Raw genomic sequence first — 115,343 nt, forward strand, 5'->3', positions numbered from 1 at the left:
GCTGCGCGCCGACCGCACCGAGGCCGTGGTCGTCCCGGACCCCGGGGCCCGGTACGAGCCCTTTCCGCTGACCGACGTCCAGCAGGCGTACCTGCTCGGCCGCAGCGAGGTGTTCGACCACGGCGGCGTCGCCTGCCACGTCTACCTGGAGGTCACCTACCCCGACCTCGACCCGGCCCGCGCCGAGGCCGCCTGGAACCGGCTGGTCGAGCGGCACGACATGCTGCGGGCCGTCGTCGAGGCCGACGGCTACCAGCGGGTGCTGCCGGACGTCCCGCATCTGCCGGTGCCCGCCGCCGACCTGCGCGGCGCGGGGGAGGAGGCGGTCCAGGAGGAACTGGCGGCCGTGCGAGAGGAGTTCGGCCACCGGGTGTACCCGACCGACCAGTGGCCGCTGTTCGACCTGCGGGTGACGCGCACCGACGAGCGGGCCGTGCTGCACCTGTCGATGGACTTCCTGATCGCCGACTGGGCGAGCATCTGGCTGCTGCTGGCCGAGTTCGAGGCGCTGCACGCCGACCCGGACCGCGAACTGCGGGAGCTGGAACTGACGTTCCGCGACTACCTGCTCGCCGAGCGTCGGCTGCGCGAGACCGGTCGGCACCGGCAGGACCGGGACTACTGGTGGGAGCGGCTCGACGAGCTCCCCGCCGGCCCCGACCTGCCGCTCGCCGACTTGCCGCTCGCCGAGCGGGAGGACGTCCCGGCACGCTTCCGGCGGCGCTACCTCAAGCTGGACACCCCGGTCTGGGAGGGACTCAAGCACCGCGCCCAGCAGCGCGGCCTCACCCCCTCCTCGGCCGTCCTCGCCGCCTACGCCGCCACCCTGGAGCGCTGGAGCCGCAGCCCCCGGTTCAGTCTCAATCTGACGGTGCTCAACCGGCTGCCGCTGCACCCCGAAGTCGGCCGGGTGGTCGGCGACTTCACCTCCGTCAACCTGCTCGCCGTCGACTGGGGCACCGGCAGCTCGTTCACCGACCGCGCGGCCGCGCTCACCGCCCGCCTCTTCGACGACCTCGACCACCGGCTCTGCTCGGGCGTCGAGGTGATGCGCGAACTCGCCCGCCGGCGCGGCCGCGAGGCGGCGCTCATGCCGATCGTCTTCACCAGCGCCATCGGCCTCGGCGAGGGCGACGACGGCAACCGGGCGGCCGGTCGGCTCGACGGCCTCGGCATCACCCAGACCCCGCAGGTCTTCATCGACTGCCAGGCCATGGACGACGCCGACGGCCTCCAGGTCAACTGGGACATCCGTGACGGAGTGTTCCCCGACGGACTCGCCGACGACATGTTCGACGCCTTCGAGGCACTCCTGCGCGGCCTCGCCGCCGACGAGGCCCGCTGGGACGCGGACGACACCGTGCCGCTGCCCGCCCGGCAGGCCGAGGAGAGGCGACAGGCCAACGACACCGCCGCACCCCTGCCCGACACCCTGCTGCACGAAGGCTTCTTCGCCCAGGCGGCCGAGACCCCTGACCGCCCCGCCGTGATCGGCGCCCAGACGACTTCCTACCGCGACCTCGCCGACCGGGCCGCCGCCGTCGCCGAGGCGCTGCGCGCCCGCGGCTGTACGGCGGGCGAGCGCGTGGCGATCGTCATGGACAAGGGCGTCGACCAGATCAGCGCCGTCCTCGGCACCCTGCTGGCCGGCGCCGTCTACCTGCCGGTGGACACCGTCCAGCCGCCGCTGCGCCGGGCGACCATCCTGCAGGACGCCGGGGTCCGGCACCTGCTCACCCAGTCCTGGCTGACGGACGGCCTGCCCGCCGACGCGATCGCGGTCGACGAACTCCGGCCCGTGCCGGCGCCCGCCCACCTCACGCCCGCCGACCCGGACACCCCGGCGTACGTCATCTACACCTCGGGCTCCACCGGCCGGCCCAAGGGCGTCGTGGTCAGCCACCGCGCCGCCCAGAACACCGTCGTCGACATCAACCGCCGCTTCGCCGTCACCGCCGAGGACCGCGTCCTGGGCCTCGCCAACCTGGGCTTCGACCTGTCGGTGTACGACATCTTCGGCCCGCTCGCGGTCGGCGGCACGCTCGTCCTGCCGGACCCGGCGCGCCGCACCGACCCCTCGCACTGGGCCGAGCTGATCGCCGAACACGGCGTCACCCTGTGGAACTCCGTCCCCGCGCTGATGCAGATGCTCGCCACCTACCTGGCGACCGAGCCCGCTCTCGACCTGCCCACGCTGCGCACCGCCCTGCTCTCCGGCGACTGGATCCCGCTCACCCTCCCCGACGAGATCTCCGGCCGCCTTCCCGGCCTCCAGGTGGTCTCCCTCGGCGGCGCGACCGAGGCCGCGATCTGGTCGATCCACCACGTGTACCGGGGTCTTGAGCCCGGCTGGCGGAGCATCCCGTACGGGCGCCCGCTCGCCAACCAGGCCTTCCGGGTGCTGGATGCGCGCGGCCGCGACTGCCCGGTGTGGGTGCCCGGCGAGCTGTACATCGCCGGAGACGGCCTCGCCCAGGGGTACCTCGGCGACGCCGGGACGACCGCGCACCGCTTCGTCACCCACGGCGGCGTCCGGCTCTACCGGACCGGTGACTTCGGCCGCTACCTGCCCGGCGGGGAGATCGAGTTCCTGGGCCGCGAGGACACCCAGGTCAAGGTGCGCGGCCACCGGATCGAGCTGGGCGAGATCGAGGCGGCGCTGCTGGAGCACCCGGCCGTCGCCGCCGCCGGGGCGGTCCTGGACGGCTCCGCGGCGGACCGCGGGCTGCTCGCGGTCGTCGAACCGGCCCGGGTGCCCGCCGACCGGCCCGGCGACGGGCTCGCGGAAGACGTCCGCACGGCGGCCGACGGCGCGGTCGAAGGGCTCGACCGCGCTCTGATGGAGACGTACGGGCAGCATCTCGACGCGGCCGTACTCGCCTCGATGGCGCACGCCCTCCGCACGGTCGACGCGGCGGACATCGCGCCAGAGCACCGCTGGCTGGTGCGCCGCTGGCAGGCCGTGCTGGCCGAGGCCGGGCCGGTCGACCCGGACAGCGCCGGGCAGCACTGGGCCGGGCTGGAGGGAGTCTGGACGGACGCGCTCGGGTCGGCCGAGTTCGTCGCGTACCTGCGGCGCAACGCCGAGCTGCTGCCCGAGCTGCTGACCGGCCGCCAGGACCCGGTCGCCCTGCTCTTCCCGGACGGCCGCTTCGACACCGCGCACTCGCTGTACCGCGAGCACGTGATGGCCCGCTACCTGAACCGGGCCGTGGGCCGGGTCTTCCGCCGCATCCTCGACCTGCACCCCGGCGACCGGCCGCTGCGGGTGCTGGAGGCCGGTGCGGGCACCGGCGGTACCACCGAGGGCGTCCTGGAGGTGCTGGCCGGCACCGGCGCCGAGTACCTGTTCACCGACGTGGCGCCGTTCTTCCTGCCCGAGGCGAGGCGCCGCTTCGGCGGCCACGACGGAACCGGCATCGGCTTCGGCGTGTTCGACGTGGACCGCGACCACCGCGCCCAGGGCCTGGCGCCCAACTCCTTCGACGTCGTGCTCGCCGCCGGGGTGCTGGAGAACGCCCGCGACATCGAGGTGTCCCTCGCCCGGCTCGCCGAGCTGGTCGCGCCCGGCGGCTGGCTGGTGCTGACCGAGCCGACCCGCGAACACCCGTGGATCCTCGCCTCGCAGGCGTTCATGATGACCGAACCGGAGGACGAGCGCCGGGCGGGCGGCCCCTCGTACCACGACCGGGACGCCTGGCTGGAGCTGCTGGCCGCCGCCGGTGCCGAGGACGTGCTCTGCCTGCCCGAGGCCGGGCACCCGCTGGAACCGCAGGGCATCCACCTGTTCGCCGCCCGGCTCAAGACCGACCGTGCGCCGGTGACCGAGAACGAGCTGGTGAGCCACCTGGCCGCCCGGCTGCCCGCGCACATGCTGCCCTCGCACGTCCAGATCGCCGACGCGCTGCCGCTCACCGGCAACGGCAAGGTCGACCGCCGCACCCTCGCGACCTGGCGGCCCGCGCAGGCCGCCGCCCGCCAGGCGGACGGGGGCGACCGGCCCGCCGACGCCCTGGAGTCCGCGCTCGCCGAGCTGTGGGCGGCCGCACTCGCCTGCGGCCCGATCGGACGCACCGACAACTTCTACGACCTCGGCGCCGACTCCCTGATCATGGCCCGGATGGCCGGACGCCTGCGCGAAGAGGTGCCCGAGGCGGCCGACGTCGCGTTCGACGCCCTGCTGCGGCACCTGCTCAACGAGCCGAACACCGCGGCCCTCGCCCGCTTCCTGCGCGGCCGCAGCACCCCGGAACCCGTGCCCGGGCGCGGCACGTCCGGCAACGCCCTGCTCGTGCCGTTCAGTACAGGCGGCGACGGGCCGCTGCGGGTGATGTTCCACGCCGGCCTCGGCACCATGGACTGCTACCGCCCGCTCGCCAAGGAGTTGGTGGCGCAGCGGCTCGGACCGGTGCTCGGCGTCGTCATCGACGACACCGAGGTCTACTGCGCCCTCGACCCGGCCTCCGTGATCGAGAAGGCCGCCGACGACTACGCCGAGCGGCTGCTCGCCGAGGGCCACACCCGCTTCCAGCTGATCGGCTACTGCCTGGGCGGCCTGTACGCGACCGAGGTGGCCCGGCGGCTCGCCGAGCGCGGGGCGGAGGTGGCGGACCTGGTCCTCGCCAGCAGCCACCCGGTGGTCGTCGACGTCGAGGACGACCTGATGATCGAGACACTGTTCGTCCCCAATCTGCACCTGTCGTTGGACCGCATCGGCTACGGCCCGGTCCAGGCCCACTCCGCGGTCCGCGCCTTCATGCAGGTGATCGAGCGCAACGGCGGCAGGGTGCCGGCCGGATCGCTGGTCGAGGTCGGGGGAGACGCCGAGCTCGACGGGATCGCGGACTTCTTCCGCCGCCTGAGCGCCGACACCCGTGAGGAGCGGTTCGCCCGGTACGCGCGGGCCGCGAGCGAGGCCACCGGGCAGGAGACGCTGCCCGAGATGGTCGGCGCGATGTTCCGGGTGTTCCGCCAGAGCTTCCTGTCCGCCCGCTTCACACCGGAGCCGTACGCCGGGGACATCCGCTTCCTGCGGCCGCGCGGCGCCTCCGGCTTCGCGCCGGGCATGGACGAGACCACACTCGCCTTCTGGCGCGAGGTGTGCGTCGGCGAGTTCGCCGTCACCGACATCGAGGGCAACCACTTCAGCTGCATCGAGGAGCCCAACGCCCGCCGGGTCGCCGACCTCGTCGCCGAGCCGCTGCGCCGGAACCGGGAGAACATCCGATGACGACCTATCAGGAAATCCTGGTCGACGGCCCGTTCGACCCGGTGCTGACGGTGGCCCACCTTGCCTCCTCCGGCCTGCTCGGCGAGCACGTCGTCTACGAGCGCGAGCGCTGCTGGCATGTGGCGGCCCGTCCCCTCGGCGAGATCCGGGTGGACGCACGGCAGGTGCACAGCGGCTTCGACGGCAGCTCGCGGCCGTGGTCGGGCACGCCCTGGAAGCAGGTGGCACTGGCCCTCGCCGAGGTGCCGGTGCCGGGCTGGAACGCCTACGGCTGGGCCGGGTTCGAGCTGGCCTCGGGCACGGGTGCGGAAGGGGAGACCCTGGCGCACCTGATCGTCCCCCGGCTGGAGCTGCGGGTACGCGAGGAGAGGATCCTGGTGCGCGCCCTGGACCGGGACGTACTCGATTCGGTCCGCACGCTGCTCGGCGAAGCGGCCACCGAGCCGTCCGGGGTGCCCGCCCCGGTCGCCACCCGGGCCGAGGACTCCGGCTACCGGGCCGCCGTCGCGCACACCGTGGCGGAGATCGGCCGCGGGCGGCTGGAGAAGGCGATCCTCTCCCGGGCCGTGACCGTGCCGTACACCGTCGACCTGCCCGCCACCTACGTGCGCGGGAGGCGGGGCAACACTCCCGCCCGGTCCTTCCTGCTCGACCTCGGCGGCTGGCAGGCGGCCGGATTCAGCCCGGAGACGGTGATCGAGGTCGACCCGACCGGCACCGCGTCCACCCAGCCGCTCGCCGGAACCCGCGCCCGCACCGGTGACCCGGGGACGGACGCGGTGCTGCGCGAGCAACTGCTCGCCGACCCGAAGGAGGTGTTCGAGCACGCGCTCTCGGTCCGCCTCGCGGTCGAGGAGCTGAGCGGGGTGGGGCGCGAAGGTTCCACCAGAGTCGAGGAGTTCATGGCGGTGAAGGAACGCGGCAGCGTCCAGCACCTCGGCTCCCGGGTCACCACGCAGCTGTCCCGCGGCCGCACCGCCTGGGACGCCCTGGGGGCGGTCTTCCCGCCGGTCACCGCGTCCGGAATCCCCAAAGCCGCCGCGTACCGGCTGATCGCCGAGCTGGAGGGCGAGCCGCGCGGCCTGTACTCCGGCACCGTGCTGATGGCCTCGCACGACGGTTCGCTGGACGCCGCCCTGGTGCTGCGGGCCGTCTACCGCCGCGACGGGCGGTGCTGGCTGCGCGCGGGCGCCGGCGTGGTCGGGGCGTCCCGGCCGGCCCGCGAGTACGAGGAGACCTGCGAGAAGCTCGCCGCGGTCGCGCCCTACACCGTCCCCACGACCTGAGAAAGGCCCACGCCCATGCTGGACGGATTCACCCCGTGGCCCGAGGAGTTCGCCGCCCGCTACCGCGGACGCGGCCACTGGCAAGGTCGCACCTTGGGCTCGCTGCTGCGCGACCGGGCCGCCGATTCACCCGACCTGCTCGCGGTGGTCGATGCGCACCGCCGCTGGACATACCGCGAACTCGACCGGAGGGCCGACCGGTTGGCCGCCGGACTGGACGGCCTCGGCATCCGCGCGGGCGACCGGGTGCTGGTCCAGCTGCCGAACGTGGCCGAGTTCCTGGCGCTCGCCTTCGCCTGCTTCCGGCTCGGCGCCATCCCCGTCCTCGCGCTGCCGGCGCACCGGGAGGCCGAGATCACCCACCTGGCCCGGCTCGCCGAGGCGGTCGCCTACGTCATCCCCGACACCCATCTCGGGTACGACCACCGCGAGTTGGCGCGCACCCTGCTCGACCGGGCACCGAGCGTGCGGCACGTGCTGGTCGTCGGCGAGCCGCAGGAGTTCACCGCCCTCGCCGACCTGGCCGGAGCCGAGCCGCGCGCGCTGCCCGAGCCCGATCCGTCCGAGGTCGCGCTGCTGCTGCTCTCCGGCGGAACCACCGGGCTGCCCAAACTGATCCCCCGCACTCACGCCGACTACGTCTACAACGCCACGGCCAGCGCCGAGGTGACCGGCATCGACACCGACAGCCGCTACCTGGTCGCCCTGCCGATCGCGCACAACTTCCCGCTGGCCTGCCCCGGCGCCCTCGGCACCCTGCACGCCGGCGGAACGGTGGTGATGGCTCCCACTCCGAGCCCCGACGACGCCTTCCCGCTGATCGAGCGGGAGCGGATCACCGTCACCGCGCTCGTCCCGCCGCTCGCCCTGCTCTGGCTGGAGGCCGCCGACTGGGGGATCGCCGACCTGAGCAGCCTGCGTCTGCTCCAGGTCGGCGGGGCCCGGCTCAAGCCCGCCACCGCCGCGCAGATCGAACCGGTACTCGGCTGTCGGCTCCAGCAGGTGTTCGGCATGGCGGAAGGGCTGCTCAACTTCACCCGCCCGGACGACCCGGACGACCTGGTCCTGGAGACCCAGGGCCGCCCGCTCTGCGCCGACGACGAGCTGCGCATCGTCGACGCCGACGACCGGCCGGTCGCCCCCGGCGACGTCGGCGAACTCCACGTGCGCGGCCCCTACACGCTGCGCGGCTACTACCGGGCCGACGAGCACAACCGCGCCGCCTTCACCCCCGACGGCTACTACCGCAGCGGCGACCTGGTACGCCAACTGCCCAGCGGCCACCTGGTGGTGGAGGGGCGGATCAAGGACGTCATCAACCGCGGCGGCGACAAGATCCCCGTTGAGGAGGTCGAGAACCATCTGCTGACCCACCCGGCCGTCCACGACATCGCCCTGGTGGGCATCCCCGACGACGCCCTCGGCGAACGAAGCTGCGCCTGCGTGATCGCCCACGGCACCCCGCCCACCCGCGCCGAACTCAACGCCCACCTCGTCGCGTCGGGCCTGGCCGCCTTCAAACTGCCGGACCGGGTCAGGGTGGTGGAGGACTTCCCGCGCACCGCACTCGGCAAGGTCAATCGGCGGGCCCTGGCCGCGCTGCTCGTCGAGCGGGCGTCCGTCTGAGCGCTCGGCCTCCGGTCGGGACTTGCTCCCCGGCCTTGCTTGATGCATATGATAACCACTACCGATAAGCCTGGTCGCCGAGCCGACCCCGGCGGCCTGGCGTGAGTCGGTGGTCACCGCTGGGCCCGGCGCCGACGCCCGCCGCGCAGCCGCGCGGTCACCGGCGCCGTCGTGTCCCGGCTGGCCGCTCCGACCGGTCTGCGGGGTCGGCCAGGCACGACGTAGCGCCCGCCGACGGGCGCGTACCAGTGCGACCTCATCTGTTCAGAGTCAACCGATCGAAGGAGACACCCATGGTCTCGCCGGAGACAGCAACCGCGCTCGACGCGCGGTTCGTCCAGGACGCGCACGCCGTCGCCGAGCAGCTTCGGCGCGAGGGGCCGGTGCGGCCCGTCATCCTGCCGACCGGTCTGCCGGCCTGGCTCGTCACCGGGTACGACGACGCTCGCGCACTGCTGACCGACAGCCGGCTGAGCAGCGCCGGCGTGTACGACCGCCTGGAGAAGCTGCGGGAGGCCGCCGACGGCAAGCCGAGTTCCTTCTCCAGCGACCTCGCGCGGCACCTGCTCAACACCGACCCGCCGGACCACACCCGGCTGCGCAAGCTGGTCAACAAGGCGTTCACACCCCGGACGATCGCCCGGCTGCGGCCGCGCATCGTGGAGATCGCCGACGAGCTGCTGGACACACTGCCGCTCGGCGAGCCCGTTGACCTGATCGCGGCGTACGCCTACCCGCTGCCGATGATCGTGATCTGCGAGCTGCTCGGGATACCCGCGACCGACCGGTCGAGGTTCGGCGAGTGGTCGAACGTCCTGGTGTCGTCGGCCCCCGCCGAGGAGATCGGCGCCGCGTCCGCCGCGATGGGCGGCTACCTGGCGGGACTGGTGGAGCAGAAGCGGGCCGAGCCCACCGAGGACCTGCTCTCCGCCCTGGTGCACGTGTCCGAGGACGGCGACCGGCTCTCGCTCCCCGAACTCATCGCCATGACGTTCATTCTGCTCATCGGTGGCTACGAGACCAGCGTCAACCTCATCGGCAGCGGTCTGTCCGCCGTCCTGCACCACCCGGACCAGCTGGCCGAACTGCGCGCGGAACCGGCACTGCTCCCGAGCGCCGTCGAGGAGTTCCTGCGCTTCGAGACCCCCAACAACACCGCCTCGCCCCGGTACACCACCGAGGAGGTCGAGGTCGGCGGCGTGCGGATCCCGGCCGGCGCGTTCGTGCTGATCTCGCTGCTGGGCGCCAACCGCGACGGGAAGCGCTTCGAGGACCCCGACCGCCTGGATGTGCGGCGACCCGCCACGGGCCACCTCGGTTTCGGGCACGGGATCCACTTCTGCGTCGGGGCGCCGCTCGGCCGGCTCGAAGGCGAGATCGGCATCGGACGCCTGCTGGAGCGCTTCGAGCACCTCGAACTCGCCGCCGAGCCGGGCACCCTGCGGTGGCGGGCGAGCACCGCCATCCACGGCCTGGAAACGCTCCCCGTGCGGCTGGGCTGACGTGCGACGAGACCGCCGCCGACCACCGGAGAGCGCGGGAGCCGCGCACCACGTACCGAAGGACAGCACATGTGCGGGATAACCGGATGGGTCGCCTACGACTTGGACCTGACCACCCGACGATCCGTGATCGAGGACATGACCTCGACCATGGCCGACCGCGGGCCCGATGCCGCCGGCACCTGGGTCGGCCGCCACGCGGCGCTCGGCCACCGCAGGCTCGCGGTGATCGACCCGGCCGGCGGCCGCCAGCCCATGGAGATCGGCACACCGCGCGGATCCGTCGTCCTGGTGTACAGCGGAGAGACGTACAACTTCACCGAGTTGCGCCGCGAACTTCAGGCCCGTGGCCACCGGTTCCGCACCGGCAGCGACACCGAGGTCGTCCTGGTCGGCTACCTGGAGTGGGGCGAGGCCCTCGCCGACCGGCTCAACGGGATGTACGCCTTCGCCATCTGGGACGAGCGGGACGAGAAGCTCGTCCTGATCCGTGACCGGATGGGCGTCAAACCGCTGTACTACCACCGCACCCCGGACGGTGTCCTGTTCGGCTCCGAACCGAAGGCGATCCTGGCCAACCCGGCCGCCAGCCGCGTGGTCGACACCGACTGCCTGCACGAACTGATCGGCTTCACCAAGGCACCCGGCTGGTCGCTGTGGAAGGACATGCACGAGGTGGAACCGGGCACCGTCACCACGGTGGACCGCACCGGCGTCCGCCACCGGTCCTACTGGCGGCTGCCCACCGCGGTGCACACCGACGACCGGGCGGCCACGGTCGGCCGGATCGGTGAGCTGCTGACCGACATCACCGACCGGCAACTGGTCGCGGACGTGCCGGTCTGCGTCCTGCTCTCCGGCGGTCTCGACTCCAGCTCCGTCACCGCGCTGGCGGCGGCGCGGGCCAAGGAGCAGGGCGGGGTGCTGCGCACCTTCTCGGTGGACTTCGCCGGACAGGAGGAGAACTTCACGCCCGACGAGCTGCGGGAGACACCCGACTCCCCGTTCATCCGCGAGGTCGCGGCCCACGTCGGCTCCGAGCACCACAACGTGGTGCTCGACTCCGCCGACCTGGTCGAGCCCGAGGTGCGCCGGGCGGTCGTCGCCGCCCGCGACATGCCCATCGGCCTCGGGGACATCGACTCCTCGATGTACCTGCTCTCCAAGGCGATCCGCCGGCGGTCGACCGTGGCCCTGTCGGGCGAGTTCGCCGACGAGTTGTTCGGCGGCTACATCTGGTTCCACCACCCGGCCGCCCGCGATGCTCCCACCTTCCCCTGGCTCGCCTTCCAGAACGCCCACACCACCGACCGAACCGCCCTGCTGCGCCCCGAGGTGCGCGAGAAGCTCAACATCCCCGGATACATCGCGGACCAGTACGCGACCGCGGTCGCCGCGGTCGAGCACAGCGGCGAGGAGAACGACTTCGAGCGGCGGATGCGGGTGATCTCCAACCTCCACCTGACCCGCCTGGTACGCGCGCTGCTCGACCGCAAGGACCGGATGTCGATGGCGGCCGGGCTGGAGGTCCGGGTGCCCTTCGCCGACCACCGGCTGGTGGAGTACGTCTACAACACACCGTGGGCCCTGAAGAACTACGACGGCCGGGAGAAGAGCCTCCTGCGGGGCGCGGTCCGGCACCTGCTGCCGCCGTCGGTGGTCGACCGGGTCAAGAGCCCGTACCCCTCGCCTCAGGACCCCCGGTACGCCGAGGCCCTCCAGGCACAGGCACGCGAGGTCCTGGCCGAGCGGACCAGTCCGGTGTTCGACCTGGTGGACCGGGCCTGGCTGCAGAACCTCTGCCGCCTGGACGCCGCCACGATGGCCGCAGACGCCCGGCTCGGTCTGGAGCGGGTCCTGGACCTCTACCACTGGTTCGACCTCTACCGGCCGCAGCTGCGGATCAGCTGACGCCCGACGCTCGGCCATCGACCCTTCCGTCCCGGTGCCCGGGCAGCCACATCCCCAGATCAGGAGCTCACGTGAAGCAGGAACACGCAACCGCAGCCGCCCCTCCCGCCGACGCCGTCGCGGCACTCGCGGAGCAGCTTCCCGGAGCCCGCCGATGACTCGCGAGCGGCCGCCGGGCGGCCTGCGGACCGTCCTCGACCTGGTCGCGCTCGCACCCGCCGTGCGCACCCGGCTGCGCCGTGCGGCCCTGCTCGGCGTGGTCGGCGGGGTGAGCGCGGTCGCCGGCTTCGTCAGCGCGGCGTTCGCCGTGGGCGAGCTGTTCGCCGACCACCCGTCGGGCGAGGCGGTCACCGCCTGGGCGTGCGGCGCGCTGGCCGGCCTGGTGACCGGATTCGCCTGCCGGCTGCTCGCCGAACACCTCGCCCACGAGGCGAGTTACCGCCTGGAGGTGGAGCTGCGGCGGGCACTGGCCGGTGTGCTCGCCCGGATGCCCCTCGGCGAGGTGCAGCGGCTGGGCTCGGGCCGGATCAAGAAGATCGTGCAGGACGACGTCAAATCGCTCCACAACGTCGTCGCGGACGCCCTGCCGTTCGTCGGCTCCGGGGTCGCCCAACCGCTGGCGGCGCTGCTGGCCCTCGGCGTGGTGCAGTGGCGGCTGCTGCTCGCCGTACTGCTGATCGTGCCGGTCGCGATGATCTGCCTCTCGCTGCTCTCCCGCGACTACACGGAGCAGCGCGAGCGGTACAACACGGCGAGCGAGAACGTCAACGCCGCCGTGGTCGAGTTCGTCCAGGGCATGCCGGTGGTGCGGACCTTCGACGACGGCCAAGCGTCTTTCGGCCGGTTCGCCGCCGCGGTGGGGGAGTTCACCGAGTCGGTGGCCGGCTGGCTGGCGACCTCCCGCGCCTCCGGGCTGCTGACCCGCCTGTTCATCGTGCCGCTGCCGACCCTGCTGGTCATCGCCGCCGGCGCCGTACCGATGCTCGAGATGGGCTGGATCCGGCCGAGGGACCTGCTGCTCGGCCTCCTGGTCGGCGCGATGCCCATCGAGGCGATCGCCCCGCTGATGCACCTGACCAACTACATCAACGACTCCAAGGCCGGGGCGATCCGGATCCGGGAACTGCTCGACCGGCCGCCGCTGCCCGAGCCCGAGCACCCGCGCGAGCCCGAAGGGTCGGCGGTCGCGCTGGAACAGGTGGTCTTCCGCTACGCGGCGGAGCGTGGCGAACCGGTGCTGGACGGCATCGATCTCGACATCCCGGCAGGCACGGTCTGCGCGCTGGTCGGTCCCTCCGGGGCCGGCAAGTCCACGGTGGCCAGGCTGATCCCGCGCTTCCACGACGTGGACTCGGGCGTGGTCCGGGTCGGCGGCGTCGACGTCCGAGACATCCGCAGCGAGGTCCTGCTGCGGCACGTCGCGCTGGTCTTCCAGGACCCGTTCCTGGTGGCCGGCACCGTCGCCGAGAACATTCGGCTGGCCCGGCCCGGCGCCACCGACGACGAGGTCCGCGCCGCGGCGCGGGCCGCCGCCGCGCACGACTTCATCGTCGACGAGCTGCCCGAGGGCTACGACAGTCAGGTCGGCGAGCGCGGCGGACTCCTCTCCGGCGGCCAGCGCCAGCGGATCACGATCGCCCGGGCGATCCTCTCCGAGGCGCCGATCGTCATCCTGGACGAGGCCACCGCCTTCGCCGACCCGGAGAACGAAGCCGCGATCCAGCAGGCCCTCGCCCGCCTCACCCGGGGCCGGACCGTGCTGATCATCGCCCACCGGCTGAACACCATCGTGGACGTCGACCAGATCGCGGTCCTCGACGGCGGCCGGATCGTCGAACGCGGGCGCCACGCGGACCTGGTGGCGGCGGGCGGGCGCTACGCGCGCCTGTGGGCGTGTCACACCGAGGCCGCCCGCTGGGGCCTCGCCGCCGCCCGTACCCCGAACCTGGAGGCAACCCGATGAGGCGGATCCTGCGCCTGATGCTCACCGCGGCCGGCCCCTACGCCGCGCAGTTCCGCACCACCCTGCGCGTCTCGCTCGCCGCGACCCTGGTGCAGGCCGCCGCCTACGCCTCGTTCGTTCCCCTGCTCGCCGAGCTGACCCGCGACCCGGTCCGTGCCGGGCGGGCCTGGCTCTGGGTCGGCGTGCTGGCGGTCCTGGTGGCCGTGGAAGCGGCGCTGCGGGTGCGCGAGATGGCCTTCACCTACGACTACTGGCACCTGGTCACGCACTCCACCCGGCTTCGGCTCGGCGCGAGCCTGCGGTCCATGCCGCAGCAGGAACTCGCCCGTCGCGCTGCGGGCGACCTGACCGCGGTGGTCGGCGCCAACGCCACCACCGCCTCTGGCGCGATCTCCTCGCTCTCCACCCTGTTCGTGCAACTGGTCACCGTGCCGGCGGTGCTCGGCGTCGTCGTCCTGGCGCTGGACTGGCGCCTGGGCCTGGTACTGGTCGCGGCCACCCTCGCGGCGCTGCCGCTGGTCCGGCAGGTGCAGCGGCGGTCCAACGCGGGCTTCCACCGGGTCGACGAGGCCGATGCCGCGCTGTCGGGGCGCATCGTGGAGTACGTCCAGGGCCTGCCCGTCCTCAAGGCCACCGGGCAGGCAGGTGCCGACTCGCCGCGCCTGGCCGCCGTGCTGACGGACCAGCAGCAGGCACAGGCCCGGTCCAACCGCTCGGCCTCGCTGCCCGTCGCCGGCGCCCAACTGCTCGTCCAGCTCGCTTTCGTGATCCTCGTCGCGGTGGGCGCCGCGCTGGTCCTCGACGCGCGCCTGTCGCTCGCCGTCCTGGTCGCCGTCGTGGTCACCGCCGCCCGGTTCGCCGAACCGCTCAGCATGGCCGCGACCATGACCAAGCTCTTCGAACAGTCCGAGGCGGCGCTCAGCCGGGTCGACGAGGTGCTGACCGTTGCGCCGTTGACCGTGACCGCCCCCGGAGCCGCCCCCACCACCTTCGACCTCGGCTTCGAGCAGGTCACCTTCGCCTACGACGGTCAGGACGAACCGACCCTGACCGAGCTGGACCTGACCATCCCCGAACGCAGCCTCACCGCGCTGGTCGGCCCCTCCGGCTCGGGCAAGACCACCATCACCAAGCTGATCAGCCGCTTCGCCGACCCGCAGCACGGCACCGTCCGGCTCGGCGGCACCGACCTGCGAACACTCCGACCGGACGAGGTGCTGCGCCACATCGCCGTCGTCTTCCAGGACGTCTACCTCTTCGACGACACCATCCGCGCCAACATCGCGCTCGCCCGCCCGGACGCCACCGACGACGAGATCGAGGCGGCGGCCCGCGCAGCCAACGCCCACGAGTTCGTCCGTCGCCTCCCCGACGGCTACCTGACCCGGGTCGGCGAGATCGGCTCCGCGCTGTCCGGCGGCGAACGCCAGCGCATCTCGATCGCCCGGGCGATCCTCAAGGACGCCCCCGTCGTCCTGCTCGACGAGCCGACCGCAGCCCTGGACACCGAGTCCGAGGTCGTGGTGCAGCAGGCCATCGACCGTCTGGTGGCCGGCAAGACCGTGGTCGTCATCGCCCACCGCCTGTCCACCGTGGTCGGCGCCGACCAGATCCTCGTCATCGACGGCGGCCGGGTCACCCAGCGCGGCACCCACCACGAACTGCTCGACGAGCCCGAGGGCAGGTATGCGCGGATGTGGGCGGCGCAGGTTGCGGCGCGGACGTCCACCGGTTGACCAGATCCTTCCGAAGTTCTCACCTGGTCAAGCCACTTGAGGGCTGGGAGGACGGCGCGGGAGTATCGTTGCGGGCGACAGTCGGAGGACATCGGGGGATGTCGGGCATGGTCGTGGATCCGCAGTCGAAGGAAAGCCTGTCGCCGCGCGGCCATCAGCGGACGGGGCCAGGGCGGGCCCTGATCGCCGCCGGGTGGACCCTGCGGGTGGCAGGGATCGTGGTGGGTCTGGGCGGGACCGGCTGGTTCCGGGCTGGGTTCAGGGACGGCCGCCTGCCGGCCGGTCTCCACCAACCGCTGTGGTGGCTCGGCGAGCTGGGAGCAGTCGTTGCGGCCGTCCTCGGCCTGCGGCTCCTCGGAGTCGGCCGGCGGCTCGTGGTGCGCGGCAAGCAGCACACCACGCCGACCATCGACTCCTTCGACCGGGTTCTCGGGACGCGTTACGTCCTCTACCTGCGCCCCTTCTACAACGATCCGATCCTGGCCGAGCAACCTCTCGACATCTCCGGGGGCTCGGGCACGAGCGACGCCATCTTCTTCATCTCCGGGCTGACCCACGAGGAGGCGCTGACCAGGCGGTTCCGGCGGTTCGGCCGGGTCGTCGCGGTCGGCCGGCCGAACGAGCGACTTCCGCTGCCCGGCGCGTCGCGCGGGTATCTGCCCGACGACGACCAGTGGAAGAAGGCCGTGAGTCGGCTGATCCGGCACGCGCACGTCGTCCTGCTGACGGCGGGCGACGGGCCCGGGACGGTGTGGGAGTTCACGGAGGCGCTGCGCATCCTGCCACCCGAGCGGCTGGTCCTGCTGGTCTACGGCACTCCGGACGACTACGACAGCTTTCGCCGGGCCCTCGGCGAGTACTACGCGTCGCGGTCGTCCGAGGAGCCGGGGGCACCGGACTCCGGTCGCTGGCCGGCTCTGCCGGCACTGCCGGACTTCCCGCCGCCCGCCCGGCCGCGGCGTCCGTGGTGGGAGGTGGTGGTGAACGGCGGCCGGTCACGGCTGCGCTGGGACTTCGTCCTCAAAGGGGTCGTGGTCTTCGACCCGGACTGGCGGGCGACCTTCGTCCGGTTCGATCCGACGGCGGTGCGCGTGCCGAGCGTCCTGACGTTGAACCGGCTGGTCAAGCGCAGACTCAGGCCCACGATCGAGCAGTTGGCCGCACTGCCGCCACGTGGCTGAGCCTGCGGGCCGCGGGCCGGGACGGTCACCGGTCGGGTGCCCGCTCCGCGCCCTCGGGCCACACGATCGCCACCGGCACCCCGGCCCTCCGGGCCGTCGCCACGGCGCTCGCCGTCCCGCCGCCCTTCGCCGACGGCAGCCCGTCCCAGACCGCCACCAACAGCTGGGCCACGGACACGAGTCGGGCGTTGGCCGCCTCGAAGGCCGCCGGTTCCGCCGTGTCGAACGGCAGCACCGTGATCTCGGTGGCTGCCGCCAGCAGGCGGTCGAAGCTCGATGCGTGCTCGGGCGGGACCGTACGGTCCCGGTAGTCGCGGGACGGCAGCACGGCGACGAGCTCGCCCCCGGCTCCCAGCACGGCCTCGGCGAAGATCGTGTCGGCACCCGGAGCGAGGCAGGAGACCCCGACCAGCCGGCGCCCGTCCCCGGTCAGTCCGGCGAGCAGGGTGCCCAGGGCATCCCGTACCAGGTCCTCGGTGGCCGGGGTCAGGCACATGTGCCCGGTCACGGCGATCGTCGACGTCGCGGGTCTGCTCACAGCGCGACGGCCAGGAAGCCCAGCACGTAGGCCGCGCCGAAGACGATGGGCACCCACTGCTCGACGTCGGTGAGCGGCACGTAGGCGCGCCAGTCCTTCCCTTCGCCGAGGCTGCCCCACTCCGCCCTGGAATAGGCGAACGCCGGGAGCCGCTCCTCCAGGGCGCCGATCACCTTGTACTTGGCCGCGTTGAGCTGGCGGTAGGAGCGCACCATGACGAACCAGGTGAGGCACTGGGTGAGCAGGATCAGCAGCCCCGCCGCGAGGACCCACACCGAGACCCGGGCCAGGGCATCCGCCGAAACCCCGGCGAACAGGGCGACCACCGCGCTGTTCAGGGAGAGGAAGAAGGTGTTGGTGAGATTGCGCCGCGAGCTGACCCGGTCCGCCATCTCGACACAGATCTTGTACTGGTTGAGTATCGCGTCCTGGTACTTCTCGGTGGCAGCCGAGTAGCTGTCGGGTCCTACCGCTTCGTTCCACAGGTCTTCGCGGATGTCGGTCATGCGATCATCATCGTCCATTTGTGTTGCGGTTGGCCTGACCTTGCGTCAACTGCGGCCCATTTGACCCGTGCTGGAGTCGGGCGGGAGGCCTGCGGCCGCGGCCAGGCCCGCCGCGAGGTTCTCCCGCGTCATGCGCCGGTCGAGGTACAGCAGCCCCACGGCCAGCGGCGTCAGCGGCGCACTGAGCGTCGTGGTCAGGACCACGGCGCCGCCCACCGCGACGATCAGCAGCGCGAGATCGGCCCCCGAGAGCGTCGACACGTCGAGCTGCTCGGTGGTCAGGGCGTCGGAGAGGACAAGTCGGAGCGCCACCGCCGCGACCACGGACGTGATCGTCTGGGAGACCGCGGAGCCGACCGCCCTGACGGCGTACGTGACACCCAGACTGCGCCACCAGGCGCCGTGGTTGAGCTGCCAGGCGCGGCGGATCGCGGCGGCCGGCCGCTGCCGTTCCATCACTGCGACCGGTACGGCGATGACGAGCCGGACGCCCACGTAGAGGGCGCCGACAAGGCCCGGGACGAGCAGGAACAGGCCGTAGAGCGCCGGGGCGGGGCTGTTCAGCGTGACTCCCAGCAGGATGCTCGGGAGCGCCGAGACGGCCAGGATCCCCAGTGCGGCCGCCGCGGTCAGGAGCTGGGTGCCGAGTACCCGCCCCAGCTGGGGCCGGGCCTGCGCCCACGCTTCACGGGCCGTCACCGACCGGCCCAGCACGGCATGACCGAGCACGGTGGTGCTGAGCGCCGCGGTGGCAGCGTAGGCGACGGTCGCACAGACCAGCACCAAGCCGAACACGATCCCCACCACCCATGCCGCCCGGGTGAACTCTCCGTCCGTCAGCTGCCCGCCTTCGGCTGGAAGCCGTCCGAGCTCCGAGAGCGCCGCCCAGGCGCAGCCGCCGACCAGCAGACTGCAGGCGAGAGCGAGGACGAGCAGCGGCAGATAGAGCGGCTTGCGGTAGCGCCCGGCCGTGGCGAAAACGCCGCTGATGATGTCACTGGGGTGGAGTGGGCGCAGGGGAACGGTACCGGGCTTGGGCGCCGGCGGCCCCGACGCCCAACCGGGCGGCGCCCAGGGGCCGACCGGTACTCCGTCGGGTCCGACCGGCCACTGTCCCCCGCTGGTGGTCATCTCGTCCAGGCCTTCCGACGTGTCCGATGTGCCGGCCCTTCGAGCTTAGGCGAGCCGTTCGCGGAACGGCAGGGGCGGGCGGCGTTCCGGTCGTGCGCCGACTGTCAACCGGAGAGCATGCCGGCGCGATGCGCAGCGCCCCGGCTGCGCCGTCCCCTGCCGCACTGCCGCGCGGTCGCACCATGGGGTACGTATCCCGTCCTGCGGTGTTGTTAGGGATACGTATTGCACCCGCCCTGATTGCTCCCCGAGGTCAAGGGCGGAATCCTCAGTACCGGCGCGAGCGGATCAAGGTCACGAGACCTACGTGGTGACGGCCGGCGGCGCCTGGACGCACCGTGCCGCTGGCCGGGCGGTTGCGCCGGCTCGCTTCGCTGCCGTTTCCGCGGAGGAATCACCGCGCCTCCGGATCCACCCGCCAGCCACTCCCCGGGACCTCGGAGCCCCGCTCCGGAGTCCGCTCCGCGTTCCCTCTTACCTGCTCCACCCGCTCCACTTCGCTTCCCCCACCCTGGAGTGAACCCATGCGATCCACCACGCCCAACCGCTTCCTCAGGGCAGCCGTCACCCGGGCCCTGCCCGCGACGCTGGTTGCGGGAGCCCTGCTGATCGGCGCCGTCCCCGGCCCGGTGGCCGTCGTCTCCCCGGCGGCCGCCGCCGGCAGCGCCCCGGTCGCGCTGACCGGCAAGCAACTGGCCGCGTCCTGGACCGGCCCGCTCTCCACCCAGGGCCGCTACGTCGTCGATGCCAAGGGCAACCGCTTCAAGCTCAAGGCCGGCAACTGGGACGGCGCGCAGAGCCACTACCTCGGCTCCGGCGACGAGAACGACCCGGCCAACAACCAGGCCGGCGAGGTCTCCCACAACATCCCGATGGGTCTGGACCGGGTGCCGATCGCCAAGATCCTGGCCGACTTCCACGCCCTGGGCCTGAACACCATCCGCCTGCCGTACGCCGACGCGATGATCGACGACACCGACACCGTGCCCGACTCGGCGGTGGCGGCCAACCCGCAGCTGCGGGACAAGACCCCGCTGGAGGTCTACGACGCGGTCGTCAAGGCGCTCACCGCCGACGGCTTCGCCGTGGTTCTCAACAACCACACCACCACCTACCACTGGTGCTGCGGCCTGGACGGCAACGAGCGCTGGAACAAGGGCCAGTCCGCCCAGAAGTGGGAGGACGACTGGCTGTTCATGGTGGAGCGCTACAAGGACAACAAGCGCGTGGTCGGCGCCGACCTGCGCAACGAGATCCGCCGCGACGGCACCGACGACCCCAACTGGGACTGGGGCGACGACCACGACGCGTACGCCGCGTACCAGGAGACCGGCAACCGGATCCTCGACAAGGATCCCGACATGCTGATCATCATGGAGGGCATCAACTGGGTCGGCATCCCGTCGGGCATCACCTCCCACTGGCGCCCGAATCTCGAGCCGGTGCGGAACATGTCCAACACCCTGATGTACTCCAACAAGCTGGTCTACTCCGTCCACTTCTACGGTTTCACCGGCCCCAACCACACCGGCGCCTCCGGCGGTTGGCAGAACGGCGAGACCAACGACCCCCGCTACCGCGACCTCAGCCCCGAGGACCTCGAGAAGGCCGTCAACGACGAGGCCCTGTTCGTCACCGAGTCCGGTCAGCACTTCACCGCGCCGGTGTGGGTCAGCGAGTTCGGCACCGGCGGACGCGGCCAGACCGACGCCAAGGAGAAGGACTGGTTCCGCCGGTTCACCGACATCCTGGTCAAGAACGACACCGACTTCGCGATCTGGCCGCTGGTCGGCTGGGCCAACAGCAGCGGCAAGCCCAACGACAACTGGGCCGCCCTGTCCTACGCCGCGAACGGCAAGCGCACCGGCCTGGAGGACGGCGGCGACTGGCGTGCCGCCGACTGGAACAAGCTCGTCACCGCGGGCGGCAAGACCGGCAAGGTCGCCAAGGCCGAGCGCTGGAACATGATCAACCTCGACCACGGCAACCAGAACGCCTCGTCCTATGTCCGTGCCAACTTCCCGATCAAGACCCCGGGCAACCTCCAGGGTTCCTGCCCGGACGGCGAGCGCCTGATCGGTCTCAGCCGCTACAAGCACCGCGGCCTGTGCACCAACGTCAACGAGCCCGCGATCACCAACGACGACTGGGAGGTCGTCACCGACGCCAAGTACATGACCGACGACTGGGCCCCGGGCTGGGAGAAGGCCCAGTGCCCGGAGGGCACCATGGTGGCCGGCTACAGCATGTGGGACACCGCGTTCACCAGCGTGATGTGCCAGCCCGTGGCCGCGAGCCTCGGAACCAGCAACCGCGTCGTCTGGTTCGACCGTGGTGACAACCCGGCCCCGACCGACAAGCAGGCCAGGAGCGACTGGGCGCCCTGGGACTCCAAGGGCCAGTGCCGCACCGACGAGTACCTCGCCGGCGTGGCCTTCAACTGGTCGTCGAGCCAGAAGTACCACGACACCCCCGACGCCCTGCTCTGCCGCCCCCTCGACTGACCCGACCCCATAACCCGAGTGTCCCGCCGCAGGGCGGCAGTCGGCGCCACGGGGACCGGGAGGTGCCGGCCGCGATCGTGATCGTGGCCACCTCCGGGTTCCCGTCGGCCCGGCTGCCGCCCTGTTCCGGTCCGTCCGGACCGCGAGACGGAGGAACCGGAGCGGGCCCGCTCGGCGTTGATGTGTACGCGGGCACTGCGTGGAGGGGCGCGGGGCAGCGGCGAAGGGGAGAGGCACGTGGGGGAAGCCGGCGAGCAGGCCGCGACACGGGGGTCCTTGTGGCGGGTCGGCGATGTGATCGACGGCCGGTACGAGGTGCTGAAGGTGCACCAGCAGGGCGGCATGGGGCTGGTCTACCGCGTACGGCATCGCGGCTGGGGCATCGATCTCGCGGTCAAGAGCCCGCGTCCGGAGCTGCTGCGCGACGAGCGGGCGCGTGAGCGGTTCGTGGCGGAGGCCGAGCACTGGGTGTCGCTGGGGCTTCATCCCCATGTCTGCGGCTGCCACTACGTCCGGACGGTGGACGGCTCGCCGCGGGTCTTCGCCGAGTACGTCACCGGCGGCAGCCTGGCCGACTGGATCCATGACGGGCGGCTGTACGCGGGAGGTGAACGGCGCTCCCTGGCCCGCATCCTGGACTTCTCCATCCAGGTGGCCTGGGGCCTGGAGCACGCCCACGCGCGGGGTCTGGTGCACCAGGACGTCAAGCCCGCCAACGTCCTGCTGGACCCCGCGGACGGCGGCTCGGGCGGTCTGGACGCGGTGGCGAAGGTCACCGACTTCGGCCTCGCGCGGGCCAAGCAGGCGCAGTCGTCGGCGCCGGGCCTTGTGACGGCCACCGGTCAGCTCTCCGTCCTGGTCACCGGCGGCGGCATGACCCCGGCCTACGCCTCGCCGGAGCAGGCGATGGGACAGCGGGTGGGCCGGCGCAGCGACGTCTTCAGCTTCGCGGTGTCGGTGCTGGAGATGTTCAACGGCGGTGTCACCTGGATGGCCGGGGTCGCCGCGGGCGCCGCGCTGCGCGCGTACCGGCCCGAGGAGCCGGGCCTGGACGGGCGTCCGCAGATCCCGCGGCAGGTCGCCGAACTGCTCGAACGCTGCCTGGACGACGACCCCGCCGCCCGGCCGGGTTCGATGGCCGAGATCGCCGACCGGCTCGTCGTCATCCACCGGGAGACCACGGGCCTGAGCTACCCGCGCCGCGCCCCCGTCATGGCGGATCTGCGGGCCGACGAGCTCAACAACCGCGCCCTGTCCCTGCTCGACCTGGGACGAAAGGAGGCGGCGGAGCAGGGCTTCGCCGAGGCGCTGAGCCTCGACGCCCGGCATCCGCAGGCCGTCTACAACGCCGGACTGCTGCGCTGGCGCGACGGTGCGCTGAGCGACGAGGGGCTGCTGGCCGAGATCGAGGCCGTGCGCCAGGACCTGCCCGACCCGCGGGAGGCCGATCGGCTGACCGCCCTGGTCCACCTGGAGCGCGGCGACCTCGCGGCCGCCGACACCATCCTGCGGGAGCACGCCACCGACGCCCGCGACGAGCCGGAGACACGGCAGGCGCTCACCGCGCTCACCTCCGGGCAGGCCGCCGACGCCCGCTGCGTGGGCCTGTGGCAGGTGCCATGGCGGGGCAGCTTCCCGTCCTGGATCACGCCGTCCTGCACGATCGACCTCACCGCGGACCTCCGGCTCGCCCTGACCTCCGCCAATGACCGCACCGCCCGGCTGTGGGACGTCCGCACGGGACGGCAGCTCATGGAGCTCACCGGTCACACCGACCGGGTCATGGGCTCGGCCCTCAGCGCGGACGGACGTCATGCCGTCACCGCCGCGGAGGACCGGACCGTGCGGCTGTGGGACGTTGCCGACGGCCGGATGGTCCGGAGCGTCGAGGTCACCCCGTGGGGCGAGGGCCGGGGCCCGGCGCAGCGGGAACGCCGGCGCCGGGAGGACGCGGCGAAGGAGGCGGCGGGTATCCCGACGCCGCGCGTCCGCCGGGCCCGCCTGGACAGTCCCGTGTACCAGACCGCGAGTTCTCCCGTGCGGGTGAACGCCGACGGCAGCGTGGCGATGTGGGCCGAGCCCGACGGCCGGATCCAGGTCTGGAACCTGCGCGCGGGGTGGCATCTGGCGACGCTCGACGCACCCGAGCACACTCGGGTGGTCGAGCTCAGCGGGGACGGGCGGCTGGTCCTGTCCGCCAACGGAGTCGAGGAGCGGTCGCTCGTCCAGCTGTGGCGGGCGGACACCGGAGAGTGCCTCTGGAGCGTCGACCACCCGGTCGCGATCTCCGAGATCTGGTTCGGCCCGGGCGCAGACGTGGCCGCGGTGCTCGGCGGCGGCATCCGGATCCTGGACCTGCGGGACGGCCGCTGCCTGCAGACCGTACGACTCGAGTCCGGTTTCCACGTCACCTGCACGGCGCTGAGCCAGGACAGGCGCTCGCTGCTGGTGGGCGGCTTCCACGGCCAGGTCCTCTACTGCGACCTGGTCTCCGGCCGCGTGCTGCGCACCTTCCGGGGGCACCGGGACCGGGTGCGCGGCGTGGGCTTCACGGCCGACGGGCACGGCTGGTCCGCCGGCTACGACGACGCGGTACGGCTGTGGCGGCTGCCCGGCGGCTTCCTCGCCCCCACCCAGCTGCGCCGCCCGCGACGCCACACCGAACTGCTGGGAGCCGAGGACCGGTTGAAGGCGCTGGTGGCGGAGGCCGGGCAGGCCGCGGCGAACGGCCGGGTACGCGAAGCCCTCGACCGGCTCGACCGGGCCCGAGCGCTGCCCGGGTCCCAGCGCGCGCCCGAGATCCTCGGGGCGTCGCGCTCGCTGGGCGACCGGACCGTACGCACCGGGGTGCGCGCAGCCTGGCCCGCCCGGTCGCTCCTGACGCACAACGACGAGTCCCGAAAGGCACCCGGTGTGCGCGGCGTGGGGCTGACCCCCGACGCACGCCTGGGCGCCTGCGCCGACTTCGACGGGCAGATCCAGCTCTGGAACCTCGGCACGGGCCGACGCGAACGGGTCATCGACACCGGGCACTGGTCGGTCAGCCTGGTCCGGTTCAGCCCGGACGGACACCGCCTCGTCTCACTCGGCCACGCCAGGGGCGGCACCCTCCAGACCTGGTCGGTCGACACCGGCGAATGCCTGGACACCCTCGACTTCCGAGGGCTCACCCGGGTCGCCCTCAGCCCGGACAGCAGGTACGCGTTCGTCGTGGAGGAGACGGCGATGACGATGTCCCTGTGGGACCTGGCCGAGCGCCGCGAGCTCCAGCGGCTCGCAGCACCCGAACGGAAGATCACCAGCGTCTCGCTCAGCGCGGACGGGCGGCGGGCCCTCACCTGCGGCGACGAGAAGGTGATCCGGCTGTGGGACCTGCCGTCGGGGCTGTGCGTCCAGGCCGTCCCGGCGCCGTCGCTGACCTCGAACACCGCGACGCTCAGCCCCGACGGGAGCTTCGTCCTGTCCGTGGAGACCTACCGCAACCCTGCCATGCCCGACGCCCACGGCCCCGAAAGCCTCCTGGGCCGGCTGCATGTGTGGGACGCCGCGACCGGCGACCGGCTGCGGACCTTCGACGCGTCCTCCAGCCGCTCCAGCCGCCTGGCCATCAGCGCCGACGGGCGGTTCGCGTTCGCCTCCGGCCCGGAGGGCGAGGTCCGGCTGTGGGAGCTCGCCACCGGGCAGTGCCTCCGGACGCTGAGCGGGCATGTGCGGACCGTGCCCGCCCTTGCCGCCACCCCCGACACGAACTTCGTCCTCACCGCCGACGACGACGCCGTCCTGCGGCTGTGGGAGCTCGACTGGGAGCTCCGGGCCCGGGAGGAGCAGTGACCGCCTTCGCCGACGGCGTGCGGCTCACCCTCGCGATGGCACGCCGGGAAGCCCGGGCGGGAGGCGCGCACGAGGTCGGGCCGGACCATCTGCTCCTGGGGCTGGCCGTGCTGTGCCGTTCCGACCTCGGTGCCGTACTGGACCGGCAGCAGCTGGATCCGCAGGGCCGACTCGGGCTCGCGGTCGAACTGGGACTGGCGCGGCTCGGCTTCACCTCGGCCAACGTCGACCCACGCCGCTTCCGCCGACGACTGCGTGCCCTGCTCGACCAGGGCGGGCCCGGCGATCCGCAGGCCGCGGTACCCCGGCGCAGCGCCGCGGCGCGCCAGGCCTTCACCCGGGCGGCAGAACTCGCGCACGGCGGCACCGCCACGGCTCAGGACCTGCTGCGGGCACTGGTCGAGCAGCCCTCCGCTCCGACCCGCGCACTCCTCGCCTCCTTCGGCGTCGCGGACCCGCTCGCCGCGTTCTTCCCCGAGCGCAGGCCCGGGCCGAAGACGGTGCCGGACCCGAAACCGAAGCCCGCGGCCGAGCCCGAGCCCGAGCCCGCGGCCGAGCTCAAGCGCGAGGACGGGCCCAAGCGCGCGGACGGGCCGAAGGCCGAGGTGCGGCAGGAGCCGACACCCGTCCTGGACCGGTACGGCCGTGACCTCACAGCACTCGCGCGAGCCGGGGAGCTGCCTGCGTCGATCGGCCGGGAACGCGAACTGCGGGCCCTGGCCCGGTCGCTGCTGCGCCGGTGGAAGTCCAACTGCGTGCTGGTGGGGGAGGCGGGCGTCGGGAAGACCAGCATCGTCGAGGAACTCGCCCGCCGACTCGTCTCCTCCGATCCGCCGTCCGGCCTGGCCGGTGCACGCGTCGTGGAGCTGTCGATGGCCGCGCTGGTGGCCGGGACGAAGTACCGCGGCGAGTTCGAGGAACGCCTCCAGGCCGTGCTGACCGAGGCACGACGACCCGGGCTGATGCTCTTCATCGACGAGGTCCACACGGTGCTCGGTGCGGGCGGGCGCGGGGCCTCCGACGCCGCCAACATTCTCAAGCCCGCCCTGGCCCGCGGCGAACTGCGGTGCATCGGCGCCACCACCCCCGCCGAGTACCGGAGCACCATCGAGCGCGACCCCGCCCTGCAACGGCGCTTCGAGGTGCTCTGGGTCGACGAGCCGACCCGGGCGGAGGCGCTGGTGATCGTCCGGGGCGTCGCCGACGACCTGACCGCCCACCACGGCGTCGCCATCGACCCGGAGGCCGTCACGGCCGCCGTGGACCTCACCGTCCGCCACCTGCCCGAGCAGCGGCTGCCGGACAAGGCCATCGACGTCCTGGACCAGGCGTGCGCCGCGGTTCGGATCCGCTCCGTCCCGCCGGAGGCGTCGGACTCCGCAACCACTCCCTCGGGCACGGGCGCGGTACGCGTCGGGCGGTCCGAGGTGGCCGCCGTGGTCGCCCGGCGGGCCCGGCTGCCGGTGGCCCGGGTGACGGTCGACGAGGCGCAGCGACTCCTCGGCATGGAGGAACACCTGCGTGCGAGGGTCATCGGCCAGGACGCGGCGGTCGAAGCCGTCGCCGCGGCCGTACGCACCGGGCGGAGCGGACTGGCGGACCCGCGCCGCCCGGTCGGCGCGTTCCTCTTCGCCGGCCCCACCGGCACCGGAAAGACCGAGCTGGCCAAGGCCCTGGCCGAGTTCCTGTTCGGCGACGAGCGGCGGCTGATCCGCATCGACATGTCCGAGTACCAGGAACGGCACGCGATCTCCCGTCTGCTCGGTGCGCCGCCCGGCTACGTCGGCCACGACCGCGAAGGTGCGCTCAGCGGGCCGCTGCGGGACCACCCGCACAGCGTGGTGCTGTTCGACGAGGTGGAGAAGGCCCACCCGGAGGTGCTGGACCTGTTCCTGCAGATCTTCGACGAGGGCACCCTGACCGACGCGCACGGGCGCCGCGTCCCGTTCAACGACGCGGTCGTCATCCTGACCTCCAACCTCGGCGCGACGTCCGGTCAGCCGCCCGGCCGTCCGCCGCTCGGCTTCTCGCCACCGCCACCCGCCGCCCACCGGGCCGCCGGCGCGTCCGCCGCAGCAGGCGTCCACGAGGCTCTGCGGGAGCGGCTGCGGCCCGAGTTGCTCGGCCGGATCCGGCAGGTCGTCGTGTTCGACGAGCTCGACCAGGCAGCGGTCGGGCGGATCCTCGACAAGATCATCGACCAGGTCCGGGCCAGACTCGCCGACCGGAGTCCCGCCGTGTCGCTGACCCTGTCCCAGGCCGCGCGCGAGCTGCTGCTCCGGCAGGGACGCGAGGCAGGGCGGGCGGGAGCGCGCGGCCTGGAACACGTCGTCGAGCACCTGCTCGTCCAACCGCTGGGCCGGCTGCTGCTCACCGACGAGAGGTTCGCCGTCGGCGCGTCGGTCGAAGTCCGGTGCGCCGACGGTGTGCTCAGCTTCGCCGTCGACCCCACGTCCTCGCTCCGGAGGAGCTGAGGCTGCCCGAGCCGGGCGCGAACCCTTTGCCGACCTGTGAGGAGACGATCCACCCATGCCCCGCCCAGCCGCCGTGACCCTGACCGTCGTCCAAGGGCAGCTCGAGCAGACCGAGTTCGCCTTCGAGGAGCGCACCACCTGCCTGATGGGCCGCGCCAACGACTGCCACCCCCGCCTGCCCGACGACGACTACCACCGGACCGTCTCGCGCCACCACTGCCTGCTCGACATCAACCCGCCCGACGCGTGCATCCGGGACTTCGGCAGTCGCAACGGCACCTACCTGAACGGTCACAAGATCGGGCAGCGGGACGAGGGCCAGACCCCGGAGCAGGGAGCCGCCACCGCCTTCCGCGAGCACCGGCTCAGCGACGGCGACGAACTCCGGATCGGCCGAACCGTCTTCCGCGTCACCATCCGCGGCGAGCAGTCCGGCCCGGCCGTCGTACGCTGCGTCAGCTGCGGCCGCGAGGAGAGCGCCGAGCCGGGCGCCCGCCCGGGTGACCACCTGTGCGCCGCCTGCCGGACCGAACCGCAGGCCGCGGCCGAACTCCTGCTCGACCTGGCCCGCACCGGCGACGGGGAACTGCAGGGCATCTCCGGGTACCGGCTGCTGCGCGAACTCGGCCGCGGCGGCATGGGCGCCGTCTACCTGGCCCGCCACCAGGCCACCGGGCGCGAGGTGGCGCTCAAGGTGATGCTGCCCAGGGTCGCCACGAACCAGGTGGCCCGCACCCGCTTCCTGCGCGAGGTACTCGTCACCCAGGATCTGCGGCACCCCAACATCGCGACCCTCCACGACGCCGGCTTCGCCAACGGGACCTTCTACCTCACCACCGAGTTCTGCACCGGGGGAAGCCTCGACCGCTTCCACGCGCGCCGCGGAGACCGGCTGCCGATCCCGGAGGCGGTCCGGCTCTACGCCCAGGCGCTGGAAGGTCTCGAACACGCCCACGCACGGTCGGTGATCCACCGGGACATCAGCCCCTCCAACATCCTGCTGCACCAGGAGGCCGGCGGCCCCCCGACCGCGAAGATCAGCGACTTCGGCATCGCCAAGGCCTTCGACCTGGCCGGTCTGAGCGGGCTCACCCGCACCGGTGCGACGGCCGGCAAACCCTCCTTCGTCCCGCGACAGCAGGTGGTCGACTTCCGCCGGGCGACCCCCGCCATGGATCTGTGGTCCCTCGCCGCCAGCCTGTACTGGACCCTGACCGGCGACGTGCCCCGCGACTTCACGAGCGATCAGGACCCGTGGCTGCTCGTCCTCAGGGCGCCGGCGGTGCCGATCCGCGAGCGGGCGCCCCACATTCCCCACGCCCTGGCCGAGGTGATCGACCACGCCCTCACCGAGGAACCCCGGATCGGCTTCGAAACGTGCGCCGACCTGCGCCAGGCACTCCTCGCCGCGCTCTGACCCTCGGGCCGGCCTTCGGGCGGGGCGCGGGAGGGTCGTGTCAGGTGCTGGATGGTGAGGCGGTCGGTGCGGAGGCGTTCCAGCTGGCGAGGAGATCGAGGGTTTCGGCGTCGCGGCTGCCGGGCGGGACGGCACAGAGGATGAGGTAGAGGCCGTCGTCGGCGGTGAGCCGGGTGGTCTCGTAGGCGAAGGTGAGGTCGCCGACGAGGGGGTGGTGGATGCGCTTCGCGCCGGAGCGGTGCCGGCGGACGTCGTGGCGGGCCCAGCGCAGGCGGAAGGCGTCGCCACCGCGGGTGGAGAGTTCGCCGACCAGGTCGGAGAGCGCCTTGTCGTACGGGTTGCGCCCGACTTCGGCACGCAGGGTGGCGACGTTCTGGTCGGCGACGGCGTCCCAGTCGGGGTAGAACGCGGCGGCGGCCGGGTCGAGAAAGGTGAAGCGGGCGGCGTTCGCCGGACGGGCGGGGCTGTCGAAGATCGGGGCGAACAGGGCACGGGCGAGGGCGTTGCCGGCGAGGAGGTCGAGGCGGGCGTTGCGGAGGTAGGCGGGGACGCCGCTGATCGTCTCGACGAGGTTTCGCAGGCCGGGACGGACGGGCTGCCGGGCGGGCCCGGCGGGCGGTGCGGTGGCTGGGGCGGCGGCGTTTGCGGCGCGGACCAGGTCGAAGAGGTGGGCGCGTTCGGCGTCGTCCAGTCGGAGCGCACGAGCGATGGCGTCGAGCACGGCGTCGGTGGCGCCGCGGGCGTCGCCGCGTTCGAGTCGGGTGTAGTACGGGACGCTGACGCCGGCGAGCTGGGCGACTTCCTCGCGGCGCAGGCCCGGGACGCGCCGGGTGCCGGAGAGCGGTGAGAGGGTGAGGCCGGCCTGCTCGGGGGTGACGCGGGCCCGGCGGGTGGTGAGGAAGTCGCGGATCTCGCTGCGTCGGTCCATGCCCCCGACACTACGACCGGCCGCGGCCCGGGGCGCGAGCGTGGGGGTCCTCGTCAGGGTCTGCTTCACGCCCCCGTCGGTGCCTGCGGCGCGGTTGTCTGGAGGGAAGGTTCGGTCCGTCCGCCCGAGGAGACGCCCCCATGCCCGCCACCGCCCCCGCACGCGACCAGGTCCATCGGCCCGGCACCGCCGTGGTGCCGGCGTCGGGTACGCGGTTCGCGCTCGGGGCGGCGCTGCCGGCGCCACCCACGACACGCTCCGACCTGCGGGACGGTGTCGATCGAGCCAAGGAGAGTGAATCCCATGCGAGCGGCGCCAGGGGCGCACCATCCATCGAGAGGAACACTGTGAAGCACATCAAGCTGCGGGACCTGGACGTCTCCCGGATCGGCCTGGGCGCGATGGGCATGTCCCACGGCTACACCGGCGCGGGCACCGACGACGCGGAATCGGTCCGCACCGTCCACCGCGCCCTGGAGCTGGGCGTCACCTTCATCGACACCGCTGAGGTCTACGGCCCCTACGTCAACGAGGAGTTGGTGGGCCGCGCGCTCAAGGGCCGCCGGGACGAGGTGGTGCTGGCCACCAAGTTCGGCCTGATCTCGCACACCGGCCGCGAGAGCGGCCCGGACAGCAGCCCGGCCGGCATCCGTACCGCGGTCGAGGGCTCCCTCAAGCGCCTGGGCACCGACCGGATCGACCTCTACTACCAGCACCGCGTCGACCCGGGCACCCCGATCGAGGAGACCGCCGGCGCGCTGGCCGAACTGGTCGCGGAAGGCAAGATCGGCCACATCGGTCTCTCCGAAGCCGGGCCCGACACCATTCGCCGGGCCCACGCCGTCCACCCGGTCACCGCGGTGCAGTCCGAGTACTCGCTGTTCACCCGCGACCCCGAGGCCCGGGTCCTGCCGGTGCTGCGCGAGCTGAACATCGGCTTCGTGCCCTTCTCCCCGCTCGGGCGCGGCTTCCTGACCGGGACGATCCGCTCCACCGGGCAGTTCGACCCCGGCGACTTCCGCGCGGACAACCCCCGGTTCACCGGCGAGAACTTCGAGCACAACCTGCGCCTGGCCGACCGGGTCGCCGCCATCGCGGCCGAGGTCGGGGCCACCTCGGCGCAGGTGGCGCTGGCCTGGCTGCTCGCCCAGGGCGACTCCATCGCTCCCATCCCCGGCACCCGCCGCGTGGCCAGGGTCGAGGAGAACGCCGGCGCCGACGCGGTCCGCCTCACCGACGACCAGCTCGCCCGGCTCACCAGCCTGCCCCCGGCCGCCGGCGACACCCACACCGAGGCCCAGATGCGAATGATGGAGCGCTGACGCTGAAGACCGGCACCGACCCACGCCTCGCACCGGACCGCGTCCACGGCCCGAAACGGGCCGACCTCACCGAGTGACCCACCAACCCCTCGACCACCAGCCCTTCCCAGGAGTATCCCCGTGCAGCACGTCACCTTGAACAACGGCGTCCGGATGCCCATCCTCGGCTTCGGCGTCTACCAGATCCCCGCCGACAGGACCGAGCAGGCCGTCTCCGACGCCCTGGCCGCCGGCTACCGGCTGCTGGACACCGCCGCCGCGTACGGCAACGAGGAGGCCGTCGGCCACGCCGTCAGGATGAGCGGCATCCCCCGCGACGAGCTGTTCGTCACCACCAAGCTCTGGGTCCAGGACGCGCCCGCCCAGGACAACACCCGCCGCGCCCTGGAGACCTCCCTGGCCAAGCTCGGCCTGGACCATGTCGACCTGTACCTGATGCACCAGCCCTTCGGCGACGTCTACGGCCAGTGGCGCGCCATGGAGGCCGCCAACCGCGAGGGCCTGGCCAGGGCGATCGGTGTCGCCAACTTCTACCCCGACCGCCTCCTGGACCTGGTCCTCAACAACGAGATCACCCCGCACGTCAACCAGATCGAGACTCACCCCTTCTTCCAGCGCACCGCCGACCACGCCCTGATGCGCGAGCACGGCGTCCAGCACCAGGCGTGGGGCGGCTTCGCCGAAGGCAGGAACGACCTGTTCATCCACCCCGTCCTCAGCGGGATCGGCGAGGCGCACGGCAAGTCGGTGGCCCAGGTCGTGCTTCGCTGGCTGGTCCAGCGCGACATCGTCACCATCCCCAAGTCGGTCAACCCCGACCGGATGGCCCAGAACATCGACGTCTTCGGCTTCCGGCTCACCGATGCCCAGATGGCCGCCGTCGCTGCCCTCGACACCGGTACGACCCTGTTCTTCGACCACCACGACCCGGAGATGGTCTCCTGGCTCAGCCGGCGCCGTCTGGAGGGTTGAACAGCGCCGATCGCCGATGGGGATCTCTACGAGCCGACGGTGGGGACCAGCATGCCGATCACCCGCTCGCGGCCGTGGGCGCGGCGTTGCCGAGCGGCAGCGAGACCACCCCGTGCGAGCGGCGCAGCCGGCTGCTCTCGGCGAGCGCGGCGACGTCCCGGTCAGGCGTGGGGGTCAGCGCACGGCGGAAGCGGCGAGTTCGGCGCCCGCTCGGCGGAGCCAGTGGGCGGCGTCCGAGCGGGCGGAGTGGGCCGAGCCGGCGAGTGCGGTGAGGGTGAGTGCCGCGGGGTCGGCGGACTCGCCCGCCACCACGCGGGAGGGGACGCCCGCGCGGGCGGCGCGGTCGAGGACCTCGCCGACGGCTTTGCCGAGACGGCTGGTGGCGTCGAACCGTCCTTCGCCGGTGATCACCAGGTCGGCGTCGGCGATGGCGGCGTCGAGGCCGAGCAGGTCGGCGACGGCGGCCGCACCGGGGGTGACAGTGGCGTCCCAGACGGCCGCGAGTCCGTACGCGGTGCCGCCGGCCGCTCCGGCGCCAGGCTGGTCGGGGTTGCCGCCGAGGAGTTCGCTCAGCCGGGTCAGGCCCGCTTCGAGCCGGTCGATCTCCTCCGGTCCCGCGCCCTTCTGCGGCCCGTACACGGCGGCGGCGCCGTCCGGTCCGAGCAGGGGGTTGGTGACGTCGGTGAGCAGCCGGACGCCGCCGGACGGGGCGGCGCGCAGGCGGGTGCGGTCGATCCGGTGGGCGAGGGTGAGAGTTCCGCCGCCGTCCGGCAGGGGAGTGCCGTCGGCGTCGAGCACGCGCAGGCCGAGGGCGGCGAGGAGTCCGGTGCCGCCGTCGGTGGAGGCGGAGCCGCCGAGTCCGATCAGCAGGCGGGTTGCGCCGTGGTCGAGGGCGGCGGCGATGAGTTCGCCGGTGCCGCGGGTGGTGGCGGTGAGCGGGGCCGGGTGTGCCATCAGCGGCAGGCCGCTGGTGGTGGCGAGTTCGACCACGGCGGTGCCGTCCGGCAGCAGGGCGTACTCCCCGTCGACGGGTCGGCCGTCCGGCCCGGTGCAGCCGCCCACCCGGGTCAGGGCGGTTCCGGGGTGGGCGGCCGCGACGGCGGCGAGGGTGCCCTCGCCGCCGTCGGCCATGGGGCGGAGCGTCAGCCGATCGTCCGGTCGGACGGAACGCCAGCCGTCGGCCAGGGCACGGGCGGCGTCCGTGGCGGTGACGGTCCCCTTGAAGGAGTCGGGGGCGATGACGACCTTCATGGGGCTTCCACGTGGGCGTGGTGGCGTTCGATCATGGTGCGGAGGGTATCGGCTCCGGGGGTGTTCCAGATCGTGTCGTTGAAGATCTCGACCTCGATCCACCCGGTGTAGCCGGCGGCGGTGACCTGCTCGGTCATGGTCCGGAAGTCGATGTGGCCGTCGCCGACGTGGCCGCGACCGAGCAGGGCGTCGGCGGGCAGCGGGAGCGTCCAGTCGCAGACCTGGTAGGAGGCGATCCGGGCGCCCGCCCGGGCGATCTGCGACGCCAACTCCGGGTCCCACCAGACGTGGTAGCTGTCCACCACGACGCCGACCTGCTCCACCGGGAAGCGCTCGGCGAGGTCGAGCGCCTGGCCGAGGGTGGAGACCACGGCGCGGTCGGCGCAGAACATCGGGTGCAGCGGCTCGATGGCCAGGCGTACGCCCAGATCGCCCGCGTGGGGGGCGAGTTCGGCGAGCAGCTCGGCCACCCGTTCGCGGGCTCCGACCAGGTCGCGGCTGCCGTCGGGCAGGCCGCCGACCACCAGGACGAGGGTGTCGGTGCCGAGTTCGGCGGCCTCATCGAGGGCGCGGAGGTTCTCGGCGAGGGCGGCGTGGCGGCCGTCCGGGTCGGGGGCGGTGAGGAAGCCGCCCCGGCACAGGGTGGAGACGGCGAGTCCCGCTTCGCGGACGAGCTTCGCGGCTTCGGCCACGCCGGTCTCGGCGACCTTGTCCCGCCACAGCCCGATCGCCGGGATGCCCGCGTCGAGGCAGCCCTGAACGGCTTCGGGCAGGCTCCAGTTCTTGGTGGTGATCTGGTTCAGCGAGAGCCGGCTCGGGCTCACGGGTTGCGCGCTCACGGTGCCGTCACCCCCGCCACGGCGAGGAACTGCCGCATCCGGTGCGCGGCGAGGTCGGGGTCGGGCAGGACGCCGGCCGCGTCGGCGAGGCGGAACAGCTCGACCAGGTGCGGCACCGAGCGTCCGGCCTGGGCGCCCGCGACCATGGTGAAGTGACGCTGGTGGCCGGACAGCCAGGCGAGGAAGACGATGCCGGTCTTGTAGTGGTAGGTCGGCGCCGCGAACAGGTGGCGGGCCAGGGGCAGGGTCGGTGCGAACAGGGCGTCGTAGCGGTCGAGGTCGCCCGCGTCGAGCGCGTGCAGGGCGGCGGCGGCCGTGCGCGCGATGGGGTCGAAGACGCCCAGCAGGGCGTGGCTGTGGCCGAGTTCGTCGCCGCGGATGAGCTGCGGGTAGTTGAAGTCGTCGCCGGTGTAGAGGCGGACGCCGTCCGGCAGTGCGCGGCGCAGGGCGATCTCGCGGTCGGCGTCGAGCAGCGAGACCTTGATGCCGTCGATCCGGTCGGCATGCTCCTTGATGAGCGCGAGGACCGTCCCGGTGGCCCGGTCGAGGTCGGCGGAGCCCCAGTAGCCCGCCAGCGCCGGGTCGAACATCTCGCCGAGCCAGTGCAGGATGACGGGCTGCCGCGCCTGGCCGATCAGCCGGCCGTAGAGGCGGAGGTAGTCGTCCGGGCCCTGCGCGGTGGCGGCCAGGGCCCGGCTGGCCATTAGGATCGGCTGGGCGCCGGCCGCTTCGACCACCTCCAGCTGCTGCTCGTAGGCGGCCAGGATGGCGTCCAATGAGGCTGCAGGGCTGATGAGTTGGTCGGTACCGACGCCGCAGGCGAGGCGGCCGCCGACCGCACGGGCCTCGGCGCCGGAGCGGGCGATCAGCTCCTGGGTGGCCGGCCAGTCCAGGCCCATGCCGCGTTGGGCGGTGTCCATCGCGTCGGCGACGCCCAGGCCGAGCGACCACAGGTGGTGCCGGAAGGCGAGGGTCGCCTCCCAGTCGACGGCGGCCGGGGCGCCGGGCGCGTTGTGGCCGAGCGGGTCGGCGACCACGTGGGCGGCGGCGAAGACCGTCCGGGAGGTCGGGGCGGTGGCGGGCAGGTCGAGCGCGACGGGCTCGCGCAGCCGGTACGTCCCGATGCCGGGGAGGTGCAGCTCGGGCATCAGATCTCCAGCGCGGGGACGTCGAGGCGGCGGCCCTCGCGGGCGGAGCGCAGGCCGAGTTCGGCCAGCTGGACGCCCTTGGCGCCCTGCAGCAGGTCCCAGTGGTACGGGGAGCCGGTGACCACGTGCTTGAGGAACAGCTCCCACTGGACCTTGAAGCCGTTGTCGAACTCGGCGTTGTCCGGCACCTGCTGCCACTGGGAGCGGAAGGACTCGGTCACCGGAAGGTCGGGGTTCCAGACCGGCTTGGGGGTTGCGGCGCGGTGCTGGAAGCGGCAGTTGCGCAGGCCGGCGACGGCGCTGCCCTCGGTGCCGTCGATCTGGAACTCGACCAGCTCGTCCCGGTCGACCCGCACCGCCCAGGAGGAGTTGATCTGCGCCGTGATGCCGCCGTCCAGTTCGAAGATGCCGTACGCGGCGTCGTCGGCGGTCGCCGGGTAGGTCCTGCCCCGCTCGTCGACGCGCTCGGGAATGTGGGTCGCGGTGTGCGCGTACACCGAGCGGACCGGCGCGACGACGTTGTCGAGCACGTACCGCCAGTGCGGGAACATGTCGAGGATCATGCCGCCGCCGTCCTCGGCCCGGTAGTTCCACGAGGGGCGCTGCGCCTGCTGCCAGTCGCCCTCGAACACCCAGTAGCCGAACTCGCCGCGGACGGAGAGGATCCGGCCGAAGAAGCCGCCGTCGACCAGGCGCTTGAGCTTGAGCAGGCCGGGCAGGAAGAGCTTGTCCTGGACGGCGCCGTTGCACACTCCGGCCTCCCTGGCCAGGCGGGCCAACTCCATGGCGGCGTCGAGGGATTCGGCGGTGGGCTTCTCGGTGTAGATGTGCTTGCCGGCCGCGATGGCGGTGCGGATGGCCGGCTCGCGGACCTGGGTGAGCTGGGCGTCGAAGTAGATCTCGGCGAGCGGGTGGGCGAGGGCCTCGTCCAGCGAGGTGGTCCAGTGCTCCAGGCCGTGGCGGTCGGCCAGCTCCTTCAGCTTGTGGGCGCTGCGGCCGACCAGGATCGGCTCGGGCCACAGCACCTCGCCGTCGCCGAGGGCGAGACCGCCCTGCTCGCGGATGGCCAGGATCGAGCGCACCAGGTGCTGGCGGTAGCCCATCCGGCCGGTGACACCGTTCATCACGATGCCGATCACTCTGCGGGACATGGGTGGGATCTCCTTCGGGGTGGAGCGGGGGCGGGGGTGCGGTGGCGGCGCCATGGTAAGCGCTTACCGCTGACAGCGGAAGAACCGGCGGCCCCATGCGGGCCGCCGGTGGGCCGTCAGGCGGTGCGGTGGATCTCCTGGGCCAGCACGGGGTGCGCGAACGGCTGTCCGGCGACGTAGCAGGCGAGTTCGTCGGCGGCCGCGGCCGCCATCCGGTGCAGTTCGGTGCCCATGGAGCCGGCGATGTGCGGGGTGAGCAGCACGTTGGGCAGGTCGTAGAGCGGCGAGTCCTCGGGCAGCACCTCGGGCGCGGTGACGTCGAGCACCGCGTTCAGACGGCCCGAAACCAGTTCGGCGACCAGCGCGTCCTGGTCGATCAGCGAGCCGCGCGAGGTGTTGACCACCGTGGCGCCGTCGGGCATCAGGGCGAGCCGGCGGCGGTCGATCATGTGCCGGGTGGCGGGCAGCTGGGGCGCGTGGATGCTCACCACGTCGCTGAGCGCGCACAGTTCGTCGAGCTCCACCGGGTGGGCGCCGAGTGCGGCGGCCTCGGCGGCGTCCACGTACGGGTCGTGCAGCAGCAGGTGCAGGTCGAACGGCCGGAGGAGTTCGAGCACCCGGCGGCCGATCTGGGACGCTCCGACGATGCCGACGGTGCGGCGGTAGTTGCCGATCCGCGGGTAGGCGGCCTGCCAGTCGTGGCGGGCGCGCAGCTCGCGGAAGTCGGCGGCCAGCCGCAGGACCTGCTTGTTGGCGAACAGGACGGCGGCGACGGTGTACTCGGCGACCGGCAGGGCGTTGGCCCAGGCGGCGGAGGTGACCTGGAGGCCGCGCTCCCAGCAGGCGTCGGTGATGTGGTGCTTGACCGAGCCCGCGGCGTGGATGACGGCGCGCAGCCGCGGCGCGGCTGCCAGCACCGTTTCGTCGATGGGCGGGCAGCCCCAGCTGGTGACGATGACCTCGGCGTCGGCCAGCGCGGCAGCGGCCTCGGGGGTGGTGAAGTCGTCGAGCACCACCGACGGGTCGAGGTCGGCGAGGCTGGTGAGCCGGGCCAGGGTACGGGCGTCGATCAACTGCGGAGCGAGCTGCGGATGCATCGCCAGCACCGCCCGCGGGCGGCGCCGGTCGGGGTCCGTCGGGTCGGTGGACCCGACGGCTGCGGTGGACCCGACGGCTGCGGTGGACTGCTGGGGCACTCGATTCTCCGATGGGTCTGCGAAGCCGGCGGCGGGGACGGTCACTTGACGCTGCCTGCGGTCAGTCCGGCCTTCCAGTGCCGCTGCAGGGCGACGAAGGCGACGACCAGCGGGAGCACGGCGAGCAGTGAGCCGGTGACCACCAGCGGATAGAAGTCCGGGAAGCTGTGGGTCTGCGCGTTCCACGAGTAGAGGCCCAGGCTGACCGGGAAGAGCTCGGTGTTGGACAGCATCACCAGCGGCAGGAAGAAGTTGTTCCAGATGGCGGTGAACTGGAACAGGAAGACGGTGACGAAGCCGGGCGTCACCATCCGCAGGCCGATCGACCAGAAGGTGCGCAGCTCCCCGGCGCCGTCCATCCGGGCCGCCTCCAGGACCTCGCCCGGCACGTAGCCGGCGACGAAGATCCGCGAGAGGTACACGCCGAACGGGAAGACCAGGCTGGGGATGAAGACGGCCCAGAAGGTGTTGACGATCCCCACCTTCGAGGCGAGCAGGTACATCGGCAGGGCCAGGGCGGTGGTGGGGACCAGGACGCCGACCAGCACCAGGCCGAACAGCTGCTCCTTGCCGCGGAACCGGTAGACCTCGAAGGCGTAGCCCGCGCAGACGCAGATGAACGCGCAGAGCAGGGCGCCGCCACCGGCGTACAGCAGGGAGTTGAGGTACCAGCGCCAGTAGATGCCGCCGTCCGCGGTGGCCAGGTCGTGCAGGTTCCGGCCGAGGTGGACGTTGCCCAGGGTGAGGGGGTTGCCGCCGACCAGGTCCGGGGTGTTCTTGGCGGAGGCGGTGAGCAGCCAGCCGAGCGGCAGCAGGGTGTAGACGGTGACCAGCACCAGCGCTCCGTTGACGGCGCCCTTGGAGAGCGACCAGGGGCGTTGCTGCTTGGTGTGCGTACTCATCGGGCGGCCTCCGTCCGGCGCTCGGAGCGGGCGCGGGTGGCCCGGGTGACGATGAAGGAGAGCAGCGCCGCGGCGAGGGCGAGCAGCACGGAGGCGGCTGCGGCCAGGCCGTAGTCGTTGCGCTCGAAGGCGGCGGTGTAGGCGTACATGTTCGGGGTCCAGGTGCTGGTGACGCCCGGGGAGGCGCCGCGCAGGATCATCGGCTCGGTGAACAGCTGGAGCGAGCCGATGACGGTGAACAGGCCGACCATCACGATCGAGGCCTTGATCAGGGGGATCTTGATGCTGAAGGCGGTGCGCAGGGCGCCGGCGCCGTCGACCACGGCGGCCTCCAGGACCTCGCGGGGGACGGCCTGCAACGCGGCGAAGAAGATGATCATGTTGTAGCCGGTCCACTCCCACACCGCCATGTTGACCACGGCGGGCAGCGGGTGGCCGAGCACGTCGAGCTGGGCGCCGGCACTGTTCAGCGCGTCCAGCACCGGGCTGATGCCGGGCGTGTACAGGTACGTCCACACCAGGGCCGCGATGATGCCGGGTACGGCGTGCGGCAGGAACAGCGCGAGCTGGAGAAAGCGCTTGGCGCGGGCGAGCACCGAGTCCAGCAGCAGGGCCACGGCCAGCGAGAGGCCGATCATCACCGGGATGTAGAGCAGGCAGTACTGGGCGATGGTCAGGTAGCCGTCCCGGTAGGCCGGGTCCGTCAGCGCCCGGCCGTAGTTGGCGAGTCCGGTCAAGACGGTCTCGGGTTCGCCGAAGCCGAGGCCCGAGCGGCGCTCGGTGAACAGGCTCAGGTAGACCGCGTAGCCGATCGGGACCAGCATCGTCGCGGTGAACAGGACGAAGAACGGGGCGATCAGGAGGGCGGGGGCCCCGTTCCTCCCGCGCCGCCTGACGTTGGCGGCGCGGGAGGTGGCGGCGGTGCGGGTGGCGGTGGTGCGGGTGGCGCTGTCGATCACTGGGCGACCTTGAGTCCGCGGTTCTTGAGTTCGGCGACGGTGCCCTGCTGGGCGGCGTCGACCGCGGACTGGATGGTGCCGCCCTGGCCGAGCTTGCCGAACGCGTCCTTCATGGCGTTGTTGGTGACGCCCATGGTCGGGCCCCAGGTCCAGCCCTGCCGGATCGACTTCGAGGAGTCGACGAAGACCGAGTAGATGTCCTGGCCGCCGTAGAAGTCGGTGTTGAAGGCGGCCTTGGCGGCCGGGATCAGCTCCGGGTCGGCCGGGAACAGCGAGGAGGTGCCGGAGGCGATGCGGGCCTGGATGCCCTCGGGCGTCGTGGTGGCCCAGGTGGCGAACTCGACGGCGGCCTTGGCCTTCTTGCTGTTCTTGGAGACGGCGAACACCGAACCGCCGAGCATGCCGCTGGCCGGCTTGCCGTCCCAGCTCGGGATCGGGGCGACGGCCCACTTGCCGGAGGCGTCCGGGGTCGAGGCCAGGGTGGACTTCAGCACGCCGCCGCCCCAGGCCGCACCCAGGTACCCGGCGGTCTCGCCCTTCTGCAGCGAGGCGGTCCACTGCTGGCTGAACGACGGCTGGACGCGGACCAGGTCGTCGGCGACCAGCTGCTGCCAGTAGTCGGTGACCCCCTTGGTCCGGGTGCCGGCGATGTCCACGCTCCAGGTGTCCTGCTGTCCGGTGAACCACTGCGCGCCGGCCTGCCAGGACAGCGCCTCGAAGGTGCTCGGGTCGTCCGGGAAGAAGGTGCCGATCCGGGTGTTGGGATTGGCGGCCTTGAGCTTCTGGGCGTCGGCGCGGTACTCGTCCCAGGTCTTCGGCGCTGCGGTGATGCCGGCCTTGTCGAACAGGTCCTTGCGGTAGAAGAGCGCCTGCGGGGCGGCGTCCAGCGGCAGCGCCCACTGGGACTTCGCCAGGGTGGTCAGCTCGACGGCCTGCGGCAGGTACTTCGCCTTGAGGTCGGCGGAGACCAGCTTGGTGATGTCCTGGACGGCGCCCTGGCTGACGAAGTCCGGCAGCGCCGCGTACTCGACGTTGAACACGTCGGGGGCGTTGCCGGCCTTGGAGGCGTCGGAGATCTTCGCGTAGCCGCCGGCCACGCCGGACGGGATCTGCTCGAAGGTGACCTGGACGTCCTTGTGCGAGGCGTTGAAAGCGTCGACGACCTCCTTGGTGCCCTTGGCCCAGCCCCAGAAGGTGATGGTGACCGGTCGGCCGTCGCTCGCCGGTGCGGCGTCCGAGCCGCCGTTGCTGCCGCAGGCCGCGAGCAGCGTGATCGAGAGCGCGGAGGCGGTGAGCGCGGCGGTCGGACGGAGGGCTCTGCGGCCGGAGGTGCGAGGAGTAGACATGGCACGGCTCCTGAGGAGGGGGTCGGTATGCCCGAGCGATGGGCCGGTCGCTGACGAGGGAGGGGGGATCAGCGCGGCGGTGTGGCCATCTTGCGACCGCATGGGATCGGAGTCAAGAGGCGAGGATCAAGTGATCTCAATCGATACGCCTTGGGTGGGCCACTTTCCGGTAACGATACTGGCGTAGGGGGTGATGGGGCGGATCGCGCCCACCATCATCAGATCATTCGCTCAAAAGATCTGAAGGGATTGATCCGATGACCCTGCGTTCGGCGCACTCGATCCCACTTCCGCCGGAGGACCGCACCCTCAGCCCCCGCACCGGCTGGACCCGGGCGCACTGGGAGTCCGCTGCCGACGCGCTCCTCGCCGCCGTACGGCCGTTCGCCGGGCCGGAGCACGCGCTCATCAACCTCCCGGGCCCCCGCCCCAGCATCTCCGGCACCCGCTCCGACGGACTGGAGGGCTACGCCAGGACCTTCCTGCTGGCCGCCTTCCGGATCGCCGGCGCCGGCGGCGACGACCCGCACGGGCTGCTCGACCGGTACGCCGGGGGACTCGAAGCGGGCACCCGCACCCCCACCACCGACCGCGAGCTGACCGACCGCGACCCGGTCTCCTGGCTCGCCGTCGGCGACCGCAACCAGCCCATGGTCGAAGCCGCCTCCATCGCCCTCGCGCTGCGCCTCACCCGGCCCTGGCTCTGGGACCGGCTCGACGCCGACGTGCGCGAGCGGGCCCGGGCCTGGCTGGCCGGCGCCCTCCACCACACGCCGGTCGACAACAACTGGTGGCTCTTCCCCTTCACCGTCGGCGGCTTCCTGGCCGAGGCCGGCCTCGACCAGGACGGCGCGGCCGGGGCAGCCGTGGAACGCGGACTCGCCAAGATCGAGCAGTGGTACCTCGGCGAGGGCTGGTACACCGACGGCCGCCCCCGCGCCTTCGACCACTACAACGGCTGGGCGTTCCACCTCTACCCCGTGCTGCACGCCCACCTCGTCGGCGACCACGCGCTGCTCGACACCTACGGCGGCCGCCTCGCCGCCCACCTGGAGGACTACGCCCGCACCTTCGGCGCCGACGGCGCCCCGATGCACCAGGGCCGCTCGCTCAGCTACCGCTTCGCCGCCGCGGCTCCGCTGTGGGCCGGAGCGCTGAGCGGCCGCAGCCCGCTCACCCCCGGCGCCACCCGCCGCCTGGCCTCCGGCACCCTGCGCCACTTCCTCGACCGGGGTGCGACCGAGCCGGACGGCCTGCTCTCGCTCGGCTGGTACGGCCCCCACCCGCCGCTGGTCCAGTCCTACTCCGGGCCGGCCTCGCCGTACTGGGCGAGCAAGGGGTTCGTCGGCCTGCTGCTGCCGCCGGACCACCCGGTGTGGACCGCGCCCGAGGAGGCGGCGCCGGCCGAGCGCGGCGACGCCGTCCACCCGCTGCCGCAGCCCGGCTGGCTGATCCAGTCCACCGCCGCCGACGGGCTGGTCCGCCTGCACAACCACGGCAGCGATGACCAGCCCGCCGACCAGGTGCTGCCCGACCAACCGCTCTACGCCCGGCTCGGCTACTCCACGGCGACCGGGCCGCTGCCCGACGGGCCACCGGACAACCACTTCGGCCTGGTCGTCGACGGGCAGGTCAGCGAGCGCGGCCGGATCCGCCCGCTCGGCGCCGGCCAGGGCTGGGCCGCCTCCACCCACCACCCACGCATCGGCGGCACCGAACTGCCCGGCGTGAGCGTCACCTCGCTGGTCCTCGCCCACGGAGCCGACGAGGTCCACGCCCACCTGGTCACCGGCGCCGCACCCGGCACCGAGGTCCGGCACAGCGGCTGGGCGGTGGCCGGCACCGCGGTGGAAGCCTGGACGGACGGCCCGCTCGCCGGGGCCGAGGCCGACTCCCACGGCGCGCGGCTCACCTCCGTCCTCCGACGGGTTCACGGCTACGCCGCCGCCGAGGCCGGCCCGGTCCCGGACGGGACGGCCTTCGGCCCCGCCGCCGCGCTGCCCGCACTGACCGGACGCACCGGCGAGGGGCCCGCGCTGTTCGTCTCCACCGCCCGGCTCTCCCGCTCGGCCCCGGTCCGCCCCACCGGCCCGGCCGTGCACGCCGACGGCACGCTGATCCGCGTGGTCTGGTCCGACGGCACCGCGGACGAGGCATCGCTCGACCCGGACGGCCCCACCGTCCGCCGGAAGGACTGACCCGCCGTGCGACGCGCGTTCTCCACCCTCGGACTGCCCGGCCGTCCGCTCGCCGAGGTGATCCGGCTCGCCACCGACCACGGCTGGGCCGGACTCGAACTGCGCTGCGCCCCCGGCGAACCGGTCCACCCCGGCCTGACCGCCGCCGCGCGCGACCGCGTCCGCCGCGCCCTCGACCGGGCGGGCCTGACCCCGCTCGCCGTGGCCGGCTACACCGGGGTCGCCGCCCCCGGCGAGGACGGCCCGGTGGCCGCCGCCCTGCTCGACCAGCTCCGGCTGGCCGCCGACCTCGGCGCCGCCCACGTCCGGGTGTTCCCGCAGGGCGGCGAGGGGTGGATCGCCGAGGCCGACCTGCGCGCCGCCCGGCGCCTCGCCGCAGTCGCCGACCGGGCGGCGGCGCTGGGCGTCCGCGTCCTGCTGGAGACCCACGACTCCCACCGTGGCGGGCGCGACGTCGCCCGGGTGCTCGACCTCGTCGCCCACCCGGCGATCGGCGCGCTGTGGGACCTGCTGCACACCCGGCTGGCCGGCGAGACCCCGTCCGCGACCTGGGGCGCGCTCCGGCCCCACCTCGGCTACGTCCAGGTCAAGGACGTCATCGGCCGCTCCGACCTCACCCCGGTGCCGCTCGGCGCGGGTAGTCTCCCCATCGGCGCGTGCGTACGGCTGCTGCCGGCCGACTGCTGGGTGTCCTGGGAGTACGAGGCGCCCTGGTACCCGGACGCCGCGCCGCTCGGCGACCTGCTCGGCCCCGGGGCGCGGTACCTCGACGCGCTGCGGTCCTGACCGCGGCGCCTCAGCGGGCGGCGTCGCTCCGGGCGGCGCCACCGCAGGAGGAGCGGACCTTCAGCTCCGGCAGCAGCGCCACGTGGTGGACCGGCAGCTCCGGGCCGCTGTCCAGCCGGTGCAGCAGCAGGTCCAGGGCCGCCGAGCCCACGCTCCGCTTCGGCGGCGCCACCGCCGTCAGGGGCGGAGCGGACAGCGCCGCGAACACGTCGTCGTAGGAGATCAGGGCCACGTCGTTCGGCACCCGCAGGCCGCGGCTGCGCAGCAGCGGCACCAGCTGGATGGCGTCCTGGTCGTTGTGGACCAGCACCGCCCGCGCGCCGTCGGCGACACCCTCGGCGATCCCGGCGGCGACCGCCTCCATGTCGCCGCCCGCCTGGTGGATGTCGACGACCGGGCGCGGATCGAGGCCCAGCAGCCGCACGGCCTCCTGGTAGCCGGCCCGGACGTGGTACGCCGTCCAGGTGTCGTCGCGCGCGGCCAACTGGACCGCCCGGTGACCGAGCGAGGCGAGGTGGCGCAGTGCCACCAGCACCCCGTGGTGGTGGTCGGAGCCGACCGAGTCCAGCTCGGCGAACGGGCTCTCCGGCGCGGCCCGGCGCTCGACCAGTACGGCGGGCACCCGCAGGTCGGCGAGCCAGGCACTGTTCTCCGGATGGGCCCCCGGCTTCCAGTTCGGGGTGAGGAGCAGGCCGTCGACGCCCGCGTCGAGCAGCTGCTCCGCTTGGGCGCGGTCGTCCGAGGACTCGTAGGCGGAGATGCCGAGCACCAGCCGCGCGCCCGCCGCCGCGGCGGCGGACCGGGCGCCGTCGATGATCTCGTCGAAGTACGAGCCGACCGTGGGCACCAGCATGCCCACCACCCGGCCCGGCCCGGTCGCCCGCCCGGCCGCGGACTCCGCGCGGGGGAGCGACACCGCACCGTGCGAGCGGCGCAGCAGCCCGGCGTCGGCGAGGGCCGCCACGTCCCGGCGGACGGTGACGGCCGCCAGGCCGATCCGCTCGGCCAGATCCACCACCCGGACCGTCCCGAGCTCGCGGACGACGTCCAGGATCTTGGCCCGGCGCTGCTCGGCCGTGATGGTCATGGCGGCACTCCCGTGGTGGATCTGCGGTCTCGGTCCGGATCAATTTGTATCATTCGATCCACGGGAAGCCCAGAGCTCCCTCCCGACGCAGCGCGACTCAGCCGGTCACCACCTCCAGTCTCGGCGGGTTGGTGGTGTTCAGGCGGGTGTTGAGGACTGCGGCGAGTCCCACCGCGCCGAGCGGTTCGAAGACCGCGAGGGAAGCCGTGCCGGTGCCGCCCGCGGAGGTCTGGGCGGCCGCGACCGCACCGGTGACGTCGAGGGCGATCCAGTCGGAGCCGGTCGAGCACTGCCCGGTGCCCTGCGCGGTGGCGAGGGCGGGAGCCGTGTTCCAGGTGACGCCGGTCTCGGTCCAGCTGTCGGAGGCGGTCGCGAACGCCTGGAGCGCGGACCGGGTGCCGCCCGAGTCCTGCACGTTGCCGTACACCCACAGCACCGCCCGGGAGACCCGGCCGCCGAGGGCGGAGACGTCGAACGTGAGCAGGGAGCGGCGGTTGTAGCCGTTGTTGGCGGCGTTGGTGTTCTTGACCACCATGGTGGTGGCGTTGCCGAAGTTGGTGTTGCCGTACGAGCCGTCCCGGACGTATGTGCTCGCAGAGGCGCTGAGCTGGGAGGCGGTCGCGGCGGCCGGCGCGGTCCCGGAGGAGGAGACGGTGGCGGTCCGGCTCGCGCCCTGGGTGCCGCCGGTCTCGGCGAGCAGGACGACCTGCCCGGTGGTGGTGAGCACGGTGATGCCGGACGCGGCGGTGACCGATCGGTACGTGGTGCGGGCGACGGTGACCTGGACGGTGGTGGCGGTCCGGGTCGGGTCGCAGATCGCGACGGTCATGCTGCCGCCCTGCTCCCGGACCAGAACCGAGCACGGCCCCGAGGCGGTGAGCGGACCGGCGCTGCCCGCGGCGAAGAAGTTGGCCATGGTCAGACCGAGCGACGGCACGCTGATCGCCTGCACGGTGGCGGTGTTGGCGAGGACGGTGACATCGGGGCTCGCGGCGCGGGCGGCCGCAGTGGCCGCCGTGGCGCCGGGCATCAGCTGGTAGCAGTAGCTCGCACCGGTCGGGTCGGTGCCGTGGTCGAACCACATCGAGAGGTAGTTGCGGGTGATCGGCGTCGTGGCGCCGCCGGTGTTGATGGCGGACCACGCGCCGGTCCGGGCCTCGCGCCTGGTGCTGACGTTCCCGCCGCCGGGGAAGACCCAGGCGCCCATGCCGTTGATCGCCATGTACGAGGCACCGGTGAAGGTCCTGCTCCAGCCGAGCGTGGTCGGCTGGACCGTGCCGTCGACAGTGAACACCTGGCTGTTGTTCGGGCCGAGGTTGCGGCTGTCGACCGTGGTGCGGACCGGGACCCCGTCGGTGCAGGTGATGCCGGCGCCCAGGCAGAAGACCGAGTCGTCCAGCAGGAACCAGGACTTCTTCCCGGTCAGCGTGGACTGCAGACCGCGAACGTCCTGGCCGACGGCCGCGTACGTGCCGTCGGTCGCGCCGCCCGCCCAGGTCGCGTTCGGGTGCGAGGCGCCCCACGCGCCGCCGGCCGCATCCGCCAGCGCGAGGGTGGAGACGGTGGTGCCGGGCAGCAGGTACGGGTCGACCGTGGGCCAGAAGGCGTCCGAGTACTGGCCGTTGCCGTAGGTGTCGCCGTACCAGTACAGCATGCCGCTGTTCTGGTGCCAGCCCTTGAGGTTCTCGCCGTTGCCGGTCTCGTAGAAGGTGGTGCGCGAGGAGCAGATGCTCAGCTGCGCCGCCCAGCCGGCGCGACGGTGGACCGCCCGGTCCATGCCGAACACGCGGCTGTCGACGGGCTCGGCGGTGGCGGTGACCGAGGAGTCGTTCAGCAGCGCCTGGGCGCGGGCGAGTTCGGGGATCTCCACGGCCGGGTTGCTCAGCAGCGGCTCGTAGTAGTCGCGTTGGAGCCAGCCCTTCACCGTCGACTTCCAGGCCGCGGACTGGGCCGGGGACGCGAGCCCCGAGGTGGCCAGGCGCAGGATGTCGGACACCACGCCGTGGCCGCGGGTGTGGTCGTCCTGCTGGAGCTGCAGGGGGTCGCTCTGCTGGATGCCGCGGCTGACCGCCCGGCCGCAGACGCCGTCCATGACGATGCTGTTGTGGACGAACGGCGCGAAGGCGGTGTTCACCGCCGTGTGGACGTTCTGCACATTGGGGTCGGTGACGGCCCAGGCGGTTCCGGCGAACAGGGTGAACAGCTTGCTCAGGCCGTTCAGCAGCACGTCGCCGTAGGTGCCGGCGTAGGGGATGTAGGTGTGCTGGACGAAGCTGCCGTCGGCGTAGAAGCCGTCACCGGACAGCACGTACGGGAAGACCGGCGAGAGCGCCTGCTGGGCGGTGGTGAGCGGGGACGAACTCTTGCCGAGCACTCCGCGCAGGGCGAGCGTCCGGCACAGGTCGACGCGGTTGGCACCCGTGCTGGTGCCGGTGTAGGTGGCGACGGCGGAGGAGGGGACGAAGTGGTCGACCGCGGCGCAGTAGTCGGTGATCTGTGCGGCGGTGAGCTGCGGGTACATCAGGAGGCAGGCGTCCAGCATCCGCTGCGGCGCGCCGATCTGCCAGTCCCACCAGTTGTTGTAGCTGGTCGTGGTGGGCGTGTACGCGCCTGCGTGCAGCCAGTCCAGGCCGGTGGAGATCGCGGCGGCGAGCGAGGCGTCGCCGGTCAGACCGGTGCCCGGCTGGACGTGGGCCAGCGCCATCGTGCGCAGCCGCGCGTAACAGCTCGTCACATTGGCCGAGACGGTGCCGATCGGGAGGTCCGGCCAGAGCGATCCGGTGGTGGGGGCCATCGTGCTCCGGAACGAACCCGCCTGCGAGCCGAGCGAGGACAGCGCGGCGGTGTACGGCGCGGCCGCCGGGTCGAAGCCGGTGCCGGTGAGCAGCTGTACCCAGGTGGCGCGCATCGCGTCGTAGGCGTCGGCCGCCCGGGCGATCGAGGGGCGGAGCAGTGGGGAGCCCGCAGAGAGGGCGGCGGCCGCGCCGCCGAGCCGGAGCAGGCGGCGCCTGCTCAGCGCGGTGGGGGTGCTCCCGAGGCCAGGCGTGGGGTGACCGGCGTGCATAGGGCGTCCTCCTTGACGAGCCCCCGAGCAGAGTAGGCAGGAGGGTAAGCGGTTTCCCGAATCGGCGTCAACGATTCCGGCAGCGGTGTCCTGAGCCGGACCGCCCCCCGACCCCGGGGCATCGGTGGTCGATCCCCACCCGTCCCGACCTGGTCGGTAAACGCTTGCTGTCGGGTACGGTACGCAGATGGCGAGCACTCCACGAGCGAGGAAGGCCCCGGACCGCTCCGGCCGGGCCGTGACGTTGCAGCGGGTCGCCGACCACGCGGGTGTCTCGATCGCCACCGCGTCCCGGGTGCTCCACGGGGGCGGCGGACGAGCGGTGGGGGAGGAGCTGCGCCGACGGGTGCTGGCCGCCGCCGCCGAGCTGAACTACATTCCCAACGCGCCGGCCCAGGCGCTGGCGCGGGCCCGGACCTCGGTGGTCGGCCTGATCGTGCACGACGTCGGCGACCCGTACTTCGCCGCGATCGCCACCGGGGTGATGAAGGCCGCCCGGGAGCACGACCTGATGGTGATGCTGGCCGCCACCTTCCGCGACCCGCAGCTGGAGCTGGAGTACCTGCGCCGACTGCGCAACCAGCGCGCCCGGGCGGTCCTGCTCGCCGGCAGCGGCTTCGCCGACCCGGCGTTCGTCGGGAGCCTCGCCGAGAGCCTCGGCCGGTTCGTCGCCGACGGCGGACAGGTCGCCTGCATCGGTGACCACGGCGTCGAGGCGGACACCGTCGCACCGGACAACCGGGGTGGCGCCGAGGCCGCGATCGGCCACCTGTGGGAACTCGGCCACCGCCGGATCGGCGTGGTGACGGGCCCGTCCGGCCTGACCACCGTCCGGCACCGGCTGGAGGGCGTGCGACGGGCGCTGGAGCGGCGGGGCCAGGTGCTGGGCGCCGACTGCACCGTCGAGGCCGACTTCACCCGGGAGGGCGGCCGGGCGGCCACGCTCGAACTGCTCGCCCGCCGTCCGGACCTGACCGCCGTCTTCGCGCTCAACGACGGCATGGCGGTGGGCGCACTGACCGCACTGCGGGACGACCTCGGCCGGTCCGTACCCGGCGAGGTGTCACTGGTCGGCTTCGACGACCTGCCCTGCACACTCGACGTCCGCCCGGCGCTCACCACGGTGCGGCTGCCGCTGGAGCGGACGGGCGTGCGCGCCATGGACCTGATCCTGGACGAGCGGGTCGACCGCGGCTCCCGACGCATCGTCGAGCTCGAGGTGGAGCTGGTCGTGCGGGACAGCACGGGCCCGGCGCGGGGCTGACACCCGGCCGTGGATGTCGCATCCGTTCAGTGCGACCACATGATGACCAAATGAGCCGGGGTCGGTGCGCGAGATGCACGGTTGATCGAATCTGGATCGAATGGTAGACATTGATCCGGTCTCCGTTCGTACCAGCAGGGGAGGACTCGATGGCCATACCGTCGTCGGAGCGGCGAACCCGGATCATCGAGGCCGTCCGCGACCTTGGGACGGTACGGGTCGTCGACCTCGCAGGCCGCCTCGGCATTCCCGCGGTGACGGTCCGCCGTGACGTCGCCGCGCTGGCGGCGGCCGGCCGGCTGCACCGCTCGCACGGCGCGGTCACCGCAGCCGCGACGCAGACGGAGAGCGCCCGCCTCCCGGTCCTGGGCATGCTCGTCCCCACCGTCGGCTCGTACTTCGACGAGGTCATCGCCGGCGCCAGGGCCGCCGCCCGCGGCGCCCGTCTCGTCCTCGGCATCGCCTCCTACGACGCCCGGGACGACCGCGCCCAGACCGACCACCTGCTCGCGTCACGGGTCGACGGGCTGCTGCTCAGCCCCAACTGGCGGCCGGGCGCGTGCGAGGGCTACGAGTGGCTCGACACGCTGCCGGTTCCCGCCGTCCTGATCGAGCGCCGGCCCACGCCCGGCGGGCCCGGCGCCGGCCTCGACGCGGTCGGCTCCGACCACCGCCACGGCGTGCTGCTCGCCCTGCGCCACCTTGCGTCGCTCGGCCACCGCTCGGTGCTGCTCGCCGCCCGCGACGACACCTGCACCGCACACCGGATCCGGGCCGGCTACCAGGACGCCGTCCGGCGCCTCGGCCTCGACCCGCGGCCGGTCGTCGACGTCCGGGATCCCGCCACCCCCGAGGCCGCTGCGGCCGGCATCGAGACGCTGGCCGACCGGATCGCCGAGGCGGTCGCCGGGGGCGTCACGGCCGCCCTCGTCCACAACGACCGCGAGGCCATCCAGCTGCCGATGCTGCTGCGGGCCCGCGGCCTGCGGGTGCCCGACGACCTCGCACTGATCTCGTACGACGACGTGTTCGCCGCGCTCGCCGCCCCGCCCCTGACGGCGGTGGCCCCGCCCCGCCACGCCGTCGGCACGACGGCGATGGACCTGCTGCTGCGCCGGGTCGGCGGCGAGGAGTCGCTGCCCGCCCACCGCATCGACCTCCTGCCGCGGTTGATGGTCCGCGGTTCGTGCGGGAAGCCCACCGGTCGCGTCGCTCCGACGCCGGTCCCGGAGAGCGCCTGAGGCCTGCACGCAGTGCCGTGCAGGCCTCGGGACCGGGTCGGGCCACTGGGGCTAGCCGATGGTCAGGCGCAGGTCGTCGCAGGTCGACGTGGCCGACGCGGACGGCAGGTAGCAGAAGACCGTGGCGGAGGTGTTGGTCGGACCGGTGGTGAAGGTGCCGGACTCCGGAGTCCAACCGCCGGCCGAGGTGTGGGCGGTGACCTGCGCGCCGCCGTAGTTCTTCACACCGAAGCTGGTGGAGTTGCCGGAGTCGGCGCGGACCCAGCCGGAGTAGGTGTAGGTGGTGTTGGGCGCCAGCCCGGTGACGGTGTACTCCATCGTCGCGTAGTCACCCGCGCCCGAGCGCAACTGCAGGTCGTGGGTGGGGCTGTGGGCCGTGGCGTCGGTGACGACGGTGGCGTTGTGGACGGTCCAGCCGGCCAGGGGGCCGGACTCGAAGGTGCCGGCCGGGAGCAGGTCGAGCGCCGGGAAGGTGAGCAGCTGGGCGTCGACCGCATGGGTGTCGCCGGACGGGCCGGGGTTGGTCCAGTCGCGCTGGGGAGCGGTGACGGCGCCGCCGGTCCCCGCGGTCAGGCTGAGCGCCTGGCCGCTGTAGCGGTTGACCAGGCGGTAGCTGCCGGCCGGGAGGACGGCGTCGCCGATGCTCTGCAGGAACCACTGCGCGCCGACCCCGGTGCCGGTGCCCAGGGTGAGCGGAGCGCCCCAGGCCCGCCCGGAGTTCGCGGTGTCGGTGACGCCGAGGTTCTGCCCGGAGACGGCGTTGGCGACGGTGAAGAAACCGTCGCCGGTCGGGGTGAACGTCCAACCCTGCGACGAGGAGGGGCCGCCGGCCGTCGTGGTCAGGCTGCTGCCGGACTGGGCCAGGTACTGGCCGTTGCCGGCGGCGATCCGGTACGCGGCGCCGGGGCTCACCGGCGGGGTGGGCAGATTGCCCGGTGCGGTGTCGACCGTGGTGCTGACCCACTCGGTGCCGCTGGTGGGGGTGCAGCTGTACATGCAGTAGTTGCGGAAGGTCTTGCCGACCAGGTAGTTGGCGGTCCTGCTGGTGCTGTCCAGCAGCGACCGGTACCAGGCGCCGCCGCTGGGGTTCGTCACCGTGCCGATGTCCTCCCACCGCTGGGTGGCGAGGTCGGAGGTGGCGTAGATGTGCAGCGGGGAGGAGGTGGTGGGGTTCTCCGGCCGGGCCATGCTGATGTACTTGCCGAGGTAGGCGTCGTAGGCGACGTCGAGCCAGGCCAGCGGCGGGGCGCTCGGCAACCGGCCGGCGGCGAGCTGCTGGGCGGTGGTCCCGGTGTTGAACGGGCTGTAGGCGTCGTCGAGGTATCCGGGGCCGGTCCCGTCGGAGGGGACCAGGTCGGCCTCCTTGCCGCCGGTGCCGGGCTCGGTCCAGGTGCCGCCGTACCACTTCTTCCACGAGGTCGGCGCCATCTTGCCGGAGATCGGAGCCCGCGCGACGTGGCCGAGGTCGACCCGGCCGCCGCCCGCCTGGTTCAGGATCTGGGTGTCGTAGTAGAGGTAGAAGTACCCGGAGGCGTAGTCGACGAACAGCTTCGGGTCGCCGTCGCCGTAGTAGTAGGTCTGGTTCGGGAACTGGTCGCGGCCGTCCTTGGACGGGTCGTTGCAGGCGGCCAGCTTGAGGGAGGTGACGCCCTCGACGCAGTCGGCGGGCGTCCCGGTCAGGCTGATCTGCCCCTTGGCCCCGGCGGCGGGCGTGCTGAACGTCTGCGTCGCCGAGCCGGAGCAGGTCTGGATCGTGAACGTGGCGCCCGCGGCGGTGCCGGAAGCGGTCAGGCAGAGGCCGGAGGCCGGGTTGACCAGAGTGCCGTCGGTGGCGGTCCACTTCTGGTTGGCGCCCCCGGTGCACCCGTACTTGCCGACCGCGGTGCCGGCGGTCGTGCCGCCGCCGGTGATGTCCACGCAAGTGCTGCTGCCGACCCGGATGCTGCCGTCGGCCGCCAGGGTCCACAGCTGGTCGTTGGCCCGCCAGGTGGTGAACGGCGAGGTGATGATGTGGTCCTTGATCGTCCAGGTGGCGCCGTGGTCGGTGGACTGCGCGTAGTCGATCGAGTCGTAGTGCAGGCCGTCGCCGAACGGCGACGGGGTGAACTCGTTGTGCACGGCCCCGTACCAGCTGCCGGTGTCCGGGTCGACCCACACGCCGATCAGGTCGCAGTAGTTCCGCTCGGCGTAGCCCGAGGTCTGGGAGGAGCGCGGGTCGTAGGTCGACATCAGGCCGGTCGGACTGTTGTTGCAGCGCGCCGTGGTGTCGGCGTTGTCCGGGGCCGAGGAGACCGCGGCCCTGGTCACGCCGGTGTCGATGTCCGTCCCGGTCCAGAACTGCCAGGCGCGGCTGTCCTTGCCCGCGTACAGCGAGTGCGAGGACTGGAAGAAGAACGAGCCGTCGCTGTCGATGAAGGGGTACGCCGGCGTGTCGTCGGCGTGGGCGTAGGTACCGGTCGCACCGGTCGTGATCGTGTACGTCGGCGTCGCCGCGAGAGCGGGCGACGCGGCCACGGGGCCGAGGGTGGCGACCGCGAGAGCCAGCGGCACCAGCGCCGCGAGCGCGGTCCGGGACCGCCGCATGGTTCGAGATGGCATGTACGTCCTCTTCGTGGGGGAGCGAGGGAGCCCGACCGGCCGATGCCATGACGTGCCGCTGCGCAGGGCGGCAGACGGGAGGTTCCGGCGGTGCGTCCCCTGACTGGCCGTCGGACCGACTCCCACCGGCCCGTTCGACGTGCAGAAACCTAGAATCGGCGGCACGCCCGGGCAACCGGCCGACAGCACATGAATTGCAGATGATTGATCAGGGGTGACGAGTCGACCATCCTGATCGTCCTGCACAATCCCTGGCAGGAGCGGTGGCCGCGGCCGGACAGGCTCCGTCCGTGAGGGACCAGGGAGTTCGCATGACCGGTTCGGCCCGCCCGTCCTCGGAGGGCACGTCCCCCGAGGTCCGAGGGCTGAAGTTCCGGATGCTCGCGGACCGCCTGCGCCGGGAGATCGCCGACGGCGTCTGGCCACCGGGCAGCCGGCTGCCGATCGAGCCGGAGCTCGCCCGCGCGCACGGAGCCTCGGTGAGCACGGTCCGCCGCGCCGTCGCCGAACTGGTCGCCGAGGAGCTGGTCGAACGCCGCCAGGGCTCGGGAACCTACGTCCTCGCTCCGAAGCCGGTCAGCGGCCGTTCCGCCCTGATCGGCGTCGTCGTGCCCAGCACCGCCTTCTACTACCCGCGTGTCCTCAAGGGCATCGAGGAGGAGCTCACGGCGGCGGGGGCGCGCGCCGTGCTCGCCTGCTCCGGCTACGACCAGGCCCGCGAGATCGGCGCCGTCGCCGACCTGCTCGACGCGGGCGCCGACGGCCTGCTGCTCGCGCCCACCCTGACCGGGCCGAAGACCCCCGAGGCGTATCTGGCCCGGCTCGCCGCCCTCCCGGTCCCGGCCGTCCTGGTCGAGCGCCGGGGGACGAGCCTCGGCGACACGGTCGAGAGCGTCTCCACGCACCATGAGGCGGGCGGCTATGACGCCGTCCGGCACCTGGTGCGGCTCGGCCACCGGATGATCGGCCTGGTGCTGCGGATCCCCAGCCCGACCGCGGAGCCGGTCGGCCGGGGCTTCCACCAGGCGGTCCGCGAACTCGGGCTGCCCAGCACCGAGTTCCAGGCCGCGCTGGAGGAGTGGAGCCCGGCCGCGGCCGACCGGTGCCTGGCCGGGCTGCGCAGTGCCGGTGCCACCGCCGCGGTCTGCTTCGGCGACCGGCAGGCGGCTCTCCTGACGGCCGCCGCCCGCCGGTCCGGGCTGCGCGTCCCGGACGACCTGGCGCTGGTCGCCTATGACGACGAGATCGCCGACATCGCCGAAGTCCCGCTGACCGCCGTGGCACCCCCCAAGCACCTCCTGGGCCGTACCGCGGCCGCACTCCTGCTGAACCGGCTGGAACACCCGGAGGACTCCCGTCGGACGGTGCTGCTGCGCCCCGCGATCACCGTCCGCGACTCGTGCGGAGCCGCCCGGCACCGGATCGCACCGGAGCCGGACCGAGTGCGCAGCGACCGCTCCTCACCTTCGGCCCTCGAAGGATGAGGAGCGGCCGCCGTCACCTGCGCCCGGTGAACCCGGGGGCCTCAGCCGGTCGATCGACCGGCGACGCCGACCGCCGCGCCTACGGCAGGTGCCAGAGCTGGTTGGCGGACGGGCCGGTGGAGCAGTCCCAGATGATCAGCTGGGTGCCGGCCGGGCCTGCGCCGGCGTCGTCGAGGCACCGTCCGGACCGGGGGTTCTTCAGGGTGCCGTTGGTCTGGGCCTGCCAGACCTGGTTGGCGGCGCCGGGCGTGCAGTCCCAGAGCTCGACCTCGGTGCCGTTCGCCGTGCTGCCACCGGTGATGTCCATGCACTTGCCCTGGACGCGCAGCGTGCCGTCGCCCCCGGCGGTCCACTGCTGGTTCACGGATCCGTTGGTGCTGCAGCCCCAGACGATGATCGGGTTGCCGTTGGCGGTACTGCTGCCCGAGTTGTCGACGCACAGGCCGTTGATGCCGGTGATGCGGCCCGTGCCGCCGCTCTTGTCCAGGCCGATCCGGACGTTGCCGAGGTGGCTTGCGGCGGTCGCCGGGACGCCGGTGACCTGGCTGAACGTCATACCGGACACGGGGGCCGAGACCTGCTGGACCAGGTAGGACCTGCCGGCGGTGGTGGGGATCGAGAACTGGCCGGCGGTGGTGGGGCTCACCACGACGGTTGCCTTGTCCGTCCCGTCGACGACCGAGACGCTCCGGCCGGGCCAGGGGTTGCGGATGGTGAGGGTGCCGGTGGAGCCGGCGCGGATGCCGACGGTACCGATGACCCCGCCGTGGACCTGGACCGAGACGGTGCTGCCGCCCTGGATGTACTGGGTGCCGTCGGCGTCCCAGCCCGGGGGCAGGGCGGGGGCGATCCGCAGCAGGCCGTCGTAGTCCTGGACCAGCGCCTCGTTGACGGCGAGCGCGACGTTGGCGGCCTGCTCGATGTACGGCTCGGTGCCGCCGGTCTGGCCCCACAGGTTGCCCAGGCCGGTGGGGTAGGTCTGGTACTTCTGGGTGAGCGCGGTCAGGTCGGCGGCGACCTGCGAGCCGAGGCCGAGGCGGGCGGCGTGGACGGCGTCGAAGCTCCAGTCGTTCTGGTGGACGTTGACCCGGCTGCTGTAGGTGCGCTGCGCCACGGAGAGCAGCGGCGAGTTGTCGCCGATCAGGCCGTACGGCCAGACTGCTTCGAGGTCGTCGTTCTCGCTGTTGTTCACGGCGGCGGTGGGCTGGGAGGACTGGCCGAGCACGTCGGTGCCGGAGGCGTCGGCGGCGGCGGTGAGGTTCTGCCGGTGGGTGGCGGCGTCGGTGCGCGGGTAGTCGGGGATCTGCGGGATCGCGGTCTGCAGCTGGGAGACCAGCGAGGCGTCGGTGTTCAGGGTCTGGGCGGCGGAAATGGTGGCGGGGAACAGCGCCTTCATCGCATCGATCAGGTTGACCGGGTCCTGGACGTTCCACTGGTTCTCGTGGACGTTGGCCACCGCGTGCCGCTTGCCGTCGGCGCCGACGGTCGTGTACGCGAGCAGGAACTGGCTCGCCTGTTGCATCAGCGGATAGTTGGTGGTCAGGAAGGCCCGGTCGCCGGTGGTGAGGTACTGCTGCCAGACCCAGAGGCCGATCTCGGCACCGCTGGAGACGGTCCGGCCGTTCCAGGTGCTCAGGGCCTGGTCGCAGGAGGCGTCACCGAACGGGTTGCCGTCGTTCTGGAAGCCGTTGCCGTTGAAGCGCATGGTCTCCGGGACGCAGATGCCCGGCAGGTTGTTCATGTATTTCTTGGTCCACGCCTGGATGTTGGCCAGGTTGGAGGTGTAGAGGTTGAACAGGCCGGCGTTGAGCGCGGCCGCGCCGGCGCCGATGTTCGCGGCGACCTGGCCGCGCAGGTTCCAGAACCAGTAGTCGGCCGGGTACCAGTTCTGGGTGTCCTGGGAGAAGTTGAACAGGTCGGCGACCCCGGCCTGGGAGCCGGGGAGCGAGCCGCGGGACTCCTCGGCGGTGGTGAAGTAGTACAGGGTCCGCAGCTTCTCCAGGTACTGGGCCGTGCCGTCGGCCGAGGAGAGCTTCACCAGGCCGAGGCGCGTCCAGTAGTCGTGCCACCAGGACAGGTGCGCCGCCTGCAGCGTGCTCGGGGTCGCCGAGGCGTCGGTGCCCAGCAGCGCCGCGGCGGTCGCGGCGGCGTTGCCGCCGGTCCACTGCGGGCTGCCGACCAGGACGCGGAAGCTGCCGTCGGCGTTGGGGGTGAAATCGACCTTCACCGTCTGCGAGTCGGCGACCGCGGCGGTGACGTTCCGTCCGCCGGCCGTGAGCGCGGCCAGCGAGCCGAAGGTCCGCCCCGAACCGGTGGTCGCGTTGGTGTCCGCCCAGGTCTCGGAGAGCGTCGCGACGCTGCCCGAGGCCGCGGCGGTGGGCGTGCGCCCGGACCACAGGTTCACGGTCGCCGTCTGGGTGGCGTTCGGGTCCGCGCCCGTGACGTCCACGACCAGCTCGTCCTTGTCGGCACGGACGTAGACCGTCGCGCTCATCCCGCCGCCGGACTCCCGCAGTACCCCGTCGTACGGGTCCACGGTGGCCGTGAAGTCGGCGGCCCCGGTGATCCGCGACAGACCGGGGATCTGCAGCTGGCCGGGGGACTTGCGGCCGGGGAGGGTGTCGGCGCGGTTGAGCTGGGCGGTCAGGCCGTTCGCGGCCCAGACCGCGGCGCCCAGGGTGCCGTTGCCCAGCGGCATCGACTGGGTCGCTGCGGTGTTCGGGCTGCCCAGGACGATGTCGGCCTCGCGGACCAGGTCGGGGGTGTCGACGACGAGCGCGCCGTTGGACCAGGCGGTCGTGGTGGTCACCGCCGTCGCGGCAGTCGGCGACCAGGCGATCGCCGAGGTGCCGAGTGCCAGGGCGACGACCGCCCTGGCTACGGGTGCACTGCGCATGCTGCGGCCCTTCTGTGGTGAGGGTGGGTCCCGTGAGGGGTGCTCAGGCCGACTGCCGAGGCCGCCTGGAGCGGCCGGTCGCCGGCCCGGTCGGTGGGTGGTGCCGGTCGGCCGGTCACGTGGTCCGCCCACGCGGAAGGCGTCATCCGGTGCCGGGGGCGGCTGCGGAGGCCAGCCAGTCCTCGACGGCGGCGACGTGCACCGTGGCGAGGCCGGCGGCCAGCCCTGCGTCCCGTCGGACGAGCGCCCGCCAGATGGCCTCGTGCTCGCGGTGGGCCTGTTCGCGGGCCGGCGCGTGATGGGCGCCGCGTACGATCCGCAGGCGCTGGGTGTGGGTGGAGAGGATGCCCAGCAGCGTCGAGAGGACGGGGTTTCCGACCGAGTCGGCAATGGTGCGGTGGAACTCGATGTCGAGCCGGATGAACTCCTCGATGTCGACGTCCTCGGCGGCACGGTCGAGGATGGTGCGGAGCTCGGCCAGGTGCCGCTCGGTCAGCAGGCCTGCTGCGAGGGCGGTGGCCTGCGGTTCGAGCAGCCGCCGGACCTCGAGGAGTTGGTGGGCGGTTCGGCCGTGCGACACGTCGGCGGCGAACGCCATCGTCTCGAGCAGCAGGTGCGGTTCGAGCCCGGAGACGTAGGTGCCGTCACCCTGCTTGGGGACGAGGATGCGCAGTGCCGTCAGGGCCCGTACGGCCTCGCGGAGGGAGTTGCGGGACAGGCCCAGCTGGTCGGCGAGGTCCGCCTCGTTGGGCAGCCGGGATCCGGGCTCGAGGAGTCCGGAGACGATCATGTCCTTGATCTTGTCGATGGCCTGGTCCGTCACCGCCATGATGTCGCCTCCTTCGCCGTGACGCGTTCAGTCAGGTCGGGTGGGCTCGGCAGGCTCGTCATTCCTGCTTCTCGCCGGAGGCGAAGCGGGAGATGATCAGGGCGACGATGATGATCGCGCCGTTGAGGAACTGGTTCCACAACGGCGGTACGCCGGCCAGGGTCATGACGTTGACCACGAGTTGGAGGGTCAGCACGCCGGTGAGGGCACCGAAGAGGGTGCCGCGGCCGCCGTTGAGGCTCACGCCGCCGATGACGGTGGCGGCGAAGACCTGGAAGATCCAGCCGTTGCCCTGGTCGGCGGAGATGGAGCCGTAGTGGCCGGTGTAGAGGATGCCGGCGAAGGCGGCGAGCAGGCTGCCGAGGATCAGGACGGTCCAGGTGATCCGGTCGACGCGGATGCCGGCGGCGCGGGCGGCCTCGGCGTTGCCGCCGATCGCGTACAGGGCGCGGCCGTGGCGCAGCCAGGCGAGGGCGCAGCCGCCGGCCGCGAACAGCAGCGCGCAGATCCAGATCGCGGCGGGGACGCCGAGCCAGCCGGTGCGGCCGAGGTAGGTGAAGGAGCCGGGCAGGTTGACGATCGACTGGCCCTGGGAGATGGCGACCTGGAGTCCGCGCAGCAGGGTGAGGGCGCCGAGGGTGACGATGAAGCCGTTGAGGCGCAGCTTGAGGATCAGGAAGCCGTTGATCGCGCCGATGAGGGCGCCGACCGTGAGGCACAGCGGGATGGCCGTCCAGGACGCGAGGAGCCCGAGGCCGTTGAAGCGGGCGCCGTGATCGGGCAGGACGAGCCAGACGGCGATGACCGGGGCGACGCCGATGGTGGACTCCAGGGAGAGGTCCATCCGGCCGGCGATCAGGATCAGTGCCTCGGCGAGGACGAGCAGGCTGAGTTCGGTGGCCTGCTGTCCGACGCCGAGGAGGTTGTCGGAGGTGAGGAAGGCGGGCGAGACGGCGAAGCCGATGACGCCGAGGACGAGCAGGACCGGGACGAGCGACAGGTCGCGGTAGCGGGCGAGGTCGAATCGGCGGCCGGGGGGTGTGGCGTTGGCGGGGGCCGAGTGCGGGCGGACCTCAGTGGTGGGAGTCATTGCGTTCCTTCGGGTCGGTCGGGCCGGCCATGCCCTCCATGGCTGCGACCAGCTGTTCGTCGCTCCAGCCGTCGGTGAATTCGGCGACCACACGGCCGTGGAACATGGCCACGACCCGGTCGCAGACCCGCAGGTCGTCGAGTTCGTCGGACACGATCAGTGCGGTCTTCCCGGCGTCGGCCACCTCGCGGACGGTACCGAGCAGGGACTCCTTGGACTTGATGTCGACGCCGTTGGTCGGCCGGATGGCGACCAGGACGTGCGGCTCGGTGGCGAGCGCCCGGGCGATGACGACCTTCTGCTGGTTGCCGCCGGACAGCGCCGAGACGGGGGTCGCGGGGCCGGGGGTCTTGATGTCCAGGTCGGTGATCATGCGCTGGGCGAAGACCCGGGTGCGCGAGGGCAGCACCGTGCCGTACGGGCCGAGCCGGCCGGTGACGGTGAGGGTGGCGTTCTCGGCGACGCTGCGCTGCGGGACGAGGCCCTGGATGTGCCGGTCCTCGGGGACGAAGCCGATGCCGGCGGCGAGGGCGGCGGGAACGCGTCCGGTGCGCACCGGACGCCCGGCCACGGTGATCGCGCCGGTCTGCGGGCGGTGCAGGCCGGCCAGGGTCTCGCCGAGCTGCACGTTGCCGCTGGCAGCGGCGCCGGCCAGGCCCACCACCTCGCCGGCCCGCGCGGAGAGAGTGACGTCCTGGTAGGCACCGGCCAGGCCGAGGCCGACGACGTCGAGCAGGGTGTCGCCGGTGGTCCGCGCCCGGCCGCGAACCGACCAGGACGGTTCGGTGCCGCCGGTGCTCTCCCCGGTCATCGCCTCCACCAGGGCGTGCTGCCCGAGGTCGGCGACCGGCGCGGTGACGATGTGCCGGGCGTCGCGGTAGACCGTGACGGTGGTGCAGAGCTCGTAGACCTCCTGCAGGTGGTGCGAGATGAACAGGAAGGCGACACCCTGCCGCTGGAGTTCCCGAAGCTTGTCGAAGAGCTTCTCGATGCCGCGGGCGTCGAGCTTGGCGGTGGGCTCGTCGAGGATGATGAAGCGGGCGCCGAAGGACAGCGCCCGGGCGATCTCGACGAACTGACGCTGTTCGACGGTCAGTTCCTCGGCGCGGGCGGTCGGGTCGACGTCCACACCGTACTCGGCGAGGAGTTCGGTGGCGCGGCGGCGCAGCTGCTTCCAGCTGATCGGGCGCAGGGCGCCGGCGCTCTGCCGGTCCAGGAAGAGGTTCTCCGCGACGGTCAGCGCAGGAATGATGGTGGAGCGCTGGTAGACGCAGGCGACCTTGGAACGCCATGCCTCGGTGTCGCCGGGGGCCGGTGCCGGCTCGCCGTTGAAGCGCAGGGTCCCGGTGTCGGGCTGCTGGAGGCCGGTGAGGATCGAGACGAGGGTGGACTTGCCCGCGCCGTTGCGGCCGACCAGGGCGTGCGACTCGCCGGGTGCGACCGAGATGCGGGCGTCGCTGAGGGCGACGGTGGCGCCGAAGCGCTTGCTGATCCCGTCGGCGTCGACGACGGGGCCCCGGACGGGGCTGGGGTCCGCCATGGCGGCGTGTCCTTTCCGCAGGGTTCCGTGAGCGGCGGCGTCGCGGTCTGCCGCCGCTCACGGCTGGTCGTGGGGACTACTTGCTGACGCTGTTGCCCCAGAGGGACTTGTCGTCGACGTTGTCCTTGGTGACCAGCGGCGCGGGGAGCTGGTCCTCCAGGCCGTTCGGCAGCTGGATGATGGTCGACTGGTGGTCCGTCGGACCGGCCTGGAAGGTCTTGCCCTCGGCCGCGGCCTGCGCGTAGAACAGGGCGTACTTGGCGTAGAGGTCGGCCGGCTGGGAGACGGTGGCGTCGATGTCGCCCTTGCGGATCGCGTCGAACTCCTGCGGGATGCCGTCGTTGGAGATGATGGCGATGTGGCCCGGGGTACCGGCGGGCTTGAGCAAGCCCTTCTGCTGGAGCAGGGCGAGGGTGGGCTGCAGGAAGACGCCGCCGGCCTGCATGTAGATGCCGTTCAGGTCCGGGTTGGCGGCCAGGGTGGACTGGAGCTTGGCGGAGGCGACGTCGCCCTTCCAGTCGGTGGCCAGCTCGATCACCTGGATGCCGGGGAACTTCTCCTTCATGCAGGCGGCGAACGCCTCGGAGCGGTCGCGGCCGTTGATGGAGCTGAGCGCTCCCTGGAACTCCGCGACCTTGCCCTTGCCGCCGAGCTGCCGGCCGAGGAACTCGCAGGCCTTGGTGCCGTACGCCTTGTTGTCGGCGCGCACCACCATGTAGACGTTGCCCTTGTCGGGGCGGGTGTCGACGCTGACCACCGGGATCTTCTTCGCGGACAGCTGGTCGAGGGTGGAGGCGACGGCGCCGGTGTCCTGCGGGGCCATGACGACGGCCTTGGCTCCGGTGTTCTGGAAGACCTGGACGTTGGCGACCAGCTTGGTGACGTCGTTCTGCGAGTTGCTCACCGGCAGGGTGTTGAGGCCCTGCGAGGAGACGTCCTGCTTGAGGTACTGCGCGTAGGAGTTCCAGAAGTCGGAGTCCGCGCGGGGCAGGTCGATGCCGAGGGCCGGCTTGCCGCCGGAGGCGGCGGAGTTCGCGTCGCTGCCGCGGTTGCAGGCCGTGGCGAACCCCGCCAGGACGACCATGGTGGCGGCCGCGGCCGCGATTCTGGAGGAGCGAGGCTTCATGGTGCTGATCTCCTTGGCTGGTGGGCCGCTGCCGGGGGCGGTGGGGGTGGCCCGGGGTGCCGCACGGACCGGCGCCGGGACGGCGGTGGCTGGTGCAGCCGACAGCCGCTGGGCGACACCGCAATCATCGGAGCGATTGCGGCAACGAGGACCTTACGAGCCTGAAACAGTGCTGACAAGAGGAGACGTCGGACGAATGTGAAGCCGCGGCGCACGGGCTTCAGCACCTGTGCCGCAGCCACTCCGATCTCCGTGGCAGACCTGCGCCTTTCAGGGGTCCGGCACGATCGGGCGCAGGAAACATCGGAGGAATCCTTGCGGTCGGCAGCGGTCGCTCGTATGGTCGTCCGCACCGAGGATTCATCCGATGTGTCGGCTGGCGAGGGCGTTGTCCCACAGCCCGACGGGAGGCCAGACATGAAGCTGATGCGGATCGGTGCGCCGGGAGCGGAGACTCCGGCAGTCCGCACCGACGACGGTGAGACCTACGCGCTCTCGGGCCTGACCCGGGACATCGACGGCGAGTTCTTCGCCACCGGCGGCACCGACCGGGCCCGGGCGGCGCTCGCCGAAGGCTCGCTGCCACGCATCGACGCGACCGGCCTGCGGATCGGTGCGCCCGTCGCCCGCCCGGGCAAGGTGGTGTGCGTCGGCCTCAACTACCGCGACCACGCCGAGGAGACGGGTGCCGCGATCCCGCCGCGTCCGGTGGTCTTCATGAAGGACGCCTCCACCGTGGTCGGCCCCTATGACCCGGTGCCGATTCCTCGCGGGTCCACCAAGACGGACTGGGAGGTCGAGCTCGCGGTGGTGATCGGAAGCGAGGCCCGCTACCTGGGCGATCCGTCCGAGGCGGCCGCCTGCATCGCCGGCTACGCGATCAGCAACGACGTCTCCGAGCGGGAGTTCCAGCTCGAGTACTCCGCCCAGTGGGACCTCGGGAAGTCCTGCGAGGGCTTCAATCCGCTGGGGCCCTGGCTGGTCACCCCCGACGAGGTCGGCGACCCCCAGTCGCTCGGTCTGCGCCTGGCGGTCAACGGCGACCCGCGCCAGAACGGCGACACCAAGAACATGATCTTCGACGTCGCGTACCTCGTGTGGTACCTGAGCCAGTACATGGTGCTGCGCCCCGGCGACGTCATCAACACCGGCACCCCCGCCGGCGTCGCACTGGGCCTGCCCGGCACCCCCTACCTGCGGGAGGGCGACGTCGTCGAGCTGTCCATCGACGGCCTCGGCACCCAGCGCCAGACTTTCGTGAACGCGTGAAAGGCACCGCCATGACCGCCACAACAGCGCGGATCACCGCCGTCGACACCTATGACGTCCGCTTCCCGACCTCGCGGGAGCTGGACGGGTCCGACGCGATGAACCCCGACCCCGACTACTCCGCCGCCTACCTGATCCTGCGCACCTCCGCAGGCGGCCACGAGGGCCACGGTTTCACCTTCACCATCGGGCGCGGCAACGACGTCCAGGTCGCCGCCATCGACGCGCTGCGCGACCACGTCGTCGGACGGCCGGTCGCCGAGCTGTGCGCCGACCCCGGCTCGCTCTACCGCGACCTGATCGGTGACAGCCAGCTGCGCTGGCTCGGACCGGAGAAGGGGGTGATGCACATGGCCATCGGCGCCGTGGTCAACGCGGTGTGGGACCTGGCGGCCAAGCGGGAGGGCAAGCCGCTGTGGCAGCTCCTCGCCGACGCCGACCCGGCCTGGCTGGTCTCCCAGGTCGACTTCCGCTACCTCAGTGACGCGCTCACGCCCGAGGAGGCGTTGGCGCTGCTGCGCCGCGGCCGCCCGGGCGCCGCCGAGCGCCGTGCCGAGCTGCTGCGCCGCGGGTACCCCGCCTACACCACCTCGCCCGGCTGGCTCGGCTACTCCGACGAGAAGCTGACCCGCCTCGCCAAGCAGGCGGTCGCCGACGGTTTCACCCAGATCAAGCTGAAGGTCGGCGCCGACCTGGCCGACGACATCCGCCGCTGCCGCACCGCCCGCGAGGCCGTCGGCCCGGACCTCCGCATCGCGATCGACGCCAACCAGCGCTGGGACGTCGCCGAAGCGATCGAGTGGACCAACGCGCTGGCGGAATTCGACCCGTACTGGATCGAGGAGCCCACCAGCCCCGACGACATCCTCGGCCACGCCGCCGTCCGCCGCGGCGTCCACCCGGTCAAGGTCGCCACCGGCGAGCACGTCCAGAACCGCATCGTCTTCAAGCAGCTCCTCCAGGCCGGCGCGATCGACGTCCTGCAGCTCGACTCCGCCAGGGTCGCCGGCGTCAACGAGAACCTCGCGATCCTGCTGCTCGCCGCCAAGTTCGGGGTGCCGGTCTGCCCGCACGCGGGCGGCGTGGGCCTGTGCGAGCTGGTCCAGCACCTGTCGATGTTCGACTACGTCGCCCTGTCCGGCACCACCGAGGACCGGGTGATCGAGTACGTCGACCACCTCCACCAGCACTTCCTCGACCCGGTGGTGATCGACAACGGCCACTACCGGGCACCCACCGCCCCCGGCTTCTCCGCCGCCATGCACCAGGCGAGCATCGACACCTACCGCTATCCCGACGGCGCATTCTGGGCCACCGACCGGGCGCGCACGGATGCGGGGGAGCGTTCATGACCAGCGACCTCGACGGGCTCACCGCCCTGGTCACCGGCGGCGCCTCCGGCATCGGCCTGGCCACCGCCCGACTGCTCGGCGAGCGCGGAGCGAGGGTCGCCGTCCTGGACCTCGATCCGAGCGCGCTCGGCGAACCGCTGCGCGGCTTCACCGCCGACGTCGCCGACGACCGCTCGGTGCGCTCGGCCGTCGAGAGGGCGGCCGAGGCGCTCGGCGGAGTCGACATCCTGGTCAACAACGCCGGCATCGGCGCCGCGGGGACCGTGGAGGACAACCCGGACGAGCAGTGGCACCGGGTCCTGGACGTCAACGTGCTCGGCATCGTCCGCACCACCCGCGCCGCCCTGCCGTACCTGCGCCGATCGGCCTGCGCCTCCGTGGTCAACACCTGCTCCATCGCCGCCACCGCCGGCCTGCCGCAGCGCGCGCTGTACTCGGCCAGCAAGGGCGCGGTCCTGTCGCTCACCCTGGCCATGTCCGCCGACCACGTCCGCGAAGGAATCCGCGTCAACTGCGTCAACCCCGGCACGGTGGACACTCCGTGGGTCTCCCGGCTGCTCGACTCCGCCGCCGACCCGCAGGCCGAACGCGCCGCCCTGAGCGCCCGGCAGCCCACCGGACGCCTGGTCACCGCCGAGGAGGTCGCCGCCGCCATCGCGTACCTCGCCTCCCCGGCGGCCGGGTCCGTCACCGGCACCGCGCTCGCCGTCGACGGCGGCATGGCCGGCCTGCGCCTGCGACCGGAGCCGAAGCAGTGAACCCGCGCCACCGCCCGCTCGGCCGCAGCGGCGTCCGGGTCGGCGAACTCGCCTTCGGCGCCGCCGGCATCGGCAACCTGTTCACCCAGGTCACCGACGCCCAGGCCGAACAGGCCGTCGCCGCCGCATGGGAGGCAGGCGTGCGGTACTTCGACACCGCCCCCCACTACGGCCTCGGCCTGTCCGAGCGCCGACTCGGCGAGGCGCTGCGCAGCATGCCCCGGGACGAGTACACCCTGTCCACGAAGGTCGGACGACTGCTGGAGCCGACCCCCGTCACCGGCGGCGACGACCTCGCCAACGGCTTCGCCGTGCCCGCCACCCACCGCCGCGTCTGGGACTTCAGTGCCCAGGGGGTACGCCGCTCGATCGAGGACAGCCTGGAACGGCTCGGCCTGGACCGGATCGACATCGCCTACCTCCACGACCCCGACGACCACGCCGACCAGGCCCTCACCGAGGCCTACCCGGAGCTCGAACGGCTGCGCGCCGAGGGGCTGGTCGGCGTAATCGGCGTCGGCATGAACCAGGCCGAACTGCTCACCCGGTTCGTCCGCGACACCGACATCGACGCCGTCCTGCTGGCCGGCCGCTACAGCCTCCTCGACCAGCGCGGCCTGACCGAACTCCTGCCGCTGGCCCAGCAGCGCGGCGTCGGCGTCGTCATCGGCGGAGTCTTCAACTCCGGACTGCTCGCCGACCCGCGCCCCGGCGCCACCTTCGACTACACCACCGCCCCCGACGACCTGCTCGCGCGCGCCCTCGACCTCAAAGCCGTCTGCGAGAAGCACGGCGTGCCCCTGCGCGCCGCGGCCCTGCGCTTTCCGTTCGGGCACCCGGCCGTGGCGAGCGTCCTGGTCGGCACCCGTAGCGCCCGCGAGGTCCGGGACGCCGCGGACATGCTCCACCACCCCATTCCGGCGGCGCTCTGGGCAGACCTCAAGGACCGCGGACTGCTGCCCCCGGACGTCCCGACGCCCGAGGAGGTGACCTGATGCGCATCGCCCTGTTCATCACCTGCTTCAACGACACCCTGTTTCCCGACACCGGCCGCGCGGTGGTGACCGTCCTCGAACGGCTCGGCCACCAGGTCGAGTTCCCCGAAGCGCAGACCTGCTGCGGCCAGATGCAGTTCAACACCGGCTACCGGCCGGACGCGGTGCCGCTGGTCAGCGGGTTCGCCCGGACCTTCGGCGGGTACGACGCCGTCGTCACCCCGTCCGCCTCCTGCGCGGGCATGGTGCGCGACAACCACCCGGTGCTGGCCGAGCAGTACGGTCGTCGGCAGTTGCAGCAAGACGTGGCCGAACTCGTCCCCAGGGTGTACGAGTTCACCGAGTTCCTGACCGAGGTGCTGAAGGTCGAGGAGGTCGGAGCAGCGTTCCCCCGCCGAGTCGCCTACCATCCGACCTGCCACTCGCTGCGCGGGCTCCGGCTCGGCGACCGGCCCGAGCGACTGCTGCGCGCGGTCCGCGGGCTGGAGCTGGTCGAACTCCCGCGGGCTGACTCCTGCTGCGGCTTCGGCGGCACCTTCGCACTGAAGAACGCCGACACCTCGGCGGCCATGCTGGCCGACAAGACGGCCGCGATCACGGCGGTAGGAGCCGAGGTGCTGTGTGCCGCGGACAACTCCTGCCTGATACACATCGGCGGCGGCCTCTCCCGGCAGGGCTCGCCGGTACGCACGATGCATCTGGCCGAGATCCTGGCCGCCACGGAAGGAGACCGGGGATGACCGGAGCCATGGGCGCGCGCGGCGTGGTGTTCCTCGGCAGCCCCGCCTTCCCCGACGCGGCCCGCACGGCCCTCGCCGACGACCGGCTGCGCGCGAACCTGCGGCGGGCGACGACCACCATCCGTGACAAGCGCCTCGCCGCGACCGGAGAACTGGACGACTGGGAGGAGCTGCGAGCCGCCGGTGAGGCGATCAAGCGGCACACTCTCCGGCATCTCCCTTACTATCTCGAGCGGTTGGAGGAGTCGGTCACGGCCGCCGGCGGCACCGTGCACTGGGCGGCGGACGCGGCCGAGGCCAACCGGATCGTGACCGAGTTGATCCGGGCCACCGGCGCGACCGAGATCCTCAAGATCAAGTCGATGGCCACCCAGGAGATCGGCCTCAACGAGGCCCTCGCCGACGCCGGGGTCACCGCCTGCGAGACCGACCTGGCGGAGCTGATCGTCCAGCTCGGGGAGGACCGGCCGTCGCACATCCTGGTCCCCGCCATCCACCGGAACCGCGGCGAGATCCGCGACCTGTTCGCCGCCGAGATGGGCCACTGGGGCCGCCCCGCTCCCGAGGGGCTCACCGACGAGCCGGCCGCCCTGGCCGAGGCAGCGCGACTGCACCTGCGGGAGAAGTTCCTGCGCGCCGAGGTCGCAGTCTCCGGCGCCAACTTCGCCTGCGCCGACACCGGCACCGTCGCCGTGGTGGAGTCCGAGGGCAACGGCCGGATGTGCCTCACCCTGCCCGAGACCCTGATCACCGTCATGGGCATCGAGAAGGTACTGCCCGCCTTCACCGACCTGGAGGTCTTCCTCCAACTCCTGCCCCGCTCCTCCACCGGCGAGCGGATGAACCCCTACACCTCGCTGTGGACCGGCACCACGCCCGGCGACGGACCGTCCGCGTTCCACCTGGTGCTGCTCGACAACGGCCGCACCGACACCCTCGCCGACGAGGTCGGCCGACAGGCACTCCACTGCATCCGCTGCTCCGCCTGCCTCAACGTCTGCCCGGTCTACGAGCGCACCGGCGGTCACGCCTACGGCTCGGTCTACCCGGGGCCGATCGGAGCCGTGCTCACCCCCCAACTCGTCGGCGTGGAGCACGCGTCGAGTCTGCCGTTCGCCTCCACCCTGTGCGGGGCCTGCTACGACGCCTGCCCCGTGAGGATCAACATTCCGGAGGTGCTCACCCACCTGCGGGCCAAGGCGGTCGAGGCCAAGGCCGGGCACCGCCGCCTGCCCACCCTGGAGGCACTCGCCATGAAGGGTGCGACCGCGGTCCTGGTGTCACCAGCCCGGCTGGGGCTCGCCCAGCGTGCCGCCTCCCTCGGTGGGCGCCTGCTCTCCCGCCGGGGACGGATCGGGCGGCTGCCGGGACCGTTCCGCGGCTGGTCCGACACCCGGGACACGCCGGCACCCCCGGCCGAGTCCTTCCGGGCCTGGTGGCGCGCCAACCGCGCAGGAGGACAGCGATGAGCACCCGCGACACCATCCTCGGACGGGCCCGCGCGGCGCTCGGCGACGTCCCACCGGCCGAGCGCCCCGAGGAGGCCCCGATCCCGCGCGGCTACCGGCGCAGCCACGCCGATGTCCCGCTGGTCGAGCTGTTCGCCGAACGCGTGGCCGACTACCGCGCCACCGTGACCGTGGCCCCCGAGCATCAGGCCGCCCGGACCGTCGGACGACTGCTCGCCGACCGTGGTCTGACGCGGGCGGTGGTGCCGGACGGCTTCCCCGACGCGTGGCTGCCCGGCGGCACCTTCACCCGGCTCGGCGACGCGCCGCCGCGCACGCCCGCCGAGCTCGACGGCATCGGGGCGGTGCTCAGCACGTGTGCCGTCGCCATCGCCGTCACCGGCACGATCGTGCTCGACGCCGGGCCCGGCCAGGGCCGGCGCGCCCTGACCCTGCTGCCGGACTACCACCTCTGCGTGGTCCGCGCCGAACAGATCGCTGGGGACGTCCCCGAGGCCATCGCCCTGCTCGATCCCACCCGCCCCCTGACCTTCGTCTCGGGCCCGTCCGCCACCAGCGACATCGAACTCGACCGGGTGGAGGGCGTCCACGGCCCGCGCACCCTGGACGTCATCATCCTCACCAGCACGGAGGAAGCGTGAGAGTCGCCCTGCACACCCGCGTCCGGCCCGACCGGATCGATGACTACGAGACCGCACACCGGGCCGTGCCCGAGGAGCTGACGGACGCCATCCGCGCCGCCGGCGTCCACGCCTGGACGATCTGGCGCAGCGGCTGCGAGCTGTTCCACCTGCTGGAGTGCGAGGACTACGCGCGGCTGCTGGCCGAGCTGGAGCACCTGCCGGTCAACATCGCCTGGCAGGCCCGGATGGCCGACCTGCTGGATGTCGTCCACGACTACTCGACGGACGGGGCCGCGGCCGGACTGCCGGTGGTGTGGCAGCTGTGAACGGCCTGCCGATCGTCGACGCGCACCACCACGTCTGGGACCTCGCCGTCCGCGACCAGCCCTGGATCACCGGCGCGGCGCTCACCCCGTTGCGGCGCTCGTTCACGCTGGACGACCTGCGCCCCGAGGCCCAGGCGGCCGGTGTGACGGCGACCGTGCTGGTGCAGACCATCACGGTCACCGAGGAGACCCCCGAGTTCCTCGCCCTGGCCGACCGCGACCCGCTGGTCGCCGGGGTCGTCGGCTGGACCGACCTCACCGCCCCCGACGTCGCCGACAACCTCGCCCGACTGCGTGAACTCCCCGGCGGGAAGCACCTGGTGGGCATCCGTCACCAGGTGCAGGAGGAGCCCGACCCCGACTGGCTGCTGCGCCCGGACGTCCGCCGGGGCCTGCTGGCCGTGGCCGGGGCCGGTCTGGTGTACGACCTGATCGTCCGGCCGCATCAGCTGCCGGCCGCGATCGGCGCGGCCGCCGGCCTCCCCGGAGTCACCTTCGTCCTCGACCACCTCGGAAAGCCGCCCGTCGCCGGCGGACAGCTCCACCCCTGGGCCGACCGGGTGCGGCGCCTCGCCGCCCTGCCCAACACCGTCGCCAAGCTGTCCGGGTTGCTCACCGAGGCCGCACCCGGGGCCGGTGTCCGCGAGCTGCGGCCGTACGTCGACGTGGCCCTCGAGGCCTTCGGGCCCGACCGGCTGATGTTCGGATCGGACTGGCCCGTGAGCACCCTGGCTGCCGACTACCGGCGGACGGTCGGCATCGCCGACGACCTGCTCGCCGGGCTCGGCGCCGGGGAGCGGAACGCCGTGTTCTCCCGGACGGCGATCCGGCGGTACGGGCTGGCCCGCTGATCGGCCGTGCTGTGATCGCCTGATCGCTACGGCTGATCAGCACGGCCGCCGGGGCCCGGTCAGGGGCGGATCGCGGTCGCTCCGGGGAGAGCCGGCGGCAGCACCGAGCCCGACCCCAGCATCCCGCGCAGCCAGTCCTCCACACCGGCGACATGCACCGTGGTCCAGGCATGCGCCAGATCGGGCCGGCGGGCGGCGATGGCGTCCACGATCGCCCGGTGCTGCTCCCGGGTGCGCTGCACGGCACCCTCCTCGGTGATACCGCGCCAGATCCTGGCCCTGGTGGTGGGGCCGGAGAGCCCCTCCACCAGCGAGCAGAGCACCGTGTTGCCCGAACCGGCAGCGATCAGCTGGTGGAACTCCAGATCGTTGGCGATCAGCTCCTCCAGCGTGGCGTCGTCGGCCAGCCGGTCGAGCACGGCGCCCAGTTCGGCGATCGCCTCGTCCGACATGACCCGTGCCGCCAGCGCCGCCGCGGCGGGTTCCAGAATGCGGCGAACCTCCAGGAACTCCAGCACGGTGTCGTCCTGGTGGAACTCGACGACGAAACCCAGGGCGTCCAGCAGCAGATTCGGCTCCAGGCTGGTCACGTAGGTGCCGTCGCCCTGCCGTACGTCGAGCACCCGGATCAGGGACAGCGCCTTGACCGCCTCCCGCAGGGAGTTGCGGGACAGACCCAACCGGGCCGCGAGATCGGCCTCCTTCGGCAGCTTGGACCCCGGGCGCAGCTCGCCGCTGACGATCATCTCTTTTATCTTGTCGATCGCCTCATCGGTGACTGGCACACGCCCTGCCTCTCGTGGCAGCCGGACATCGGATCTCTTCATGATAGTCCCGTCGAACGACGGCCCGGCCGGAGGACAAGGACCCGCCCGGCGCGGGGGGTGGCTTCAGTCGGTCCGCCCGACACCGCGATCGGGTGCGCTCATGTCGCCCGTCCCGGGGATGCCGTCGGCGAGCCCATAGCGCAGGTGGACGGTGCCCTTCGGACTGGCCGCCGGCGGTTCGAGAAGGGTGACGTTCGTGGGCACCGCGCCACCGTCGAACACCTTCTTCCCGACGCCGAGGACGATCGGGTGCACCCAGAGGTCGAGGCGGTCGAAGAGCTTCTCGCGCAGGAGGGTCTGGACCAGGTTCAGGCTCCCGACGACCTTCACGTGCTCGTGCCGATCGCGGATCCCGCGCACCGCCTCGGCCAGATCCGGGCCGAGCTGCACGGATCCGGCCCACGAGAGGTCCGGCCGGCCGCGGGAGGCCACGTACTTCGGGACGCTGTTGAAGAGCGTGGCGATCTCGTTGTCCTCGCCGCCCTCCTGGTGCGGCCAGTAGCCGGCGAACAGGCCGTACGTGCGCCGGCCGAGCAGAAGGGCGTCCGTGCCCTCGTACGCGGCACCGATCTGCGCCCCGGTGACCTCGTCCAGCAGGGGTGCCTGCCAGCCGCCGAACGGGAACCCCACCGGGTCCTCGTCGGGGCCGCCGGGCGCCTGCCCGACGAGGTCGAGGGTCGCGAACAGTTCGATGTGGATGAGGCCCATGCCTTGCTCCCGGTGATCGGTCGGCTCGGTCGGAGGGGGCTGGACAGGTAGGACCCGTCGAACTCACCGCTGCGACGCCACCCCGGCCTCGCCCGGTGCGACGGTCACCGTCCCTTCGACTCCCTGCAGTAGTGCTCGGCAGGTACGCCGCGCTCCTTGATCCGGACCCGCATGTCCGAGTCGTGCTGGGCGGGGCACGACGGCCGGCCGGGGCCGGTGGCGACTCAACCACGACGGGCGTCGCCGTTGCCGGGCCGGCGGGAGGTGCGTCCGGTCCAGACGGGTTCGAGTTCGGCCCAGTAGCGCTGCCAGGCGGCCTCGGCTCGGTGGTCCAGGACGGTGAGCCGGTGGCCGAGTCCGCAGGTGGTGAGGACGGCCAGGCCGCCGAAGACGAGCAGGCCGAAGCAGACGGCGTCGGAAACGAGGTCGGCGGTGCTGGGCGGAGCGTCGGCGCGCTGCCCGCTGTCGCGCACCGGGATGCCCGTGGTGGAGCCCGCCCGGGTCGGCCGGGAAAGCCCGGCCGTGCCGGTAGCGGGCTGCCCGGCGGGGGAGGTCCACGTCGCGCCGGCCCGGTCGCGACCGGCCGCCGCGGCGCCGGTGCCGGCCGCGTACCGGGTGGCCGTGAGCAGGACGGTATCGGCACGGTGCAGGTGGCGTGGTGCCTTGGCGGCGTGGCGTTCGGCCGAGCCGAGCGCGGCCCGGGCGGACCCGGCGCCGAGCAGCGCCGCCGGACCGACAGCGACCGCGGCGAGGACCAGCGCGCGGCTGCGCGTGCGGTCGACCGCACGCGCGGAAGCCGGGATCAGTCGTGCGGGACCACGACGGCCGGGGCGGCGGAGTGGTGGATCACGGCGTGGGTGACCGGACCGAGCCGTATCCCCAGCGGGTGGTGGAGCCGGTCACGCCGCCCGACGACGACGAGCTCGGCTCCGGCGGAGGCGGCCACCACGGCGTTGGCGGCCCCGCCGATCCGGGTCTCGGCGATCACCTCGACGTTCGGGTGGGCGGCCCGGGCGGCGGTGAGCGCCTTGGCGAGCGCGGCCTGCTCGCTGCCGTCCTGGACAGCGAGGTCCACCTGGGGCGGCACCCAGCCGGGGGCCGTCCACACCGGCACCAGGTCCCAGCCGTGGACCGCCCGCACCCGTGCCCCGCGCCGGGCCGCCTCGGTGAAGGCGAAGTCCAGGACGGCGTCGGCGGCGTGGTGGCCGTCGACGCCGACGACGATCTCGCGGCGGTCCGGTCCGTCGGCGCCCGGCCCGCCCGGTCCGGCCGTCCCGTCCGCCCGGACCAGGACCACGGGAACGGTGGCGCGGGCCGCCACCGCCAGACCGACCGAGCCGGCCAGCAGCCCGGAGAAACCGCCCAGCCCGCGCGAGCCGAGAACGATCAGTTCCTGGTCCTCGCCCGCAGCGGCCAATGCGTCGGCCGGGTCGTCGCCGACCACGGCGGTCTCCACCGACAGCCCGGGGTGAGCCCGGCGGATCTCCTCGGCGGCGTCGGCCAGCGCCCGGAGCGCGGCCGGCCGTAGGCCGCCGGCCGGCAGGCCCTCGACGTTTGCGGCGCTCAGCCAGGGCCAGGCGTGCAGGATCCGCAGAACGGCGCCGCGGCGGACCGCCTCCTCGGCGGCCCACCGGACCGCGGCCTCACTCTGCGGCGACCCGTCGATCCCGGTCAGGACAGCGCGTGTCATCGTCGTTCCCCTCATCTCGGTCGGATGGTGTGCGGCCAGGACGCCTTCCGCTCCCCGCCGGGAGAACTCTGTCGGGACCGGCCCCGGCCGGCCCAGGGACCGACCGGTCCGACCTGAGGGCCGGTGGTCCCTGACCGCCGTCGGCCCCGGGCGGCCGATGCCCCTGCCCGGGCCCGCGACGTTCCGTCAGCCGGGCCGTCCGGCCGGGACCTCCGGCGCGCGGGGACGGGACTGCCGGCGGGCGGGACAGGGCCGTCGGTCCCTGGGAGGGGACGCGGCCGTTCTCCGAGGATCTTCACCGTGAGCGACGGCCCGACCGGTGCCCGTCCGCCTCCCCGAGCACCTCGCAAAGGAGCGCCTGATGTCCGCACACGGTCGCGGAGAATCCCCGCAGAGAACGGCGGATGACCGTCCGTCCGAGAAGAGCGGCGGCTTCGGCCTGCCCGCTGCGACCGCGCTGGTGGTCGGCAGCATCATCGGTACCGGCGTCTTCGCGCTGCCCTCCGCACTCGCCCCGTACGGGCCGATCGCGCTGGTGGCGTTCGTCCTGGTGACGATCGGCGCACTGGCGCTGGCGGTGACCTTCGGACGGCTGTCGGAGCGGGCGCCGGGCAGCGGCGGACCGTACGTCTACGCCCGCGACGCGTTCGGCGAGTTCGCCGGCTTCCTGACCGCCTGGTCGTACTGGATCACCGCCTGGGCCGGGAACGCGGCCATCGCGGTGGCCTGGGTCGGCTACGTGGAGGTGTTCGTCAACAAGGGCCACCACACGGCGGGTTCGATCGCGATCGCGCTGGTGGGGCTGTGGCTGCCCGCGCTGGTCAACCTCACCGGCGTGCGCGCCATCGGGGCCTTCCAGATCGTCACCACGGTGCTGAAGTTCCTTCCGCTGGCGTTCATGGCCACGATCGGCCTGCTGTTCATGAAGTCCGGGAACTTCGGGGCCTTCAACGCCGGTGGGACCTCGCCGGTCGGGGCGATATCGGCGGCGGGAGCGATCGCGCTGTTCAGCTACATCGGCCTGGAGACCGCCTCGGTGGCCGCCGGACGGGTCCGCGACCCGAGGCGCAACGTGCCGCGGGCGACGATCTACGGCACGCTGGCCTGCGCCGCGATCTACCTGCTGGGCACCCTGGCCGTCCTCGGCACCGTCCCGCACAGTGAACTCGGCTCCTCCACCGCCCCGTTCACCGACGCCGTGAACAACATCGCGGGCGGCCACTGGGCCGGCAACCTGGTCGCCGCCGCCGCGATCGTCTCCGGCATCGGCGCGCTCAACGGCTGGACCCTGATCTGCGCGGAGATGCCGATGGCCGCCGCCCGCGACGGGCTCTTCCCGGACGTCTTCACCAAGGTCCGGGGCCGTGGCGGGGTCCCGGCCTTCGGCATCGTCTCGGCGACCGTCCTCGCCTCGGTCCTCACCGTGGTCAGCTACACCCGCTTCACCCGGGTGTTCACCGAGATCGTGCTGCTGAGCGTGCTCACCGCCGTCATCCCGTACCTGCTCGCGGCGGCCGCGCAGCTGTACCGGCTGGTGCAGCGGAGCAGCGAGGAGACCGACCGGCGTCGCCTGGCCCGGGACGTGGTCGTCACCGTCGTGGCCCTGGCGTTCTGCTACTGGTCGATCCAGGGCAGCGGCTACCAGACCGTCTACTACGGCCTGTTCACCATCCTGCTCGGCATCCCGGTCTACATCTGGCTGAAGCGCCCGCGCACCGGCGCCGCCACGGACGCCGCCACCCGCACCCCGGTCGTCGGGATCGGCCCGGCCCGGGACGACGACCCGCTGCCGAAGGCGGCCCGCACCGCGGACACCGTGGGCCTGCCGACCATCCTCCGCCGCGCGCTGACGCCGCGCCACCAGCACTGAGAACCAGGGAGCACACCGCGATGTCCACTCTGCGTGTCGACTCGGAAGCCGGCCGGCTGCGCCAGGTGATCCTGCACCGCCCGGGCCTGGAACTGGCCCGACTCACCCCCGACAACGTCGACGAGCTGCTCTTCGACGACATCCTGTGGGCCAAGCGGGCCCGCGAGGAGCACGACGCCTTCGCCCAGGTGCTGCGCGACCACGGCGTGCGCGTCCACCACTACGCCGACCTGCTCGGACAGACCCTCGACCTGGCACCGGCCCGCGCCTGGCTGCTGGGACAGGTCGTCACCCCGGCCACCGTGGGCCCGGCCCTGGTCGAGCCGGTACGGGAGCTGTGCGAGCAACTCGACGGCGTCACGCTCGCCGAGTACCTGATCGGCGGCGTCCTCAAGGACGACCTGCCGATCCGCAAGCCCCACAGCCTGCTCTGGAACACCCTGGGCGCACAGGACTTCGCCCTCCCGCCGCTGCCGAACCACCTCTTCCCGCGCGACAACTCCTGCTGGATCGGCGCCCGCTACAGCCTCAACCCGATGGCCAGGCCCGCCCGGCGACGGGAGACCCTGCACACCGCGGCGATCTACCGCTTCCACCCGCTGTTCTCCGAGACCGCCCCGCCGCTGCTCGACGGCACCGACCCGGCCGGGCTGAGCCTGGAGGGCGGGGACGTCCACGTGATCGCCCCGGGCGTGGTCATGGTCGGGATGGGCGAGCGCACCACGGCCCAGGCCGTCGAACAACTCGCCCAGCAGCTCTTCCTGTTCGGCGCAGCGCACCGGCTGATCGCGGTCCGCCTGCCGGAACGGCGGGCGTTCATGCACCTGGACACCGTCATGACGATGATCGACCGGGACGCCTTCGCCGTCTACCCGGGGCTGGCAGGCGGCCTGCGCTCCTGGACCCTCACCCCCGCGCCCGAGCGGCCGAGCGGATTCGACCTCACCCCGGACACCGACCTCGCAACCTCCCTCGCCGAGGCGATCGGCGTGGACAAGGTCCGCTTCCTCTCGGCCGACCAGGACACCCGGGCCGCCGAACGCGAACAGTGGGACGACGGAAGCAACTTCCTCGCCCTCGGGCCCGGCGTCGTCGTGGGCTACGAACGCAACACCACCACCAACACCCACCTGCGCAAGCAGGGCATCGAGATCGTCACCATCGCCGGCTCCGAACTCGGCCGCGGCCGCGGCGGCCCACGCTGCATGAGCTGCCCGATCCAGCGCGATCCCGTCGACTGACCACCCCGAGGAGACTCCGTCATGACCGTCACCCTGCACGGCCGCCACTACCTGAGCGAGTTCGACTTCACCGCCGCCGAGATCCACCACCTGCTCGACCTCGCCGCCGAGCTGAAGGCCGCCAAACGGGCCGGTACCGAGACCCCGCGGCTGACCGGCCGCCGGCTCGCCCTGATCTTCGAGAAGAACTCCACCCGCACCCGTTGCGCCTTCGAGGTCGCCGCCGCCGACCAGGGCGCCACCACCACCTACCTCGGCCCCGACAGCTCCCACCTCGGCCACAAGGAGTCCGTCGCCGACACCGCCCGCGTGCTCGGCCGGATGTACGACGGCATCGAATACCGCGGCTTCGCCCAGGACACCGCCACCGAACTCGCCGCCCACGCGGGCGTACCGGTCTACAACGGCCTCACCGACGAGTGCCACCCGACCCAGAGCCTGTGCGACGTCTTCACCATGCGCGAGCACAGCGGCAGGCCACTGGAGCAGATCTCCTTCTGCTACCTCGGCGACGCCCGCAACAACACCGCCAACTCGCTGCTGGCGATGGGCAGCCTGCTCGGCATGGACGTACGCGTGGCGGCGCCGCGCGAGCTGTGGCCGCACCCGGAGCTGGTACAGGAGTGCCTGCTGATCGGCCAGGACAGCGGCGCCCGCCTCACCCTCACCGACGACGTCGCCGAGGCCGTGCGCGGCGCGGACTACCTCTGCACCGACGTCTGGGTCTCGATGGGCGAGGACCACAGCCACTGGAAGGAGCGCATCGACCTCCTGCTGCCGTACCAGGTCAACGCCGGGACCATGGCCGCGACCGGCAACCCGGACACCGCCTTCCTGCACTGCCTGCCCGCCCTGCACGACCGGCGCACCGACCTCGGCGCCGAACTCGCCGACCAGTACGGCTCGGACGGGCCGGACGGCCTCGAAGTCACCGACGAGGTCTTCGAGTCGCCCGCCTCACTGGTCTTCGACCAGGCCGAGAACCGGATGCACACCATCAAGGCTGTCCTCGTCGCCACCCTCGGGAGTCACTGACCATGCGCATCCTCGCCGCCCTCGGCGGAAACGCCCTGCTCCAGCGCGGGGAACACCCCGACGCCGCCGTCCAGCAGCACCACGTGCACGACGCGGCCCGCTCGCTGGCCGAACTCGTCCTCGCCGGGCACGAGTTGGTGATCACCCACGGCAACGGGCCGCAGGTCGGCCTGCTCGCCGCCGAGAGCGAGGCCGACCCCGCCCTGACCGTGCCCTACCCGCTGGACGTCGTCGGAGCCGAGACCCAGGGCATGATCGGCACCCTGCTCGCCCGTGAACTGGCGACCCTGCTGCCCGGGCGGACCGTGACCGCGCTGATCACCCACACCGAGATCGACCCGCACGACCCGGCGTTCCGACAGCCGGGCAAGTTCATCGGCGGGCAGCTCACCGACCGTCAGGCCAGGCTGATGGAGATCGAACGCGGCTGGACCACCGCCCGCGACGGCGCCCGGCTGCGCCGCACGGTGCCCTCGCCCCGGCCCGTCGCGGTCACCGAACTGCCGGCGATCCAGGCCCTGGTGGCGACCGGAACCGTGGTCATCGCGGCCGGAGGCGGCGGTGTGCCCGTCGTCCGCGACCCGGACACCGGACGGATCCGCGGCGTCGAGGCCGTGGTCGACAAGGACCTCACCGCAGCCCTGCTCGCCGAACAGCTCGACGCGGACGCCCTGCTGATCCTCACCGATGTCACCCACGTGTTCAGCCGTTTCGGTGCCGCACACCCCGGCCCACTCACCACCGTCACACCCGGGCAGCTGCGCGAACTCGACCTGCCCGAGGGCTCGATGCGGCCCAAGGCCCGGGCCGCCGCCAACTTCGCGGATCGCACCGGCCGCGTTGCCGTCATCGGCCCCCTCGACGACGCCCTCGGCGCGCTCCTCGGCACCACCGGCACCACCGTCCGCGCGCTGCCGCCGGCCCGCGAAGCGGGACAGAGGTCACGGCCCGCGGGACCTTCGGCCCTCGGCCCGGTCGCACCCCGCACGGCAGTCTGAACCCACCAGGAAAGGAAGCGCGATGAACCGTCTGCACACCCGGCCCACCACCGACCTCACGGTGGTGACCCGCGGCGAGGTCAGCCTGGCCGCTCCCGACTACGCCCGGTCGAAGATGCTCGCCGTGCTGGACCGACTGGACGAACCGGTCCTCGCCGCCCGGGTGAAGCTCACCCAGGAGCCCAACCACGCGGTCGCCAGGCCTTCCGTCGCCCAGGCGCTCGTCGACCTCAACGGCAGGCCGGTACGGGCCCACGTCGCGGCCGCCACCATGCAGGAGGCGATCGACCTGCTTCAGGACCGGCTGAACGCCCGCATCGCCCGCGTCCGCGACCACCGCGACCACCGCGAGCCGCACCGCCACCGCGGGACGGCGCCGACCGCCTGGAGCGACCCCGGCCGGGACGGCCACCGCCCGCAGCGCCGCACCTCCGGTGGCGACGACCCGCGGATCGTCCGGCACAAGTCCTACAGCCTGGCGCGACAGACCGCCTGGGAGGCGGTGTTCGAACTGGAGGCGATGGACTACGACTTCCACCTGTTCACCGACGCGGTGAGCGGCCGCGACAGCGTGGTCCACCGGGACGCCGCCCACGGCGGCTACCGCCTGGCCACCGCCGACCCGCAGGCCGCGCCCGTGCCGGGGCTGCCGGCGAGCACGGCCGGAGCGCCGGAACTCGCCGTCGCCGACGCGGTCGATCTGCTGGACCTGAGCGGCGTGCCGTTCGTGTTCTTCACCGACGCCGCCTCCGGCCGCGGAAACGTGCTGTACCACCGCTACGACGGCCACTACGGCCTGATCACTCCCGCGCTGTAGCGGCGCGGGTCCGGCCCGGCGGCCGTGGGGGGCCGGCCGGGCGCGGTACGGAGAACCGGGGACGGCGTGGGGGCCGTCCCCGGTTCTCGCTGCTTCCCGCCCCGGTAGGACGCCGGACACCGGTCCCCGGAATGCACCACCCGTCGATGCGGCCCGCAGGGAAGCGGGACACGGGGTGCCTCCCGGGGAATCCGGGACTGGGGCCGCTGGTCCCGCCCGGGGGCCGGAATCGTGGCCCGGTCGGCCCTGTGTCCGTCCGACCGCGGAGGGTGACGATGGGTGCGTGCCCGTCGCGAAGCCGACCGGGCCGGCTCGACACCGAGGGGGGCCGTTGAGGAGACGATCACCATGGACCTGCCCGTCGCCGTCGGGATCGACGGCTCCGAAGCCAGCCTGGCGGCCGCCGACTGGGCCGCCCGCGAGGCGCTGCTGCGCGACCGACCGCTGCGCGTCCTGCACGCCCTGCCGCTGATGCCCCACCTGCTTCCCGCCCGGGCCGCGGCCGACCGGCCCGCCGGTGACCTCCTCCACGAGGTGGAGCACATCCTGGCGGTGCGCCATCCGGGCCTGCGGATGCGGACCGAGGAGGCCCACGACGCCGCCACCGCCGCGCTGCTCGCCGCGGGCGAGGACGCCGAGTTGATGGTGCTCGGAGCACGCGGGAGCGGCGGCTTCCCGGAGCTGCGCGTCGGCTCGACCACTCTGCAGCTCGCCGCGAGGACCGGATGCCCGATCGTGGTGCTCCCGGCGGAACCCCCCGGCCCGCACCTGCGTGAGCACGTGCTGGTGGGTGTGGACGCGCGCCGGCCCGCGGAGGCCGCCCTCCGGTTCGCCTTCGCGGCCGCCGACCGCTACGGACTGCCGCTGCGGGCCGTCCACGCCGCACCCGTCCCGCCGGGCGACCGCGGCGGCGAGGCCGCGCTGCTGGCCGCGGCCCTGGAACCCTGGAGGACGGCCCACCCCGAGGTCGAACTCCACGAGGACGTCGAGCACGCCGGGCCGGGCCGCGCCCTGGTGGAGGCTTCCGCCAAGGCCCGGTTGCTGGTGCTGGGACGCCGCCCCGTCGGCCCGGTGGTCCTGCTCGGCCCGGTCGCCCACGCGGTCCTGCACCACGCCGCCTGCCCGGTGGCCGTGGTACCCGGGACGTGAGCCAGGGCCGACCCCGGGACCTTCGGTACCGGGCCAGGGCTGCCCGGCCTCTGTGGCCGGCAGGTGCCGGTCCGCGAACCTGTTCGGCGGACACGAGGTTGCGCGCAACGGTGCCGCGCGACCACCGGACGAAGGAGGTCTGATCATGGTTCAGTCCGTGGTGGTGGGAGTCGACGGATCCGCGGCGAGCGAGGCCGCGGCCGGGTGGGCGGCCGAGCAGGCTCACCGCACCGGCCGGTCCCTGCGGATGATCCACGCCGGGGTGCCGGAGGCCAGGCCGGCGGAGCAGCCCGCAGAGCGGGCCGAGTCGCTGCCGGAGCCGCTCCGCGCGCTGCGCGACCGCCTCGCGGCGGCGCTGCCGGAGTCGGCCGTCTCCTGCGAGCAGGTGCCGGGCGACCCGGCCTACGCGCTGGTCGCCGCCGGAGAGCGGGCCGGACTGCTGGTGCTCGGCTCGCGCGGCCTCGGCGGCTTCGCGGGGCTGCTGGTCGGCTCGGTCGGGCTCCGGGCGGCGGCGCACGCCGCCTGCCCGGTGGTCCTGGTCAGGGCCGACGGCGAGGGCGGCGAGGACGGTGAGGTGGTCGTCGGGGTGGAGGGTGGCCGGCCCTGCGACGAGGCGCTCGCCTTCGCCTTCGAGCAGGCGGCCGGGCGCGGCGTCCGACTGCGGGCCCTGCAGAGCAGCCCCCCGCCCGCCGGGCCCTACGACACGGAGGCCCCACTGGACCAACGGGAGATCAGGGACTCCCTGGCGGCGAGCGAACTGGTCCGCCTTCAGGACGCGCTGGGACGCTGGCGCGACAAGTTCCCCGCGGTGCCGGTCGAGGCCGAGGTGACCGCCGCGCCCGCCGCCCGAGCACTGACCGAGGCGTCCCGCAGCGCCTCGCTGGTCGTGGTGGGACGTCGCCTCCGGCACACCCGGGTGGCCGCGCCCATGCTGGGCCCGGTGACGCACGCCGTGCTGCACCACGCGCACAGCCCGGTCGCGGTGGTGCCGCACGTCTGAGAGACCCGGAGCCCCCGACACCTGACGCCGCGCCGGACGGCCGTGGCACCGACCGTCACCGGTCCGTGCCACGGCCGTCCGGCGTTCCGCCGGGGGCGGAAGGACCCGCGGACCGGCTGCCGACGAGGGACCTTCGGCCGGCGGGCGTGCCCCGATTGGCCGCCGCTGCGGGCCGCGCCGCACCGGGAGGCTGTCGGTGAAAGGCCGAGCGGACACCCGCGGCGGCCGCCGATCCGGACGAGCCAACCGAAAGGTGGTCCAGCCATGACCCGCCGCCCGCACACCGAGCAGCCCCCCGCTCCGGACGATGCCCCGAGGGCCGTCGCCGCCCTCGTGGCGGATGCTCTGACCGCCCTTCAGGACTACGCAGACTTCACCCAGGACCAGGTCGACCACATCGTCAAGAAGGCGTCCCTGGCCGCCCTGGCCCGCCACACCGGCCTCGCGGCCCTGGCGATCGAGGAGACCGGACGCGGGCTGTTCGAGGACAAGGCGGTGAAGAACGTCTTCGCCTGCGAGAACGTCACCCATGCGATGGCGCGGACGAAGACGGTCGGGGTGGTGCGCCGGGACGAGATCGACGGGATCGTGGAGATCGCCGAACCGGTGGGTGTCGTCGCGGGCATCACCCCGGTCACCAACCCCACCTCGACCACGATCTTCAAGTGCCTGCTCGCGCTGAAGACCCGCAATCCGATCGTCTTCGCCTTCCACCCCGCGGCGCAGCGCTGCTCCGCCGAGGCGGCCCGGACCGTGCGGGACGCGGCGGTGGCGGCCGGGGCGCCGGAGCACTGCATCCAGTGGATCGAGGAGCCCTCGATGGCGGCCACCCACGCGCTGATGAACCATCCGGACGTGGCGACCGTCCTCGCCACCGGCGGCAATGCGATGGTCCGCGCCGCGTACAGCTGCGGCAAGCCGGCCCTCGGCGTGGGTGCGGGCAACGTCCCCGCGTACGTGGAGAAGAGTGCCGATCTGCGGCGTGCCGTGAACGACATCGTGCTGTCGAAGACCTTCGACAACGGCATGATCTGCGCCTCCGAGCAGGCCGTGATCCTGGATGCGGAGATCCGCGACGCCGCGCTCGCCGAGTTCCGGAAGTTGAAGGCGCACCTCGCGAGCGTCGAGGAGAAGCTGCTGCTGGAGCGCCACCTGTTCGGCGTCGGTGAGGGCCTCTCCTGCGCCGGGGACCGGCTGAACGCGGAGGTGGTCGGCCGGTCGGCGGCGCAGATCGCTGAGGCCGCCGGCTTCGAGGTGCCGGCCGACACCTCGGTCATCCTGGTGGAGGCCGAGTGGGTCGGACCGTCCGAGCCGCTGACCCGCGAGAAGCTCTGTCCGGTGCTGGCCGTGCTGACCGCCCCCTCGCGCCGCATCGGCGTCGAACTCGCGGCCGCGATGGTCGAGTTCAACGGCCTCGGGCACTCGGCGGCGGTCCACACCGAGGACGGGGCGTTCGTCGAGGAGTTCGGGCACGCGGTCAAGGCGTGCCGGATCATCTGGAACGCGCCGAGCTCGCAGGGCGGGATCGGCGACGTCTACAACGCCTTCCTGCCCTCGCTGACCCTCGGCTGCGGCAGCTACGGGCACAACTCGGTGTCCGGGAACGTCTCGGCGCTGAACCTCGTCACCATCAAACGGATCGGGCGGCGCAACACCAACATGCAGTGGTTCAAGGTCCCGCCGAAGATCTACTTCGAGCGCAACTCGGTCCGCTACCTCGCCGACATGCCGAACGCGCACCGGATCGTGATCGTCACGGACCGGACCATGGTCGAGGTCGGCCACCTGGAGCGGATCAGGTCCGTCCTGGACCGCCGTCAGGAGCCGGTCGAGGTGCGGGTGGTCGACTTCGTCGAGGCCAACCCCAGTATCGACACGGTCCGCAAGGGCGCCGAGCTGATGCGCGACTTCCGGCCCGACACCGTCATCGCGCTCGGCGGCGGCTCGCCGATGGACGCCGCCAAGGTGATGTGGCTGATGTACGAGCACCCGGAGGTCGACTTCGCCGACCTCAAGGAGAAGTTCTTCGACATCCGCAAGCGCGCCTTCACCTTTCCCGACCTGGGGGAGAAGGCGAAGCTGGTGTGCATCCCGACCACCGCCGGCACCGGATCCGAGGTCACCCCGTTCGCGGTGATCACCGACACCGCCACCGGCCAGAAGTACCCGCTGGCGGACTACGCGCTCACCCCGAGCGTGGCCGTCGTCGACCCGGCCCTGACCACGCGCCTGCCGAAGGAGGTCACCGCCGACTCCGGCTTCGACGCCCTGACCCACTGCATCGAGACCTATGTCTCCGTCTACGCCAACGACTTCACCGACGGCCTGGCGCTGCAGGGCATCCGGCTGATCTTCGACCACCTGGAGCGGGCCGTCCTCGACGGGCCCAACGACCCGGTGGCGCGGGAGAAGATGCACAACGCCGGCACCATCGCCGGCATGGCCTTCGGCTCGGCCTTCCTCGGTGTCGTGCACGCCATGGCGCACACCCTGGGCGCCACCTTCCACATCGCCCACGGCCGCACCAACGCGATCCTGCTGCCGCACGTCATCCGCTACAACGGCTCCGCGCCGTCCAAGGTGACCAGCTGGCCCAAGTACCGGAGCTACATCGCCCCCGAGCGCTACCAGGCGATCGCGCGGATGCTCGGCCTGCCCGCCGACACCCCCGGGCAGGGCGTCGAGTCGCTCGCCGCCGCCGTCGAGGATCTGCGGGACCGGGTGGGCATCCCGCGCTCCTTCAAGGAGGCGGGAGTCGACGAGGCGGCCTTCATCGAGGCCCTGCCGCAGCAGGCGATGAACGCGTACGAGGACCAGTGCGCCCCGGCCAACCCCCGCATGCCGATGCTCGCCGACATGGAGCAGCTGATGCTCCAGGCCTACCGCGGCGTCCGCGACTGAGGGCCGACCGAGGACCAACGGCCCGGCCCCGAGGGCCTCACGGCCCCGGGCCGGGCCCCACACCCGAGCGCCACGATGGTGGCGAGGACATCACGACGGGAGCAGCGAACATGACGGTCCGGCAGACGGAGACGGCCACCCGCGGAGCCTGGGACGGCTTCCGGGGCGGGCTGTGGCGCGACGCGATCGACGTGCGCGACTTCATCCAGCACAACTACACCCCGTACCACGGCGATGCCGCCTTCCTGGCCGGCCCGACCGAGCGGACCCTGGCGGTCTGGAAGCAGATCACCGACCGCCTGCCCGAGGAGCGCGCCAAGGGCGTGTACGACATCGCGTACGACGTCCCCGCGGGCATCACCGCACACGCTCCCGGCTGGATCGACCGGGAGAAGGAGCTGATCGTCGGCCTGCAGACCGACGCCCCGCTGAAGCGCGCGATCATGCCCAACGGCGGGTGGCGGATGGTGGCGGGCGCGCTGAGGACCTACGGCTACCCCGTTCCGCCGGAGCTGGAAAAGGTCTTCACCGCGTACCGCAAGACCCACAACGACGGCGTCTTCGACGCCTACACCCCGCAGATCCTGGCCGCCCGCAGGGCCGGCATCATCACCGGCCTGCCCGACGCGTACGGGCGGGGCCGGATCATCGGCGACTACCGGCGGGTCGCCCTCTACGGCGTGGACCGGCTGATCGAGGCCAAGCGGGTCGAGAAGTCCCAGCTGGACGACCTGCCCCAGGACCCGGCCCGGCTGGAGGAGGTGATCCGCGAGCGCGAGGAACTCGCCGAGCAGATCCGCGCCCTGGGCGAGCTCAAGGCGATGGCCGAGGCGTACGGGTACGACCTCTCCGGCCCGGCCGGCACCGCCCGCGAGGCGGTCCAGTGGCTGTACTTCGCCTACCTGGCGGCCGTGAAGGAGCAGAACGGCGCCGCGATGTCGCTCGGCCGCACCTCCACCTTCCTCGACGTCTACCTCCAGCGCGACCTGGAGGCCGGCCTGCTGACCGAGGAGCAGGCCCAGGAGCTGGTCGACGACTTCGTCATCAAGCTGCGGATCGTGCGCTTCCTGCGCACCCCCGAGTACGACGAGCTGTTCTCCGGCGACCCGACCTGGGTCACCGAGTCCATCGGCGGTGTCGGCGAGGACGGCCGACCCCTGGTCACCCGCGCCTCCTTCCGCTACCTGCAGACCCTGTACAACCTCGGCCCCGCCCCGGAGCCGAACCTGACCGTCTTCTGGTCGCCCCGGCTGCCCCGCGGCTTCAAGGAGTTCTGCGCCAAGGTGTCGATCGACACCTCCGGCATCCAGTACGAGTCGGACGAGCTGATGCGCCCGCGCTTCGGCGATGACACCGCCATCGCCTGCTGCGTCTCCGCGATGCCGGTCGGCCGGCAGATGCAGTTCTTCGGCGCCCGGGTCAACCTCGCCAAGACCGTGCTGTACGCGATCAACGGCGGCCGCGACGAGGTCTCCGGCGCCCAGGTCGGTCCGGAGAGCGGGCCGATCACCGGCGAGGTGCTGGACCACGGCGAGGTCGTGGCCAGGCTCGACCGGCAGCTGGACTGGCTGGCCGCCACGTACGTGCACGCGCTCGACGTCATCCACTACATGCACGACAAGTACGCCTACGAGCGCCTCGAGATGGCCCTGCACGACCGGGACGTCCGGCGCACGCTGGCCTGCGGCATCGCCGGCCTCGCGGTCGCGGCGGACTCGCTCTCCGCCATCCGGTACGCGACCGTGCGGCCCGTACGGGACGACAGCGGCCTGGTGGTCGACTACCTGGTGGAGGGCGAGTACCCGGCGTACGGCAACAACGACGACCGGGCCGACGCGATCGCGGTGTGGCTGGTCGAGGAGTTCATGCGCAAGGTGCGCAAGCACCCGACCTACCGGGGCGCCGAGCACACCCAGTCGGTGCTGACCATCACCTCCAACGTCGTCTACGGCAGGAAGACCGGCAACACCCCGGACGGCCGCCGGGCCGGGGAACCGTTCTCCCCGGGCGCCAACCCGATGAACGGCCGCGACCGCCACGGCTACGTCGCCGCCGCCCTGTCGGTCGCCAAACTCCCCTACGAGCAGGCCGAGGACGGCATCTCGCTCACCAACACCGTCACGCCGGACGCGCTCGGCCGCACCGACGAGGAGCGGATCGCCAACCTGGTCGGCGTGCTCGACGGCTACACCACCTGCCGCGGCTTCCACATGAACGTCAACGTCCTGAACCGGGACACCCTGCTGGACGCCATGGAACACCCCGAGAACTACCCCCAGCTGACCATCCGCGTCAGCGGCTACGCGGTCAACTTCGTCCGCCTCACCCGGGAACAGCAGCTCGACGTGGTCAACCGCACCTTCCACGACGCGCTGTAGTCCCGCTCACCCGCACGCGGTGCCGGCCCCTCCCCGACCACGGGCGCCGGCACCGCGCACCCGCGCAAGGGAGAACCGTCATGGCCGAAACCGCCGCACCCGCCGTCACCCCCGCAGGCGTCGCCACCCGGCGCACGGTCACCGGCATGCTGCACTCCTGGGACCTGTCCACCGGCGTGGACGGCCCCGGCACCCGCTTCGTCGCCTTCCTCGCCGGCTGCCCGCTGCGCTGCCTGTACTGCCACAACCCCGACACCCGGTACCTGCGCGACGGCGGCCGCACCCCGGCCGAGGAGATCGTCCGGGAGGCCGCCAAGTACACCGGGTTCATCCACGCCTCCGGCGGCGGCGCCACCGTCAGCGGCGGTGAACCGCTCCTCCAGCCGCTGTTCACCGCCGAACTGCTCCACCGCTTCAAGCACGAGCTCGGCCTGCACACCGCCCTCGACACCTCCGGCTTCCTCGGCGGCCGCGCCACCGACGCGCTGCTCGCCGACACCGACCTCGTCCTGCTCGACATCAAGTCCTGGGACCGCGCCCTCTACCGGCACCTGACCGGCCGGGAGCTCGCCCCCACGCTGGCCTTCGCCCGACGCCTGGCCGACCTCGGCAAGGAGGTCTGGGTCCGCTTCGTCCTCGTTCCCCATCTGACCGACGCCGCCGAGAACATCGAGGGCGTCGCCGCCTTCACCGCCTCGCTCGGCAACGTCACCCGCGTCGACGTCCTGCCCTTCCACAAGCTCGGGGCCGCCAAGTGGCGCGCGCTCGGCCTCGACTTCACGCTCGCCGACACCCCGGCGCCCACCGCCGACCAGACCGCCGCGGCCCGTGCGGTCTTCGCCGCCCACGGCCTGCAGACCGTCTGAGCGCGGCACCCCGGACCGCTCCCCGGTACGTCGTGGCCTCCCCGTCACCCGGCGCACCGGGGAGCTTCTCGTCGGCGGTCATCGAGCCGTTGGTGACGAACACCAAATCCGCCGGATCGACCGGCACGTCGGCGCGGGCACCCGCGAAATGGATCCGCTCGACGGTGGTGCCCGGACCCGGGCGGAAGCCGAGGTCGGTGACCCGGTGACCCGGTGACCGGTGTGGAACCGTACGCCGCGCTCCAGCAACCGTCCACGATCGTGCCGCCCGCGCGCACCAGCCGGGTGGCGTCCTCCCACGGGGACTCCTGCTGGGAGTCGAGAATGTCCCGGGTGACCGACTTCGACGGGTCGTCCAGCGAGGGGATGCCGGTGCCGGCGTGCCCACGGATCGGCCGGCGGGTCGGTGGGCCACTGGTCACCGGTGGTGGCACGACGGTCCCGGTTCGCCGGCCTTTCGACCGGGGCCCATGGACCGATGCCCGAGGTGGGGCCCCCGGGCCGGGCGCCGCACCCGCCGCGACCGGGGCTGAAGGTCCCGCCCGCACGTGCCCGTCCGGCCCTCGGCCGGCGGGTGCCGGCCGGCCGAGGATGGAGGCAACCCCGAACGGGAAGACGCGACGGGACACCGCGACGAGCAGGAGGACAACCGTGACCGAGCAGGACGTGGCGCGGCGCAGGATCGTGGTCGGAGTGGACGGATCGCCGTCCTCGATCGACGCGCTGCGCTGGGCCGTCGAGCAGGCCCACGCGGTCGGCGCCGTCGTCGAGGCGGTGACCGCCTGGCAGTACCCGGTGTCACCCGGCTGGACCGGCACGGCCGCCGCCGACGAGTACGTCCTCGGCATCGCCCGCAAGACCCTCGACTCCGCCATCGCCGAGGCGAGTGACCCCGAGCTCCCGGTCCGGATCGGCGCCCGGGTGGTGGAGGCCGGCGCGGTGCCGGCCCTGCTGGAGGCGGCGCGGGACGCCGAACTCCTGGTCGTCGGGAGCCGGGGGCACGGCGGCTTCGCCGGCGCACTGCTCGGATCGGTGAGCCAGCACTGCGTCCAGCACGCGCCCTGCCCGGTCGTGGTGGTCCGCCACCGCGAGGACCGATGACCCCCCGAGCGACCCGACCCGCCCACCGGAAAGGAGCCGGCCGACCATGAGACACCGGATCGTAGGAGAGCTGATGACCCGTGCCGTCGTCCACGTGCGGCCCGACACGGGGTTCAAGGAGATCGCCCGGCTTCTCGCCGAGCACGACGTCACCGCCGTACCCGTCCTGGACCTCGACGACCGGCCGCTCGGGATCGTCTCCGAGGCCGACCTGCTGGTCAACGAAGCGGCTCAGGAGGACCCGGCGGGCCTGCTGCTCACGCCGAGCCTGCCGCCGCGCGAGGCCGCCCGAAGCCGGGCCGTCACCGCCGAGGCCCTGATGACCGGCCCCGCCGTGTGCGCCCGGCCGGAGTGGACCGTGGTCGAGGCCGCCCGCCTGATGGAGCGTGAACACCTCAAGCGGCTCCCCGTCGTCGACGAGGCCGGACGGCTGATCGGCATCGTCAGCCGGAGCGACCTGCTGCGGGTCTTCCTGCGCCAGGACCGGGCGATCCGCGAGGAGATCCGCCACGACGTCCTCGACGGCGCCCTCGGGCTCTCCCCGGACAGCGTCGACGTCCGGGTGCACGAGGGCCGGGTCACCCTGGACGGCACGGTCGAGCGCCGCAGCCTGGTGCCGGTACTGGAACGGCTCTGCCGCAGCGTGGACGGCGTCGTCGAGGTCACCAGCCGCCTCGACCACCGCACGGACGACACCGCCGCCCCGCACCCGGGTCACTGACCCGGTCCCCGCGAGCGGGGCGACGCCACCGTCACAGGGCGCGTGCTCGGACGAGTGCACAGAGCCGTCCGCACCCGACAATGGCTTCGACGGCCGACAGGGAGCACTGGCCGACAGGGAGCACTGGACGCATGACCTTCTTCGACAGGCGCAACCCGCACCAGGAGAGCCACAGCGCCGACCGGGCCGGCTGGCTGCGCGCTGCGGTGCTCGGCGCCAACGACGGCCTGGTGTCCATCGCGAGCCTGATGGTCGGCATCGCGGCCAGCGGCGCGAGCACGTCGGCCGTGGTCACCGGCGGCCTTGCGGGGCTGTCGGCCGGCGCGATGTCGATGGCCGCCGGCGAGTACGTGTCGGTCAGCTCCCAGGTCGACGTCGAGACCGCCGACCGGGCGAAGGAGCAGCGCGAACTCGCCGAGAACCCCGAGGCCGAACTCGCCGAGCTCACCGCCATCTACCGAGCCCGGGGCGTTCCGCAGGACCTCGCGCGGCAGGTCGCGCTCGCTCTCCACGAGGCCGATCCGCTCCAGGCCCATCTGCGGGACGAACTCGGCCAGAGCGAGCACACCGCGGCGAAGCCGCTGCAGGCCGCCCTGGCCTCCGCAGCGAGCTTCCTGATGGGGGGACTCGTTCCCTTCCTCGGCCTCCTCGCCGGCACCGCCACCGCCCGGCTGTGGCTGATCGTCGCCGTGACCCTCCTCGGCCTCGCCGGCGCGGGCGTCCTGGCCGCCCGCGCGGCCGGCACCGGCGTCCTGCGCCCCACGCTGCGTGTCGTCCTCGGCGGCGGACTGGCCATGGCCATCACCGCCGCGGTCGGGCAGATCGCCGACGTCTCCGGCGTCTGAGCGGCCGCTCACCTCGCCGAACGGCTCCGCTGGACACCGGTGTTGCGGGTTCGTCACCGCACTTGGTGGCTCCACTCGCCGGTCAGGCCGCGCGGTTCGAGGGGCCGAGGGTTGAGCAGAACGGGTGACCGGTGGGCTCGCTGACCTGGTGCGTCCTCATGTGCGCCCATTTGGCGGTCGTATCAGCCGATCGATTGAGGGATCGTCGCGCACCGGACCGGCGGAGAGGCCGCCGGTCCTGCGACGCACGAGGAGCACCCATGACAGCTCGGATCAGCAGGGCGGCCTGCGCGGCCGCGGCGATCGCGACCGGCACCATCGTCGTGACGGTCACGTTCGCGGGCGCCGCGTACGCCGACGGCTCGTCCTCTCCCTTCAGCGGCCGCACCGAGGGCGGCAGTCTCGTCGTCAAGAGCGGGGACATCGTCGCCTGCGAAGGAGCCGGCCAGGTCGTGGTGGCCACCACCGAGGGCGGCAAGATCCTCAGCGCCGACGGCCCCGGCACGAAGATCACCACACCGGCCGGCGCCGTGTTCGAGACCCTTGCCGACAAGTCGGTGAAGGTGAGTTTCCAGGGAGCCGACGCCGTGGTCACGTGTCCCGCGGACCAGGTGCCCACCACCCCCGCCTTCGTACCGAAGTCCTCGCTGGCCGGCACCGGCGGGTCGGTGCACGGGATGAACACCACCGCCACCGTGGCCGGCGGCGCTCTCGTCGCGGCAGGGCTGGCGGGCGGCGCCGTCGTGCTGCGCCGCCGTTCGGGCGGCGGCAGGGCGTGACCCCAAGGCTCGGCCCACGCTCCGGCCGACCTGTGCTGCCCGGTGGAGCACCGTCGGTCGGCCGGACGATGCGTGGTCGGCGCCGGACACCCGTGGCGCTCGTCGCGGCGGCCGCCGCCGTCGGCAGCGGGGCATGGCTGATCCACACCGGCGTTCGGACCTCGGCTCCGGTCCGGCCGAGCGCCGCCGATGCGTGGCCGAGCACGTGGCCCGGCGCGTCCCCGGACCCGACCGCCGCCGCACCGGCCGCGGTCGGGATGGGGTTCTCGAAGCCCGCCCGCATCCGTATCCCGAGCATCGGCGTCGACGCGCCGATCACCGAGGTCGACCTGGACGGCGCCGGGAACCTTCCGGCGCCGTCGGCGGACGATCGCAACCTCGCCGGCTGGTACCGGCAGAGCGCGGCCCCGGGCACCGTCGGAAACGCGGTCGTCGACGGCCACGTGGACACGGCCGCGGGCCCGGCCGTCTTCTACGGCCTGGGCACCCTGCACAGGAGCGACGTCATCGACATCCTCCGCGCCGACCGGAGCACCGCCGAGTTCACCGTCGACGCCGTCGAGGTCCACCCGAAGAACGCCGTACCCGGCGACCAGGTGTACGGCGACACCGACCGGCCACAACTGCGCCTGATCACCTGCGGCGGTCCATACACCCGGGGCGCCGGCTACCAGGGAAGCGTGGTCGTCTACGCCCACTTCAGCAGAGCCGTACCGGCCTGACCGGGCGGGCGGCCGGCGGCCGTGGGGCTACCGGATCGTGGACCGGCCAGGTGGCGGGCGGACCCCGGAGCCGGACGAGCACCGGGCAGGGAAGGGGCAGGTCGGCCCTGGTGCCGGGCGGGGGCGGGAGTATCCTGGAAGGTGGCCTGCAGGGCGAGCGAGGGAGTTCGACCGGATGGCCCCGAGCGATGGGCGGAGGCTCCGCGCGGGGCGTTGGTCGACGGTCGGGCTGAGAGGCCGGAAGGTCTGTGAGACCGGAAGGCGACCTCCATCACCTGATCCGGACAATGCCGGCGAAGGGAGCCCACCTTGCAGGTCTTTGTGCGCCCGCGCCCGTCGGTCAGGGCTCGCTCGTCGCGAGCGGCGGACTCCCCGGCCACACCTCGAACGCCTGGGAGAACCCCGTCGGCGGGCCGGCGCGGAAACGGGCGCGGATCAGCGCCTCGACTTTGACCACGGCAGCGGCTCGACCGCTGAGTTCCACCTTCACCGGGTCGGCGCCGGCATCTGCGAGGGCAACCGGCTGCGCGGGGGCTTCTCCGATCGGCGCCGATGTGTCCACCTGCCACCGGGTGCGGACCACCTGGTCCGCGGGTGAGACATAGTCCCCTGCTGTGCCAGGGCCAGGGACAGTGATCAGCCTGAACGACTGCCCCACGGTGTCGGCGACCACGTTCGCCACGGGTGGCGCACCGGAGATCGACATGTGCACCATGGCGCTCGGTTCCCGTGAGCCACTGGTACTGGTCATCGCTCTCCTCCGAGGTCGGTTCCTCTCCCAGGGTGTGCCGGTGCGAGGCCTGCCGCATCTGTTCGGCAGGGGAGTGCCCGGCCGCCACCGGGACGAGCACCGCCGTCACCGTCGGCTGCGCGCCGGACGGTCACCGCAGAACCCCGGACCGGACGCCGCGGAGGGCGTCCGTCGCACGTCAGGAGGCCGCTCCGGCGAGGGGGAGGCAGACCAGCATCCGCGTCCCGGCCGCCGTGAGGACGGCCCGCGACCAGCTGCTGCAGTGCCGCACCAGCTCCAGACCGCGCCCGCAGAGCGCGTCGGCGTCCTCGGCCGAGCGGCGACGGTCGCGGCGGGCCCGCCACTGCCCGGTGTCCCGGACCTCGACGGTGAGCGAGGCGCCGTGGACCTTGATCAGCACGGTGACGTCCGGGCTGCCGCTGTGCAGCAGCACGTTCGTGACCAGCTCGGTGACGACCAGCGCCAGCGTGTCGACGACATCCGCCGGCAGTCGCCACCGCTCGGCGGTGTCGCGGGCGAAGTGCCGCAGGGCCGGAGCCGCGTCGGCCGTCGTCGCGTTGGCGCACACGGCCCAGCCCGAAGCGCGCGGTTCGGTGGCGGCCCGCTGCCCGTCGGAGGTGGGGACGGGGGCGCGGAGGTGTTCGAGGTCGGTCACTCTCGGTCCCTGGGTGGTCCGCGGTGTGGGGGGAGCGAGCGGGGCTTCCGGACAGGCGATCATCGTGGCTCCGGGCGGGGCGTTGCGGCTTCCGTGCCCTGCCAGGAAACCCTGCCGCGCGGCTCGCCCGGATCCGGATCCGGGCAGAACACGTATACGTAAACAAATCCCGCGGCCGCCGACAGCTGGGGCCCGCGCCGGTCACCCGGGCGGTCGCCGGGTGGGCGGTGCGCCCAGCCGCATGAAGGCCCGGCTCTCCTGCGATGATGGACGGGCGCGAGGCGAAACCCGGGCGGCGCGGCGGAAGAGGTGATCGCATGGGCTCCCGCTCCCCGTCCGAAGCGGCGCTCCCGACCGGCTTCCGGTTCGTCGGCCGGGACCGGGAGTTCGAGCTGCTGGTCGCCGCCCTGTCCCGCCCGCCGACGGTGGTCCTGGTGGAGGGCGAGGCGGGCATCGGAAAGTCGCGGCTGGTCCGCGAGGCCGCCGCGGCGCTGACCGACCGGCCGGTCCTGACCGGCTTCTGCCACCCGCTGCGGGAGCCCCACCCGTTCGGCCCGGTGGTCGACGCCCTGCGGGAGGCGGGCACCGCCCTCCCCGGCCGGGGCACCCTGCCACCGAGCACCGGGGCACTCGCCCCGCTGCTGCCCGACCTGGCCGACCGGCTCCCGCCGCCACCGCCCCGGCCGGACGATCCCCGGGACGTCCGCCAGCAGCTGATCCGTGCCGTACGCGCCTTCCTGGCCGCCCTCGGCCCCGCCGTCCTGCTGGTCGAGGACCTGCACTGGGCCGACGACGCGACCCGGGAACTGCTGCTCCTGCTCCACCGCGACCTGCCCCGGCAGCTGGCGCTCGCGCTCACCTACCGGGCCGACGACCTGCCCAGCGGAACACCACCGCTCGGCACCGCCTTGCGGCAGTCGCCCGGCGTCGGGACCGTCCGGCTCCACCTGGAGCCGCTGTCCGAGACGGAGGTGGACGCCCTCGCCCAGGACGTCATGGGCCCGGCCGCGGACGTGGAGCTGGTCCGGGTGCTGTACCAGCGCTGCGAAGGCGTGCCGCTGGTCGCGGAGGAGGACCTGCGCACCCTGGTCGAGCACAGCCGCCGCCACCCCACCGGGCTCGCCGGTGTCCTCGTCCGGGCCGAGGTGCCGGCCAGCCTGCGGGAAGCCGTCACCGAACGGCTGACCAAGCTCTCGCCGACGGCCGCGGCGATCTCCGCCGCCGCGGCCGTCATCGGCGCCCCGGCGAGCGAGGCGCTGCTCACCGAGGTCGCCGGACTGCCGGCCGAGCACGGCGGTGAGGCCCTCTCCGAGGCGCTCGACGCGGCGCTGCTCCAGGAGACCGCGGACCACCTGTACACCTACCGCCACGTGCTGGCCCAGCAGGCCGCGTACGAGTACGTGCCGGGGCCGCAGCGCGCCCGGCTGCACCGCCGGGCGATCGAGGTGCTGAGGGCGCGGTCGCCGCAGCCGCTGGTACAGATCGCCTACCACCTGAAGGCACTCGGCGACCGGGAGGAGTGGCTGCGACAGGGCAGGGCGGCCGCCGAGCAGGCCGTCTCCGTCGGCGACCACGGCACCGCCGCCGCACTGCTCCAGCAGCTCCTCGCCACCCCGGCGCTGGAGATCGAGGCGCGCTCGCAGATCGCGCTCGCCCTGGCCCGGATCCTCGTCAACGGTGTCGACTCCAGGGCCAGCGGCGTCGCGCTGCGCGGGATCCTCGCCGACCCGCAGTTGGACGACGCCACCCGTGGCGAGATCCGGCTCACCCTCGGGCTGCTGATGATCAACCACGACTCGGACATGACGGGGTTCGTGGAGGTCGAGAAGGCGGTCCCCGAGCTGCACGAGCTGCCCGAGCGCGCCGCCCGGGCCATGATCGCGCTGGCCATGAACGAGCGCGGCGACGCCGCCGACCGTTGCTGGACCTGGCTCGAGCGCGCCGACGAGCTGCTGCGCGACGGCCCCTACCCGGCCATGCGGGCGACCGCCCGCGCCACCCGGCTCACTCTGCTCGCCAGGGCCGCCGACCCGCAGGTGTGGCCCCTGCTCGACCGGCTCCCGCGCCACAGCGACGACTTCGAGGAGCTCCGGCAGAGCGCCCGGGCGCTGTACAACGTCGGCGAGCTCGCCCTCGAACTGGGCCACGACGACCGGGGCGCCGTGCTGCTGGAGGAGGGCAGGACGCTCGCCGGGCGCGCCGGGATGCCCCACATCGAGTGCTACAGCCGGACCGCCCTGCTGCGGCTCGACCTCCTGCGGGGCGACTGGGCGGGAATCGAGGAGCGCTTCGGACAACTCGCCCAGGAGTACCCCGACATCGTCATGGTCGCGGAGGAGCGGGCGCTGGCCCGGGCACGGCTGGCCGAGGCCCACGGAGAGCTCGACCGCGCGATCTCCCGGCTCGACGACGCGGCCGCGATCAGCCGGCACGGCAACCAGGTCACGGCGGCCTCACGGGCGGCGGCGGGAACCGTACTGCTCCACCTCGCCCAGGGCGCGCACGATGCCGCCTGGGCTGCCTCCGTTCCCGCGGTGGAGGCGTACCGCCGGGCCGGTGCGTGGCCGCGCGCGACCGGGCTCGTTCCGGCAGCTGTGGCGGCGGCACTCGCCCATGGCGAGCGGCCGTACGCGGAGCGGCTCGTCGACGACGCGCAGGCCGCCCTGACCGGGCGGGACGCACCCGGGGCCGTGGCGGAACTGCACGCCGCCCGTGGCCTGCTGGCGGAGCAGGACGACCCCGCCGCCGGGGCCGGGCAGTTCGGGCTGGCCGTTGCGGCCTGGCAGCGGATCGGCCGTCCGTACGAGGCCGCCCGGTGCAGCGAGCGCCAGGGGACGGCCCTGGCGGTCGGGAACCCGGACGCCGCCGTCGGCCTGCTGAACGAGGCGGCCGCCGTCTTCGAACGCCTCGGAGCCACCGCCGACGCCGGCCGCTGCCGGCGGACCCTGCGCGAACTCGGACAGGGCCGACCCACCGCGCGCGGCCGCCCCAGCTACGGCACCGAGCTCTCGCCCCGTGAACGCGAGGTGGCCGAACTCATCGCCCGCGGCGCGACCAACCGGGAGATCGCCCAGGCCCTCGTCCTGTCGCCGCGCACGGTCGAGCAGCACGCGGCGCAGGTCCTCCGGAAGCTCGGCGTGGTCCGGAAGGACGTCGGAGAGGCACTGGACAGGGAGACCTGACGGTTGTGCGCTGCGGGCCGTGCGCTGACGGGCCGTGCGCTGACGGGCCGCCGCGATCGCGGCCTGAACCGCGAGGCCGCCGCCGGGCTCAGGGTGCCGGGAGAGCGGTCCCCCGGGTCCGGAGCCGCATCCTCGACGCCTCCGGCCGGCGCTCCGCCCCGGGTGGGCCGAGCGCCGGCCGTCCGCTCAGCGTGCGCCGAGCAGGTGCTCCAGGGCGAGCTGGTCCAACTGTTCGAAGGCCATGCCCCGGGCCGCGGCGGCCTCGACGTCGAACTCCTCGAAGGCGGTGCGGTCCGCCAGCAGCCCGGCGAGGCCGTCCTCGGCGGTGGGGGCGGCGAGTTCGGGCAGCCGGGCGGCGGCGAGGGCGGCCACGACCTCCGGGTCCGCCCGGAAGGCGCGGGCCCGTTCGGCGAGCAGCAGGTAGTTGCGCATGCAGGCGGCGGCGGAGGCCCAGACGCCGTCGAAGTCCTCGGTGCGCGGCGGCTTGAAGTCGAAGTGGCGCGGGCCGTCGTAGCCGGCCGACTCCAGCAGGTCGACCAGCCAGAACGCCTGGCGCAGGTCGCCCGCGCCGAAGCGCAGGTCCTGGTCGTACTTGATCCCGGACTGGCCGTTGAGGTCGATGTGGAAGAGCTTGCCGTGCCACAGTGCCTGGGCGATGCCGTGCGGGAAGTTCAGCCCGGCCATCTGCTCGTGCCCGACCTCGGGGTTGAGGCCGACCCGCTCGGGGCGCTCCAGCTCGTTGATGAACGCCAGGGCGTGGCCGACGGTGGGCAGCAGGATGTCGCCGCGCGGCTCGTTCGGCTTGGGCTCGATGGCGAAGCGCAGGTCGTAGCCCTGCTGCTCGACGTACTCGCCGAGCAGGTCGAAGGCCTCCTTCAGCCGGTCCAGCGCGGTGCGGACGTCCTTGGCGGCGCCGGACTCGGCGCCCTCCCGTCCGCCCCAGGCGACGTAGGTGGTCGCGCCCAGTTCAGCGGCCAGGTCGATGTTGCGGACGGTCTTGCGCAGCGCGTAACGCCGCACCTCGCGGTCGTTGGCGGTGAACGCGCCGTCCTTGAACACCGGGTGGGTGAACAGGTTGGTGGTGGCCATCGGCACCTTCAGCCCGGCCGCGTCCATCGCGGCGCGGAAGCGCTTGACCGTCTGCTCGCGCTCGGCCTCCGAGGAGCCGAACGGGATGAGGTCGTCGTCGTGGAAGGTGACGCCGTACGCGCCGAGCCCGGCGAGCCGGTGGACCGTCTCGACCGGGTCGAGAGCCGGACGGGTGGCATCCCCGAAGGGGTCGCGGCCCTGCCAGCCGACGGTCCACAGACCGAAGGTGAACCTGTGTGCGGGGGTGGGGGTGAGGGGATCGCTGGTCATGATGCGGCTCCGGATCACTGCGGGGGCTGTTTGTAATGGCGACTTACAAACTAGTATCCCTTGACGTCGGACGGAACCCCCCGAGCGGAGGAACACAATGGCTGCCCAGCGTGTCGTGATCGGCATCGACAGTTCGACCCAGTCCACCAAGGCCCTTGCCGTCGACCTGGACACCGGCACCGTTCTCGGCCGCGGCCGTGCCGCGCACACCGTCAGCACCGGCGCCGGACGCGAGAGCGACCCCGAGCAGTGGTGGCAGGCCCTCGCCGAGGCCACCGCCGCCACCGGCTGGGCCCAGCGCGCCGCCGCGGTCTCCGTGGCCGGCCAGCAGCACGGCCTCGTCGTCCTCGACCCGGACGCACGACCGGTGCGCCCGGCGCTGCTGTGGAACGACGTCCGCTCCGCGCCCCAGGCCGCCGAGCTGCGCGAGGCGTTCGGCCCGGCCGAGCTCGCCCGCCGCACCGGCAGCGTCCCCACGGCCGCCTTCACCGCCGCCAAGTGGGCCTGGCTGCGCGCCAACGAGCCCGCCGTCGCCCAGCGCGCCGCAGCCGTCCGGCTGCCCCACGACTTCCTCACCGAACGGCTCACCGGCGAGGCGGTGACCGACCGCGGCGACGCCTCGGGAACCGGCTGGTGGGGCCCGGACGGCTACGACCGCGACCTGCTCGACCGGATCGGCCTCGACCCGGCGCTCCTGCCGCAGGTCCTTGCGCCGGGCGCGGCCGCCGGCGCCGTCCGCCCCGGCCTGCCGCTGCGCCCGGGCATCCCGGTGGCCACCGGCACCGGCGACAACATGGCCGCCGCGCTCGGACTCGGGCTCGCCCCCGGGGAGCCCGTGCTCAGCCTCGGCACCTCCGGCACCGTGTACGCCGTCGGCCGCAGCCGGCCCGCCGACCCCGGCGGCACCGTCGCCGGCTTCGCCGACGCCCTCGGCGGGTGGCTCCCGCTCGCCTGCACCCTCAACTGCACCCTCGCCGTCGACCGCTTCGCCGCCCTGCTCGGCCGCGACCGCGAGGACGTCGAGGCCGGCGGCAGCGCCGTCGTCCTGCCCTACCTCGACGGCGAGCGCACCCCCGACCTCCCCGGCGCCTCCGGCCTCGTCCACGGACTGCGGCACACCACCACACCGGGACAGCTCCTCCAGGCCGCCTACGACGGAGCGGCCCACGCCCTGCTCACCGCCCTCGACGACGTGCTGCGTGCCGGCGGCGGGAACCCCGCGCCCGACCGGCCGCTGCTGCTGATCGGCGGCGGCGCCCGCGGCCGGGCCTGGCAGCAGACCGTTCTCCGGCTCTCCGGCCGCGCCGTCCGGGTGCCCGCCGCCGAGGAGCTGGTCGCCCTCGGCGCTGCCGCCCAGGCCGCGGCCCTGCTCACCGGCGAGCCCGCCGACGCCGTCGCGCGCCGCTGGCGCACCGCCGAGGGCCCGTTGCTCGAGCCCGTGCCCCGGGACGAGGACACGCTCGGACGGATCACCGATACGCTGCGCCGGGCGGCCGACCTGCAGGGCGGCCCGGCAACGGACCGGTAGGAGGAACGAGCGGTGACGGCGGTCGGCAGGGTCGGCGGGAGCCCGGCGAACGGGCCCGCCTCGCAGCAGGACATGCGCCGGCGGAACCTCGCCGTGGTCCTCGGCACGGTCGCCGCCCACAGCCCGCTCTCCCGCGCGGACGTCGCCGGACGCACCGGCCTGACCAGGGCGGCGGTCTCCTCCCTGGTCGACGAGCTGATCGCGCGTGGCACGCTGACCGAGGCCGCCACCGCACCGGCGGGCCGGGTGGGCCGCCCCGGACGGGCGCTGGTCGTGAGCGACCGCGGCCCCGCGAGCCTCGGACTGGAGATCGGGGTCGGCCACCTCGCCGCCTGTGTCGCGGACCTGCGCGGCGAACCGCGGGTGTGGCGCCGAGTGGAACGGGCCAACGCGGGCAGGCCGCCGGCAGAGGTCCTGGCGGAGGCCGCCGCGCTGGCCGCCGAGGCGGAGGCCGAGGCCGCCGTCCACGGGCTGAGCGTGATGGGCCGCGTCCTCGCCGTGCCCGGCGTGGTGCCCAACGAGCCACGCGGGCTGGTCGAGCACGCGCCCAACCTCGGCTGGCACGCGGTCCGCCCGGCCGACCACTGGCCCGACCGCGACACCGTGCCCGACCTCGAGAACGAGGCCAACCTCGGCGCGTTGGCCGAACTCTGGCGCGAGGAACACACCGGCGTGACCTTCGTACACGTCTCCGCCGAGGCCGGCATCGGCGCCGCCCTGGTGGTCGGCGGACAGCTCTTCCGGGGCACCCGGGGGTTCGCCGGCGAGCTCGGCCACGTCACGGTGCACCCGGAGGGCCGGCCCTGTGCCTGCGGCGCGCGCGGCTGCCTCGAGCAGTACGCGGGCGTGGCGGCCGTCCTGCGCGAGGCCGGGCTGGACGGGACCGGCGATGCGGTCGTCCTGCTGGCCGAGCGGGCGACGGCCGGGGATCCGGCCACCCTGGGTGCCCTGGAAGGCGCGGGGCAGGCCATGGGCCTCGCCCTCGCCTCGGCGGTGAACCTGATCGATCCGGACGGCCTCGTCCTGGGCGGCGCCTACGCGGAACTCGCCGCATGGCTGCTGCCCGCGATCCGCACCGAACTGGCCGCCCGGGTCACCGTCCGGCCCTGGGAGCCGGAGGCGGTGCGCGCCTCGCTCCTCGGTCGGCGCGGACCGGTCCTCGGCGCGGCGCTGCTGACCGTCCGCCGGCTCCTCGCCGACCCCACCCGACTCCCCGCCGGCTGACCCGGCGACCGACCCGCGGACCGACCCGTCCCGCGGGCCCGTCAGCCGTGGTCGACCACCACCATCGCGTGCCCGTCGAGGGTGGTCACCCGCACGTGGACGTACCCGTCCTCGTACCGCCACGGCAGCTCCTGCCCCACCGCCGGCGCCGGGCACTGAGCAACCGTGACCTGCAGGGCGCGGTGTGACGCTCAGGAGGGTGAATCGCCGATCCGTACGCGGTCGCTGCCGTGGTCGGAGAGGAACGACGCCAGCGCCCGCCCCTGCTCGGCGACGGCGGTGCGGTCGGCTCGGGAGAAACGACGCAGCGGGGTGACGACCACCGTGTCGGCCTCGACGCTCCAGGTGGCGGCGGCGCGGCCGTCGACCAGGACGATGCGAGCGCCCGTGACCGACAGGCCGCGGTGGGCGTCGTCGATGACCCGGCTGCGGTCGTGGTAGCCGAGGATCACGTTGTCGAACGCCGGCAGAAAACGCGGCGGGGCGGGTGTGTCGGGGTCGGGGCGCGGCGCGTCGGGGAGGTCCAGCAGTTCCCGGCCCCGCTCGTCGCGGAAGGTGACCAGTTCCTCGCGTACCGCGGCGACTGCGCCGGGCAGTCCGGCGAGTCCGCACCAGGCGCGCAGGTCGGCCGAGGCGGCCGGGCCGAACGCGGCCAGGTAGCGCCGTACCAGCGCCTGGCCCACCCGGTCGCAACCGTCCTGGGACGGCGGGTCGATCTCGCGCCCCAGCCAGGCGGAGAGCCGGACGTTACGGACCCCTGCTCTGGTCCGCCACAGCCCGCGAGGCGGCATCTGGGCCATCGGGACGAGAGCGGCGATCACCATCTCGCCCAGTGCCCGCGGCCCGGGCGCCGGCCAGCGCCCGTCGAGCGCCTGCGCGAGCTCCGTCATCGAGCGCGGCTCGCCGTCGGCCATCACCGTCCTCGCCTCCGCCGCGAGTTCGTCGAGGTCCACCCCGCCGAGCTCGCGGCGGTAGACCCCGAGGACCCGTTGGCGCAACATCGCGTCGTGGCGGGCCCGCCAGGCCAGGGCGTCGTCGGCGGCGACGAGGTGGACGGTGCGACGCATGAGGTGGGTCCGCACGACGCGCCGCCCGGTCAGCAGGTCCGAGAGCACCGCCGGGTCGAACGCGCGCAGCCGGGACCAGAGCCCGACGAACGGTTCCTGCGGTTCCTGCGCCTGCAGGCCGCAGAGATGGGCGACGGCGTCGAGGACCGGCACGTCGGCGCGCTCCAGCAGCAGCTGCCGGGCCAGCGTGGCGCGGCCCAGCGCCCGGGCGTCGAGAACGGTCATCGGGTCCTGCCAGGCGGGCGCGTGTTCACCGGGTACGTCCTCGTCTCGCGGGTGTGTCTGTCTGGTGGGTGGTCCGTCGGACGCCGTCATCGGAGCGGCGGCCGGGCGGTGCGGGCCCGGCCGCCCGGCCGCCGGTGGTCAGGACGCGGCGTACTCGCTGACGACGTCCACGACCCAGGTGACGCCGAACCTGTCCGTGAGCATTCCGTAGAGGGGTGCCCACTGTGCGGGCGCCAGCGGCTGCTCGATGCTCGCTCCCTCGGACAGCTTCTCCCAGTAGGCGGTGACCTCCTCGGCCGTCTCGCCGCGGAGCGAGACGAAGAACGCGTTCTCGCCCTGGTGCCACGGCAGGTGCGCGGGCACGTCGTAGGCCATCACGCGGAAACCGTTGTCGGCGGTCACCTGCCCCCACATCAGCTGGTCGGCTCCGGAGGGGTCCTGGACGTTCCCGGCGTCCCCGTACGTGACCAGGGCCGCGTCCCCGCCGAACACGGACTGGTAGAAGGTCAGTGCCGCGCGGGCCTCACCGCGGAAGTTCAGATGGGTCACGGTGGTGACGGGCATGGTGGCTCCTCATCGATCGATCCGTCGTGCTTGGTGACCACTGTCGCAGCGGTAGCGGACAGGTTGTGGCCGCTACTTCCGGCACGATAGGGCCATGCAGAAGACCTCAGCCCGACTGCTGACGCTGCTCTCGTTGCTCCAGGCGCGCCGGGACTGGCCGGGGGCGCTCCTTGCCGAGCGGCTGGACATCAGTCCGCGCACCGTACGCCGCGACGTCGACCGGCTGCGTGAACTCGGCTACCCCATCGTCGCCACCAAGGGCCCCGACGGCGGCTACCGGCTCGACGCCGGCACGGAGCTGCCCCCGTTGCTGTTCGACGACGAGCAGGCCGTCGCCCTCGCCGTCGCACTGCAGATCGCCGCCACCACCGGTGCCGGCATCGAGGAAGCCGCAGCCCGGGCGCTGACCACCGTCCGGCAGGTCATGCCGGCCCGGCTGCGCCGCCGGATCGACACCCTTCGGGTCACCGCCGTCGAGCAGCCCGCGACCCGGCCGGACCCACCGGTCGACAGCGGCGTGCTCATGACCCTCGGCGCCGCGGTCCACGCCCGCGAGGTCCTGCGCTTCGACTACCGCCCCGCATCCACGCCGAGGGCGGACGACAACGGCGTGCAGACCCCGCCGCGCCGGGCGGAGCCCCACCACCTGGTCACCTGGGGCGGGCGCTGGTACCTCGTCGCCTGGGACCTCGACCGCGAGGACTGGCGCACCTTCCGCGCCGATCGCATCACCCCGCGAACCCCCACGGGGCCGCGCTTCACCGCGCGCGAGCTTCCCGGGGGTGAGGTGGCGGCCTTCGTCGCCGGGAGGTTCCGGGGCTCCGACGGCTCGGACGGCTGGCCCTGCCGCGGCGAGGTGATCCTCGACCTGCCCGCCGCCGTGGTGTCCCGGTACGCCCCGGACGGAGTCGTCGAGGAGCTCGGCCCGGACCGCTGCCGACTTCTCCTGGGTTCCTGGTCATGGCCCGGCCTGGCCTCCGCCATCGGCCGGTTCGACGCCGACTTCGAGGTCGTCGGCCCGGCCGAGCTCAAGGACGCCTGCGCGCAGCTGGCCCGCCGCTACGCCGACGCTGCGACCGACGGACCCCTGGGCGGCGAGGTCGGCGCCGCTCCCGACCTCGTCCTGCCGCGCCCGGCGGACCTCCCGCCGAGCCGGCGCTGACCGCGCGAACAGCAGGCGTCCGGGTCCCGACCGGGCGTGCAGGACGAGGAGTTCGAGGGTGGCGTACTGCGGCACCCGACTTCTGCCGCAGAGGGAACCCCGGCCGAGGTGCGGCCGGGGTTCCCCGAGACGGTGAGTGTCGGTCAGCAGGTGGAGTCGGACCGGCGCCTACGGGCCGGCCGGCCGCACCCGATCGCGATCACCTGTGGATCGGGCGGGGTCAGTGCTGGAGGGTGAGGACTCCGGGTCGCCAGGGCAGCTGGTCGTAGGGGCCGGTCGCGGTGGGGGACTTGCCCTGGTAGAGGAACTGCAGGTTGCAGGGGTCGATGGTCATGGTCTGGTCGGGGTTGTTGCGGACCAGGTCGCCGTGGCTGACATCGTTGGTCCAGGTGGCGCCGCTGTTGGCCTTGCCGGCGAAGGGGTTCGCCTCGGTGGCGGCCTGCGGGGTCCACGAGCCGTTGAGGCTGGTGGCGGTGAAGGAACGGAAGTAGCGCCCGCTCGCGCCCTGGGCCTCGACGATCATGAGGTACTGGTTCTGGTCCTTGACCTTGTAGACCTGCGGCGCCTCGAACAGGTTGTTCGCCGTGTCGCTCATGACCGTCGTGTAGGACGAGCCGAAGCTGCCCGGGAAGTTCCCGATCGGCATGCTCGCCCGGTAGATGCTGCCGTTGTCACCGGCGAAGAACAAGTACATGTTCTGGCCGTCGGCGATCAGCGTCTGGTCGATCGGGCCGGTGCCGGAGTTGGGGATGCTGCCGGTGAACAGCGGCTGCGGCGCGGACCAGCCGTTGGGGTTGGTCGGGTCGCTGGAGGTGCGGTAGATGAAGGGCCACTGGCCCCACTGGTAGGCGAGCACCCAGATGTTCTTCGGCGCGAAGTAGAACAGCGTGGGCGCCGTCGCGGCCTGACTCATCCCGGTCTGCCCGGCCGATGCCATGTCGGACCAGTTCGTGAACGGGCTGAACATCATCGAGCCGTACGACGTTCCCGACACGTTCGACGCGTAGACCAGGTGCTTGCCGTTGTAGACCACGTCGGTGAAGTCTTTCACCGAAGCCCACCCGTTCGCCGGCTGCGCCAGCGCACCAGTGGAGGACCACCGGTAGGTCGACGGAAGCGCGCACGTGCCGCCCGGCGCCGGGGTGGACGACCCGGACGACCTGAAGTTCCAGTGCTGGTTGGCAGCGCCCCAGGAGTCCCAGATCTGCACGGCGGTGCCGTTGGCGGTCTGGTTGCCGGGGGTCTCCAGGGCTCGGCCGCTGGCGACGTTGGTGAGGGTGAAGGAGCCGTCGCTGTTCTGGGCGGCTTTCCAGTGCTGGTTGGCGCCGCCGTTGGAGTCCCAGATCAGCAACTTCGTGCCGTTGGCGGTCTGGCCGCCCGGCTCGTCCAGGACCCGGCCGCTGGCGATGTTGGTCAGCGTGTAGGAGCCGTCGCCGTTCTTGGTGGCGCGCCATTGCTGGTTGGTGGCGCCGCTGGCGTCCCACACCTGGAGCGGGGTGCCGTTGCCGTTCTGTCCGGCGGGCTGGTCGAGCACACGTCCGGCGGCTCCCACCGCGGAGAGCGTGTAGACGGTGCCGGAGTTGATGCCGCCGCCCGGCGTACCGCCGCCGCTGCTGCCGCCCAGGGTGGTGAGCACCGCGTTGTAGGCGGGCTTCTTGTTGCCGCTGTTGTCGAACAGCAGCGGGTTCTCGCCGGTACGCCAGGAGTCGCTGTCGCGGATGCCCCACACGGTGATGCCGGTGCAGCGGGCGACGTTGAGGCAGTCCTGGACGGTGTTGGCGTACGCGCCGGCGGACGCCTGGGCGATGTCGAGCTCGGTGATCTGGACGTCCACGCCGAGCGCGGCGAAGCTGGACAGGGTGGTCCGGAAGCCGGCCGGTGGGCCGCCCGCGCCGAAGTGGCTCTGGAAGCCGACGCAGTCGATGGGCACGCCGCGGGACTTGAAGTCCTTGACCATGCTGTAGACGCCCTGGGTCTTGGCGTCCGTCCAGTTCTCGATGTTGTAGTCGTTGTAGCAGAGCTTGGCCGCGGGGTCGACGCCCCGGGCGGTGCGGAAGGCCTCCTCGATGAAGCCGTTGCCCAGCACGTTCTGGAACACCGAGCTGCGGTGCTGGCCGCTGCCGCCGTCGGCGAACGCTTCGTTGACCACGTCCCAGGCGTAGATCTTGCCCTTGTAGTGGGTCATCTCCTGGGTGATGTGGTTGTTCATCACGCTGCGCAGGGTGTTGGCGTCGGTGATGGAACCGACCCAGTTGGGTAGTTGGGAGTGCCAGACGAGGGTGTGGCCGCGCGTCTTCTGTCCGTGCGCGGTGGCATGGTTGACGATCGAGTCGGCGGGGGCGAAGTTGAACGACCCGCGGGAGGGCTCGATGGCGTCCCACTTCATCTCGTTCTCCGGGGTGATCATCTTGAATTCCCGGTCGAGAACGGTGGAGTACGTCGAGTCCCCGAGCCTGCCCGAGGCCACCGCCGTACCGAAGTAGCGGCCGCTGCCGGCCGCCGCGTCGCCGAGCGTGGTCGGTGCGCCGGCGTTCGGCGTGAATGCGGCCTGGGCGACCAGCGGTACGGCAGCGCCCACCGCGGCGAGCACCACGGCGGCGGCGATCAGGCGGCGGGTTGCCGGACGGCGGCGATGAGAGCGGTTCTGATCTGGCAACGGCTTGTCCTTCTGGCGCAGCGGGCCGTGATCTCGGCCCCGATTACCTGTCAGTTGGCGCCGCGCGAGGAAAGGTTGCCGTGATCGGGAGGAATTCCTTTTGCCGAGTCGGAGATCGGAGCGGTCCCCATCCCATCAACCTTGGTGGGGCCGCAGGCCGGTGGGCCTGCGGCCCCGCTCAGGGTGTCGGCGTCAGGAGGGGTCGCCGTACTGGAGACCGCGTCCGTTGGTGCCGATGTAGACGCGACCGTAGGTGTCGGGGTCGCCGGTGACGATGCGCTGGCCGGCGAAGTTGCCCCACTGGTGCGCGTCGTCGTTGATGCGGACCCAGCTCGCGCCCTGGTCGGTGGAGCGGAAGACGCCGGCGACGCCCTTGACGGTGCCGATCAGGTACAGCGCCTGGTACGAGGTGCCCGGTGCGGCCTTGCCGAAGCCGACGGCCGAGGCGGACTCCACCGAGGACACCTTGGTGAAGCTGCGGCCGCCGTCGGTGGAGTGCAGCAGACCTGTGCCGTCGCCGGCGAGCCACAGGTCGCCCGCGACGCCGGGGACGGCGCTGAGCTTGCCGCCCGGCAGGTTGCCGGAGCGGGCGGTGAAGTTCGCGCCGCCGTCGGTGCTGGCGTAGAGCGTGCCGTTGTTCAGCGAGTAGAAGGTGTTGGCCGAGGACCGGTCGGCGACGACCACGGCATCGTTGCCGAGGCCGTTGACCCTCGACCAGCTCGCGCCCCGGTCGGTGGAGCGGTACGGGGCCTGGCCGGCCTCGGCCCAGACGAAGCTGGAGCCGTCCGCCGCGATCGCGATGTGGCCGCTGTCCGCGCCGGGCACCGGCTCGCCCTTGAAGCCGTTCCAGGTGTGGCCGCCGTCGGTGGAGAGGGCGCCGTCCTGCGCACCGCCCCGGCCGACCCGGACCACCAGCGAGGGGTTGGACTGGGCGTAGTCGACGGAGGTGCTGTTGTAGATCGTCGGGTTGGTCAGCCGCCCGGTGGGCTCCTTCGTCAGGTCGTCGTACACGAAGCCGCCCTGGTCGCCCAGCGAGGTGATGAGGGCGGCGGCGCCGGGCGGGGAGACCGCGTCGTAATACGCCGTCTCCTCCAGCCCGCGGGCTCCGATGAACCAGTGGCTGGTGCCGCCGTTGTCGGTCGCGTTGGCGTCCTTGCTGGCCCAGATGCCGTTGCCGGTGCCGTACATCACGTGTCCGGAGTCGAACGGGTCGATGCTCAGGGCGGTCATCCAGTGCCCGATGCCGGTACCGAGGTACGGGGCGATGGAGGCGTCCCGCACAGACCTGTCGGACTGGGTCTTCCAGGTCGCACCGCCGTCGGTGCTGCGGTAGACCTCGTCCTGCGGCCACCAGCGGTCCAGCGTGGTGACCATCACCGTGGACGGCTTCTGCGGGTCGACGGCCAGACCGGCGAACCCGTAGTTGCCCTGCGACGGCGAGATGTTCTTCCACGCCCCGCCGGTGTACTTCCACACCGAACCGCCCGACACGTTGTTCGGGCCGGTGTTGTTGGAGTACGACACGTACAGCGAGCCGTCACCGGAGAGCACACCGTGCTGCGGCACCTGGCCGGTGGGCTGCCCGGAGACCGCATGCCAGGAGTTGCCACCGTCGGTGGACCGGTACAGGTTGGTGGACCTGTCGGCGACGCCGACGTAGATCGTGTTGCTGCCGGCCGGGCCGTAGGTCACGAAGGAGATGCCGGTGCCGAAGCTCGCGCCGTCCTTGACCGGGAACGAGGAGATCTGGTTCCAGGTCTGGCCGTGGTCGGTGCTGCGCCACAGGCCGTTCTTACGGGTGCCCAGCAGCAGGGTGTCGTGGTTCGCGGGGTCGATCACCAGACGCTCGCCCGCCCCGCGGGCGTCCTCGTTGCCGCCCAGCTTGAACGGCAGGTCGGTGCGCTGGAAGGTGCGGCCGCGGTCGGTGGAGCGCAGGATCGAACCGTTACCGGCCCAGTCGTTGGTGTAGGTGCCGGCCGCGAGGTAGAGCCGGTCCGGGTCGACCGGGTCGGTGGCCAGCGACTCGATGCCCAGCAGGTTCCAGTCCTTCTGGCCGACCCAGTCGGTGAGCGGTGTCCACTGCTCGGCCCCGGTGTCCCAGCGGTACGCGCCACCCATGTCGGTGCGCGCGTACAGCAGGCCCTTCTCCTTCTGGTTGAAGACCAGGCCGGTGACGTAACCGCCGCCCGCCACCGGGGCGTTCCGCCACACGTACGATCCGGACCCGGTCTGCGCGCCGCCGCTCTCAGCCACCTTCACCAGCTTCCACTGCTGGTTGGCACCACCCCACCCGGGCCACTGGATGATCTGTGTACCCCGGTCCGTGGAGTTGCCCGTGACGTCCAGGACCTGACCGCTCTTGCGGGAGGTGAAGGTGACGGCGTCGGAACCGCTCACATCGTCGATTCGCCACTGCTGGGACGCCGAGGACCTGTCCGTCTGCTGCTCGGCGGCAGCCGCCTGGCTGGTCGAGTCGCCCGCTATGCCCAGCACCTTGCCACTGTTGCGGTTCACCAGCTCGTAGTAGCCGTCCCCGGTGGACTTCAGCTTCCACTGCTGGTTGGCGGTGTTCTGGTCGGTCCACTGCTGGATCCGGGTGCCGTCGGCGGTGGAGAAGGCGTTGACGTCCACCACCTGCCCGCTGCGTACCGAAACCAGCCTGTAGTAGGCACCGCCGTCGACCGTCGCGGCCTGGGAGTCCTCGTGTACGAACACGAAGTACGACCCGACGGTGAGGGACACACCGAGCGCCAGAGCGGTGGCGCTCAAACGACGGCGGTGACGCCCGCGGCGCCCGCCGTTCGGGAGGTTGCTCATGGGTAGACGTTCTCCTTGCGAACTTTGCACGACAGAGAGGCGGATCCGGACACCGGCACCGGCCGGATCCACCTCCTTGTGGTCACCGGCTCGGCAAAGGGTTGCCGCGAACCGGGACCTTTCTTCAGGTCACCTCGTGGTGAGGTGACGGCTCGCAGGTCAATGCGCCGCGGTGAATCCTCCCCAGACCGAGGCGGACCCACCGGCGCTCTGAGCGTCGACGCGGTAGCCGTCTCCCGTCGCGCTGCGCACGCCGGTGGCATGGTTGAACTGCCCGGCGAACCGGTGCTGTCCGACGGGCACGGTGCGGCCCGGCTTGAGGACCCACCGGTACACCAGCGCGCCCCCGGTCTCCTGGACGGTGACGGTGAAGTCGTCGCTGGGCAGGGTGCGCCAGTTGCCGGTGTTCTGCAGGCCACCGGTCTGCGCGATGCGCAGTTCCACCGTGAGCGCGCTGAGCGGCTGGGTGGTCCTGAGAGTGAGGTTGCTCTGGGCCCAGTAGACGGTGCTGTGCGGGTCCACCGAGGCGTCCGACCACAGCGGCCCGTTCTGGATCCGGCTGCCGGGCGATGCGGTCGGGCGTGAGCTGCCCGGCGTGGCGCTCGGTGCCGGCTCGGTCGGGCGGGCCGACGGTGCGGGAACGGACGTGACTGTCGCGGACGGAACGGCGGGAGCGGTGGCGGTCGCCGACGGCGACGGGGTTCCGACCATGCCGGCGACGGCGAGCCCGCCGGTCGCCAGGATGCCGGTGGTGGCGAGGGCGGCGAGCGCCGCCTTCGGCCACGACCGCCTGATCGACGGTGTGCGGTGCCGGACACCGGAGCCGGTCGCGCCTCGCTGCACGCGGGCCAGCATCCTCGCGCGGTCGGGCTGGTAGGTGTCGGCGGCCTCGCGCAGCCGCCGGCTGATCTCGTCGTTCACCGAGCCCTCCTTCCCGTCGCCAGTGCCCCGGCCGCTCGTGCGCCGAGTATGCGTTCCAGTTCGGCCATCCCCTTCGAGGTCTGGCTCTTCACCGTGCCGACCGATACGCCCAGGGCCACCGCGGTGTCCTTCTCGGACAGGTCGAAGGCGTGGCGCAGCACCACGCACGCCCGCTTGCGGAACGGAAGTCGGACGAGTGCCGCTCGGACGTCCAGTACCCCCGCCACGTCCGGCCCCACCGTCTCCTCAGGGCCGCGCGACCAGAACAGCGTGATCCTGCGCCGCTCGCGGACGGCGCTGCGGATCCGTTCCCGCGCCAGGTTCGCCACCACGCCGCGCGCGTAGGCGAGCGGGTGGCGGGCTTCCCGGAACCGGTCCCAGCGTTGCCACAGTGCGAGCAGGGCGTCCGCGGCGAGGTCGTCGGCGGCGTCCGTTTCGCCGGTCAGGAGGTGGGCGAGCCGGGCCAGTTCGGCGTAGTGGCGTTCGAAGAAGTGGTGGAACTCCGCGGACGCGTCATCGAGGAGCATCTCCCTCGGTCGCCCTCTCCTTGCAATGTGCGCGCTAACAACAGGAGGCTGGAGCGTAGCAGCGCCCGTCACCGCGACCAGCTCGCGGTCCCTCCCGGAAAGGCCGCCGTGGCCGCCGCCGGAAGGCGCGGTCAATGCCGGGCGAACTGGACGCGGGTCGCTTGCGCGACGTCCGGTTGGATCGCGATCCCGTCGACCGTCAGCTGTTCCCCGTAGATGTCGGTGACCCTGATCGACCCGCCGCACCCGTTGCCGTCGGCGGCCAGGAAGTAGTTGTAGTCGGTGCGCGGCAGCTGCCGCCAGCCGCTCGCGGTCCGGACCTCCAGGGACGCCACCGGGTTGCGGTGGCCGATCACCTGGACGCCGCACCAGTAGCGGCTGGACCCGGCCTTGTACCGGATGGAGACCGTGTCCACCGCGGTGGGGCTCAGCAGCGTCCAGGTGATCGGGAGCCGACCGACCTTCGGATCGGCGAGTTCGGCGAAGGCCTGTCGGCTGAGGTCGAGCTGCCCCGGCGCGCACGGCAGGGGACACTCGTTGACGATCCGCACCGTGACGGAGGACCCGTTGGCGGCGCGGACCAGCACGTACGCCCCGCACGCCCTGGCCGACTCGTAGTCGGTGTGGTTCATCGCCGCGATCATGAGGTCGGCGGACGGTCCGAACAGGCAGGCGCCGTTGCCGTCACCCGCCTCGTAGGCGGTCGCGACGCCCTGGTACCCGACCGCGGGCCTGATCCGCCCGGCCATGGACGCCGCGGCCACCGGGCGCGGGCTGCCGGAGGCGGAGGTCGCCGGGGCGGCGCCGGACGATGCCGAAGACGGGGTCGAGGCGGGCGGCTGGGCCGACGCCGCCGCGGCGGTCGTGGCAGCGGCCGCCGCCACAGGGGACTCGGGCCCGGCGGGGGAGATCGACGTGACGCCCGCGACGGGTGCTGCCGCACTCCTCGCGGCACCGGCCCCGCCCGTGGGGAGCAGCGCGGCGGCGGCCAGGCAGGCCAGAAGTCCGACCACCGCCGGCACCAGGGGAATGCCGGCGGTACGTCCATGCCTGCGCCACGACCGCGGACCGCCGTGCTTCGTTGTCCTCATATCCGTCCGTTCAGGAGACCGAGTCGACCTTGCACATCCCAGTGGCCGCCGGTGGCGAAAAGGTTGCCGACCGGTGCCGCCGTCCGCCGAGACGGTCGTGGTTCCGCCCCCGGGCCGCCGAGCCCGACCCCGCACCACGACGGCGGGCTTCGCCCCGGCGGGAACCTTGCTGATCAGCCTTGTCATGTGATCGCGAACAAATACACTCTCGGGAGCACACGTGAGACAGTCGTAGTGCCTGTCCAGCTCTGCGTCACCGGCCGGGACGCAGAGCCAGTGGCACCGATGAGACCGATGAAGGGGCCCGAGTGGGAACTGCAAGCACCGAGCCGGAACCGCGTCAGCCGGTCATGGCGGACGTGGCGCGGGTCGCAGGCGTGTCCCACCAGACCGTGTCGCGCGTGCTGAACGGTGCGCCGCACGTCCGGCCCGACACCCGTGAACGGGTGCTCGCAGCCATCCGCGAGCTGGACTATCGTCCCAACTCGGCGGCCCGGGCGCTGGTCACCCGGCGCTCGCAGACCCTCGGGGTGGTCAGCTTCGGCAGTGCGCTCTACGGTCCGGCATCGATGTTGGACGGCATCGAGCAGGCGGCCCGCAGCGCGGGGTACTTCGTCAGCGTGGCGAGCCTGCGCTCGCTGGACAGCCGGTCCGTCCAGGAGGCGGTGGACCGGCTGCGCGACCAGGGCGTGGAGGGCATCGTCGTCATCGCGCCGCAGATCTCGGCGGTGAGCGCGGTGGCGAAGGTCTCCAGCGCGGTGCCGCTGGTGGCGGTCGGGTCGGGCAGCCGCTCCCCGGTGCCGATGGTCGCGGTGGACAACGAGGCGGGCGCCCTCGCCGCCACCCGTCACCTGCTCGACCTCGACCACGAGACGGTGCACCACGTGGCCGGACCGTCGGGCTGGCTGGAGACCAAGACCCGCGAGGAAGGCTGGCGAAAGGCGCTGGAGGCGGCCGGCGCCCGGGTGCCCCAGGTCCAGAGCGGCGACTGGAGCGCCCGCTCGGGGTACGAGGCGGGGCTGCGGATCGCCGAGGACCGCGAGGTCACCGCCGTGTTCTGCGCCAATGACCACATGGCGCTGGGGCTGCTGCGCGCCTTCCACGAGGCGGGCCGGTCGATCCCGGGCGACATCAGCGTGGTCGGCTTCGACGACATCCCCGAGGCCGCATACTTCGCCCCGCCGCTGACCACCGTCCGGCAGCCCTTCGGTGAGCTGGGCCGCCGAGCCCTGGAGCTGCTGGTGGAGGAGCTGGCCGGGGTCGGCCACGCCCGCAGCCACATGCTGGTCTCGCCGGAGATGGTGCTGCGCCGCAGCACCGGTCCGGCCGTCCGCCGGTAGTCAACTCGGCTCTCCAGTAACCGATTCACTCGGTCCGGGCCCGGTGGATCAAGATCGGGTAACGCGAGTCCGACCTCTTGTCCCGCCTGATCGTGATCGCTCACAAGCCTCGTTGCCGACCCGGCGTGCGGCCCTCGGGCTGCTGCCGGAGTCGGTCGGCGGGAAGCCGCATGCCTTGACAGGCGAATTGTGAGCGCTAACAATCACTGTGCGCGCATGCCCGTGCCGCTCCCAACGGCCACCCGCTCCGCCAGCCGCGCCGATTCCCCGCTTCCGCCCGGCCGGCGGCACCCGTTCCGCTCCTCAGGAGGGAGAGGCGGCGGGACGAGGGCCGGCCGCCGGACCTCCGCAGTGCCGCGGTGGTCCGGCGGCCGGCACCAGCGCACCAGCTCCGTACGAAGGATGTGAACGTGACCGTGACTCCTCCCACCCAGGGCGCGGAGAGCTACGTCGTCGGTGTCGACTTCGGCACGCTCTCCGGCCGGGCCGTGGTGGTCCGCGTACGCGACGGCGAGGAGGTCGGCTCCGCCGTCCACGCGTACCCGCACGGCGTCATCGACCGTGAACTCCCCGGCACCGGCCGGATCCTGCCGCCCGACTGGGCCCTGCAGCACCCGGAGGACTGGCGCGAGGTCCTGCGCACCGCCGTCCCCGCCGCGGTCGCCGTCGGCGGCGTCGACCCGGCCGCCGTGATCGGCATCGCCACCGACTTCACCGCCTGCACCGTCCTCCCGGTACGCGCCGACGGCACCCCGCTCGCCGAAACCGCGCTCGGAGACCGCCCGCACGCCTGGCCCAAGCTCTGGAAGCACCACGCCGCCCAGGACCAGGCCGACCGCATCAACCACCTCGCCCACCAGCGCGCCGAGAAGTGGATCTCGCGCTACGGCGGCCGGATCTCCGCCGAGTGGCAGTACGCCAAGGCACTCCAGGTCCTGGAGGAGGACCCCGGCGTCTACGCCGCCACCGAACGCTGGATCGAGGCCGCCGACTGGATCGTCTGGCAGCTCGCGGGCGTCGAGACCCGCAACACCTGCACCGCCGGCTACAAGGGCATCCACCAGGACGGCCACTACCCGAGCGAGGACTACCTCGCCGCCCTGCACCCCGACTTCGCCGACTTCGCCCGCACCCGGCTCGAGCACCCGCTCTCGCCCCTCGGCGCCCGGGCCGGCTCGCTCACCCCGCAGGCCGCCGCCTGGACCGGCCTGCCCGAGGGAATCGCCGTCGCCACCGGCAACGTCGACGCCCACGTCGCCGCCCCCGCCGCCCGGGCCGTCGAGAACGGCCGACTGCTCGCCATCATGGGCACCTCCACCTGCCACGTGGTCAACGGCGCCACCCTCGCCGACGTCCCCGGTATCTGCGGAGTCGTCGACGGCGGCATCGTCGAGGGCGCGTACGGCTACGAGGCCGGCCAGAGCGCCGTCGGCGACATCTTCGCCTGGTGGCTGAGCCAAGGAGTCCCCGCCGACTACCTCGCCGAGGCCGAGGCCACCGGCGAGGACCTGCACCGGCTGCTCACCCGGAAGATCGCCGACCAGCCGGTCGGCGGCCACGGCCTGATCGCCCTCGACTGGATGAACGGCAACCGCTCCACCCTGGTCGACCACCACCTCTCCGGTGTCATCGTCGGCCTCACCCTCGCCACCCGCCCCGAGGAGATCTACCGCGCCCTGCTGGAGGCCACCGCCTACGGCACCCGCACCATCGTCGACGCCCTGGAGCAGGGCGGTGTCCCGGTCACCGAATTCATCGTCACCGGCGGGCTCAAGAAGAACGCCCTGCTGATGCAGATCTACGCCGACGTGCTGCGCCGGCCCGTCTCGCTCGCCGAATCGGCCCAGGGCCCGGCGCTCGGCTCCGCCATCCACGCCGCCGTCGCCGCCGGCGCCCACCCGGACGTCCGGACGGCCGCCGCAGCCATGGGGCGGGTGCAGCGCGGCGCCTACCGGCCGGACACCGCCCGCGCCGACGCCTACGACGAGCTCTACGCCGAGTACCGCCTCCTGCACGAGCACTTCGGCACGGGCCCCGACAAGCAGTTGCACCGCCTGCGCCGTCTGCGCAACGCCGCCCTCTCCCGGAACAGCGAGGTCTGACCCATGACGTCCCCGATCGATCTGCTGCGCCGCCAGGTCAGCGACCTGCACCAGGAACTGGTCCGGTACGACCTGGTGGTGTGGACCG

At 72.9% G+C, this 115,343-nt stretch carries 84 protein-coding genes (2 of these 84 running past the window's edge); 50 read left to right on the forward strand and 34 right to left on the reverse strand.

Annotation, left to right across the window (positions count from 1 at the left end):
• From FHR36_RS12965 to FHR36_RS13000, 8 genes are all read left to right on the forward strand, one after another.
• Window positions 1-5,230, forward strand: partial view of a non-ribosomal peptide synthetase gene (locus tag FHR36_RS12965; RefSeq protein WP_253796533.1) — the 3' portion only. It extends 149 nt beyond the left edge of the window; 5,230 of the gene's 5,379 nt are visible here — the last part of the coding sequence; its start codon lies beyond the left edge, outside the window; the stop codon is at window positions 5,228-5,230.
• Window positions 5,227-6,516 (forward strand): salicylate synthase, encoded by a 1,290-nt coding sequence (locus FHR36_RS12970; protein ID WP_253796534.1) that lies wholly within the window; start codon window positions 5,227-5,229, stop codon window positions 6,514-6,516. Before FHR36_RS12965 ends, FHR36_RS12970 begins: the two co-directional genes overlap by 4 nt.
• 15 nt (window positions 6,517-6,531) lie before the next feature.
• Window positions 6,532-8,142 carry a (2,3-dihydroxybenzoyl)adenylate synthase gene (locus tag FHR36_RS12975; RefSeq protein ID WP_253796535.1) on the forward strand — a complete coding sequence of 537 codons (1,611 nt, stop codon included), beginning with the start codon at window positions 6,532-6,534 and terminating at the stop codon, window positions 8,140-8,142.
• 293 nt (window positions 8,143-8,435) lie between these two features.
• A complete protein-coding gene (locus FHR36_RS12980; RefSeq protein ID WP_253796536.1) occupies window positions 8,436-9,644 on the forward strand; it encodes a cytochrome P450 family protein in 1,209 nt (402 codons plus the stop codon).
• A gap of 69 nt (window positions 9,645-9,713) precedes the next feature.
• The gene (asnB, locus tag FHR36_RS12985; RefSeq protein WP_253796537.1) at window positions 9,714-11,555 is read left to right on the forward strand and encodes an asparagine synthase (glutamine-hydrolyzing); all 1,842 of its coding nucleotides are present in this window, start codon (window positions 9,714-9,716) and stop codon (window positions 11,553-11,555) included.
• Between the two features lie 154 nt (window positions 11,556-11,709).
• A complete protein-coding gene (locus tag FHR36_RS12990; protein WP_253796538.1) occupies window positions 11,710-13,518 on the forward strand; it encodes an ABC transporter ATP-binding protein in 1,809 nt (602 codons plus the stop codon).
• Window positions 13,515-15,254 carry an ABC transporter ATP-binding protein gene (locus tag FHR36_RS12995; protein ID WP_253796539.1) on the forward strand — a complete coding sequence of 580 codons (1,740 nt, stop codon included), beginning with the start codon at window positions 13,515-13,517 and terminating at the stop codon, window positions 15,252-15,254. The genes FHR36_RS12990 and FHR36_RS12995 overlap by 4 nt, the downstream gene beginning before the upstream one ends.
• 98 nt (window positions 15,255-15,352) lie before the next feature.
• Window positions 15,353-16,435, forward strand: coding sequence for a hypothetical protein (locus tag FHR36_RS13000; protein WP_253796541.1), 1,083 nt, complete (start codon window positions 15,353-15,355; stop codon window positions 16,433-16,435).
• A gap of 25 nt (window positions 16,436-16,460) precedes the next feature.
• Here FHR36_RS13000 and FHR36_RS13005 read toward each other — a convergent pair whose 3' ends face one another.
• From FHR36_RS13005 to FHR36_RS13015, 3 genes are read right to left on the reverse strand one after another with little or no spacing between them, the layout of a single operon-like run.
• Window positions 16,461-16,931, reverse strand: a complete 471-nt coding sequence (locus FHR36_RS13005; RefSeq protein ID WP_253796774.1) for a hypothetical protein — start codon at window positions 16,929-16,931, stop codon at window positions 16,461-16,463.
• A 38-nt stretch (window positions 16,932-16,969) separates the two neighbouring features.
• On the reverse strand, window positions 16,970-17,479 hold the full coding sequence (locus FHR36_RS13010; protein ID WP_253796543.1) for a RipA family octameric membrane protein: 510 nt from the start codon (window positions 17,477-17,479) through the stop codon (window positions 16,970-16,972).
• 45 nt (window positions 17,480-17,524) lie between these two features.
• Window positions 17,525-18,610 carry a hypothetical protein gene (locus FHR36_RS13015; protein ID WP_253796545.1) on the reverse strand — a complete coding sequence of 362 codons (1,086 nt, stop codon included), beginning with the start codon at window positions 18,608-18,610 and terminating at the stop codon, window positions 17,525-17,527.
• Between the two features lie 524 nt (window positions 18,611-19,134).
• Between FHR36_RS13015 and FHR36_RS13020 the strand changes: the two genes are divergently transcribed.
• The 4 genes from FHR36_RS13020 to FHR36_RS13035 all read left to right on the forward strand — a co-directional run bounded on the left by FHR36_RS13020 (window position 19,135) and on the right by FHR36_RS13035 (window position 28,836).
• Window positions 19,135-21,114, forward strand: a complete 1,980-nt coding sequence (locus tag FHR36_RS13020; RefSeq protein ID WP_253796547.1) for a glycoside hydrolase family 5 protein — start codon at window positions 19,135-19,137, stop codon at window positions 21,112-21,114.
• Between the two features lie 237 nt (window positions 21,115-21,351).
• The gene (locus FHR36_RS13025) at window positions 21,352-24,945 is read left to right on the forward strand and encodes a serine/threonine-protein kinase (RefSeq protein WP_253796548.1); all 3,594 of its coding nucleotides are present in this window, start codon (window positions 21,352-21,354) and stop codon (window positions 24,943-24,945) included.
• The gene (locus tag FHR36_RS13030; protein ID WP_253796550.1) at window positions 24,942-27,419 is read left to right on the forward strand and encodes an AAA family ATPase; all 2,478 of its coding nucleotides are present in this window, start codon (window positions 24,942-24,944) and stop codon (window positions 27,417-27,419) included. Before FHR36_RS13025 ends, FHR36_RS13030 begins: the two co-directional genes overlap by 4 nt.
• Before the next feature lie 55 nt (window positions 27,420-27,474).
• On the forward strand, window positions 27,475-28,836 hold the full coding sequence (locus FHR36_RS13035; RefSeq protein ID WP_253796551.1) for a protein kinase domain-containing protein: 1,362 nt from the start codon (window positions 27,475-27,477) through the stop codon (window positions 28,834-28,836).
• A gap of 40 nt (window positions 28,837-28,876) precedes the next feature.
• Here FHR36_RS13035 and FHR36_RS13040 read toward each other — a convergent pair whose 3' ends face one another.
• Window positions 28,877-29,764: a helix-turn-helix transcriptional regulator gene (locus FHR36_RS13040; protein ID WP_253796553.1), complete on the reverse strand. Its 888-nt coding sequence runs from the start codon at window positions 29,762-29,764 to the stop codon at window positions 28,877-28,879.
• A 347-nt stretch (window positions 29,765-30,111) separates the two neighbouring features.
• Here FHR36_RS13040 and FHR36_RS13045 point away from each other — a divergent pair, with 347 nt between their 5' ends.
• A complete protein-coding gene (locus FHR36_RS13045; RefSeq protein ID WP_253796555.1) occupies window positions 30,112-31,086 on the forward strand; it encodes an aldo/keto reductase in 975 nt (324 codons plus the stop codon).
• A 120-nt stretch (window positions 31,087-31,206) separates the two neighbouring features.
• Window positions 31,207-32,058 carry an aldo/keto reductase gene (locus FHR36_RS13050; protein WP_253796556.1) on the forward strand — a complete coding sequence of 284 codons (852 nt, stop codon included), beginning with the start codon at window positions 31,207-31,209 and terminating at the stop codon, window positions 32,056-32,058.
• A gap of 174 nt (window positions 32,059-32,232) precedes the next feature.
• Here FHR36_RS13050 and FHR36_RS13055 read toward each other — a convergent pair whose 3' ends face one another.
• The 8 genes from FHR36_RS13055 to FHR36_RS13090 all read right to left on the reverse strand — a co-directional run bounded on the left by FHR36_RS13055 (window position 32,233) and on the right by FHR36_RS13090 (window position 40,850).
• Window positions 32,233-33,309, reverse strand: coding sequence for a glycerate kinase (locus FHR36_RS13055; protein ID WP_253796558.1), 1,077 nt, complete (start codon window positions 33,307-33,309; stop codon window positions 32,233-32,235).
• Entirely contained in the window at window positions 33,306-34,148 is an 843-nt protein-coding gene (locus tag FHR36_RS13060; RefSeq protein ID WP_253796560.1) for a sugar phosphate isomerase/epimerase family protein, read from the reverse strand. Before FHR36_RS13060 ends, FHR36_RS13055 begins: the two co-directional genes overlap by 4 nt.
• Window positions 34,145-35,296 (reverse strand): dihydrodipicolinate synthase family protein, encoded by a 1,152-nt coding sequence (locus FHR36_RS13065; protein WP_253796563.1) that lies wholly within the window; start codon window positions 35,294-35,296, stop codon window positions 34,145-34,147. Before FHR36_RS13065 ends, FHR36_RS13060 begins: the two co-directional genes overlap by 4 nt.
• Window positions 35,296-36,447, reverse strand: a complete 1,152-nt coding sequence (locus FHR36_RS13070; RefSeq protein ID WP_253796564.1) for a Gfo/Idh/MocA family protein — start codon at window positions 36,445-36,447, stop codon at window positions 35,296-35,298. The genes FHR36_RS13065 and FHR36_RS13070 overlap by 1 nt, the downstream gene beginning before the upstream one ends.
• Window positions 36,448-36,563: 116 nt before the next feature.
• Window positions 36,564-37,544: a hydroxyacid dehydrogenase gene (locus tag FHR36_RS13075; protein WP_253796775.1), complete on the reverse strand. Its 981-nt coding sequence runs from the start codon at window positions 37,542-37,544 to the stop codon at window positions 36,564-36,566.
• Window positions 37,545-37,684: 140 nt separating this feature from the next.
• Window positions 37,685-38,545, reverse strand: coding sequence for a carbohydrate ABC transporter permease (locus FHR36_RS13080; protein WP_253796565.1), 861 nt, complete (start codon window positions 38,543-38,545; stop codon window positions 37,685-37,687).
• The gene (locus FHR36_RS13085; RefSeq protein WP_407660821.1) at window positions 38,542-39,504 is read right to left on the reverse strand and encodes a carbohydrate ABC transporter permease; all 963 of its coding nucleotides are present in this window, start codon (window positions 39,502-39,504) and stop codon (window positions 38,542-38,544) included. Before FHR36_RS13085 ends, FHR36_RS13080 begins: the two co-directional genes overlap by 4 nt.
• Window positions 39,501-40,850 carry an ABC transporter substrate-binding protein gene (locus tag FHR36_RS13090; protein ID WP_253796566.1) on the reverse strand — a complete coding sequence of 450 codons (1,350 nt, stop codon included), beginning with the start codon at window positions 40,848-40,850 and terminating at the stop codon, window positions 39,501-39,503. The genes FHR36_RS13085 and FHR36_RS13090 overlap by 4 nt, the downstream gene beginning before the upstream one ends.
• A gap of 257 nt (window positions 40,851-41,107) precedes the next feature.
• On the opposite strand from FHR36_RS13090, the gene FHR36_RS13095 reads away from it, so the two are divergent.
• A complete protein-coding gene (locus FHR36_RS13095) occupies window positions 41,108-43,048 on the forward strand; it encodes a DUF2264 domain-containing protein (RefSeq protein WP_253796567.1) in 1,941 nt (646 codons plus the stop codon).
• A 6-nt stretch (window positions 43,049-43,054) separates the two neighbouring features.
• Window positions 43,055-43,834, forward strand: coding sequence for a sugar phosphate isomerase/epimerase family protein (locus tag FHR36_RS13100; protein WP_253796568.1), 780 nt, complete (start codon window positions 43,055-43,057; stop codon window positions 43,832-43,834).
• A gap of 10 nt (window positions 43,835-43,844) precedes the next feature.
• Here the strand turns inward: FHR36_RS13100 and FHR36_RS13105 are convergent, their stop codons facing one another.
• Both FHR36_RS13105 and FHR36_RS13110 read right to left on the reverse strand, forming a co-directional pair.
• A complete protein-coding gene (locus tag FHR36_RS13105) occupies window positions 43,845-44,921 on the reverse strand; it encodes a LacI family DNA-binding transcriptional regulator (RefSeq protein WP_253796569.1) in 1,077 nt (358 codons plus the stop codon).
• A 97-nt stretch (window positions 44,922-45,018) separates the two neighbouring features.
• The gene (locus tag FHR36_RS13110; RefSeq protein ID WP_253796570.1) at window positions 45,019-47,985 is read right to left on the reverse strand and encodes a polysaccharide lyase family 8 super-sandwich domain-containing protein; all 2,967 of its coding nucleotides are present in this window, start codon (window positions 47,983-47,985) and stop codon (window positions 45,019-45,021) included.
• Window positions 47,986-48,172: 187 nt separating this feature from the next.
• Between FHR36_RS13110 and FHR36_RS13115 the strand changes: the two genes are divergently transcribed.
• Together FHR36_RS13115 and FHR36_RS13120 are read left to right on the forward strand one after the other, a co-directional pair.
• A complete protein-coding gene (locus tag FHR36_RS13115; protein WP_253796572.1) occupies window positions 48,173-49,249 on the forward strand; it encodes a LacI family DNA-binding transcriptional regulator in 1,077 nt (358 codons plus the stop codon).
• Between the two features lie 149 nt (window positions 49,250-49,398).
• Window positions 49,399-50,490, forward strand: a complete 1,092-nt coding sequence (locus FHR36_RS13120) for a LacI family DNA-binding transcriptional regulator (protein ID WP_253796574.1) — start codon at window positions 49,399-49,401, stop codon at window positions 50,488-50,490.
• Window positions 50,491-50,541: 51 nt separating this feature from the next.
• Here FHR36_RS13120 and FHR36_RS39305 read toward each other — a convergent pair whose 3' ends face one another.
• Window positions 50,542-53,088 (reverse strand): RICIN domain-containing protein, encoded by a 2,547-nt coding sequence (locus tag FHR36_RS39305; RefSeq protein WP_301329990.1) that lies wholly within the window; start codon window positions 53,086-53,088, stop codon window positions 50,542-50,544.
• A gap of 311 nt (window positions 53,089-53,399) precedes the next feature.
• On the opposite strand from FHR36_RS39305, the gene FHR36_RS13135 reads away from it, so the two are divergent.
• Window positions 53,400-54,572, forward strand: coding sequence for a LacI family DNA-binding transcriptional regulator (locus tag FHR36_RS13135; protein ID WP_253796576.1), 1,173 nt, complete (start codon window positions 53,400-53,402; stop codon window positions 54,570-54,572).
• Between the two features lie 79 nt (window positions 54,573-54,651).
• Here FHR36_RS13135 and FHR36_RS13140 read toward each other — a convergent pair whose 3' ends face one another.
• The 5 genes from FHR36_RS13140 to FHR36_RS13160 all read right to left on the reverse strand — a co-directional run bounded on the left by FHR36_RS13140 (window position 54,652) and on the right by FHR36_RS13160 (window position 62,053).
• Window positions 54,652-57,468 (reverse strand): RICIN domain-containing protein, encoded by a 2,817-nt coding sequence (locus FHR36_RS13140; protein ID WP_253796578.1) that lies wholly within the window; start codon window positions 57,466-57,468, stop codon window positions 54,652-54,654.
• 142 nt (window positions 57,469-57,610) lie between these two features.
• Window positions 57,611-58,297, reverse strand: a complete 687-nt coding sequence (locus FHR36_RS13145) for a FadR/GntR family transcriptional regulator (RefSeq protein WP_253796580.1) — start codon at window positions 58,295-58,297, stop codon at window positions 57,611-57,613.
• A gap of 58 nt (window positions 58,298-58,355) precedes the next feature.
• Complete coding sequence (locus FHR36_RS13150; protein ID WP_253796582.1) at window positions 58,356-59,387, reverse strand: ABC transporter permease; 1,032 nt, start codon at window positions 59,385-59,387, stop codon at window positions 58,356-58,358.
• A complete protein-coding gene (locus tag FHR36_RS13155; RefSeq protein ID WP_253796584.1) occupies window positions 59,371-60,927 on the reverse strand; it encodes a sugar ABC transporter ATP-binding protein in 1,557 nt (518 codons plus the stop codon). Before FHR36_RS13155 ends, FHR36_RS13150 begins: the two co-directional genes overlap by 17 nt.
• A 76-nt stretch (window positions 60,928-61,003) precedes the next feature.
• On the reverse strand, window positions 61,004-62,053 hold the full coding sequence (locus FHR36_RS13160) for a sugar ABC transporter substrate-binding protein (protein ID WP_253796586.1): 1,050 nt from the start codon (window positions 62,051-62,053) through the stop codon (window positions 61,004-61,006).
• Window positions 62,054-62,470: 417 nt separating this feature from the next.
• Between FHR36_RS13160 and FHR36_RS13165 the strand changes: the two genes are divergently transcribed.
• From FHR36_RS13165 to FHR36_RS13205, 9 genes are read left to right on the forward strand one after another with little or no spacing between them, the layout of a single operon-like run.
• A complete protein-coding gene (locus FHR36_RS13165) occupies window positions 62,471-63,322 on the forward strand; it encodes a fumarylacetoacetate hydrolase family protein (RefSeq protein WP_253796588.1) in 852 nt (283 codons plus the stop codon).
• A gap of 11 nt (window positions 63,323-63,333) precedes the next feature.
• The gene (locus FHR36_RS13170) at window positions 63,334-64,674 is read left to right on the forward strand and encodes an L-fuconate dehydratase (protein ID WP_253796590.1); all 1,341 of its coding nucleotides are present in this window, start codon (window positions 63,334-63,336) and stop codon (window positions 64,672-64,674) included.
• Window positions 64,671-65,432, forward strand: a complete 762-nt coding sequence (locus FHR36_RS13175) for an SDR family NAD(P)-dependent oxidoreductase (RefSeq protein WP_253796591.1) — start codon at window positions 64,671-64,673, stop codon at window positions 65,430-65,432. The genes FHR36_RS13170 and FHR36_RS13175 overlap by 4 nt, the downstream gene beginning before the upstream one ends.
• The gene (locus FHR36_RS13180) at window positions 65,429-66,427 is read left to right on the forward strand and encodes an aldo/keto reductase (protein WP_253796592.1); all 999 of its coding nucleotides are present in this window, start codon (window positions 65,429-65,431) and stop codon (window positions 66,425-66,427) included. The genes FHR36_RS13175 and FHR36_RS13180 overlap by 4 nt, the downstream gene beginning before the upstream one ends.
• Complete coding sequence (locus FHR36_RS13185) at window positions 66,427-67,167, forward strand: (Fe-S)-binding protein (protein WP_253796593.1); 741 nt, start codon at window positions 66,427-66,429, stop codon at window positions 67,165-67,167. Before FHR36_RS13180 ends, FHR36_RS13185 begins: the two co-directional genes overlap by 1 nt.
• The gene (locus tag FHR36_RS13190; RefSeq protein ID WP_253796594.1) at window positions 67,164-68,636 is read left to right on the forward strand and encodes a lactate utilization protein B; all 1,473 of its coding nucleotides are present in this window, start codon (window positions 67,164-67,166) and stop codon (window positions 68,634-68,636) included. Before FHR36_RS13185 ends, FHR36_RS13190 begins: the two co-directional genes overlap by 4 nt.
• Window positions 68,633-69,277 carry a LutC/YkgG family protein gene (locus FHR36_RS13195; RefSeq protein WP_253796595.1) on the forward strand — a complete coding sequence of 215 codons (645 nt, stop codon included), beginning with the start codon at window positions 68,633-68,635 and terminating at the stop codon, window positions 69,275-69,277. The genes FHR36_RS13190 and FHR36_RS13195 overlap by 4 nt, the downstream gene beginning before the upstream one ends.
• Window positions 69,274-69,585, forward strand: a complete 312-nt coding sequence (locus tag FHR36_RS13200) for an L-rhamnose mutarotase (RefSeq protein WP_253796596.1) — start codon at window positions 69,274-69,276, stop codon at window positions 69,583-69,585. The genes FHR36_RS13195 and FHR36_RS13200 overlap by 4 nt, the downstream gene beginning before the upstream one ends.
• Window positions 69,573-70,436 carry an amidohydrolase family protein gene (locus FHR36_RS13205; protein WP_407660822.1) on the forward strand — a complete coding sequence of 288 codons (864 nt, stop codon included), beginning with the start codon at window positions 69,573-69,575 and terminating at the stop codon, window positions 70,434-70,436. The genes FHR36_RS13200 and FHR36_RS13205 overlap by 13 nt, the downstream gene beginning before the upstream one ends.
• 59 nt (window positions 70,437-70,495) lie before the next feature.
• Here FHR36_RS13205 and FHR36_RS13210 read toward each other — a convergent pair whose 3' ends face one another.
• From FHR36_RS13210 to FHR36_RS13225, 4 genes are all read right to left on the reverse strand, one after another.
• Complete coding sequence (locus FHR36_RS13210; RefSeq protein ID WP_253796598.1) at window positions 70,496-71,221, reverse strand: FadR/GntR family transcriptional regulator; 726 nt, start codon at window positions 71,219-71,221, stop codon at window positions 70,496-70,498.
• Between the two features lie 105 nt (window positions 71,222-71,326).
• The gene (locus tag FHR36_RS13215) at window positions 71,327-71,971 is read right to left on the reverse strand and encodes a dihydrofolate reductase family protein (protein WP_253796599.1); all 645 of its coding nucleotides are present in this window, start codon (window positions 71,969-71,971) and stop codon (window positions 71,327-71,329) included.
• Between the two features lie 224 nt (window positions 71,972-72,195).
• Window positions 72,196-72,444 (reverse strand): hypothetical protein, encoded by a 249-nt coding sequence (locus FHR36_RS13220; protein ID WP_253796600.1) that lies wholly within the window; start codon window positions 72,442-72,444, stop codon window positions 72,196-72,198.
• A 329-nt stretch (window positions 72,445-72,773) separates the two neighbouring features.
• Window positions 72,774-73,661: a universal stress protein gene (locus FHR36_RS13225; RefSeq protein WP_253796601.1), complete on the reverse strand. Its 888-nt coding sequence runs from the start codon at window positions 73,659-73,661 to the stop codon at window positions 72,774-72,776.
• Between the two features lie 460 nt (window positions 73,662-74,121).
• Between FHR36_RS13225 and FHR36_RS13230 the strand changes: the two genes are divergently transcribed.
• From FHR36_RS13230 to FHR36_RS13300, 15 genes are all read left to right on the forward strand, one after another.
• Window positions 74,122-75,531: an amino acid permease gene (locus FHR36_RS13230; protein ID WP_253796780.1), complete on the forward strand. Its 1,410-nt coding sequence runs from the start codon at window positions 74,122-74,124 to the stop codon at window positions 75,529-75,531.
• Between the two features lie 20 nt (window positions 75,532-75,551).
• On the forward strand, window positions 75,552-76,772 hold the full coding sequence (locus FHR36_RS13235) for an arginine deiminase (RefSeq protein WP_253796602.1): 1,221 nt from the start codon (window positions 75,552-75,554) through the stop codon (window positions 76,770-76,772).
• 21 nt (window positions 76,773-76,793) lie between these two features.
• Window positions 76,794-77,807 carry an ornithine carbamoyltransferase gene (gene argF / locus FHR36_RS13240; protein WP_253796603.1) on the forward strand — a complete coding sequence of 338 codons (1,014 nt, stop codon included), beginning with the start codon at window positions 76,794-76,796 and terminating at the stop codon, window positions 77,805-77,807.
• 2 nt (window positions 77,808-77,809) lie between these two features.
• Window positions 77,810-78,805 (forward strand): carbamate kinase, encoded by a 996-nt coding sequence (locus FHR36_RS13245; protein WP_253796604.1) that lies wholly within the window; start codon window positions 77,810-77,812, stop codon window positions 78,803-78,805.
• Window positions 78,806-78,827: 22 nt separating this feature from the next.
• The gene (locus tag FHR36_RS13250) at window positions 78,828-79,622 is read left to right on the forward strand and encodes a ribosome hibernation promotion factor (RefSeq protein ID WP_253796605.1); all 795 of its coding nucleotides are present in this window, start codon (window positions 78,828-78,830) and stop codon (window positions 79,620-79,622) included.
• 348 nt (window positions 79,623-79,970) lie between these two features.
• The gene (locus tag FHR36_RS13255; RefSeq protein ID WP_253796607.1) at window positions 79,971-80,771 is read left to right on the forward strand and encodes a universal stress protein; all 801 of its coding nucleotides are present in this window, start codon (window positions 79,971-79,973) and stop codon (window positions 80,769-80,771) included.
• 145 nt (window positions 80,772-80,916) lie between these two features.
• Entirely contained in the window at window positions 80,917-81,771 is an 855-nt protein-coding gene (locus tag FHR36_RS13260; protein ID WP_253796609.1) for a universal stress protein, read from the forward strand.
• Between the two features lie 264 nt (window positions 81,772-82,035).
• Window positions 82,036-84,672 carry a bifunctional acetaldehyde-CoA/alcohol dehydrogenase gene (gene adhE / locus FHR36_RS13265; RefSeq protein ID WP_253796611.1) on the forward strand — a complete coding sequence of 879 codons (2,637 nt, stop codon included), beginning with the start codon at window positions 82,036-82,038 and terminating at the stop codon, window positions 84,670-84,672.
• Between the two features lie 110 nt (window positions 84,673-84,782).
• A complete protein-coding gene (gene pflB / locus FHR36_RS13270) occupies window positions 84,783-87,050 on the forward strand; it encodes a formate C-acetyltransferase (protein WP_253796613.1) in 2,268 nt (755 codons plus the stop codon).
• Between the two features lie 80 nt (window positions 87,051-87,130).
• Window positions 87,131-87,916 (forward strand): pyruvate formate-lyase-activating protein, encoded by a 786-nt coding sequence (gene pflA, locus FHR36_RS13275; RefSeq protein ID WP_253796614.1) that lies wholly within the window; start codon window positions 87,131-87,133, stop codon window positions 87,914-87,916.
• Between the two features lie 681 nt (window positions 87,917-88,597).
• Window positions 88,598-89,017, forward strand: a complete 420-nt coding sequence (locus tag FHR36_RS13280; RefSeq protein WP_407660828.1) for a universal stress protein — start codon at window positions 88,598-88,600, stop codon at window positions 89,015-89,017.
• Between the two features lie 46 nt (window positions 89,018-89,063).
• The gene (locus tag FHR36_RS13285) at window positions 89,064-89,738 is read left to right on the forward strand and encodes a CBS domain-containing protein (RefSeq protein ID WP_253796617.1); all 675 of its coding nucleotides are present in this window, start codon (window positions 89,064-89,066) and stop codon (window positions 89,736-89,738) included.
• A 131-nt stretch (window positions 89,739-89,869) separates the two neighbouring features.
• The gene (locus tag FHR36_RS13290; protein WP_253796619.1) at window positions 89,870-90,583 is read left to right on the forward strand and encodes a VIT1/CCC1 transporter family protein; all 714 of its coding nucleotides are present in this window, start codon (window positions 89,870-89,872) and stop codon (window positions 90,581-90,583) included.
• Window positions 90,584-90,843: 260 nt separating this feature from the next.
• Window positions 90,844-91,362 (forward strand): hypothetical protein, encoded by a 519-nt coding sequence (locus FHR36_RS13295; protein ID WP_253796621.1) that lies wholly within the window; start codon window positions 90,844-90,846, stop codon window positions 91,360-91,362.
• 92 nt (window positions 91,363-91,454) lie between these two features.
• Complete coding sequence (locus tag FHR36_RS13300; protein ID WP_308199312.1) at window positions 91,455-92,084, forward strand: class F sortase; 630 nt, start codon at window positions 91,455-91,457, stop codon at window positions 92,082-92,084.
• Window positions 92,085-92,424: 340 nt separating this feature from the next.
• Here the strand turns inward: FHR36_RS13300 and FHR36_RS13305 are convergent, their stop codons facing one another.
• Together FHR36_RS13305 and FHR36_RS13310 are read right to left on the reverse strand one after the other, a co-directional pair.
• Window positions 92,425-92,835 carry a hypothetical protein gene (locus FHR36_RS13305; RefSeq protein ID WP_253796624.1) on the reverse strand — a complete coding sequence of 137 codons (411 nt, stop codon included), beginning with the start codon at window positions 92,833-92,835 and terminating at the stop codon, window positions 92,425-92,427.
• Between the two features lie 178 nt (window positions 92,836-93,013).
• The gene (locus tag FHR36_RS13310) at window positions 93,014-93,490 is read right to left on the reverse strand and encodes an ATP-binding protein (RefSeq protein WP_253796625.1); all 477 of its coding nucleotides are present in this window, start codon (window positions 93,488-93,490) and stop codon (window positions 93,014-93,016) included.
• 317 nt (window positions 93,491-93,807) lie between these two features.
• Between FHR36_RS13310 and FHR36_RS13315 the strand changes: the two genes are divergently transcribed.
• Entirely contained in the window at window positions 93,808-96,672 is a 2,865-nt protein-coding gene (locus tag FHR36_RS13315; protein ID WP_253796626.1) for an ATP-binding protein, read from the forward strand.
• Between the two features lie 186 nt (window positions 96,673-96,858).
• Here FHR36_RS13315 and xylA read toward each other — a convergent pair whose 3' ends face one another.
• Window positions 96,859-98,031: a xylose isomerase gene (gene xylA, locus FHR36_RS13320; RefSeq protein WP_253796627.1), complete on the reverse strand. Its 1,173-nt coding sequence runs from the start codon at window positions 98,029-98,031 to the stop codon at window positions 96,859-96,861.
• 97 nt (window positions 98,032-98,128) lie between these two features.
• Between xylA and xylB the strand changes: the two genes are divergently transcribed.
• Both xylB and FHR36_RS13330 read left to right on the forward strand, forming a co-directional pair.
• Entirely contained in the window at window positions 98,129-99,559 is a 1,431-nt protein-coding gene (gene xylB, locus FHR36_RS13325) for a xylulokinase (RefSeq protein ID WP_253796628.1), read from the forward strand.
• 12 nt (window positions 99,560-99,571) lie between these two features.
• Window positions 99,572-100,783, forward strand: a complete 1,212-nt coding sequence (locus FHR36_RS13330; RefSeq protein WP_253796630.1) for an ROK family transcriptional regulator — start codon at window positions 99,572-99,574, stop codon at window positions 100,781-100,783.
• A 191-nt stretch (window positions 100,784-100,974) separates the two neighbouring features.
• On the opposite strand, the gene FHR36_RS13335 is transcribed toward FHR36_RS13330, so the two are convergent.
• A complete protein-coding gene (locus FHR36_RS13335) occupies window positions 100,975-102,075 on the reverse strand; it encodes a winged helix DNA-binding domain-containing protein (RefSeq protein WP_253796631.1) in 1,101 nt (366 codons plus the stop codon).
• 138 nt (window positions 102,076-102,213) lie between these two features.
• The gene (locus FHR36_RS13340) at window positions 102,214-102,639 is read right to left on the reverse strand and encodes a VOC family protein (protein WP_253796632.1); all 426 of its coding nucleotides are present in this window, start codon (window positions 102,637-102,639) and stop codon (window positions 102,214-102,216) included.
• A 94-nt stretch (window positions 102,640-102,733) separates the two neighbouring features.
• Here FHR36_RS13340 and FHR36_RS13345 point away from each other — a divergent pair, with 94 nt between their 5' ends.
• Window positions 102,734-103,801 carry a helix-turn-helix transcriptional regulator gene (locus FHR36_RS13345; RefSeq protein ID WP_253796633.1) on the forward strand — a complete coding sequence of 356 codons (1,068 nt, stop codon included), beginning with the start codon at window positions 102,734-102,736 and terminating at the stop codon, window positions 103,799-103,801.
• Between the two features lie 220 nt (window positions 103,802-104,021).
• Here the strand turns inward: FHR36_RS13345 and FHR36_RS13350 are convergent, their stop codons facing one another.
• The 5 genes from FHR36_RS13350 to FHR36_RS13370 form a co-directional block, all read right to left on the reverse strand.
• Window positions 104,022-106,409 (reverse strand): non-reducing end alpha-L-arabinofuranosidase family hydrolase, encoded by a 2,388-nt coding sequence (locus tag FHR36_RS13350; RefSeq protein WP_253796782.1) that lies wholly within the window; start codon window positions 106,407-106,409, stop codon window positions 104,022-104,024.
• Between the two features lie 240 nt (window positions 106,410-106,649).
• On the reverse strand, window positions 106,650-109,274 hold the full coding sequence (locus FHR36_RS13355; RefSeq protein ID WP_253796634.1) for an RICIN domain-containing protein: 2,625 nt from the start codon (window positions 109,272-109,274) through the stop codon (window positions 106,650-106,652).
• A 159-nt stretch (window positions 109,275-109,433) separates the two neighbouring features.
• Window positions 109,434-110,195 carry a hypothetical protein gene (locus FHR36_RS13360; RefSeq protein ID WP_253796635.1) on the reverse strand — a complete coding sequence of 254 codons (762 nt, stop codon included), beginning with the start codon at window positions 110,193-110,195 and terminating at the stop codon, window positions 109,434-109,436.
• Window positions 110,192-110,722: a SigE family RNA polymerase sigma factor gene (locus FHR36_RS13365; protein ID WP_253796636.1), complete on the reverse strand. Its 531-nt coding sequence runs from the start codon at window positions 110,720-110,722 to the stop codon at window positions 110,192-110,194. Before FHR36_RS13365 ends, FHR36_RS13360 begins: the two co-directional genes overlap by 4 nt.
• Window positions 110,723-110,853: 131 nt before the next feature.
• Window positions 110,854-111,735 carry an expansin EXLX1 family cellulose-binding protein gene (locus tag FHR36_RS13370; RefSeq protein WP_253796637.1) on the reverse strand — a complete coding sequence of 294 codons (882 nt, stop codon included), beginning with the start codon at window positions 111,733-111,735 and terminating at the stop codon, window positions 110,854-110,856.
• Between the two features lie 428 nt (window positions 111,736-112,163).
• On the opposite strand from FHR36_RS13370, the gene FHR36_RS13375 reads away from it, so the two are divergent.
• The 3 genes from FHR36_RS13375 to FHR36_RS13385 all read left to right on the forward strand — a co-directional run.
• Window positions 112,164-113,153 carry a LacI family DNA-binding transcriptional regulator gene (locus FHR36_RS13375; protein ID WP_253796784.1) on the forward strand — a complete coding sequence of 330 codons (990 nt, stop codon included), beginning with the start codon at window positions 112,164-112,166 and terminating at the stop codon, window positions 113,151-113,153.
• A 410-nt stretch (window positions 113,154-113,563) separates the two neighbouring features.
• A complete protein-coding gene (locus FHR36_RS13380; protein WP_253796638.1) occupies window positions 113,564-115,255 on the forward strand; it encodes a ribulokinase in 1,692 nt (563 codons plus the stop codon).
• 3 nt (window positions 115,256-115,258) lie between these two features.
• Window positions 115,259-115,343, forward strand: partial view of an L-ribulose-5-phosphate 4-epimerase gene (locus FHR36_RS13385; protein WP_253796639.1) — the start only. It continues 587 nt past the right edge of the window; 85 of the gene's 672 nt are visible here — the first part of the coding sequence; it begins with the start codon at window positions 115,259-115,261; its stop codon lies beyond the right edge, outside the window.

It is taken from the genome of Kitasatospora cinereorecta, from assembly GCF_024172095.1.
In the GTDB taxonomy this organism is placed as follows: Bacteria; Actinomycetota; Actinomycetes; order Streptomycetales; family Streptomycetaceae; genus Kitasatospora; species Kitasatospora cinereorecta.

Excerpts from the sequence above, each read along its gene's own strand:
- FHR36_RS12995 (WP_253796539.1), top strand. The coding sequence starts at position 13,515 with ATGAGGCGGATCCTGCGCCTGATGCTCACCGCGGCCGGCCCCTACGCC.
- FHR36_RS13080 (WP_253796565.1), bottom strand. The coding sequence starts at position 38,545 with ATGAGTACGCACACCAAGCAGCAACGCCCCTGGTCGCTCTCCAAGGGC.
- FHR36_RS13155 (WP_253796584.1), bottom strand. The coding sequence starts at position 60,927 with ATGGCGGACCCCAGCCCCGTCCGGGGCCCCGTCGTCGACGCCGACGGG.
- FHR36_RS13010 (WP_253796543.1), bottom strand. The coding sequence starts at position 17,479 with ATGACCGACATCCGCGAAGACCTGTGGAACGAAGCGGTAGGACCCGAC.
- FHR36_RS12970 (WP_253796534.1), top strand. The coding sequence starts at position 5,227 with ATGACGACCTATCAGGAAATCCTGGTCGACGGCCCGTTCGACCCGGTG.
- FHR36_RS13145 (WP_253796580.1), bottom strand. The coding sequence starts at position 58,297 with ATGGCGGTGACGGACCAGGCCATCGACAAGATCAAGGACATGATCGTC.
- FHR36_RS13345 (WP_253796633.1), top strand. The coding sequence starts at position 102,734 with ATGCAGAAGACCTCAGCCCGACTGCTGACGCTGCTCTCGTTGCTCCAG.
- FHR36_RS13065 (WP_253796563.1), bottom strand. The coding sequence starts at position 35,296 with ATGCCCGAGCTGCACCTCCCCGGCATCGGGACGTACCGGCTGCGCGAG.
- FHR36_RS13255 (WP_253796607.1), top strand. The coding sequence starts at position 79,971 with ATGGACCTGCCCGTCGCCGTCGGGATCGACGGCTCCGAAGCCAGCCTG.
- FHR36_RS13090 (WP_253796566.1), bottom strand. The coding sequence starts at position 40,850 with ATGTCTACTCCTCGCACCTCCGGCCGCAGAGCCCTCCGTCCGACCGCC.
- FHR36_RS13185 (WP_253796593.1), top strand. The coding sequence starts at position 66,427 with ATGCGCATCGCCCTGTTCATCACCTGCTTCAACGACACCCTGTTTCCC.
- FHR36_RS13150 (WP_253796582.1), bottom strand. The coding sequence starts at position 59,387 with ATGACTCCCACCACTGAGGTCCGCCCGCACTCGGCCCCCGCCAACGCC.
- FHR36_RS13105 (WP_253796569.1), bottom strand. The coding sequence starts at position 44,921 with ATGACCATCACGGCCGAGCAGCGCCGGGCCAAGATCCTGGACGTCGTC.
- FHR36_RS13175 (WP_253796591.1), top strand. The coding sequence starts at position 64,671 with ATGACCAGCGACCTCGACGGGCTCACCGCCCTGGTCACCGGCGGCGCC.
- FHR36_RS13245 (WP_253796604.1), top strand. The coding sequence starts at position 77,810 with ATGCGCATCCTCGCCGCCCTCGGCGGAAACGCCCTGCTCCAGCGCGGG.
- pflA (WP_253796614.1), top strand. The coding sequence starts at position 87,131 with ATGGCCGAAACCGCCGCACCCGCCGTCACCCCCGCAGGCGTCGCCACC.
- FHR36_RS13000 (WP_253796541.1), top strand. The coding sequence starts at position 15,353 with ATGTCGGGCATGGTCGTGGATCCGCAGTCGAAGGAAAGCCTGTCGCCG.
- FHR36_RS13335 (WP_253796631.1), bottom strand. The coding sequence starts at position 102,075 with ATGACCGTTCTCGACGCCCGGGCGCTGGGCCGCGCCACGCTGGCCCGG.
- FHR36_RS13020 (WP_253796547.1), top strand. The coding sequence starts at position 19,135 with ATGCGATCCACCACGCCCAACCGCTTCCTCAGGGCAGCCGTCACCCGG.
- FHR36_RS13005 (WP_253796774.1), bottom strand. The coding sequence starts at position 16,931 with ATGTGCCTGACCCCGGCCACCGAGGACCTGGTACGGGATGCCCTGGGC.
- FHR36_RS13235 (WP_253796602.1), top strand. The coding sequence starts at position 75,552 with ATGTCCACTCTGCGTGTCGACTCGGAAGCCGGCCGGCTGCGCCAGGTG.
- FHR36_RS13340 (WP_253796632.1), bottom strand. The coding sequence starts at position 102,639 with ATGCCCGTCACCACCGTGACCCATCTGAACTTCCGCGGTGAGGCCCGC.
- FHR36_RS13160 (WP_253796586.1), bottom strand. The coding sequence starts at position 62,053 with ATGAAGCCTCGCTCCTCCAGAATCGCGGCCGCGGCCGCCACCATGGTC.
- adhE (WP_253796611.1), top strand. The coding sequence starts at position 82,036 with ATGACCCGCCGCCCGCACACCGAGCAGCCCCCCGCTCCGGACGATGCC.
- FHR36_RS13250 (WP_253796605.1), top strand. The coding sequence starts at position 78,828 with ATGAACCGTCTGCACACCCGGCCCACCACCGACCTCACGGTGGTGACC.
- FHR36_RS13075 (WP_253796775.1), bottom strand. The coding sequence starts at position 37,544 with ATGCATCCGCAGCTCGCTCCGCAGTTGATCGACGCCCGTACCCTGGCC.
- FHR36_RS13215 (WP_253796599.1), bottom strand. The coding sequence starts at position 71,971 with ATGGGCCTCATCCACATCGAACTGTTCGCGACCCTCGACCTCGTCGGG.
- FHR36_RS12975 (WP_253796535.1), top strand. The coding sequence starts at position 6,532 with ATGCTGGACGGATTCACCCCGTGGCCCGAGGAGTTCGCCGCCCGCTAC.
- FHR36_RS13015 (WP_253796545.1), bottom strand. The coding sequence starts at position 18,610 with ATGACCACCAGCGGGGGACAGTGGCCGGTCGGACCCGACGGAGTACCG.
- pflB (WP_253796613.1), top strand. The coding sequence starts at position 84,783 with ATGACGGTCCGGCAGACGGAGACGGCCACCCGCGGAGCCTGGGACGGC.
- FHR36_RS13260 (WP_253796609.1), top strand. The coding sequence starts at position 80,917 with ATGGTTCAGTCCGTGGTGGTGGGAGTCGACGGATCCGCGGCGAGCGAG.
- FHR36_RS13140 (WP_253796578.1), bottom strand. The coding sequence starts at position 57,468 with ATGCGCAGTGCACCCGTAGCCAGGGCGGTCGTCGCCCTGGCACTCGGC.
- FHR36_RS13095 (WP_253796567.1), top strand. The coding sequence starts at position 41,108 with ATGACCCTGCGTTCGGCGCACTCGATCCCACTTCCGCCGGAGGACCGC.
- FHR36_RS13110 (WP_253796570.1), bottom strand. The coding sequence starts at position 47,985 with ATGCACGCCGGTCACCCCACGCCTGGCCTCGGGAGCACCCCCACCGCG.
- FHR36_RS12990 (WP_253796538.1), top strand. The coding sequence starts at position 11,710 with ATGACTCGCGAGCGGCCGCCGGGCGGCCTGCGGACCGTCCTCGACCTG.
- xylA (WP_253796627.1), bottom strand. The coding sequence starts at position 98,031 with ATGACCAGCGATCCCCTCACCCCCACCCCCGCACACAGGTTCACCTTC.
- FHR36_RS13070 (WP_253796564.1), bottom strand. The coding sequence starts at position 36,447 with ATGTCCCGCAGAGTGATCGGCATCGTGATGAACGGTGTCACCGGCCGG.
- xylB (WP_253796628.1), top strand. The coding sequence starts at position 98,129 with ATGGCTGCCCAGCGTGTCGTGATCGGCATCGACAGTTCGACCCAGTCC.
- FHR36_RS13290 (WP_253796619.1), top strand. The coding sequence starts at position 89,870 with ATGACCTTCTTCGACAGGCGCAACCCGCACCAGGAGAGCCACAGCGCC.
- FHR36_RS13315 (WP_253796626.1), top strand. The coding sequence starts at position 93,808 with ATGGGCTCCCGCTCCCCGTCCGAAGCGGCGCTCCCGACCGGCTTCCGG.
- FHR36_RS39305 (WP_301329990.1), bottom strand. The coding sequence starts at position 53,088 with ATGCCATCTCGAACCATGCGGCGGTCCCGGACCGCGCTCGCGGCGCTG.
- FHR36_RS13120 (WP_253796574.1), top strand. The coding sequence starts at position 49,399 with ATGGCCATACCGTCGTCGGAGCGGCGAACCCGGATCATCGAGGCCGTC.
- FHR36_RS13035 (WP_253796551.1), top strand. The coding sequence starts at position 27,475 with ATGCCCCGCCCAGCCGCCGTGACCCTGACCGTCGTCCAAGGGCAGCTC.
- FHR36_RS13195 (WP_253796595.1), top strand. The coding sequence starts at position 68,633 with ATGAGCACCCGCGACACCATCCTCGGACGGGCCCGCGCGGCGCTCGGC.
- FHR36_RS13165 (WP_253796588.1), top strand. The coding sequence starts at position 62,471 with ATGAAGCTGATGCGGATCGGTGCGCCGGGAGCGGAGACTCCGGCAGTC.
- FHR36_RS13355 (WP_253796634.1), bottom strand. The coding sequence starts at position 109,274 with ATGAGCAACCTCCCGAACGGCGGGCGCCGCGGGCGTCACCGCCGTCGT.
- FHR36_RS13305 (WP_253796624.1), bottom strand. The coding sequence starts at position 92,835 with ATGACCAGTACCAGTGGCTCACGGGAACCGAGCGCCATGGTGCACATG.
- FHR36_RS13225 (WP_253796601.1), bottom strand. The coding sequence starts at position 73,661 with ATGACACGCGCTGTCCTGACCGGGATCGACGGGTCGCCGCAGAGTGAG.
- FHR36_RS13375 (WP_253796784.1), top strand. The coding sequence starts at position 112,164 with ATGGCGGACGTGGCGCGGGTCGCAGGCGTGTCCCACCAGACCGTGTCG.
- asnB (WP_253796537.1), top strand. The coding sequence starts at position 9,714 with ATGTGCGGGATAACCGGATGGGTCGCCTACGACTTGGACCTGACCACC.
- FHR36_RS13135 (WP_253796576.1), top strand. The coding sequence starts at position 53,400 with ATGACCGGTTCGGCCCGCCCGTCCTCGGAGGGCACGTCCCCCGAGGTC.
- FHR36_RS13055 (WP_253796558.1), bottom strand. The coding sequence starts at position 33,309 with ATGAAGGTCGTCATCGCCCCCGACTCCTTCAAGGGGACCGTCACCGCC.
- FHR36_RS13190 (WP_253796594.1), top strand. The coding sequence starts at position 67,164 with ATGACCGGAGCCATGGGCGCGCGCGGCGTGGTGTTCCTCGGCAGCCCC.
- FHR36_RS13295 (WP_253796621.1), top strand. The coding sequence starts at position 90,844 with ATGACAGCTCGGATCAGCAGGGCGGCCTGCGCGGCCGCGGCGATCGCG.
- FHR36_RS13040 (WP_253796553.1), bottom strand. The coding sequence starts at position 29,764 with ATGGACCGACGCAGCGAGATCCGCGACTTCCTCACCACCCGCCGGGCC.
- argF (WP_253796603.1), top strand. The coding sequence starts at position 76,794 with ATGACCGTCACCCTGCACGGCCGCCACTACCTGAGCGAGTTCGACTTC.
- FHR36_RS13115 (WP_253796572.1), top strand. The coding sequence starts at position 48,173 with ATGGCGAGCACTCCACGAGCGAGGAAGGCCCCGGACCGCTCCGGCCGG.
- FHR36_RS13170 (WP_253796590.1), top strand. The coding sequence starts at position 63,334 with ATGACCGCCACAACAGCGCGGATCACCGCCGTCGACACCTATGACGTC.
- FHR36_RS13285 (WP_253796617.1), top strand. The coding sequence starts at position 89,064 with ATGAGACACCGGATCGTAGGAGAGCTGATGACCCGTGCCGTCGTCCAC.
- FHR36_RS12980 (WP_253796536.1), top strand. The coding sequence starts at position 8,436 with ATGGTCTCGCCGGAGACAGCAACCGCGCTCGACGCGCGGTTCGTCCAG.
- FHR36_RS13365 (WP_253796636.1), bottom strand. The coding sequence starts at position 110,722 with ATGCTCCTCGATGACGCGTCCGCGGAGTTCCACCACTTCTTCGAACGC.